At 56.2% G+C, this 114,265-nt stretch carries 108 protein-coding genes, 1 tRNA gene and 4 pseudogenes (2 of these 113 cut by a window edge); 69 read left to right on the top strand and 44 right to left on the bottom strand.

Going from position 1 to position 114,265, the window contains the following annotated elements:
• The 9 genes and pseudogenes from ACR0BI_RS12220 to ACR0BI_RS12260 all read left to right on the top strand — a co-directional run.
• Positions 1 to 165, top strand: partial view of an FAD binding domain-containing protein gene (locus ACR0BI_RS12220; protein WP_480562470.1) — the end only. It extends 690 nt beyond the left edge of the window; the window shows 165 of its 855 coding nt (coding positions 691-855); its start codon lies beyond the left edge, outside the window; it ends in the stop codon at positions 163 to 165.
• A gap of 12 nt (positions 166 to 177) precedes the next feature.
• The gene (locus tag ACR0BI_RS12225) at positions 178 to 672 is read left to right on the top strand and encodes a (2Fe-2S)-binding protein (RefSeq protein ID WP_170392521.1); all 495 of its coding nucleotides are present in this window, start codon (positions 178 to 180) and stop codon (positions 670 to 672) included.
• Positions 669 to 3,098 carry an aerobic carbon-monoxide dehydrogenase large subunit gene (locus ACR0BI_RS12230; RefSeq protein WP_480562469.1) on the top strand — a complete coding sequence of 810 codons (2,430 nt, stop codon included), beginning with the start codon at positions 669 to 671 and terminating at the stop codon, positions 3,096 to 3,098. Before ACR0BI_RS12225 ends, ACR0BI_RS12230 begins: the two co-directional genes overlap by 4 nt.
• A 46-nt stretch (positions 3,099 to 3,144) precedes the next feature.
• Entirely contained in the window at positions 3,145 to 4,020 is an 876-nt protein-coding gene (locus ACR0BI_RS12235) for an AAA family ATPase (RefSeq protein WP_170594367.1), read from the top strand.
• Complete coding sequence (locus tag ACR0BI_RS12240) at positions 4,017 to 5,198, top strand: vWA domain-containing protein (RefSeq protein ID WP_480562468.1); 1,182 nt, start codon at positions 4,017 to 4,019, stop codon at positions 5,196 to 5,198. Before ACR0BI_RS12235 ends, ACR0BI_RS12240 begins: the two co-directional genes overlap by 4 nt.
• Complete coding sequence (locus tag ACR0BI_RS12245; RefSeq protein ID WP_170512784.1) at positions 5,195 to 5,977, top strand: XdhC family protein; 783 nt, start codon at positions 5,195 to 5,197, stop codon at positions 5,975 to 5,977. The genes ACR0BI_RS12240 and ACR0BI_RS12245 overlap by 4 nt, the downstream gene beginning before the upstream one ends.
• Positions 5,970 to 6,578, top strand: a complete 609-nt coding sequence (locus tag ACR0BI_RS12250; protein WP_170392516.1) for a nucleotidyltransferase family protein — start codon at positions 5,970 to 5,972, stop codon at positions 6,576 to 6,578. Before ACR0BI_RS12245 ends, ACR0BI_RS12250 begins: the two co-directional genes overlap by 8 nt.
• A 102-nt stretch (positions 6,579 to 6,680) precedes the next feature.
• Entirely contained in the window at positions 6,681 to 7,133 is a 453-nt protein-coding gene (locus ACR0BI_RS12255; RefSeq protein WP_170392515.1) for an SRPBCC family protein, read from the top strand.
• A 169-nt stretch (positions 7,134 to 7,302) separates the two neighbouring features.
• Positions 7,303 to 7,609, top strand: a pseudogene (locus ACR0BI_RS12260) (transposase); the annotation flags it as partial.
• A 32-nt stretch (positions 7,610 to 7,641) separates the two neighbouring features.
• On the opposite strand, the pseudogene ACR0BI_RS12265 reads toward ACR0BI_RS12260, so the two are convergent.
• A pseudogene (locus tag ACR0BI_RS12265) lies at positions 7,642 to 7,928 on the bottom strand (transposase); the annotation flags it as partial.
• A 181-nt stretch (positions 7,929 to 8,109) separates the two neighbouring features.
• On the opposite strand from ACR0BI_RS12265, the pseudogene ACR0BI_RS12270 reads away from it, so the two are divergent.
• The 3 genes and pseudogenes from ACR0BI_RS12270 to ACR0BI_RS12280 form a co-directional block, all read left to right on the top strand.
• A pseudogene (locus tag ACR0BI_RS12270) lies at positions 8,110 to 8,754 on the top strand (cephalosporin hydroxylase family protein); the annotation flags it as partial.
• A 1,207-nt stretch (positions 8,755 to 9,961) separates the two neighbouring features.
• Positions 9,962 to 11,680, top strand: coding sequence for a glycosyltransferase family protein (locus tag ACR0BI_RS12275; RefSeq protein WP_480562467.1), 1,719 nt, complete (start codon positions 9,962 to 9,964; stop codon positions 11,678 to 11,680).
• A complete protein-coding gene (locus tag ACR0BI_RS12280; protein ID WP_170564275.1) occupies positions 11,677 to 11,937 on the top strand; it encodes an NAD-dependent epimerase/dehydratase family protein in 261 nt (86 codons plus the stop codon). Before ACR0BI_RS12275 ends, ACR0BI_RS12280 begins: the two co-directional genes overlap by 4 nt.
• A 1,068-nt stretch (positions 11,938 to 13,005) precedes the next feature.
• Here ACR0BI_RS12280 and ACR0BI_RS12285 read toward each other — a convergent pair.
• The 4 genes from ACR0BI_RS12285 to ACR0BI_RS12300 form a co-directional block, all read right to left on the bottom strand.
• Positions 13,006 to 13,803: a transporter family protein gene (locus tag ACR0BI_RS12285; protein WP_480562466.1), complete on the bottom strand. Its 798-nt coding sequence runs from the start codon at positions 13,801 to 13,803 to the stop codon at positions 13,006 to 13,008.
• Positions 13,804 to 13,968: 165 nt separating this feature from the next.
• On the bottom strand, positions 13,969 to 14,949 hold the full coding sequence (locus ACR0BI_RS12290; RefSeq protein ID WP_170513653.1) for a CobW family GTP-binding protein: 981 nt from the start codon (positions 14,947 to 14,949) through the stop codon (positions 13,969 to 13,971).
• Positions 14,950 to 14,963: 14 nt separating this feature from the next.
• A complete protein-coding gene (gene gntH / locus ACR0BI_RS12295; RefSeq protein WP_223116882.1) occupies positions 14,964 to 16,430 on the bottom strand; it encodes a guanitoxin biosynthesis MBL fold metallo-hydrolase GntH in 1,467 nt (488 codons plus the stop codon).
• A gap of 24 nt (positions 16,431 to 16,454) precedes the next feature.
• Positions 16,455 to 16,667, bottom strand: a complete 213-nt coding sequence (locus ACR0BI_RS12300) for a hypothetical protein (protein ID WP_223116881.1) — start codon at positions 16,665 to 16,667, stop codon at positions 16,455 to 16,457.
• A 99-nt stretch (positions 16,668 to 16,766) separates the two neighbouring features.
• On the opposite strand from ACR0BI_RS12300, the gene ACR0BI_RS12305 reads away from it, so the two are divergent.
• The 3 genes from ACR0BI_RS12305 (at position 16,767) to ACR0BI_RS12315 (ending at position 18,994) form a co-directional block, all read left to right on the top strand.
• The gene (locus ACR0BI_RS12305) at positions 16,767 to 18,107 is read left to right on the top strand and encodes a hypothetical protein (protein WP_480562465.1); all 1,341 of its coding nucleotides are present in this window, start codon (positions 16,767 to 16,769) and stop codon (positions 18,105 to 18,107) included.
• A 404-nt stretch (positions 18,108 to 18,511) separates the two neighbouring features.
• Positions 18,512 to 18,655 (top strand): hypothetical protein, encoded by a 144-nt coding sequence (locus ACR0BI_RS12310; protein ID WP_480562464.1) that lies wholly within the window; start codon positions 18,512 to 18,514, stop codon positions 18,653 to 18,655.
• A 120-nt stretch (positions 18,656 to 18,775) separates the two neighbouring features.
• Complete coding sequence (locus tag ACR0BI_RS12315) at positions 18,776 to 18,994, top strand: hypothetical protein (protein WP_480562463.1); 219 nt, start codon at positions 18,776 to 18,778, stop codon at positions 18,992 to 18,994.
• A gap of 182 nt (positions 18,995 to 19,176) precedes the next feature.
• Here ACR0BI_RS12315 and ACR0BI_RS12320 read toward each other — a convergent pair.
• A tRNA-Gln gene (locus ACR0BI_RS12320) sits at positions 19,177 to 19,251 on the bottom strand.
• 370 nt (positions 19,252 to 19,621) lie between these two features.
• Between ACR0BI_RS12320 and ACR0BI_RS12325 the strand changes: the two genes are divergently transcribed.
• Positions 19,622 to 20,131 (top strand): ferritin, encoded by a 510-nt coding sequence (locus ACR0BI_RS12325; protein ID WP_170392504.1) that lies wholly within the window; start codon positions 19,622 to 19,624, stop codon positions 20,129 to 20,131.
• Between the two features lie 27 nt (positions 20,132 to 20,158).
• On the opposite strand, the gene ACR0BI_RS12330 is transcribed toward ACR0BI_RS12325, so the two are convergent.
• Positions 20,159 to 20,662, bottom strand: coding sequence for an SH3 domain-containing protein (locus ACR0BI_RS12330; RefSeq protein ID WP_170392923.1), 504 nt, complete (start codon positions 20,660 to 20,662; stop codon positions 20,159 to 20,161).
• Positions 20,663 to 20,816: 154 nt separating this feature from the next.
• Between ACR0BI_RS12330 and ACR0BI_RS12335 the strand changes: the two genes are divergently transcribed.
• The 4 genes from ACR0BI_RS12335 to ACR0BI_RS12350 all read left to right on the top strand — a co-directional run bounded on the left by ACR0BI_RS12335 (position 20,817) and on the right by ACR0BI_RS12350 (position 27,291).
• Positions 20,817 to 21,803 (top strand): 2-hydroxyacid dehydrogenase, encoded by a 987-nt coding sequence (locus ACR0BI_RS12335; protein WP_170392503.1) that lies wholly within the window; start codon positions 20,817 to 20,819, stop codon positions 21,801 to 21,803.
• Between the two features lie 27 nt (positions 21,804 to 21,830).
• The gene (locus ACR0BI_RS12340; RefSeq protein WP_170733023.1) at positions 21,831 to 23,228 is read left to right on the top strand and encodes an FAD-linked oxidase C-terminal domain-containing protein; all 1,398 of its coding nucleotides are present in this window, start codon (positions 21,831 to 21,833) and stop codon (positions 23,226 to 23,228) included.
• A gap of 113 nt (positions 23,229 to 23,341) precedes the next feature.
• Positions 23,342 to 24,643, top strand: coding sequence for a hypothetical protein (locus ACR0BI_RS12345; RefSeq protein WP_480562462.1), 1,302 nt, complete (start codon positions 23,342 to 23,344; stop codon positions 24,641 to 24,643).
• A gap of 140 nt (positions 24,644 to 24,783) precedes the next feature.
• Entirely contained in the window at positions 24,784 to 27,291 is a 2,508-nt protein-coding gene (locus ACR0BI_RS12350; protein WP_480562461.1) for a GcvT family protein, read from the top strand.
• A gap of 69 nt (positions 27,292 to 27,360) precedes the next feature.
• Here the strand turns inward: ACR0BI_RS12350 and ACR0BI_RS12355 are convergent, their stop codons facing one another.
• The 3 genes from ACR0BI_RS12355 to ACR0BI_RS12365 all read right to left on the bottom strand — a co-directional run bounded on the left by ACR0BI_RS12355 (position 27,361) and on the right by ACR0BI_RS12365 (position 29,486).
• Positions 27,361 to 27,696, bottom strand: a complete 336-nt coding sequence (locus ACR0BI_RS12355) for a carboxymuconolactone decarboxylase family protein (protein ID WP_170392499.1) — start codon at positions 27,694 to 27,696, stop codon at positions 27,361 to 27,363.
• A 72-nt stretch (positions 27,697 to 27,768) separates the two neighbouring features.
• A complete protein-coding gene (locus ACR0BI_RS12360) occupies positions 27,769 to 28,422 on the bottom strand; it encodes a DUF938 domain-containing protein (RefSeq protein ID WP_480562460.1) in 654 nt (217 codons plus the stop codon).
• 2 nt (positions 28,423 to 28,424) lie between these two features.
• Entirely contained in the window at positions 28,425 to 29,486 is a 1,062-nt protein-coding gene (locus ACR0BI_RS12365) for an NAD(P)/FAD-dependent oxidoreductase (protein WP_480562459.1), read from the bottom strand.
• A 203-nt stretch (positions 29,487 to 29,689) separates the two neighbouring features.
• On the opposite strand from ACR0BI_RS12365, the gene ACR0BI_RS12370 reads away from it, so the two are divergent.
• Positions 29,690 to 30,100: a hypothetical protein gene (locus ACR0BI_RS12370; protein ID WP_170392922.1), complete on the top strand. Its 411-nt coding sequence runs from the start codon at positions 29,690 to 29,692 to the stop codon at positions 30,098 to 30,100.
• A 3-nt stretch (positions 30,101 to 30,103) separates the two neighbouring features.
• Positions 30,104 to 31,336, top strand: a complete 1,233-nt coding sequence (locus ACR0BI_RS12375) for an HlyD family secretion protein (RefSeq protein ID WP_170646627.1) — start codon at positions 30,104 to 30,106, stop codon at positions 31,334 to 31,336.
• Between the two features lie 195 nt (positions 31,337 to 31,531).
• Here ACR0BI_RS12375 and ACR0BI_RS12380 read toward each other — a convergent pair whose 3' ends face one another.
• The 8 genes from ACR0BI_RS12380 to xdhA all read right to left on the bottom strand — a co-directional run bounded on the left by ACR0BI_RS12380 (position 31,532) and on the right by xdhA (position 42,189).
• Positions 31,532 to 32,566 carry a S41 family peptidase gene (locus ACR0BI_RS12380; RefSeq protein WP_480562498.1) on the bottom strand — a complete coding sequence of 345 codons (1,035 nt, stop codon included), beginning with the start codon at positions 32,564 to 32,566 and terminating at the stop codon, positions 31,532 to 31,534.
• Between the two features lie 262 nt (positions 32,567 to 32,828).
• Positions 32,829 to 33,902 (bottom strand): BMP family ABC transporter substrate-binding protein, encoded by a 1,074-nt coding sequence (locus tag ACR0BI_RS12385; RefSeq protein ID WP_170392494.1) that lies wholly within the window; start codon positions 33,900 to 33,902, stop codon positions 32,829 to 32,831.
• 34 nt (positions 33,903 to 33,936) lie between these two features.
• A complete protein-coding gene (locus ACR0BI_RS12390) occupies positions 33,937 to 34,857 on the bottom strand; it encodes an ABC transporter permease (protein WP_170392493.1) in 921 nt (306 codons plus the stop codon).
• Between the two features lies 1 nt (position 34,858).
• Positions 34,859 to 35,941 carry an ABC transporter permease gene (locus ACR0BI_RS12395; RefSeq protein ID WP_170392492.1) on the bottom strand — a complete coding sequence of 361 codons (1,083 nt, stop codon included), beginning with the start codon at positions 35,939 to 35,941 and terminating at the stop codon, positions 34,859 to 34,861.
• 38 nt (positions 35,942 to 35,979) lie between these two features.
• Positions 35,980 to 37,497: an ABC transporter ATP-binding protein gene (locus tag ACR0BI_RS12400; protein WP_170392491.1), complete on the bottom strand. Its 1,518-nt coding sequence runs from the start codon at positions 37,495 to 37,497 to the stop codon at positions 35,980 to 35,982.
• Positions 37,494 to 38,429 carry a xanthine dehydrogenase accessory protein XdhC gene (gene xdhC, locus ACR0BI_RS12405; RefSeq protein WP_480562458.1) on the bottom strand — a complete coding sequence of 312 codons (936 nt, stop codon included), beginning with the start codon at positions 38,427 to 38,429 and terminating at the stop codon, positions 37,494 to 37,496. The genes ACR0BI_RS12400 and xdhC overlap by 4 nt, the downstream gene beginning before the upstream one ends.
• On the bottom strand, positions 38,429 to 40,831 hold the full coding sequence (xdhB, locus tag ACR0BI_RS12410) for a xanthine dehydrogenase molybdopterin binding subunit (protein WP_480562457.1): 2,403 nt from the start codon (positions 40,829 to 40,831) through the stop codon (positions 38,429 to 38,431). The genes xdhC and xdhB overlap by 1 nt, the downstream gene beginning before the upstream one ends.
• A complete protein-coding gene (gene xdhA / locus ACR0BI_RS12415) occupies positions 40,828 to 42,189 on the bottom strand; it encodes a xanthine dehydrogenase small subunit (protein WP_480562456.1) in 1,362 nt (453 codons plus the stop codon). The genes xdhB and xdhA overlap by 4 nt, the downstream gene beginning before the upstream one ends.
• 342 nt (positions 42,190 to 42,531) lie before the next feature.
• Between xdhA and dnaE the strand changes: the two genes are divergently transcribed.
• From dnaE to ACR0BI_RS12430, 3 genes are all read left to right on the top strand, one after another.
• Positions 42,532 to 46,032, top strand: a complete 3,501-nt coding sequence (gene dnaE / locus ACR0BI_RS12420) for a DNA polymerase III subunit alpha (RefSeq protein ID WP_170564231.1) — start codon at positions 42,532 to 42,534, stop codon at positions 46,030 to 46,032.
• Positions 46,033 to 46,118: 86 nt separating this feature from the next.
• Complete coding sequence (locus tag ACR0BI_RS12425; protein ID WP_170392486.1) at positions 46,119 to 46,331, top strand: YMGG-like glycine zipper-containing protein; 213 nt, start codon at positions 46,119 to 46,121, stop codon at positions 46,329 to 46,331.
• A 5-nt stretch (positions 46,332 to 46,336) separates the two neighbouring features.
• Complete coding sequence (locus tag ACR0BI_RS12430; protein WP_170392485.1) at positions 46,337 to 46,705, top strand: hypothetical protein; 369 nt, start codon at positions 46,337 to 46,339, stop codon at positions 46,703 to 46,705.
• A gap of 4 nt (positions 46,706 to 46,709) precedes the next feature.
• Here the strand turns inward: ACR0BI_RS12430 and ACR0BI_RS12435 are convergent, their stop codons facing one another.
• Positions 46,710 to 46,904 (bottom strand): SlyX family protein, encoded by a 195-nt coding sequence (locus ACR0BI_RS12435; protein WP_170392484.1) that lies wholly within the window; start codon positions 46,902 to 46,904, stop codon positions 46,710 to 46,712.
• Positions 46,905 to 47,029: 125 nt separating this feature from the next.
• On the opposite strand from ACR0BI_RS12435, the gene hisS reads away from it, so the two are divergent.
• The 3 genes from hisS to hisG are packed head-to-tail and all read left to right on the top strand — an operon-like array spanning position 47,030 to position 50,295.
• Positions 47,030 to 48,517 carry a histidine--tRNA ligase gene (gene hisS, locus ACR0BI_RS12440; protein ID WP_170392483.1) on the top strand — a complete coding sequence of 496 codons (1,488 nt, stop codon included), beginning with the start codon at positions 47,030 to 47,032 and terminating at the stop codon, positions 48,515 to 48,517.
• A gap of 3 nt (positions 48,518 to 48,520) precedes the next feature.
• The gene (locus ACR0BI_RS12445; RefSeq protein ID WP_480562455.1) at positions 48,521 to 49,609 is read left to right on the top strand and encodes an ATP phosphoribosyltransferase regulatory subunit; all 1,089 of its coding nucleotides are present in this window, start codon (positions 48,521 to 48,523) and stop codon (positions 49,607 to 49,609) included.
• On the top strand, positions 49,606 to 50,295 hold the full coding sequence (gene hisG, locus ACR0BI_RS12450) for an ATP phosphoribosyltransferase (protein WP_170401909.1): 690 nt from the start codon (positions 49,606 to 49,608) through the stop codon (positions 50,293 to 50,295). Before ACR0BI_RS12445 ends, hisG begins: the two co-directional genes overlap by 4 nt.
• On the opposite strand, the gene ACR0BI_RS12455 is transcribed toward hisG, so the two are convergent.
• Positions 50,292 to 50,723, bottom strand: coding sequence for a DUF1489 family protein (locus ACR0BI_RS12455; protein WP_170392480.1), 432 nt, complete (start codon positions 50,721 to 50,723; stop codon positions 50,292 to 50,294). The two genes, hisG and ACR0BI_RS12455, sit on opposite strands and share 4 nt — an antisense overlap.
• Positions 50,724 to 50,852: 129 nt before the next feature.
• Between ACR0BI_RS12455 and ACR0BI_RS12460 the strand changes: the two genes are divergently transcribed.
• The gene (locus ACR0BI_RS12460; RefSeq protein WP_480562454.1) at positions 50,853 to 53,135 is read left to right on the top strand and encodes an adenosylcobalamin-dependent ribonucleoside-diphosphate reductase; all 2,283 of its coding nucleotides are present in this window, start codon (positions 50,853 to 50,855) and stop codon (positions 53,133 to 53,135) included.
• A 303-nt stretch (positions 53,136 to 53,438) separates the two neighbouring features.
• Here the strand turns inward: ACR0BI_RS12460 and ACR0BI_RS12465 are convergent, their stop codons facing one another.
• Positions 53,439 to 53,660 carry a helix-turn-helix domain-containing protein gene (locus ACR0BI_RS12465; RefSeq protein ID WP_170564439.1) on the bottom strand — a complete coding sequence of 74 codons (222 nt, stop codon included), beginning with the start codon at positions 53,658 to 53,660 and terminating at the stop codon, positions 53,439 to 53,441.
• Positions 53,661 to 54,420: 760 nt separating this feature from the next.
• On the opposite strand from ACR0BI_RS12465, the gene ACR0BI_RS12470 reads away from it, so the two are divergent.
• From ACR0BI_RS12470 to rpsD, 14 genes and pseudogenes are all read left to right on the top strand, one after another.
• The gene (locus tag ACR0BI_RS12470; protein WP_170392478.1) at positions 54,421 to 55,011 is read left to right on the top strand and encodes a L,D-transpeptidase; all 591 of its coding nucleotides are present in this window, start codon (positions 54,421 to 54,423) and stop codon (positions 55,009 to 55,011) included.
• 69 nt (positions 55,012 to 55,080) lie between these two features.
• The gene (locus tag ACR0BI_RS12475) at positions 55,081 to 55,530 is read left to right on the top strand and encodes a c-type cytochrome (RefSeq protein WP_170392477.1); all 450 of its coding nucleotides are present in this window, start codon (positions 55,081 to 55,083) and stop codon (positions 55,528 to 55,530) included.
• Between the two features lie 396 nt (positions 55,531 to 55,926).
• A complete protein-coding gene (locus ACR0BI_RS12480) occupies positions 55,927 to 56,514 on the top strand; it encodes a c-type cytochrome (protein WP_480562453.1) in 588 nt (195 codons plus the stop codon).
• A gap of 9 nt (positions 56,515 to 56,523) precedes the next feature.
• Positions 56,524 to 57,423 (top strand): c-type cytochrome, encoded by a 900-nt coding sequence (locus ACR0BI_RS12485; protein WP_480562452.1) that lies wholly within the window; start codon positions 56,524 to 56,526, stop codon positions 57,421 to 57,423.
• Positions 57,424 to 57,462: 39 nt separating this feature from the next.
• Positions 57,463 to 58,833, top strand: coding sequence for a multicopper oxidase family protein (locus tag ACR0BI_RS12490; RefSeq protein ID WP_480562451.1), 1,371 nt, complete (start codon positions 57,463 to 57,465; stop codon positions 58,831 to 58,833).
• A complete protein-coding gene (locus ACR0BI_RS12495; protein ID WP_480562450.1) occupies positions 58,833 to 59,306 on the top strand; it encodes a c-type cytochrome in 474 nt (157 codons plus the stop codon). Before ACR0BI_RS12490 ends, ACR0BI_RS12495 begins: the two co-directional genes overlap by 1 nt.
• 1 nt (position 59,307) lies before the next feature.
• Entirely contained in the window at positions 59,308 to 60,036 is a 729-nt protein-coding gene (locus tag ACR0BI_RS12500) for a DsbA family protein (RefSeq protein ID WP_480562449.1), read from the top strand.
• Between the two features lie 325 nt (positions 60,037 to 60,361).
• A complete protein-coding gene (locus ACR0BI_RS12505; protein WP_480562448.1) occupies positions 60,362 to 62,872 on the top strand; it encodes a heavy metal translocating P-type ATPase in 2,511 nt (836 codons plus the stop codon).
• A 15-nt stretch (positions 62,873 to 62,887) separates the two neighbouring features.
• On the top strand, positions 62,888 to 63,274 hold the full coding sequence (cueR, locus tag ACR0BI_RS12510; RefSeq protein WP_480562447.1) for a Cu(I)-responsive transcriptional regulator: 387 nt from the start codon (positions 62,888 to 62,890) through the stop codon (positions 63,272 to 63,274).
• 152 nt (positions 63,275 to 63,426) lie between these two features.
• Positions 63,427 to 63,816 carry a hypothetical protein gene (locus tag ACR0BI_RS12515; protein ID WP_170465107.1) on the top strand — a complete coding sequence of 130 codons (390 nt, stop codon included), beginning with the start codon at positions 63,427 to 63,429 and terminating at the stop codon, positions 63,814 to 63,816.
• Between the two features lie 283 nt (positions 63,817 to 64,099).
• Complete coding sequence (locus ACR0BI_RS12520) at positions 64,100 to 64,576, top strand: DUF411 domain-containing protein (RefSeq protein ID WP_170564198.1); 477 nt, start codon at positions 64,100 to 64,102, stop codon at positions 64,574 to 64,576.
• Positions 64,577 to 64,684: 108 nt separating this feature from the next.
• A pseudogene (locus tag ACR0BI_RS12525) lies at positions 64,685 to 65,315 on the top strand (IS5 family transposase); the annotation flags it as partial.
• Positions 65,316 to 65,710: 395 nt separating this feature from the next.
• Complete coding sequence (locus tag ACR0BI_RS12530; protein WP_255611765.1) at positions 65,711 to 66,025, top strand: hypothetical protein; 315 nt, start codon at positions 65,711 to 65,713, stop codon at positions 66,023 to 66,025.
• 212 nt (positions 66,026 to 66,237) lie between these two features.
• Positions 66,238 to 66,858, top strand: coding sequence for a 30S ribosomal protein S4 (rpsD, locus tag ACR0BI_RS12535; protein ID WP_170392466.1), 621 nt, complete (start codon positions 66,238 to 66,240; stop codon positions 66,856 to 66,858).
• 123 nt (positions 66,859 to 66,981) lie between these two features.
• Here rpsD and ACR0BI_RS12540 read toward each other — a convergent pair whose 3' ends face one another.
• A complete protein-coding gene (locus tag ACR0BI_RS12540; protein ID WP_480562446.1) occupies positions 66,982 to 67,443 on the bottom strand; it encodes an Lrp/AsnC family transcriptional regulator in 462 nt (153 codons plus the stop codon).
• Between the two features lie 103 nt (positions 67,444 to 67,546).
• On the opposite strand from ACR0BI_RS12540, the gene ACR0BI_RS12545 reads away from it, so the two are divergent.
• The 4 genes from ACR0BI_RS12545 (at position 67,547) to ACR0BI_RS12560 (ending at position 71,847) form a co-directional block, all read left to right on the top strand.
• The gene (locus ACR0BI_RS12545) at positions 67,547 to 68,962 is read left to right on the top strand and encodes an aminotransferase class V-fold PLP-dependent enzyme (RefSeq protein WP_480562445.1); all 1,416 of its coding nucleotides are present in this window, start codon (positions 67,547 to 67,549) and stop codon (positions 68,960 to 68,962) included.
• A gap of 64 nt (positions 68,963 to 69,026) precedes the next feature.
• Positions 69,027 to 70,112, top strand: coding sequence for a histidinol-phosphate transaminase (gene hisC, locus ACR0BI_RS12550; RefSeq protein WP_480562444.1), 1,086 nt, complete (start codon positions 69,027 to 69,029; stop codon positions 70,110 to 70,112).
• Positions 70,109 to 71,029 carry a prephenate/arogenate dehydrogenase family protein gene (locus tag ACR0BI_RS12555; protein WP_480562443.1) on the top strand — a complete coding sequence of 307 codons (921 nt, stop codon included), beginning with the start codon at positions 70,109 to 70,111 and terminating at the stop codon, positions 71,027 to 71,029. The genes hisC and ACR0BI_RS12555 overlap by 4 nt, the downstream gene beginning before the upstream one ends.
• Positions 71,026 to 71,847 carry an extensin family protein gene (locus tag ACR0BI_RS12560; RefSeq protein ID WP_170733006.1) on the top strand — a complete coding sequence of 274 codons (822 nt, stop codon included), beginning with the start codon at positions 71,026 to 71,028 and terminating at the stop codon, positions 71,845 to 71,847. Before ACR0BI_RS12555 ends, ACR0BI_RS12560 begins: the two co-directional genes overlap by 4 nt.
• Here ACR0BI_RS12560 and ACR0BI_RS12565 read toward each other — a convergent pair.
• Positions 71,844 to 72,845 (bottom strand): DUF2125 domain-containing protein, encoded by a 1,002-nt coding sequence (locus ACR0BI_RS12565; protein WP_170609503.1) that lies wholly within the window; start codon positions 72,843 to 72,845, stop codon positions 71,844 to 71,846. The two genes, ACR0BI_RS12560 and ACR0BI_RS12565, sit on opposite strands and share 4 nt — an antisense overlap.
• 67 nt (positions 72,846 to 72,912) lie before the next feature.
• Here ACR0BI_RS12565 and ACR0BI_RS12570 point away from each other — a divergent pair, with 67 nt between their 5' ends.
• From ACR0BI_RS12570 to ACR0BI_RS12580, 3 genes are all read left to right on the top strand, one after another.
• A complete protein-coding gene (locus ACR0BI_RS12570; RefSeq protein WP_170392457.1) occupies positions 72,913 to 73,443 on the top strand; it encodes a gamma-glutamylcyclotransferase in 531 nt (176 codons plus the stop codon).
• Between the two features lie 68 nt (positions 73,444 to 73,511).
• Entirely contained in the window at positions 73,512 to 74,690 is a 1,179-nt protein-coding gene (locus ACR0BI_RS12575; RefSeq protein WP_170392455.1) for a biopolymer transporter ExbB, read from the top strand.
• A 3-nt stretch (positions 74,691 to 74,693) separates the two neighbouring features.
• Positions 74,694 to 76,373, top strand: coding sequence for a peptidoglycan -binding protein (locus ACR0BI_RS12580; protein ID WP_480562442.1), 1,680 nt, complete (start codon positions 74,694 to 74,696; stop codon positions 76,371 to 76,373).
• An 87-nt stretch (positions 76,374 to 76,460) separates the two neighbouring features.
• Here ACR0BI_RS12580 and clpA read toward each other — a convergent pair whose 3' ends face one another.
• Positions 76,461 to 78,785 carry an ATP-dependent Clp protease ATP-binding subunit ClpA gene (gene clpA, locus ACR0BI_RS12585; RefSeq protein WP_170401887.1) on the bottom strand — a complete coding sequence of 775 codons (2,325 nt, stop codon included), beginning with the start codon at positions 78,783 to 78,785 and terminating at the stop codon, positions 76,461 to 76,463.
• 174 nt (positions 78,786 to 78,959) lie between these two features.
• On the bottom strand, positions 78,960 to 79,727 hold the full coding sequence (gloB, locus tag ACR0BI_RS12590) for a hydroxyacylglutathione hydrolase (protein ID WP_170512527.1): 768 nt from the start codon (positions 79,725 to 79,727) through the stop codon (positions 78,960 to 78,962).
• Positions 79,728 to 79,788: 61 nt separating this feature from the next.
• On the opposite strand from gloB, the gene ACR0BI_RS12595 reads away from it, so the two are divergent.
• The 8 genes from ACR0BI_RS12595 (at position 79,789) to ACR0BI_RS12630 (ending at position 86,951) form a co-directional block, all read left to right on the top strand.
• Complete coding sequence (locus ACR0BI_RS12595; RefSeq protein ID WP_170401881.1) at positions 79,789 to 80,523, top strand: methyltransferase domain-containing protein; 735 nt, start codon at positions 79,789 to 79,791, stop codon at positions 80,521 to 80,523.
• Positions 80,524 to 80,825: 302 nt separating this feature from the next.
• On the top strand, positions 80,826 to 81,386 hold the full coding sequence (locus tag ACR0BI_RS12600; RefSeq protein WP_170564161.1) for a F0F1 ATP synthase subunit delta: 561 nt from the start codon (positions 80,826 to 80,828) through the stop codon (positions 81,384 to 81,386).
• The gene (gene atpA / locus ACR0BI_RS12605) at positions 81,387 to 82,925 is read left to right on the top strand and encodes a F0F1 ATP synthase subunit alpha (protein ID WP_170392443.1); all 1,539 of its coding nucleotides are present in this window, start codon (positions 81,387 to 81,389) and stop codon (positions 82,923 to 82,925) included.
• 15 nt (positions 82,926 to 82,940) lie between these two features.
• Positions 82,941 to 83,819 carry a F0F1 ATP synthase subunit gamma gene (locus tag ACR0BI_RS12610; RefSeq protein ID WP_480562441.1) on the top strand — a complete coding sequence of 293 codons (879 nt, stop codon included), beginning with the start codon at positions 82,941 to 82,943 and terminating at the stop codon, positions 83,817 to 83,819.
• A 20-nt stretch (positions 83,820 to 83,839) separates the two neighbouring features.
• A complete protein-coding gene (gene atpD / locus ACR0BI_RS12615) occupies positions 83,840 to 85,264 on the top strand; it encodes a F0F1 ATP synthase subunit beta (protein WP_039537698.1) in 1,425 nt (474 codons plus the stop codon).
• A gap of 12 nt (positions 85,265 to 85,276) precedes the next feature.
• Positions 85,277 to 85,687: a F0F1 ATP synthase subunit epsilon gene (locus ACR0BI_RS12620; protein WP_170609502.1), complete on the top strand. Its 411-nt coding sequence runs from the start codon at positions 85,277 to 85,279 to the stop codon at positions 85,685 to 85,687.
• A gap of 117 nt (positions 85,688 to 85,804) precedes the next feature.
• Positions 85,805 to 86,155: an H-type lectin domain-containing protein gene (locus ACR0BI_RS12625; RefSeq protein WP_170636077.1), complete on the top strand. Its 351-nt coding sequence runs from the start codon at positions 85,805 to 85,807 to the stop codon at positions 86,153 to 86,155.
• A 103-nt stretch (positions 86,156 to 86,258) separates the two neighbouring features.
• Positions 86,259 to 86,951: a nitroreductase family protein gene (locus ACR0BI_RS12630; protein WP_480562440.1), complete on the top strand. Its 693-nt coding sequence runs from the start codon at positions 86,259 to 86,261 to the stop codon at positions 86,949 to 86,951.
• Between the two features lie 51 nt (positions 86,952 to 87,002).
• On the opposite strand, the gene ACR0BI_RS12635 is transcribed toward ACR0BI_RS12630, so the two are convergent.
• The gene (locus ACR0BI_RS12635) at positions 87,003 to 88,022 is read right to left on the bottom strand and encodes a ribose-phosphate pyrophosphokinase (RefSeq protein ID WP_480562439.1); all 1,020 of its coding nucleotides are present in this window, start codon (positions 88,020 to 88,022) and stop codon (positions 87,003 to 87,005) included.
• A gap of 108 nt (positions 88,023 to 88,130) precedes the next feature.
• Here ACR0BI_RS12635 and ACR0BI_RS12640 point away from each other — a divergent pair, with 108 nt between their 5' ends.
• Positions 88,131 to 88,730, top strand: coding sequence for a DsbA family protein (locus ACR0BI_RS12640; RefSeq protein ID WP_480562438.1), 600 nt, complete (start codon positions 88,131 to 88,133; stop codon positions 88,728 to 88,730).
• 19 nt (positions 88,731 to 88,749) lie between these two features.
• On the opposite strand, the gene ACR0BI_RS12645 is transcribed toward ACR0BI_RS12640, so the two are convergent.
• From ACR0BI_RS12645 to ACR0BI_RS12675, 7 genes are all read right to left on the bottom strand, one after another.
• Positions 88,750 to 89,784 carry a threonine aldolase family protein gene (locus ACR0BI_RS12645; protein ID WP_170401858.1) on the bottom strand — a complete coding sequence of 345 codons (1,035 nt, stop codon included), beginning with the start codon at positions 89,782 to 89,784 and terminating at the stop codon, positions 88,750 to 88,752.
• Complete coding sequence (locus ACR0BI_RS12650; protein ID WP_170392426.1) at positions 89,784 to 90,257, bottom strand: YcgN family cysteine cluster protein; 474 nt, start codon at positions 90,255 to 90,257, stop codon at positions 89,784 to 89,786. The genes ACR0BI_RS12645 and ACR0BI_RS12650 overlap by 1 nt, the downstream gene beginning before the upstream one ends.
• A complete protein-coding gene (locus ACR0BI_RS12655; protein WP_170392424.1) occupies positions 90,254 to 91,186 on the bottom strand; it encodes a bifunctional riboflavin kinase/FAD synthetase in 933 nt (310 codons plus the stop codon). Before ACR0BI_RS12655 ends, ACR0BI_RS12650 begins: the two co-directional genes overlap by 4 nt.
• Positions 91,187 to 91,246: 60 nt before the next feature.
• Positions 91,247 to 91,690, bottom strand: a complete 444-nt coding sequence (locus ACR0BI_RS12660) for a MaoC family dehydratase (protein ID WP_074736482.1) — start codon at positions 91,688 to 91,690, stop codon at positions 91,247 to 91,249.
• Between the two features lie 100 nt (positions 91,691 to 91,790).
• The gene (locus ACR0BI_RS12665) at positions 91,791 to 92,666 is read right to left on the bottom strand and encodes a TIGR01459 family HAD-type hydrolase (protein WP_170392423.1); all 876 of its coding nucleotides are present in this window, start codon (positions 92,664 to 92,666) and stop codon (positions 91,791 to 91,793) included.
• Positions 92,667 to 92,861: 195 nt separating this feature from the next.
• Positions 92,862 to 93,782 carry a manganese-dependent inorganic pyrophosphatase gene (locus tag ACR0BI_RS12670; RefSeq protein WP_170420563.1) on the bottom strand — a complete coding sequence of 307 codons (921 nt, stop codon included), beginning with the start codon at positions 93,780 to 93,782 and terminating at the stop codon, positions 92,862 to 92,864.
• Positions 93,783 to 93,881: 99 nt separating this feature from the next.
• Entirely contained in the window at positions 93,882 to 94,862 is a 981-nt protein-coding gene (locus ACR0BI_RS12675; RefSeq protein ID WP_480562437.1) for a TraB/GumN family protein, read from the bottom strand.
• 121 nt (positions 94,863 to 94,983) lie between these two features.
• On the opposite strand from ACR0BI_RS12675, the gene ACR0BI_RS12680 reads away from it, so the two are divergent.
• From ACR0BI_RS12680 to ACR0BI_RS12705, 6 genes are all read left to right on the top strand, one after another.
• A complete protein-coding gene (locus tag ACR0BI_RS12680) occupies positions 94,984 to 95,658 on the top strand; it encodes a DUF2161 family putative PD-(D/E)XK-type phosphodiesterase (RefSeq protein ID WP_170594561.1) in 675 nt (224 codons plus the stop codon).
• A gap of 174 nt (positions 95,659 to 95,832) precedes the next feature.
• A complete protein-coding gene (gene groES, locus ACR0BI_RS12685; RefSeq protein ID WP_010441779.1) occupies positions 95,833 to 96,120 on the top strand; it encodes a co-chaperone GroES in 288 nt (95 codons plus the stop codon).
• A 55-nt stretch (positions 96,121 to 96,175) separates the two neighbouring features.
• A complete protein-coding gene (gene groL / locus ACR0BI_RS12690) occupies positions 96,176 to 97,819 on the top strand; it encodes a chaperonin GroEL (RefSeq protein ID WP_170392413.1) in 1,644 nt (547 codons plus the stop codon).
• 182 nt (positions 97,820 to 98,001) lie between these two features.
• Positions 98,002 to 98,844 (top strand): DMT family transporter, encoded by an 843-nt coding sequence (locus tag ACR0BI_RS12695; protein ID WP_480562436.1) that lies wholly within the window; start codon positions 98,002 to 98,004, stop codon positions 98,842 to 98,844.
• Between the two features lie 38 nt (positions 98,845 to 98,882).
• Positions 98,883 to 99,656: an alpha/beta fold hydrolase gene (locus tag ACR0BI_RS12700; protein ID WP_170392407.1), complete on the top strand. Its 774-nt coding sequence runs from the start codon at positions 98,883 to 98,885 to the stop codon at positions 99,654 to 99,656.
• Positions 99,653 to 100,804 carry an alpha-D-ribose 1-methylphosphonate 5-triphosphate diphosphatase gene (locus tag ACR0BI_RS12705; protein WP_480562435.1) on the top strand — a complete coding sequence of 384 codons (1,152 nt, stop codon included), beginning with the start codon at positions 99,653 to 99,655 and terminating at the stop codon, positions 100,802 to 100,804. Before ACR0BI_RS12700 ends, ACR0BI_RS12705 begins: the two co-directional genes overlap by 4 nt.
• 61 nt (positions 100,805 to 100,865) lie before the next feature.
• On the opposite strand, the gene ACR0BI_RS12710 is transcribed toward ACR0BI_RS12705, so the two are convergent.
• The 4 genes from ACR0BI_RS12710 to ACR0BI_RS12725 form a co-directional block, all read right to left on the bottom strand.
• Positions 100,866 to 101,933, bottom strand: a complete 1,068-nt coding sequence (locus ACR0BI_RS12710; RefSeq protein WP_480562434.1) for a 5-(carboxyamino)imidazole ribonucleotide synthase — start codon at positions 101,931 to 101,933, stop codon at positions 100,866 to 100,868.
• A gap of 2 nt (positions 101,934 to 101,935) precedes the next feature.
• Positions 101,936 to 102,691 (bottom strand): NAD(P)-binding domain-containing protein, encoded by a 756-nt coding sequence (locus ACR0BI_RS12715; RefSeq protein ID WP_480562433.1) that lies wholly within the window; start codon positions 102,689 to 102,691, stop codon positions 101,936 to 101,938.
• A complete protein-coding gene (gene purE, locus ACR0BI_RS12720) occupies positions 102,688 to 103,173 on the bottom strand; it encodes a 5-(carboxyamino)imidazole ribonucleotide mutase (protein WP_170401828.1) in 486 nt (161 codons plus the stop codon). The genes ACR0BI_RS12715 and purE overlap by 4 nt, the downstream gene beginning before the upstream one ends.
• A 76-nt stretch (positions 103,174 to 103,249) precedes the next feature.
• Positions 103,250 to 103,474, bottom strand: coding sequence for a YdcH family protein (locus ACR0BI_RS12725; protein ID WP_010441787.1), 225 nt, complete (start codon positions 103,472 to 103,474; stop codon positions 103,250 to 103,252).
• A gap of 165 nt (positions 103,475 to 103,639) precedes the next feature.
• On the opposite strand from ACR0BI_RS12725, the gene ACR0BI_RS12730 reads away from it, so the two are divergent.
• The 3 genes from ACR0BI_RS12730 (at position 103,640) to ACR0BI_RS12740 (ending at position 105,245) form a co-directional block, all read left to right on the top strand.
• Positions 103,640 to 104,053, top strand: a complete 414-nt coding sequence (locus ACR0BI_RS12730; RefSeq protein ID WP_010441788.1) for an Hsp20 family protein — start codon at positions 103,640 to 103,642, stop codon at positions 104,051 to 104,053.
• A 5-nt stretch (positions 104,054 to 104,058) separates the two neighbouring features.
• Positions 104,059 to 104,283, top strand: coding sequence for a DUF1150 family protein (locus tag ACR0BI_RS12735; RefSeq protein WP_170392397.1), 225 nt, complete (start codon positions 104,059 to 104,061; stop codon positions 104,281 to 104,283).
• 83 nt (positions 104,284 to 104,366) lie between these two features.
• Entirely contained in the window at positions 104,367 to 105,245 is an 879-nt protein-coding gene (locus ACR0BI_RS12740; protein WP_170401825.1) for a PhzF family phenazine biosynthesis protein, read from the top strand.
• A gap of 72 nt (positions 105,246 to 105,317) precedes the next feature.
• Here ACR0BI_RS12740 and ACR0BI_RS12745 read toward each other — a convergent pair whose 3' ends face one another.
• The 4 genes from ACR0BI_RS12745 to trxB form a co-directional block, all read right to left on the bottom strand.
• Positions 105,318 to 107,036, bottom strand: a complete 1,719-nt coding sequence (locus ACR0BI_RS12745; protein ID WP_170392393.1) for a bifunctional sulfate adenylyltransferase/adenylylsulfate kinase — start codon at positions 107,034 to 107,036, stop codon at positions 105,318 to 105,320.
• Positions 107,037 to 107,236: 200 nt separating this feature from the next.
• A complete protein-coding gene (locus ACR0BI_RS12750; protein ID WP_480562432.1) occupies positions 107,237 to 108,892 on the bottom strand; it encodes an adenylate/guanylate cyclase domain-containing protein in 1,656 nt (551 codons plus the stop codon).
• Between the two features lie 102 nt (positions 108,893 to 108,994).
• A complete protein-coding gene (locus tag ACR0BI_RS12755; protein WP_170392389.1) occupies positions 108,995 to 109,453 on the bottom strand; it encodes an RES family NAD+ phosphorylase in 459 nt (152 codons plus the stop codon).
• Position 109,454: 1 nt separating this feature from the next.
• Positions 109,455 to 110,396: a thioredoxin-disulfide reductase gene (trxB, locus tag ACR0BI_RS12760; protein ID WP_170818829.1), complete on the bottom strand. Its 942-nt coding sequence runs from the start codon at positions 110,394 to 110,396 to the stop codon at positions 109,455 to 109,457.
• 227 nt (positions 110,397 to 110,623) lie between these two features.
• Here trxB and ACR0BI_RS12765 point away from each other — a divergent pair, with 227 nt between their 5' ends.
• Positions 110,624 to 111,124 carry an Lrp/AsnC family transcriptional regulator gene (locus ACR0BI_RS12765; RefSeq protein WP_170392385.1) on the top strand — a complete coding sequence of 167 codons (501 nt, stop codon included), beginning with the start codon at positions 110,624 to 110,626 and terminating at the stop codon, positions 111,122 to 111,124.
• A 118-nt stretch (positions 111,125 to 111,242) separates the two neighbouring features.
• On the opposite strand, the gene ACR0BI_RS12770 is transcribed toward ACR0BI_RS12765, so the two are convergent.
• The 3 genes from ACR0BI_RS12770 to ACR0BI_RS12780 all read right to left on the bottom strand — a co-directional run.
• Positions 111,243 to 112,025 (bottom strand): Hint domain-containing protein, encoded by a 783-nt coding sequence (locus ACR0BI_RS12770; RefSeq protein ID WP_170392383.1) that lies wholly within the window; start codon positions 112,023 to 112,025, stop codon positions 111,243 to 111,245.
• Between the two features lie 723 nt (positions 112,026 to 112,748).
• Positions 112,749 to 113,507, bottom strand: coding sequence for a peptidoglycan editing factor PgeF (gene pgeF / locus ACR0BI_RS12775; protein ID WP_480562431.1), 759 nt, complete (start codon positions 113,505 to 113,507; stop codon positions 112,749 to 112,751).
• On the bottom strand, positions 113,504 to 114,265 hold the 3' portion of the coding sequence (locus tag ACR0BI_RS12780) for an SAM-dependent methyltransferase (RefSeq protein ID WP_170512487.1). The gene runs 306 nt beyond the window's last position; only the last 762 of its 1,068 coding nucleotides appear in the window; the start codon falls outside the window, past its right edge; the stop codon is at positions 113,504 to 113,506. Before ACR0BI_RS12780 ends, pgeF begins: the two co-directional genes overlap by 4 nt.

Here is a 114,265-nt window from a genome sequence, read left to right on the forward strand (position 1 = left end):
CTGGTTGGCACCGGCGTCGATGCAAATGCCATTAAGGCCGCTGTGGCCGCCATGCTCGGTGATATTGACCCCACCGAGGACAACCGCGGCCCCGTCGCTTTCAAAAAACACGTGGCAGGTATCATTCTGACCCGCGCCATTGAGCGCGCCTGGTCGCGTGCGTGAGGAGATCGTCCGATGTCAAAGAAACAACACTACAAGATCACGGTGAACGGCAAGGAAGAGGAATTCCTTGCCGAGCCACGCGAACTTCTCATCTACACGCTGCGCGAGCGGCTCAATATCACCGGCCCGCATATTGGTTGCGAGACTTCCCATTGTGGCGCTTGCACCGTCACCATTGATGGCAAATCAGTCAAGTCCTGCACCATGTTCGTGGCGCAGGCCGATGGCAAGGATATCACAACCATCGAAGGCATCGGTGGGCCTGACGCGCTGCACCCGCTGCAAGAGGCGTTTAAGGAACATCACGGGCTGCAATGCGGCTACTGCACACCGGGCATGATCACACGTGCGGCAAAGTTGCTCGAAGAGAACCCGAACCCGTCCGAGGAAGAGATCCGTTTTGGCATGGCAGGTAATATCTGCCGCTGTACCGGGTATCAGAACATCGTGAAGTCCATCAAAGCCGCAGCGGCCGAGATGAATGCAGCCAAGGAGGCGGCCCAATGAATGACATGACACCAGATCGTGAGGAACGCACCGCGAACCTCAAGGGCATGGGCTGTTCGCGCAAAAGGGTCGAAGATGCCCGCTTTACTCAAGGCAAGGGCAACTACGTCGATGACGTGAAGCTCGACGGGATGCTCTTTGGAGATTTCGTCCGCTCTCCCTATGCTCACGCGCGGATCACCAACATCGATACGGCGGCAGCGCTTGAAGTGCCCGGCGTTCTCGCTGTGCTAACCGCCAAGGACCTTGAACCGCTCGGCCTCCATTGGATGCCGACGCTGGCCGGCGACAAGCAAATGGTTCTGGCCGATGGCAAGGTTCTGTTTCAAGGCCAGGAAGTGGCGTTTGTGGTGGCCGAAGACCGCTATGCGGCGGCAGATGGAATCGAGGCCGTCGAAGTCGAATACGAAGAGCTTGAGGTTCTGGTTGATCCGTTCAAGGCGATGGAATCACAGATAGTTCTGCGTGAAGACACCGTGGGCGAGGATGGCAAACCAATCGATGGAGCACATGGTCCTCGAAAGCATCACAACCACATCTTCACGTGGGAAGCGGGCGACAAGGATCCAACATTCGAGACAATCGACAATGCCGAGGTCGTTGCCGAAGAGACCATGTATTACCACCGTACGCACCCATGCCCACTGGAAACCTGCGGCTGCGTCGCCTCAATGGACAAGGTCAATGGCAAGCTGACTCTTTGGGGCACGTTCCAAGCGCCTCATGCTATCCGCACTGTGGTCAGCCTGATTTCCGGGATCCAGGAACACAATATCCGTGTGATTTCTCCCGATATTGGCGGCGGGTTTGGAAATAAAGTTGGGGCCTATCCGGGCTATGTGTGTTCGGTCGTCGCCTCCATCGTCACCGGCAAGCCGGTAAAGTGGATCGAAGACCGGATGGACAATCTGATGACCACCGCCTTTGCCCGCGACTATTGGATGAAGGGCCGCATTTCTGCCACCAAGGACGGCAAGATCACCGGGTTGCATTGCCATGTGACAGCGGACCATGGTGGATTTGACGCCTGCGCCGACCCAACCAAATTCCCGGCGGGTTTCATGAATATCTGCACCGGATCTTACGACATCCCGACTGCATTCCTTGAGGTTGATGGCGTCTACACCAACAAAGCGCCGGGCGGGGTCAGCTACCGTTGTTCCTTCCGCGTGACAGAGGCGGTTTATTTCATCGAACGGATGATCGAGGTGCTGGCGATCGAGTTGAACATGGACGCGGCAGATTTGCGCCGGATCAACTTCATCAAGAAAGAGCAATTCCCCTATCAGGCTGCGCTTGGCTGGGAATATGACTCTGGCGATTATCACACTGCATGGGACAAAGCGCTCAGCACCGTCGACTACGAGGGATTGCGCAAGGAACAGGCCGAGCGTGTAGAGGCGTTCAAACGGGGCGAAACGCGCAAGCTCATGGGAATCGGTCTCAGTTTCTTCACTGAGATCGTGGGTGCCGGCCCAGTGAAGAATTGCGATATCCTGGGTCTCGGCATGTTCGATAGCTGCGAAATTCGCATCCATCCCACGGGCTCTGCAATTGCACGGCTTGGAACGATTTCGCAGGGGCAAGGCCACGCGACGACATTCGCACAGATACTGGCCTCCGAGATCGGATTACCTGCCGATAGCATCACCATCGAAGAGGGCGACACCGATACCGCGCCCTATGGTCTGGGCACCTACGGCTCGCGCTCGACCCCGGTTGCCGGGGCGGCTACGGCCATGGCTGGCCGCAAGATCCGCGCCAAGGCGCAAATGATCGCGGCCTATCTGTTGGAAGTGCATGACGATGACGTCGAGTTCGACGTCGACCGTTTCGAGGTCAAAGGAGCGCCCGAGCGGTTCAAGACCATGAAAGAAATCGCATTCGCCGCCTACAATCAGGCCATTCCAGGGATTGAGCCAGGGCTTGAAGCGGTCAGCTACTATGACCCGCCAAACATGACTTATCCGTTCGGTGCCTATGTTTGCGTGATGGATATTGATGTGGATACAGGCGTGCCAGACATCCGCCGCTTCTACGCTCTGGACGATTGCGGTACCCGGATCAACCCGATGATCATCGAAGGACAGGTTCATGGCGGCCTGACCGAAGCACTCGCCGTCGCTTTGGGCCAGGAAATCGCCTATGACGATCAGGGCAACGTGAAGACGGGCACGCTGATGGATTTCTTCCTGCCGACCGCATGGGAGGTTCCGAACTACGAGACCGACTACACCGTCACGCCGTCGCCACATCATCCCATCGGTGCGAAGGGCGTGGGCGAAAGTCCGCATGTGGGCGGGGTGCCATGCTTCTCCAACGCGGTGCAGGATGCGTTCCGGGCCTTTGGTCTGCGGCATACCAACATGCCACATGATCACTGGCGGATCTGGAAGACCGCCAATGAGCTTGGCCTGCACGACTAAAGGCGAAAGGCAGGGCGGAGACGTTCCGCTCTGCCCGGAGACACACATGACCTGGACCGATTTACAATCCGCTCTTGAAGGGCAGGGCTATGTCGCATCCGACGACCTAGCAGTTGCTCTCCATCTGGCGCTGACGTTGGAGCGGCCCCTTCTTCTGGAGGGCGCCGCAGGCGTAGGTAAGACAGAGGTTGCGCGCACCCTGAGCGATGCGCGCGACACCAAATTGCTCCGACTGCAATGCTATGAGGGGCTCGACGCCGCGCAGGCCATCTACGAATGGAACTACCAGCGGCAATTGCTGACGATCCGCGCCGCCGCCGAAGATGGTGAGACGGGCAAAAGCGTTGAGGAGCGTATTTTTTCCCGTGATTTCCTGTTGGAACGCCCTCTATTGGCCGCCATTACCCAGGACACGCCGCCTGTCTTGTTGATTGACGAAATTGACCGCGCTGATGTGGAATTCGAAGCCTACTTGCTGGAAGTTCTGGCCGACTATCAAGTGACTGTGCCAGAACTCGGCACCATCACGGCCTCTAGCAAGCCGATCGTGATCCTGACCTCAAACGGCACACGCGATCTATCCGATGCACTGCGTCGTCGCTGCCTTTACACCTATGTCGATTATCCGGACCGACAGACAGAACTTGCAATCCTCAAAGCCCGCTGCCCTGCGATTGAGGCACGTCTCGGCGCGCAAGTCGTAGGCTTTGTACAAAAGCTTCGCGAGGAGGAACTGGAAAAGACGCCCGGCATCGCTGAGATGCTCGATTTTGCTGCCGCCTTGATGGGACTCGGGATTGCGGATCTGACCGACGATCCAACCGTGTTGCACTCCACCTTAACCACGCTGCTGAAAACTCAAAGCGATCAGGCACAGATCACCGCTGAAGTCGCGGCCCGCATCGCGGGGAAGGCCGCATGAGCCGGGTTTCCAAATTTGCGGCGCGTGATCCGGGGCCAGCGGCCCGTGTCGCCGGGTTCATTGCGCATTTGCGCCAGAACGGCCTTCGCCTAGGTGTGGCAGAGGCAGAGCTTGCCTTGCGTGCCCTCGGCGAGGTCAATGCCGCTGTCCCGAATGAAAGCCGTCGCGCGTTGCGGGCCATCTGCACAGGATGCAAGGATGAGGCCGAACGGTTCGACGGCCTCTTCGATAGTTTTTGGATGGATTCCGGTCGGGTGAAACAAAGGGCCGTGCCCAAGGCGCAGTCTGCGCTCAGCGATATCGTGCATTCCTCTCGTCAAGCCAAGGGTCAGGATATGGGCGCATCGGGCAGCGCCATCGCTCCTGATTCCGGTGACGGCGAAGCCGACAGCGATGGCACCGGTAAACTTATCGCAACTCAGCAACGCAATCTCAGCCGCCGCGATCTGCGTGATCTGGTCCGCGCGGATGATATCGCAGAGGCTGAAGCAGTTGCGCGTCGCATCGGTGCCGCTTTGCGCGATCGACGTTCGCGCCGTCGGATCGCCGCCCGCAAAGGCGACCGCCTGCATTTTCGCAAGACCATTCGCCTGAGCCTTGCGACAGGAGGGGAACCTCTGCAGCTCTTGCGCAAGTCTCGCCCTGATCGCAGCCGCAAAATCGTTGCGCTTTGCGATGTATCGGGATCGATGAGCGTCTATGCGCAAGTTTTTCTTGCTTTTCTCGCTGGGCTGATGCGCGCTGACAAAGATGCCGACGCTTATCTTTTTCACACACGGCTGGTACGCATCACTGAAGCATTGCGCGACAAAGACGCACTGCGTGCAATTGGTCGGATGTCGCTGATGGCAGATGGCTTCGGCGGTGGATCAAAGATCGGGCCATCGTTGCAACGCTTTGCCGATACTTATGCGCGGCGCTTTGTAGATGGCCGGTCTGTCGTAGTGATCCTGTCGGACGGCTATGATACCGAGCCACCCGCAATCCTGGCAGCAGCGCTTGAGAAGCTGAGAAAACGCGGCTGTAAGATCATCTGGCTCAATCCATTGAAGGGCTGGAGCGACTACGCGCCCGTAGCTGGCGGAATGGCTGCGGCCTTGCCTTATCTCGACCTTTTTCAACCGGCCAACACCCTTGCCGATCTTGCCGCCCTGGAACCAAAATTGGTGACGCTATGAGCCCGGCAGAGATCTTAGACACGGACCTTGCCGATGCGGCACAAGACCTGCGTGACCGGCAAGAACCTTTCGCCTTCGCGACAATCGTGCGCACTGCGGGGGCGACGGCGGCCAAGCCGGGAGCCAAAGCGCTGCTCAGCGCGGACGGGACAATCCTGCATGGATGGCTTGGTGGCGGATGCACGCGTGGCGCGGTCAAACGCGCTGCGGTAGAGGCTTTGCGCGCCGGTCAGCCGCAACTGGTTTCTGTCGCGCCCGAGGAACTCCTGGAAGAAATGGGCGTGATAGCGGGGGATGAGATCGACGGGACGCGCTTTGCGCGCAATGGTTGCCCGTCAAAAGGCACCGTCGACATTTTTATCGAGCCCTGTTTGCCAATGCCCGAACTTGTCGTGCTTGGCGCATCCCCTGTGGCCCAAGCGCTTAGTTCCCTGGCACCGCAATTCCACTGGTCGGTTTCTGGCACCACGTCGACTGATACGACGTGCAATCGACGACGCTTCGTTGTCATTGCGACGCAAGGCCAAGGAGATTTGGACGCGCTCAAATCCGTACTGACAGATTTGCCCGACTATGTTGCCTTCGTCGGAAGCGCTCGGAAATTCGCGACACTGGCTGAAAAACTAATGACCGCCGGCATAACGCCCGAGGCCATCAACACCGTCCACGCCCCGGCGGGCCTGGACCTGGGGGCGGTCACGCCCGAGGAAATAGCGCTGTCGATCCTTGCGCAGTTAGTCCGTGTCAGACGGCAGACTGTGGGGCTTGCCGATGGCTGATGTTGCCGCGATCCTTCTGGCCGCCGGTCTTTCCCGGCGCATGGGGGCGCAAAACAAGCTGCTGTTACCAATAGACGGCGTACCGATGATCCGCCGTGTAGCCATGGCTTACTTAGGCGCCATTGATACTGACCTGACGGTGGTAACAGGACATGAGGCGAGCGCCGTGCGCCGGGCATTATCAGGGCTAGCTGTTTCTTTGGTTCACAATGCAAACTTCACCAGCGGCCAGCAGAGCTCGGTTGCCACGGGATTGCATTGTGCACCTGACGCCCATCTGCTTCTGATCGGCTTGGGTGATCAGCCGCTATTGACCACTCAGGATCTGCAAGATCTGATTGCCGCTCACGTTGCAGGTGATGCGACTAAAGTGACGATACCTGTCCATAACGGCGCACGAGGCAATCCAATTACTATCCCGCAGCTATTGCGCCGGCGATTGCTGGAAAACCCCGCACGCCCCGGCTGCTTGGGCTTCACGCGCGATCATCCCGAACATGTACAAGCCGCTAAGCTGCCATCGCCAGGGTTCTACACCGATGTCGATACCCCGGATGACTATGCGACCCATTTGGAAACCGCGAACGAGCCGATCTCATGAGCCGACTTCTGATCTGGATGCGCGGGCGTCTTAAATCGCTCGAAATGACCACTGAACAAGCAGACAACATAAGATTTCCCTGTTGCTAAGAAGGACTAGACTATGGAACTGAACGACGAAATCATCATCAACGCCCCGAAAGATCGCGTCTATGCGGCACTGAATGATCCCGAGGTGTTGAAACAATGCATCCCGGGTTGTGAAGAACTAATCAAGCATTCTGATACTGAACTGGAGGCCAAGGTCTTGCTTAAAGTAGGGCCCGTAAAGGCGCGGTTCGGAGGCAATGTCACCCTGGACCAGACCGGCGCCCCTGATGCATTCTCTCTGTCTGGTCAGGGCAATGGTGGTACCGCTGGTCATGCAAAGGGTGGCGCAGATGTGACGCTGAGTGCAGACGGCGACAAAACGATCCTGCGCTATGAAGCCAAGGCCGAGATTGGCGGAAAACTGGCTCAGCTCGGCAGTCGTTTGATCCAGAGCACAGCCAAGAAGCTCGCTGGAAAATTCTTCAAGTCCTTCGCTGATGTAGTGAATGAAGACGCGATGATCTGAACTCAATGGGTGGAGATGAAGCGGTTCTTTGAGCTTGCTCCACCCGCTAACGACCAGAAAGGCAACTTGTACCGCCTGCGCAACTGCCTTACGTCATCGCCAATGGGACAGTTTAAGTCGATTTGATAAGAGAGGGTTTCTGGCTCATCGTAACCGCCAAGGAGTGGAGATGAGAAAGCAACCCGGAACCAAGCAGAGCCACGGTGAGAAGGTCGTAAAGGACATTCCCCGTGCGACCCGCAAACAGTATTCCGCAGAGGAAAATATCAGGCCGTTCCGGATGACCGGAAGGGTGAGGATAGCATGCCGAGTTTTGCCGCTGTGAAAGCATTGCACAGAGCCTCTACTACAGCTGGTCCAAGGAATTCCTGGAATCCGGCAAGAAACGCGTGGCAGGTGATACGGCCCGCGCGGCGACTTCCACCCAAGTAAAGGATCTGAGACGGGAAGCCCGTGATCTAAAGAAAGTTTTTTGCTGAATAGGCCTTGGAATTGCGCCTGCTCAAAGAAAGCGTGATCGCGGATGGGGGCGACGACGAGCGGGGCTCAAGAGTTTCCCTTTGAGGCTTCCGTCAGGAACAATTTGTCCAAAGTCAAATCTGAAACCGCGTGTTTCAGCCGCTCGGTCTCTTTCTAACGCCGTTTCAGTTCCTTCAACTGATCTACGCCCATTCCACCGTACTTCTTTCTCCAGCAGTAATAGGTTTGTTCAACAACCCCGATCAGTCTGATCGCATCAAGACGGGACATGCCTTGCCCCATAAGAACTTCAACCTGCCGCAACCACGAGACAATCTCTTCTAGCTTCGGTCGCTAGTTTGCCATTCTCATTCATCCGTTTCCTAAACATATCGGTGGACCAGTTCAGTTGGGGAGGCTCACATCTCTTCTGGACTTTCGAAATGATGCAAGTTTTCAGCATTTGTCCCAGGATTGGCGGCGCGAAAGCATGCAGCGGCGTTAGGTTTACAATTTCGATTGGATGGGGCGGCCAATTATCCAATATCCGCAGGATATAGTCGCCTTGCAAGAGATAGTATGGGAGATAAAATCCGATGTCATTCTTGAGACGGGCATCGCCCATGGTGGCTCTTTGATTTTGTCCGCATCATTGCTGGCCATGCTCGACTATGCTGACGCTGTGGAAAGCGGAGATTTGCTTGATCCGGCTAATCCGAGGCGACGCGTCGTCGGCATTGACATCGATATTCGTGCACACAACAAAGTCGCGATGGAACGCCATCCGATGGCCTCCCGGATCACTATGATCAAGGGATCCTCGACTGCGCCAGACACTATCGCGCGTGCCAAGGATGCTGTGGGCGACGCAAAAAGAGTCATGGTTTGTCTCGATTCGATGCATACCCACGACCATGTTGTCGCCGAGCTAGAGGCATATGGGCCTTTGGTTACCTCAGGTTGCTATTGTCTGGTTCTTGATAGCTTTGTGGAAGACATGCCGCCGGGGTTCTTTGAAGACCGCCCTTGGGATGTTGGGAACAACCCCAAAACGGCTCTGCACAGCTGGTTAAAGGACAATCCCGATTTCACCATAGATCGCGATATGGCGACTAAACTGCAGGTGACCGTTGCACCTGATGGATTTTTGCGTAGGGATTAGATTTGACGATGAAGACTTTTATGTAGTCGCGATCAGCGGGGTCATGCACTTAGCTTTCTTTTTGTTGGATAGACGCCGTTCAATTTGTTCCCGTTGTTGCGACACCGTGAATAAGATCGGCGCACTTATGGCTTTGTCGTGTGGAATAACATCGCTAGAGCGTCCTATCGAAAAACTGAAGCGCCGGGATTCCCATGAGAACTGAATTGTAATTCATCGTTTATGAGAGGATGGATCATAACAGCACCATTGCCAGATGCGTTTCGGTCGCGGCTTCGAAAGTTGATTGAAGAATGGTTATGCGGGAGCGCGACGGCGTTGTGGTTGTAACTTTCGCCTGCAACCGGCGCACGCACAAGGTTTACGGTCCGACGAAATGGACGATTGAAGGCCGCGCCGCAGGGTCGACCTTGCAGTGAAAGCATGCTTGATCCCCAGCGCTCATTTCTTATCGAACGGATTGAGCAAGACGAAGACACAACCATGCCTGAACTAGCCAATGTACTGGCATATACGACCGGTGTGCAATCACACCCTAATGCGATGACAGGTTTCCGAGCAAGTTTGGCTTCAAGTACAATAGAAGACGCTGGTGGCCACCGAGCGACGCTACACACGGACAAGGGGACAACGCTACGACTGGTCTACCCGCCACCCGCCAGCTGTCTCGGCCAAGCCAGATCGCGTTGGAGCAAGGACATTCACTGAAATGTTCGACGCCTTCTCAGAGATCTACGCTCTCTTCTCACCAGAAGAATGCTGGAACCACTTTAGGGCTGCCAGATTTGTCTCAAGTTAAAAGCCGGTGGTTTAAATTGTGTGTCCAAGTCGTTGTATAGCAACGTCATGTGCCGGGGATTGTACTGGTTGGAAACGATTGCGTCTTGAACGTGTGCCTCTGATACGATTGAAGTTCTGAGTTCAACAACGCTGCGTTAGAATGGTATGGCAACTATGCGGCATAGCAGTTGAATAAAGGGGATCGCCGGTTGCACTGATGCGCTTTCCTAGAATAGTTCTGCGTATCTATTGATACAATCCAGATCGGTGGTTCGAATTGCCCTTCAGTCTTCACCTTAGTTCATCATTGCATGCTATAATCTTTCGACTGACACACCCAAGAAAGTACGTCGAAGCACGTAAACTTCGTTCTGCGGCAAAACACGCTCTCGAGAAGAAGAACTTTCGTTCAGCGTCGGGGACGATTTTGAAGGCGTTGAATTGTAATCCAGCGCTGAGGAATGGCGCGCAGCTTCTTGCTAAAGCAAAGGCCGCGGACGTGAGAGCAGGAAAGGCAGACTTAGTTGCAGAAGCGGAAATAGACCTTGTTCACGAAGTCGAACGGAAACTTGAGACCCGCAGATTGTGTTCTGATGCAACGTTCGAAGCACTGGCCGTGGTCAAGGCATTGCAACTTGATGCCGAACAGTCGCTGGACGCTCTTTCGCGTTTGAAATCGCGCCGCCGCCGCAAGGTACTGTCTTTTGCAGTGATCGGCGTGTTGAGTAATGCGTTCGAGGATCGTAGCCATTTCCAAAAGTTCATTCAGTTGTTGGACCAATTTGGTGTGGCCAAAGAGGCAAATTCTCGCCGAAGTGTATTCAATATGTGGTTGGTGCACGAACTGAAGTTCGGGGTGCCTTACAAGGGTGGACATCCTCTTCTGGTTCCCGAAGTTTTTCAGAGGTTTATACAAACCGTGCAGGAAGGTGATCCCGCCGTTGCTTCTTTCCCTATCGAATTGCAGGACCTTATAAGGGCAGGGCAGGTTGGCGGCGCGCATGGTGGTTCCCCCGTCGAGTGCAAAAAGGTGTTGGTCGTCTCTGACAACTGGAACTTTTTTCCGCTGGCTGCGAAGGCACTCGAGGACGATGGATTTGAAGTGCGTTACCTCGATTTTGGAATTATCAGGCAGGCGTTTCCCAATACGGATCGCAAACTGGGTATTTCGTACCAAACAAGGAGCATCGCCGGGCGACCCTCTGCGACCGCTATCCGCGAAGCGCTGGCAGACCGCAATCCGTTAGCGAGTGACCTTGTTGGTTGGGCTGATGTCGTTTTTTGTGAGTGGCTGACGGAGGGCGCTGTCTGGATGAGTCACTATTTGCAGGAAGAAAAGCCGCTGATAGTTCGTTTACACAGCTACGAAGCATTTACGGCATACCCTGTGATCGCGAACTTTCGCAGGATCAATGGGTTAGTATTCATTGCGCCACAAATTCGTAAGGTGTTGACTGCGCTGGTGGGTGAGAAGGCTCTTTTGGACACCGTTACAAATGTCATTCCCAATATTAGAGATGTGTCGAATTTCAACTTTATAACGCGCGAGACATTATCAAAAAAGACCCTGGGTATGACGCAATACGCTTCCGCCAACAAGGACCCAATATTCGCTCTCGACATACTCAAAGAACTTCAGGTGCATGATCCATCCTGGAGGCTTCGTTTCGTTGGAAAGCCTTGGGGTAGCGATGTATCGGACTCTGAAGCGCAATATCAACTCAATTTCAAGAAAAGACTTTCTGAGTTTGGAGATAGCGTTTCAGTTGAAGGGTATACAAACGACATTGCTAGTTGGTACCGGTCGATCGGCTTTGTTTTATCTACGAGCCAAAGAGAAGGTAGTCATGAGAGTCTCGTCGAAGGCATGCTTACTGGTGCTATACCGGTTCTACGGAATTGGCCCATGATGGCACCTTTTGGGGCTCCCGAGTCAGTCTTCCCGGATCTTGAACGAGTAAATACTGCGGCCGAAGCAGCTGCATATATTCTTCAAGCATCCGATCAATACGAAATACGCTCTAAAGCCGCTGCAGATTACGCCGTCGATTATGTGACAATGGATAGGCCGGAAATTGAGTTGCCACGGTTTGTCCGAGCAGTATGTCGGCCTGACCGCATTGGACAATCCGTGGTTGCTTCGTGACTGTTCTCATCACCGGAGACGCTGGCTACGTCGACAGCCATATCGCCTGGGAGTTTCTGGACCAAGGCGATTCTGTCGTGATCCTTGACAACTTGATGACGGGTGTCTGTGAAAATCTACCAGAATCGGCAGTTTTTGTTGAAGCTTGCATTGGTGATGAAAAGGTAATTGCAGAACCACATTCTGGCATCCACACCATCCTGGTAATTGACCTCCCGATTGCGTTGGGAAAATGTCAAAAATTTTGTTCTTTTTGAAAATGGTATGAAAAAAGGTAGCGGTAGCGTTCTTCTCGCTTTGTTTCTTACCCCCTAGAAACAAACAGCCATGGATTTCACGATCCTCAAGCGAGGTACAGAAACGGACGTTGGAGTGGCGTCGGTTTTCCGCGGTTGGTTTGTGGCGGCCGACTTACTAACCAACCACAAGAGTTAAGTCGGCCGCCTAAAGCTGTACGGCAGGCGCATTATCACTTGGTGCATGGCTTAAGAACTATATTGGCCGCAGCCGAAATGGAGGCTACGGCTAAATCTATGCTATCGGATTGGGCGCACCATCGATCTGTTTTGAAACGTGACGTAAGTTACTCTCCATCCCGAATACAACTTCCGTGATCTTCTAGGTTTTCGGAACCGTGCGTAGACAACTCGTACTTCATCGTCGGGAAAAGAGTCAGCGTCCAGACTTCATTTGATGCGATGTAGATAAACGTCACACAATCAAGACCATGCGCAACCGTATGGGTCTTCGAATTCAACGGCTTAAACCAATCAAAAGCAGATAGAGCCGTTTCACCAAATCCAACGGGTGAAATGAGTTCCTGCGCGACATTCACGGCAGTTCGTTCGCGTTGCAGTCGCTCGTAGAAGAAGCATTCCCACCATCGCAATGCATAACAGCAAAGTGGGCTACGTTCGCAGCATTTGAGGTCATTTATGGATGTCGGCTCGGAGCCAAATTCGTGGGCCCGCTGATTCGAGCTGAACGGCAGCTTTGGTCCGCTCACCTGCCACCTAACACTGGATTGTGAACGTCAGGAATGCGCGGTTGTGGCATGCTGCATGAACGAATGGCAGAGGTGGAATCAAAGGCAGGTGAGGGCTGTTACTTCAAATCGATGCCCACCGCAGAGAACGGCGAGAGAGAGCCCTTACCGGCCATTGCTACAAATGTTCAGCGCTGCGGACGCATTAGACAGGCCTGCAGCCCAAAGCGGACATTCAAATCCAGGCATGGTGACTTCCAAGACGCGGACAATCTGCCGTTCGCTTTCATCTGCCCAATGCCTGCATCCGGTAAGCGATATTCTTTGAGGAAAGGTTCAACTATTTGGGAAACAGTAAGGTAGCTACAAGTCTCACGCCCCAACCTTCGGGCCCACTATCGGGGCCGTCGGCCGAATAGCGTATCCCCCCGCCTACGCTGATAAGTTGATCCCCGAGTTGGGTAACTTTGGTGACAACACCGTTGATTGGCACAGACCATTGTTTGTTTTCCCAATCGTAGGTGGACTCAGTGTTAATCGTGAACGTCCACGCGTTCGAATTTGTGTAGGAAATAAATGGCTGTAAGAACGTCTGGCTGATGTCGGTATCACCATCAATGTCCCAGATGTGATTTGTCAGGCCACCATATGTCCAGGGACCCTGCTGTTTGAGTGCCACGCCGGTAACTCCTGCACCCCACGCTCCGAGACCTAAGCTTTTATCTGTCGACGTTGGCAGCAGAAAAACAGGTCCAGCCCCCCAGATCCAACCGCCCGCACTTGGTTTTTTGGGCGAAAGAAATAGGCTTTGAACAGTATCTCCTAGCCCATTCTCGGATCCAGAACCCGGAAAGCTACCATCTATAGAGGCAATTGGGAGAATTGTTCGGGATATGAGGTTCCAATCGTCCGTAAGATCAAAGGGAATAACCGGTTGTACGTTCAATATCCAACGCGAACCATTTCGGTCGGCACCCAAATTCTGATCATAATTCAGCTGGAATGGCACACTAATGAGAGCAGCCACTGGGTTAGCAAGTTGCTTTGCTAGTTCTTCTTCCTGGGACTCTGCCCACGCAGTACCAGAAAGGACACCAACCCCGGCAAGTATGGAGCAGCGTAGCAACCTTAGTTTCATAGGCGGTCTCCTTTCAGTTGGCCGTTTTCTCATGGGTGGCTTGCACTTGAAATCGCCAGATTGGCAATGACGTCAATGGCGCACTCACAGTCCGCCGCCGCCGAACTGGATGAATTTATCCAACCTGGTTGACTTTTAGCCAAAATACTTGGTCGAAACTGGCTTTCAGACTGTCTCCATAAGCGTGTCCGAAAGCACATCCTCGGAGAGCGCCCCCGGTGCGCCTATTGCGACAAGCCTTGTTTCGGGTTTGCGGTCACCCCAAGCACCATCCCGTGCGATGTCCATACGTTTTCCAACCACCTGAACAAGAATGCGATGATCTGGATCCTCCTCGCTAAAAACAAAACCCTTGAGACGATAAACGTCACCCGGAAGCTTCCGAATTGCACTCCTGAGAGAGGATAGGCTTATCGGGCGTTCAGCTTTCATCATAGTTGTTGAGAAGCTGTCTGAGTGATCAGAGTGATGACAACCACAATCTGGTCCATGTTCATGGTGATCAGGTATTTCCGTTTCGAGTTGTTCGGCGGCAAAGCGACCAACAGAAAGAAGTATGTCGAGTGGGACGTCTGCGTTTACAGCTTCGACCAGGCGATATCGACGGAAGCGAGATCCGAGCCAATCGTGCACCCTTTGAACAGCCGCCCTGTCGACGAGGTCGACCTTGTTCAAAATAACCATGTCCGAAAACGCAATTTGACGGAGCTTTAGTTCCATTTGTTCTGGTGCAGCAAATAGTTGTTCCGCGTCGACAAGACACATGAGGCTGTCCAAGCGGATCATGTCCCGAAACTTTTGATCTGTAAATGTCATCGCGATTGACGATGGATCCGACACTCCACTTGCTTCAAGGACGATGTATTCCGGTTTCTCAGGTCGGGCGAGAACGGCTTCCACGGTTTCGATCAGATCATCTCGTATCGAGCAGCAAACGCACCCATTAGCCAAGCTCATCACATCATCTTCGAGGCCAACCACCAAGTCGGCGTCTACGTTTATTGATCCAAAGTCATTCACCAGAACTGCCACTCGCAATCCGTGATTGCCGGTAAGGATCCGGTTCAAAAGTGTCGTCTTACCGGCTCCAAGAAAGCCGGTAAGGATCGTAACAGGGATCGCAGAAGTCGAACCAAATTCAATCATTGTTCGATCTCCTCTCAGTCTTCATCACGCGAGCCGATTACATCCGAAACTTTGATGGTAAAGTCCTGCGGCCAGTCTCCGCCGGGTGCTCGGAAAACGTCAGTTGGGTAGTATTCGCGTGGATCGATCTCCATATCTCGATACTTCTGATCTTGCTGGTCTGCGCGAGTGAGTCTTGGGTTCGGTAATGTGATTTCATCCGGAAGCTCAATACGCCCGGCCTCGGCCGCCGCAGCCAGTTCACGAAATGGTGGCACAGTACCGGATTTTCCGGGTAGTGCAGCTTTCCTGTACCAGATTGCATCCTTGGTCACGTTCACAACGGCTACATCGAGACCCCATTGGAACAGACCGTCGTAGTGGGCGCGAATACCAGCCAGCATTTCAGCGTCGATGTCTTCATCCTGGGTATAGTGTGTCACCATTCCCAAACGCGGCCTTGTGTCAGCAAAGAGCTTACCCACGGCATAGTGGGAGGTGTGATGCGTATCGATAGTGTAGTTAAAGAGATCTTGTGGGATACCGTATTTGTAGGTCATCAACTGACCAATATCCTGCCCCGACATTTCGGTTACAAAGACATCAACGCCTTCGCCGTATTTTCGTGAAAGCTCATCCGGGCGTCCATCGCCAGTCCATACAAAGCTCAGACCATTCCAATCGAGCCGATAACCAACCGCACCGTCCTTGGCATGGCTACGTGGCCAAGACCGAACAGTCACACCGTCTTCGTCATAAACGATGCCACCTTCCTGGCGGAAATCAAATTCATTGACTTCGATCTCGTAGCCGTCCCCAATCGGGAAAACATCAAAGGCCTCCAGATGCCATTTGAGCATCTGTTGCATGCCTTTGACCATTCCGGCTGTGCCAAGCTCGGGCGTTCGACCTGACGGCCCATGGATGCGTAGTGGCGTGTAGCCACCCGACCAGGCACGGAAGGGGTAAATATACGGAATGTCAGCATAATGGTCGACATGCAGGTGAGAGATGAAGATGTCGTTGATCAACTGCCCAGGCACTTGCATCGCAATGATGTTGCGGACACAACCGGACCCAAAGTCGAAGAAGAACCGTTTTCCATTCCCCAACTCCACCATGATACAAGTACCCGCCTGATCTTCGCGCGGCGGATATGGTGTTGAGCCGCAGAATGAGATGCGCATCTCATCTGGCCCCAACTCCTCACTAAGCGGAAAATAGTTCGCATTTGAACCGGTCATGTACTTCGTAGGACGGAAGTAATCCGGCAATGATATGCCACCTGCGGGTCGACCACCATATGGGTTCTTGAGTGTTTCTCCTAGTGGGCCGCCTCCTTCGTGGGCCTCGGCAGTTCCTGCCGCAAACCCAGCTGCCCCTGTGGCAGCCGCTCCAGTGGCCAAGCCCTTTAGAACACTCCGCCGCGACGGGTCTTCAATTTGATCTGACGCCTGAACCTGTTTGTCGTCCTGGTCTTTTCTATTGTCTTCCTTGGTCATGGATTGGTCCTCAGTTAGAGTATCTCACAGGTTGCGCTTCAACATCCGGCGAAGCTCGTTGATGAGTTCAGATTTGATGTGGGCCCATTCGGCGCGCTCTGAGGCCGTGATCGATGCGTCTTTCGAAAACGCAGATGCTTTATTCAGGTCCTCGATGACCTCGCCGAGTAGTGCATCCGTTTCGATGCGCCTCGAGAGCACATCAGAAAGTTCCGGAATTTCTTCAATCAGGTCCACCGTCACTGGAAAAATCCCGACACCCACTATCTATTCTCAAATCAAGATGAGTGCGGTTGACCGCAAAGGCCAAGTGAGTCACCGTGAGTTGGGGGTAAGTTGACATTGAACAAGTCAAACGATTTGCCAATAAATCAACAAGTTGGCCAACCTTCTCCGGAACTCATCCGGGAAGCTCTGAGTCGAATTGTATCAAGCGACGGGTTTCAAGCTTCACCCCGACTCACGCAGTTTCTCACCTATATAGTCGAGGAAACTCTATCTGGTCGAAGCGCTCAGATTAGAGGCAAAGCTATCGCTGTTGAGGTCTATGGGCGGCGCATAGATGGTACTGGTGGTCAAAACCTGGTTCGAGTTGAGGCTAGGCGACTGCGTCGTCTTTTACATCAGTTCTACGAAGATCACTGGGACGGCAACGGAGTTCGCATTTTTGTTGATCCCGGCGGATACAAGCCGCGGTTTTCATACGAATCTACAATTGAAGACCGTACATCAAGTGAACTGAAGAGCGACAATCCAGTTGGCCGTTGGCGTTCGCGGCAACTGCTGCCTGCTGGACTAGGTGTTGTTGCATTAGTCGCTGTGCTTGGCATCTGGATGAGCCAGGATAACAGGGAGGTTGTGCCGACAATTCGATCCATCGAGAAAGCAGAACGTGTGGCGCTTGGTGAACAATCATTGACGAGACTCCAGGCGGCCAACATTGCAGACCAAGCCCGAGGCATGTTTTTTCCCGTTTTTGATGTCAAACGTCAGCAGATAGCACTGGGAATGTTCCAGCACGCGATGGAACTCGATCCGGCTCTGTCCGACGGCTATGCCGGCTCAGCGCAGGTCCTGGCGATCCTGGCGGTGTTGTCGCCGGATGAATCACAAAGGGATGATTTCTCCAATCAAGCTTCAGAAATGTCTGAAAAAGCGCTTCAATTGTCCCCGGCCGACGCCTGGGCAAACAGCGCAAACGGTTGGGTGCTGGCTGTCAAAGACCAGCCAAACGAGGCATTGAAATACGCAAGGATGTCGGTCGAACTGGCGCCGAATGATGGCCATATTCTCGACCTTGCAGGTATCACCGCCATCTTGGCTAACGCCCCGGAATTCTGTGCCGAGGTTAGCAACCCGGATAGACCCAAATCAGGATCCGGTAGGTTTGGTGCGAGAAACATCTGGGGCGTCTCGCAACTTATGCTCGGGAACTACGAAAATGTTGTTGAAGCCTTTCAGGGAGCGCCAGCTGCTGGAGCGCCAGTCAGTGCTCCTTCGCTCTTGTTCCAAGCCGTTGCGCACGATCAGTTAGGAAATTCAGAAGAAGCACGACGGCTCGTTGCTGAAATGCGCAGGACATGGCCTGAGTTTCCGTCCGAGTTTCTCGCCGACAGGATTTTCCACAACGACATCAATACGCGGAACATAATACTAGAGGCACTGAGCAGATACTGACGAAACGTATCGCGACTATTGCCTCGAAAAGAGCGTCAAAATCTATTCAAATAGTTCCGCTTCGAAAGGGTAAGATGCCGACAAAATCGGCGATTGAACCGGACTACGCCGTTTGTGGATTGAGGGTGGACATTGCAGACTTGCAGAGTCTGCCTGCCGCGCATAGCCGCCGCTCATGAGGCGCAGTGTTGCTGATGCAGCGAACGGCAGTTTGGTGGCCAATTTGCTGCATCAGCTAGAACTCATAAAGTGACTAATGGCGGTAGTGGCTCTATCTGCCGAAATTGTCTGGACTTTGGTCCGTAAGAAAGCGGTACTGAAATCGCCAATATTTGCCCGGAACAGCCGGGCTCCGCTCAGTACAGGGCGCAGGATCAGCCTGTGTCCTTAGAGTGGAGACATAAATGACAACTTCATCCGATACAGAAATCAATAAATCGCCTGCCAAATCCGCGCGAAACAAACTGACGCGTCAGCAACAATTACAGAAACAGCTGTGCCGCGAGGCAGGTGCCACGATTGCGCAGATGCGGAACGCCTTTGGCTAACAACCGCATTCAGCACGCGCAGCGATTTCGATGATGCGCAAGTCAGGACATATTGTTGAGCGATCAGGATCTGACAAAAGCACAGTCTACCGGATTGTGAAGGCGCGCCGGTGGTTGGCGATGATCAATGATCGCAGAGCTTTCTCAGAAATCGTTCAAGAAGAAGGTAGCTCCAAACGCCGGGTGCAGGATGTGGTCGATCTGGCCATGCTGGTGCCTGATGCTCTGGATGCCATCGATTCAGGCGAACAAACTGATGGCCTGACAATGGACTACCTGATCAAGTCGGGATTCCCGGTGATCTGGTCATATCACCACAAGCGCTTCTCTGCCCTCTGATCTGCCGCCTCTCCGAAACACACCAAACTCGTACCGTCGGAATCGCGACCTGGGACTGTGGTCGGAAATCGACCACTGTTGCGCACACTCTCGGGTCTCAGTTGAAATTGCTGGATCTTAAGGCGCTGAAAACACGCTATAATCGGCGTGCAACTTCTCGGTATGTGATTTCCGGGAAATCATGGCTGGGGTGGTAGGATTCGAACCTACGATACACGGTACCAAAAACCGCTGCCTTACCACTTGGCTACACCCCAACGGTGAGCGGCTATCTACGACTGTTGCTTTCAGGGTTCAAGGGCTTTTTTGGACAATTTTGATGTGGATATGCAATTTAGTTTGATGGCGGTTGGATCGTCGGGATGGTCGAGTAGGGGTCAGGCGATTGTTTGAGGCGAAGCTAGATCTCTAAAACGAAAATCCAACTGGCAATCCTTGGTTTTGCGGTCGCGAGATACAATCCGCAATGCGCCACAACGCTCGTTCCTGCGACTGCGTTTCAATAGCACAAGAATTGGATTAAATTATTGATTAATAGCGATAAAAATTACCTTTATCAGTTGAATGTCTTTGGCTTCGGACCTAGCTAGATAAAGTCCGCTAACCAGCACGAAAAAGGAGCGAGCAATGAAACTGAACCCGCAAGTTGCAGAAGCATTGAATAAGCAGATCAACAATGAGCTCCACGCTTCGTACACCTACTTGGCGATGTCGGCTTATTTTGAGGCGCAGGATCTGCCTGGATTCGCCAGTTGGTTTCGGGGGCATTCTGCCGAAGAGGAAACCCATGCAATGCGTATATTCGACTTTATCGCCAAGCGGGGTGGGAGGGTAAATCTCGACGGCATCGCAAAACCGCAAACGGACTATGGATCACCCGTTGATGTACTGGAGCAGGCGCTGGCGCAGGAGCAAACCGTGACGGGCCAGATCAACGCGTTGTTTGAGCTGGCGCATGAGGTCAAAGAATACAGCACACAGAATATGCTGAACTGGTTCCTGGCCGAACAGATAGAGGAAGAAGACCTGTTCACATCGATCCTGGATAAGGCCAAGGCGGCCAGCGGGGACCGATGGAACCTGCTGTTGTTGGATCAGGAACTGGCCAAACGCGGCAGCGCTGCAGGCGCGGAGTAGCTCAGTCGGCGCTGTCGCGCACGCACGTCATTCCCGAATCTCGGTGGGGTCGACCCCCCAAAGATTGCTTTTCAGGGTCCAGCCGCGATAGCCGCCTGCAGAAATGCGGCACCAATCGGGTGAGCACTTTTCAAGCCGGGCGACGACGCCGGTTTCAAAATGCGCATTCACCTGCGATTTGGGATCAGGCATCGCGTAAACCGGCAGCAAGTCGGCTTCGATAAGGACTGTCCGCACACCTGAAAGCAGCGCGTAATGCACCCAACCCCCGGCACCGTCTCGATCCTGAACCTTGCGCCAGTTTCCATATTCGGCCGTGATCTGCAGCGGCATGCCACGGCGTTTGAACACCCAATCGATTCGGTGAGTCAGCGAAGGGCCGCGACGGACATTACCCTCGGCGGCTTTCATCGAGACATATCGCGGAAGCGGTAGATTCGTCACTGGACCGCGTTTTTCCTGCGCGGACACGGCCACTGCGCCGAGCACGAGCAGGAAAACCGATATCAACACCACAAAATGGCGGTTCACTGAAAAACTAGCACTCACTGCCTGTCTGCTCTTATGCCTGTGGATCGTATGCAAAAAAGGTTGAGACGATGCCCAAGGGGTTCTTGTGCCCCGTGTAATCCTGCGCCACGATGCCATGGCGCGCGGCAGTTTGCAAAGCGGTAGGAGGGTCAAGGTGCCAAGAGAACGTCTGAGTGTTGTCGTTACGCGACGGTTGCCCGAAGCGGTGGAAACACGGCTAAGCGAGCTTTTCGATGTAAAACTGCGTGACACCGACGATCCCATGACTCGCGAAGAGCTGGTGGCGGCAGTGAACACAGCAGATGTGCTGGTTCCGACGATAACCGATACAATTGATGGCGGTATCCTGGGGCAGGCTGGTGAGAAATTGCGACTGATCGCCAATTATGGTGCCGGTGTCGACAATATTGATGTGGCGACGGCGAGGCAGCGCGGGATCCTTGTCTCGAACACACCAGGAGTACTGACTGACGATACTGCAGATATGACTATGGCTCTGATCCTGGCGGTTACACGACGTATCCCCGAGGGGTTAGGTGTGATGCAAAAGGGCGATTGGGCCGGTTGGGCCCCGACGGCCTTGCTGGGTGGCCGGGTCGGTGGTCGCCGCTTGGGTGTTCTTGGGATGGGCCGGATAGGGCAGGCCGTTGCGCGACGTGCCAGCGCGTTTGGAATGCAGGTCCACTATCACAACCGCCGCCGGTTGCGCCCCGAGATTGAACAGGAACTTGAGGCGACCTATTGGGATAGTCTTGATCAGATGGTGGCGCGGATGGACGTCATCTCGATCAACTGCCCGTCGACCCCTTCGACCTTTCATTTGATGAATGCGCGGCGTTTGAAATTGATGAAACCCACGGCCGTGATCGTGAATACATCACGCGGTGAAGTCGTCGATGAGAACGCCCTGACACGCATGATCCGCGCCGGTGAGATCGCGGGCGCTGGTCTGGATGTTTATGAACAGGGCACGGATGTGAACCCACGCCTCCGGCAATTGCCGAATGTGGTGCTGCTGCCGCATATGGGCTCGGCTACGCTTGAGGGTCGGATCGAGATGGGTGAGAAAGTCATTATCAACATCAAGACCTTCGAAGACGGTCATCGCCCGCCAGATCAGGTTGTGCCTGCAATGCTTTAGGCTGTGGCCTGAGAAAAGGGGAACGCAATGGTTCAGGCAACCGCTTTGCCGCGAAACGAGGCCGGGATCGACACGGCGCTGGGAATTCTGAAACAGAGGTTCGCAGACCGGCTGCAATCTGGTGCTGCGATTTGCGAGCAGCACGGGCACACGACAACGTGGATTGAGAACCAGAGTCCGGATGCGGTGGTTTTCCCGCATTCAACCGAAGAAGTGGCCGATATCGTCAGGACCTGTGCCGAGCACAAGGTGCCAGTCATCCCGTTCGGAACAGGCACCTCACTCGAAGGTCATGTAAACGCTCCTGCTGGTGGCATATCCGTCGATCTGAGTCAGATGAACAAGATATTGGCGGTCAATGTCGGTGATCTAGATTGCGTTGTCCAACCGGGTGTCACCCGAGCTGAATTGAACACCCATCTGCGGGATCAGGGGTTGTTCTTCCCGATTGATCCGGGCGCGAATGCGTCGCTAGGTGGCATGGCCGCGACACGCGCGTCTGGCACCAATGCTGTGCGTTATGGGACAATGAAAGACAATGTGCTTAGTCTTGAGGCCGTGATGCCGGACGGGCAAGTGATCCGCACCGGGCATCGTGCGCGCAAATCTTCGGCGGGTTTTGATCTGACCCGCTTGCTAATCGGTGCCGAGGGCACGCTGGGAATAATCACCGAAATCACATTGCGATTGCAGGGTATCCCCGAGGCCATCAGTTCAGCTCGCTGTTCGTTTCCATCGGTGGATGCAGCCTGTCAGGCTGTGATGATGACTATTCAGTATGGTATCCCGGTTGCGCGGATCGAATTGCTGGACCAGATGTCGGTCAAAGCTGCAAACGCTTATTCGGGACTGGATTTGCCAGAAACGCCACTGCTGCTGCTGGAATTTCACGGTTCGGACAGCGGTGCAGCGGAACAGGCAGAGACCTTTGGCCAAATCGCGGAAGAATTTGGTGGCAGCGATATCACCACCACCACGACAACCGAAGAGCGCAACAAGCTGTGGCAGGCCCGGCACGATATGTATTGGGCCAGCTTACAACTGCGCCCAGGCGCGCGGGGCATTTCTACGGATGTATGTGTTCCGATCTCGCGTTTGGCCGAATGTGTGACCGCCGCACAGGATAAGGCCGCTGAATTGGGTTTGCTGGCCCCGATCGTGGGTCATGTTGGTGACGGTAACTTCCATACACTTCTGTTAATCGACATGGATGACGCAAAAGAGGTCGCAAGTGCAGAGGAATTCGTCGGTTGGCTAAATGATCTTGCAATTGCGATGGAGGGCACCTGTACCGGAGAACACGGAATCGGGCAGGGTAAACGCCCCTATCTGGTGAAAGAACTTGGTGCGGCGACAAATTATATGGCGGCGATCAAAGCAGCGCTGGATCCCGATAACATCATGAATCCGGGCAAGGTACTCTGACCGCGATTGTTGGGCTCGGCCATAACAGCGCCTCAATTTTAGGTGAATGATCTGGGAAAGAGCAGTATTTGATTCCGAGGTTATTCATGGGCGCGTTGCGTTTCATTGGGTTTTTGCTGATTGCGGTCGTGGTTGTCGTAGGTCTGGATTATTATCAGCAGGATAAGAAAGTCGAAGGCAGGTTGTCCTTCAACGGATATGTCGACACGATTAATCAGCGGTTCAACTTATATCAGGCGGAGCTAGCCGCGGAAGAAGTTGAACGCGAAAGGCAGAAGCGTTGGCGAGAGGGGGCCAAGCCGTACCTGCCGGATTCGGGCGAAGGCTGGGTGCGTCGTTCGATCGTGGATGCAGATTTTACACGCGATGCCCGAGAAGGTGTTTTGCAGGACGGAATAAGTGAAGCTGCTCGTCCAATTGCAAAAAGAGTTGCTGTGCAAGAGACCGAACAACTGGTCAGAAAACTCGATAATTCTAGTTGGGTCTACGAAAGCGGCGAGCATACGGTCTGGCTACAGGCGAAACTCAGGAAAGACGCTAAATCCAATACACTGACTGGCAACATCGTCAGGTCTGTCGAAGGGTTGGGCGCAGGATCGAGTGGCTACACTCCATTCGGCATAATTGGTGGTGCTGCGTATTTCAGGTTTGAAAACAGCCGATACAAACCCGTCACAGTAAAAAATCGAAAGTTTTGGTCAATGATCACGGCGAGCCTGACGGACCTTGAGGTCGAACCTCGGTTTGAAATCTACAAGGCTACAATCGGACTGGGCGAAGAAATTCGTTTGCAAGTCTATTCCGATGCACCAGCGCCTATGCTGCGAGCGTTTCTGGATCGACTGGATTATGACGGATTGAACGCACTGCTTCAAAAGCAAGTGCCTGGCGTCGGCAACGATACCGTTTTTGATGCTGAACGAGAAAGTGAACTGGCGACAAACATGGCCGCCTTGCGCGGCGAGTTTGTCAAGCTTCGCAGCGAGCTGGCGCGTTTGAAGCTAGAAAACATTGATGGGTTGTCTCTTGTCGCAAATACTTTGGCCGCGCAATACGGTTTGCCGGCAGACACCTTCGACTTGACCGCGAACAGAATCGAATCTGCGGATGATTTGGTCCAGGTCGGATACCGCAAAGGACTGACAGATTTGCTTGAAGACGAGATGCAGCAGGCAGACAGAGATGACGAGGGTTTCTTTGGAAATTTGTTCGCCAAATTCAAAGATCAGGAAACCTCTGAAGAAGTCGCATCTGTAAACGAAAATGAAGGCTTCCTGTCCGGACTGTTGTCAGCCTTTGGTAGCTCTGATTCCGAAGCAGAAACTGCCGTGCGGGTAAACCGAGGCGGTTCCGGAACGGGCATTGATTGCGCAACCACCGGAACGTTCAAAAGGTGCAAATTGGGGGGCGGATAACACGTCAGATCGACTGTTGGAAAGCGACCTGGTGCAACGCTCAGGTCGCTTTTCTTATATCACTGGTCGGATGAATGTCGCGTCGAGCCCCTCAAATGCGCCATATGGTGTCAACTGAATTCAAGGGGAGACACCCGGCTATGAAAACCCAAGTCAAAGCACTGGTCGTTGGCGGCGGCGCCGTCGGGACCTCGATTGCCTATCACCTTGCCAAAGCGGGCTGGGATGATGTGATGCTGATCGAGCGGGACGAACTGACATCCGGTTCCACCTGGCACGCAGCGGGCCTGTTGCCGTTGTTTAACATGTCGTATGCCACGACCCACATCCACAAGTACTCAGTCGATTTCTACAAGACACTAGAGGAAGAAACCGGCTTGAATGCAGGCTTCGCCGTAGTCGGAAACCTGCGTATGGCACAGACGCAAGAGCGTATGGATGAATACATGCTCTATGCATCCACAGCGGAAACTTGTGATGTTGCATATGAGTGGCTGACGCCCGAGCAAATCAAGGAACGTTGGCCTCTGATCGAAACTTCCGACTTGAAAGGCGCGATCTATCACACTGAAGACGGCTACATTAACCCTGCGGACGTGACCCAGGCGATGGCCAAAGGTGCGCGTCAGCGCGGTGTCGACATCGTTCGCAAGATGCAGGCCGATGCGTTCCGCTGGAACGGTACTCACTGGGAAGTCACCTGCACTAAGATGGTCGAAAAGGGCGGCAACCTCATTCCGTCAGATGAGCAGGTTGTGATCACCGCCGAACATGTTGTGACCGCGTCAGGCAACCACGCACAGCGGACCGCGAAAATGCTGGGTATCAAGTTGCCCGCGATCCCGGTCGAGCATACCTTCATCGTCATGGACAAAGACCCCGAGCTGGTCAAATGGCGTGAAGCGGGCAACCCCGAGCATCCAGTTGTGCGTGATGCCGACAACGAGTCGTATGCGCGCGAAGAACGTGGCGGCTGGATTCTGGGTATCTACGAACATGGCGCTCCTGCGCAGTTCGAACACGGCGTGCCGGACAGCTTCCGCGCTGACCTATTCCCGCTGGATCTGGATCGGATCGCCGATCAGTACATGGCGATGGCCGAACGCGTGCCGTCCTGTGCTGAGTCCGGTCTGAAAGACGATTTCAACGGCCCGATCTGCTACACACCTGATGGCAACCCGCTGGTCGGTCCCGCTCCGGGGCTGCGCAACATGTGGCTTGCTGAAGGCTTCAGTTTTGGCATCACCGCTGCGGGCGGCACCGGTTATTATCTGGCTCAGATGATGGTCGATGGCGAAGCCGAGATCGACATGGCTTCGCTGGACCCCAAGCGGTATTCGTCGAACTGGATGACCACCGAGTTCGCGGCGCGCAAGAACGAAGAGTGCTATGAGCACGTCTACATCCTGCACCACCCTGACGAAGAGCGCGAAGCCTGCCGTCCGCTGCGCACCGTTCCGGCCTACGACCGTCAGAAAGCTCGTGGCGCACAGTTTGGCTGGGTCAACGGCTGGGAGCGTCCGAACTATTTCGGCCCGCTGGATGCGCCTGATAACTTCGACAAAGAAAGCCGCAGCTTCCGCCGCGGTGGTTGGTGGCAGTATGCCGTCGAAGAAGCCAAAGCGATCCGAGAAGGCGTTGGCCTGATCGATGCGTCGGCCTTCACCAAGCATGTCGTCAAAGGCCCCGGTGCGACCCAGTTCCTGGATTGGTTCACCTGCAACAAGCTGCCCAAGGTCGGTCGCATCAACCTGACCTACGCGCTGACCGCGCACGGCACCACCCGCACCGAATACACCATCGTCCGCAATGGCGAGAACAATTACTACATCGTCTCTGCCGGTGCCTGGACCGAGTACGACGCCGACTACCTTTGCAAGGCGGCCGAGGACAAGATGGAGGAGTTCGGCTACATCGAAATCCAGGACGTGACCACCCAGTGGAGCGTCTTCGCGATCGCCGGACCCAAGTCGCGTGACGTTCTGAAAGAGGTCATCAAGGACGCCGATCCGGAAACCGCGCTGTCCAACGAGCGCTTCCCTTGGTTGTCGGCCCGTCAGATCGAACTGGGCATGTGCCCGGTCAACGCGATCCGCGTGGCCTATACGGGTGAGCTGGGCTGGGAACTGCACCACCCGATCGAGATGCAGAACTATCTGTTCGACCTGCTGGAGAAGGCCGGTGAAAAGCACGGCATGAAACTGGTTGGTGCCCGCGCCCAAAACTGGCTGCGCCAGGAGAAATCCTATCGCGCCTTCGGCACCGAACTGGGCCGCGACGCGACCCCGCTGGAAGCTGACCTGCCGCGCTTTGTTGATCTGTCGAAAGACTTCTACGGCAAAGCCAAGCTGGAAGAGACCGGCGTGCGCGTGAAGTGCTGCACTCTGCTGATCGACGGACCGGACGATGCCGACCCCTGGGGCCGCGAGGCGCTGTACACGCCGGAAGGTGAGCGCGTGGGTCGTTTGACCTCGGGCGGGTACTCGGTGGCGTTCGAGAAATCCATCGGTATGGGCTACGTCAAGCCCGAGTTGGCGGTCGAAGGCACCAAGCTGCAGGTCAAAATTCAGGACAAGCTGTGGGATGCGGTCGTGACTTGCGACAGCCCCTACGATCCGAAGAACGAAACAATCCGCAAAGACGGCTGACGCTTCCAAGAAATAAGGCGGTACTCACGTAGCACCGCCTACTAAAAGCCCGCTCTCGGTGGGCTTTTTTCATGCGCTTAATTCATCAAAGCAGTCTAGTGCCTTGGCGGCATACATCATGGACGGCCCACCGCCCATCTGGATGGCCATTGCCAGAACGTCCGAAATCTCGTCGCGGGTGGCTCCTGCCTTGGCCAACGCCTCGGAATGCAGGGTAATGCAAGGCTCACACCGTACTGCGATTGACATGCCTAACGCGATGAACTCTTTGGTTTTGTAGTCCAGCGTCCCGCCTTCCTTGACAGATTTTCCCAGCGCCCCGAAGGCACGCGCCGTATCAGGAATGGCTCCGTTAAGGTTACGCAAGCTTTTGCGCGTTTCGTTCAGTGAATCCTGCCAGCTCATTATCACGTCCTTCTTGATACATATGATAATCTGCATATGAATGATGAAGAGCAAAGCAGACTTTGATCCTGATCAGATTCCAGTTTTTTGGGCGACAAATGCCAAGTTGTTCGCAGGCATCTTTACGATTTCGACCAGTTCGAGGGCGTTGTCCTTTAACATAGACAATATATGTGTGTCGTCTTTGTACCCGATCTCAGGGTCTTGTTGGACCAGTGCGTCGTGAAATCGCTGGTCGCCATCGCTTGTCAGGTGTCCGTCACGTTTGAAAGGGCCATAAAGCACCAAACGCCCATCCGTTTTCAGAGCGCACGCTGCTTCGGCAACGAGGGTTTCAGCCTCGGGCAAACTGATCAGGTGCAAGAGGTTGATCAATAAAACCAAATCTTGCTGCGCCATTGTTTTGTGCCAACCCTCCGCAGTTGCATCCAGATGAGCGGCTGCGGCGGTGTTTGGTAAACCCTTGGTGTACGCATCGATGCTGGCGCGCCGTTCGGAGGTGACTTCGCTGGGTTGCCAATGCAACCCGGGCATCCGCTGGGCAAAGGCCGAAATGTGTTGTCCGGTTCCACTGGCCAGTTCCAGGGCCTGTCCTGATGACGGGGCGACCCGTGCCAGAAGATCGCACAGCACAACCGTGTTTCGGCTGGCGGCTGGGGCGACGAGTTTGCTGCCGTCGCCCTCGGTGGCGACGCTGGCATTTGAGGGCAGTTTGCGTTTTGTCATCGTTACAGCCTACCGGGTGTCAGCGCTTTCACAATCGCCGCATCAAGGCGCGGCGACGCGCCAGTCACAAGATCCGCCACAAGTTGAGAGGCAGCAGGAGCAGTCTGAAACCCATACCCTCCCTGTGCTGCCGACCAGATAAACGATGGATCGGTTGGATCAGGTCCGAGCACCAGCGTGCCATCGGCAACAAAACTACGTAACCCCGCCCAATTGGTTTCTACACGAGTTACAGTTTCAGTAACCATCGCTTCGTATCGTGCCAGTCCTTCTGCGAGAACCATGTCATCGGCGTAAGCGTCATGGGGTGTGGTTGGGTCCGCCTCGCAAGGCGAGACCAGTAGCTTGCCCGCATCAGGTTTGGCGTACCAGCTCTCGCCTGCGCCCAGCATCATTGGCCAGTTTCGCAGGTCATGTCCGCCCGGTGCGGGGATGCGCGCAATCGATCGACGGTAAGGTGTGATCCCGATGGGGGAGATTCCTGCCATCTGCGCCACCTCATCGACCCAGGCTCCGGCGGCATTTACCAGATTGCGTGCCTCAAAGGATTCTGAGGATTCGACGGTCCAATGAACCGATTTGCGGATGCTGCTGACCCTCTGACGGGTCAGGACTGAACCGCCATTCTTGCGGACGGTTCGCGCAAAGTCCTGCAGGACGCGATCTGTATCGATATCATATGCGCTATTACTTATGGCTGCATAACCGACAGTTTCAGCATTCAGGACAGGAATGTGTCCGATGGCATCTTCCGGCGAAATCTCTTGCACACCAAGATCTTGGGCGTCTTTTTGAAACAGCGCCTGTTGATCCCTTCCGCCAATCAGCATCAGGCCGCGTGGTGTGAGGTACCCATTTGTTTCAAAGAACGCAGCACTTGCCTCGTTCAATGCCTTGACCGAGTTTGGACCGTAACCCTTTTCGAACAGGGCAGCTGAACGACCCGAAGTATGATACCCCAATCCGTCCTCGGCCTCTAACACCGTGACTGTGCCGTGCTCTGACAGGCGCGCACCTGCGCTTAGCCCCGCGACACCGCCACCGATTATCAGAAAATCAATCATGCGTTTTGTTCCGTTTCCGGCCGCCAAGTGATCGAGGCGGTGGTAAGTTGACTGGCGACATTGGCGGACCATGGCACGCGTACTGCCAAACGAAAAGACACAAGCCCACCGCAATGGAAACTTGATCGTAGGCGGCCAGCCTGCTTTTAGTGCAAACAACATAAGATTCGGAGGCGGACGTGAACGCGGCAGATATTCACCCGATGGCAACGGGGCACATTCCGTCATATGTGACACAAGCAGATGGTAGCGACTTCCTCTTCACCTTCATGCTGTTTTTTACCGTCGGGATGGTCGTGCTGATCGGGGTTGCCTACTTTACGTTGCATTCGATCCCGGAAAAAATGGCGCATGAAACCAATCACCCGCAATTCCAATTGGTTGGGATTCTGGCGCTTTTGGCTTTGTTTACGCATAACGGCCTTTTCTGGGTTGCCGCCATCCTTGTGGCTGGGTTCCAGTTCCCTGATTTCGCGGCACCGCTGCGCTCGATTGCCGATGCCATCCGATCTTTGGCGCCTGGGCAGGACAAAGAACACGCTTCACCCCCTCCTGAGCCGGAAACTGAGCCCGAACAATCCAAACCCTCCGAACCGGCAGCACAGGGGCACTGAACAATGATCGAGACGATGCTGTGCGCCCTGATTACCGTGCTTCCTGACTATCTGTTTCGCCGCTTTGTGCAGGGCAAACGGATCGGGCACGAGATCACGCTGTTCACCATGTGGTACGAGTTGCGCTGGGGGCTGACGACTTGCGCTATTTTGGCGCTAACCGTTATCACAACGCTGTTCTATTTTCACCCGTCCAGCAAAACAGCGGCTTCCTACTTCCGGACGGTAACGATCCTGCCGCAGCTAGGGGGGCGCGTTTCCGAAGTCTACGTGCGCAACAATGAACAGGTGACAGCTGGACAGCCGATTTTCCGGATCGAAGACTTCACGCAAACCGCGCAGGTCGAAGCGGCGCATGCCCAGATTGCTCAGGTTCAAGCCTCGTTGAAGGTGGCGGAAACCGATCTGGCCGAGGCTGAGGCCGGGATTGCAGGCGCGCGCGCAGCTCTGGATCAGTCGCTCGAAGATCTGGAACGCAATACCACCCTGCGTGACGAGGGATCCAGCGCGGTGCGTTTGGCCGAGATTGATCGGTTGGAAAATCTGGTTGCCGAGCGTGAAGCGCAGGTGAAAGCAGCCGTCTCAAAACGCGCAGCGGTTGTACAACAGATCGAAGAGCTGATCCCGGCCCAACTTGCCAGTGCCAATGCGCAGCTGGATGCGGCATTGACCGAGTTGGACAAGACTGTGGTAAATGCTGGAGTGACGGGCAGGGTTGAACAATTCGGGCTTCAGGTCGGCGACTATGTCAGCCCTTTGCTGCGCCCGGCGGGTATTCTGGTGCCATCCTCCTCCGGACATGACCGATTCCAGGCGGCGTTCAGTCAGCTTTCGGCCCAGGTGGTCAAACCGGGTATGATTGGCGAATTGGGCTGCATGACCAAGCCCTTTACCGTTATCCCGGTGGTTGTCGTCGAGGTGCAGGATGTGATCCCATCGGGGCAGATCAGGCCATCTGATGAGTTGCGGGACGTGCAGAGCAACACCAATCCTGGTTCGATCCTTGTCTACCTTGAACCGCTCTACAAAAGCATAGCCGATGATGTGCCTCCAGGCAGCAACTGTCTGGCGAATATCTATACGGATAATCATGCAAAGCTGGAGGATGAGAGCCTCGGCTTCTGGGAAAAATCGTTCCTGCATGTGGTAGACACGATTGGCGTCGTTCATGCGGCAGGCCTGCGCCTGCGACTGATACTGATGCCGGTGAACACTCTGGTGCTGGGCGGACACTAATTTCACGCCCTAGAAGCTGACCATTGCGGCGATTCAATCGCTTGAAGTCCTGACTCGACGACAGCTGGGTATCAAAAGGCTCGTGGCTAATACTGCCCACGGGCCGATGGTGTTGGGTCTCCAATAAGACTGGCCACCAAGTAGACCTTCGCCGTGCGTGCAGCATTTGCTTTCTTTGAATGCAGCTATGCGGACTTAGCGGCTGTTTAGCGATTTGCTCATGCTTTTGAGAACTCGTTGATGGAGTTCGGTTGGTGCATCCTCAACTGCAGGTCTTTCGACCCATTCCAAATCCAAGTTCAGTGATCCCGCAGGTACGATTTTTCTTGCGATTTCGGGCGGCGTGGTATCGTCAGTCGTTCCATTCTTCCAGTCGTGAAAGGCTGATGAGTAACGAACGACCGCTCCGCTGGTCGACAATTCGAGCAATCCGCCCTCGGCAAAGAACGTCAGCCTATCTCCCATTTCCTCACCAATAAGTTTGAGCCTGTTTCCCAATCGATGTTTGAGGATGGCTACAAACACTATCGCTGCGGAAAACGTGAATTTATCGACAAGCATAACAACCTGCTTGTTTGCGCTTTCTGAGATCGCGTCGATCAAGGGCATCGTTAGAAGAAAGTCGCCACCAGTGTTTCCGCGAACATCAATTAGTAGTGTTTTGTTCGAGGATGCGCGCACGCATTCCACCGCGGCTGAGATGGCTTTAGGCAGCGCATTTTCCTTCGGATCAAAGAAGCTTGGTAACGCTATTGATAGCCCTAGCTCTTGCCAGTCCTCTATCTCTACAAATATCTCGGGTTCCCAGGCTGGATCAGCCTTGCCGTGCTCGTTTCTCGCGTAGAGCATCGATCCAGGAACTGTATGTTCATTGGCCACTTTCAGATTGGCTATCCGCCCATTTTCGTCCTGCACACGGAACTCGGTCGTGCCGCCGTTTGACGAAAAACCCAAACGTGCCAAAGCGTACGGCCAAGCCAGTAGAATCGGGCCGATGACCCGTTTCCTTTGGCACGTTCCCGCCAGAAATTTCTCTGCAGTGGCTTCAATCTGGCTCAAAGCTGAGCCGTTGACCGCTATCAACTCTCCTCGCGGTGCGGCTATCTCTGGCGCCGCGTCGATGAATTGAACGGAACGTCCAACGCTCACGAATCTCAGCGGTAGCACCTCGATCGCATCATTCGGGATCAGCCGTGTGTGCCCATTGCCGGGAAGTGCCAATAAACGCATCGCTGACAAAAGGAAGGCTTCGACAGAGCCCTCTGAGGCATATTGCCGGGTTTCACCAATACAGTCGTCAATCACGGCCTTTTCGATCTGTCGAAAACTGGGATCGGTCGGCAGGGCAGTTTCTAAAATTTGGTTCAGGTCTTCCGTGAGCGACATGTTTCACGATGCGCATAGCCATTCGTCAATGTCCAGATTGGGCTCAGGGCGACTAAAAAGGCCCGCAAAAACATGCGGGCCTTGTTGTTAGTTTCCAGGTCAGTTTTTACTGCGGAATTTCGCCTTCCAGCCCCTCAACGTAGAAATTCATGCCCGCCAGCGTACCGTCATCGGCGGTCTCGCCTTCGGCCAGCCAGTCACTGCCGTCCTGCTTTTTCAGCGGGCCAGTAAAGGGATGGTATTCACCGGCTGCCATCGCGGCTTTCAGCGCCAGTGCTTCTTCTTTAACGTCGGCGGGAACGGCGTCCGAAATCTCACCAATTGCTACCATGCCTTCCCGGATGCCATCCCATGTGTTGGCACTTTCCCATGTTCCGTCCATCACGGCCTGGGTCCGCGCGATGTAGTAGGGAGCCCAATCGTCGATGATTGAAGACACACGCGGGAAGGGTGCGTATTCGCTCATGTCGGAGGCCTGGCCAAAGGTGACAACGTTTCCTGCCTCTTGCGCGGCTGCCTGCGGTGCAGTCGAGTCAGTGTGCTGCAGGATCACGTCCGCGCCCTGTTCGATCAAAACTGTGGCGGCGTCAGCTTCTTTCGCAGGATCGAACCAAGTGTAAGCCCAGACGATCTTGAACTCGACGTCGGGGTTTACCTTCTTGGCGTGGATGTATGCCGAGTTGATGCCGCGGATCACTTCAGGGATCGGGTAGGAACCGATATAGCCGATGATGTTCGACTCGGTCATTTTCCCGGCGATGTGACCCTGAACGGCGCGACCTTCGTAGAAGCGGGCCGAGTAGACCGAGACGTTGTCGGCGGTCTTGTAGCCGGTTGCGTGCTCGAATTTCACATCCGGGAATTTCTTCGCGACGTTGATGGTCGGATCCATGTAGCCGAACGAGGTGGTGAAGATCAGGTCCGCGCCTTCCAGTGCCATCTGGGTCATCACGCGTTCTGCATCTGGGCCCTCAGGCACCGACTCGACGAACACGGTTTCAACCTTGTCGCCAAAGTGCTCTTCCACGGCCAGACGGCCCTTGTTGTGCTCATAGGTCCAGCCGCCGTCGCCCACTGGGCCGACATAGACGAAGCCGACTTTGGTCTTATCTTGGGCCATGGCTCCCGAGGCCAGACCCAGCGCCATTGCGGCGCTTGCCAAAAGTGTAGTGAATTTCATGTGTTACTCCCCAAGTTGGTTCAGTTGGCCTCGCTTAGTGCGAGGCATGGAAGGTCCGGCCCAATGCGGCAGGTGCGCTGCTCTTGTCGGCCGAAAGGATCACAAGCACAAGGATCGTGATGATGTAGGGCGACATTGCCAGATACTCGACAGGAATGGCAACGCCCGCTGCCTGCAAATTAAGCTGCAACACAGTGATGCCGCCGAACAAATAGGCGCCCAGCAAGACACGCCATGGTTTCCAGCTGGCAAAAACCACCAGCGCCAAGGCAATCCAGCCGACACCGGCAGTCATGCCCTCGGTCCACTGCGGCACGCGGATCAGGCTGATGTAGGCGCCGCCCAAGCCAGCGCAAGCACCACCAAACAGGATCGCCATGATGCGAATCTTGATGACCTTGTAGCCCAGCGCATGCGCCGCATCGTGGTTCTCGCCAACGGCGCGCAATATCAGGCCGATGCGTGTGTATTTCAGCGTGGCCCAGACGGCGGCCGTCAGGGCAATTCCGACATAGAGGATCGGGTCGTGCTGAAACAGGATTGGTCCAATAACAGGGATATCGCTGATCACCGGGATATGGATTTCACCCATGCTGGGCGGCTTGATTCCTACGTAGCTCTGCCCCATCAGCGCGCTGAACCCGAGGCCGAACAATGTTAGGGCCAGGCCACTGGCAACTTGATTGGCCAGCGCCACCTGCGTCAGCAGCACAAACAACAGCGATAGCACCGCGCCACCGATTGCTGCCGCAATAAAGCCCAGCCAGGGCGAACCGGTCTCGACCGAGATTGCGAAGCCGCTGATTGCGCCCACGATCATCATGCCCTCGACACCGAGGTTCAGGACGCCTGCTTTTTCGACCACCAATTCTCCGATTGCGGCCAACAAAAGTGGGGTTGCGGCCACCATTAGCGAGGCGACCAGAAGGACGGGGTTAATTTCACCAAGGTCCATATCACGCTACCTCGCTACGGGCCGCACGGATGCGGTAGTTTGTCAGAAGATCGAATGCCAGCAGGAAGAACAGAAGCATCCCCTGGAATACCTGAATGGCTGCGGCGGGCAGACCCAGCTGAGATTGGGCGATTTCACCACCAATATAAGTCAACGCCATCAGACCTCCGGCCAGCAGGATGCCCACCGGATGCAAACGGCCAAGGAAAGCCACGATGATCGCGGTAAAGCCGTAACCGACGTTGAAATCGATGCTGACCACGCCAGCAGGGCCCGAGACTTCGAACATCCCCGCAAGACCTGCCAGCGCGCCGGCCAGACCCAAACAGAACAGGATCAGGCGGGCAGGGTTTACACCGGCGAACTTCGCCGCACGCGGGGCCTCACCTGTCAGGCGGATGTGGAAGCCCAGCATGTGCCGGTTCAGCAAGACATATGCAAAGATAACAGCGATCAGGGCAGTGACTACGCCCCAGTGCATGCCTGAACCCGCAATCAGCTCGGCATTATACGCGCTGTCGTAGGATTGCAGATTGCGCGAACCGGGAAAGCCGAACCCTTCGGGATTCTTCAGCAGGCCTAGCGAGACCGAGGCCAGCATCTGTTCGGCCACATAGACCAACATCAGCGACACAAGGATTTCATTGGTACCGAAGCGCACTTTCAGGAAGGCTGGGATCATTGCCCATAGCCAGCCGCCAAACGCGCCTGCAATCACCATGATCGGAAAGATGTAGAATGCATCCAGCGGATAGAATGCCAGACCAGCGCCCGCACCGAAAATGGCCCCCATAATGTACTGACCCTCGGCCCCGATATTCCAGATACCGGCGCGGAAGCCTAAAGACAGGCCGATGGCGATCAAAACCAGGGGCGCGCCCTTAACCAGCAATTGCGGCCGATAATAGAAGGCGAACTCGCCAAACAGGGGTTCCCAGAAAATGGTTCCAATAGCCTCGACCGGGTTTTTGCCCAGAATGGCGAACAGTATGCCACCAAAAACCATCGTCGCCAGGACTGCGACCAGAGGGGTGGCATAAGACCACGCCTTGGACGGCTGAGGCCGTTTCTCCAACACAATCATTTGCTCATACCCCCGCGTTTCTCTTTTCTTGTAATTGTTTAGACATGGGCCACCTCCATGCCATGCGCGCCGCCCATCATCAGGCCGATCTCATCGACCGTCAGACCCGTGGTTTCACGCGGGGCGCTTAGTCGTCCTTCGTTCAAGGCGGCGAAACTGTCTGAGATTTCCATCAGTTCATCGAGGTCTTGCGAGATACAGATGACCGCAGTTCCCTTGGCCGCCAGATCCAGAATGGCCTGCCGGATCGAGGCCGCCGCCGCTGCATCCACGCCCCAAGTCGGCTGGTTCACGACCAGAACATCCGGGTTTTGCAGCACTTCGCGACCAATCACGAACTTCTGCAGGTTCCCGCCCGACAGCGACCGGGCGGCATTTTCAGGACCCGGCGTACGCACGTCAAAGGCGCTAATGATCTTTTCGGCAAAGCTCTTGGTCTCGGACCACTTCAGAAAGCCGTTATTCTCTAGCCCCTCGCGGACCGACCCAGTCAGCAGAGCGTTTTCGGTCAGGCTCATATCAGGGGCAGCCGCGTGGCCCAGCCGTTCTTCGGGCGCGGTCAACACGCCCAGCTTACGCCGCGCGGTCGGGCCGAGTTTGCCGATGGGTTGACCGCTGAATTTGATCGCATCTGCGGTGGTCGGAATTTCGCCAGAAAGCACACCCAGCAATTCATCCTGACCGTTCCCCGCGACACCCCCGATCCCCAGAACCTCGCCCTTGCGGACGGTCATGTGGACGTTGCGAAGCGCGGTTCCGAATTCCGACGGCGACGGCACTGACAATCCGCTGACATCCAGCGCAACGTCACCGAACTCCCGGCCGGAACGTTCAGGTGTCTGCAGGGTCGAGCCCACCATCATCTCAGCCATATCGCGCGCTGAGGTTTCAGCTGGTACACATTCGCCCACATTCTTACCCAGCCGCAGAATCGTGGCGTGGTCGCATAGCGTTCGAATCTCTTCCAGCTTGTGCGAGATATACAGGATCGATGTCCCTTCCGAGCGCAATTTGTTCAGCGTTTCGAAAAGGATTTCAACCTCTTGTGGCGTCAGAACCGAGGTCGGCTCGTCCATGATCAGCAACTTTGGGTCCTGCAGTAAGCAGCGGATGATTTCGACCCGCTGACGCTCACCCGCAGACAGATCACCCACCGTACGGAAAGGATCCAAGGGCAAGCCGTAGGTTTCGGATACTTCGCGAATACGCGACGCCAGATCTCCCATCGGGGGTGGGTTCTCCATCCCCAGAGCGATATTCTCGGCGACGTTCAACGCATCGAACAGCGAAAAATGCTGGAACACCATCGCGATCCCGTCCGCACGGGCGGCGCGCGGTTCAGGCGGTGCATAGGGCTGCCCTCGCAGCAGCATCGTGCCGCTGTCGGGCTTCACCAGCCCGTAGATCATTTTGACAAGCGTGGATTTGCCCGCGCCGTTTTCGCCCAGCAGCGCGTGAACTTCGCCTTCACCGATGTCAAAGGACACCTGATCATTGGCCACGACGCCGGGATAGGCTTTGGTCAGCCCTTGCAAGCTCAGAAGTGGAGTGGTCACGCGCTCAGGTCCTTCTTCAATTCGTTCTGTCGGGCGGGGCGTAACAGTTGCGCTGCCACCCCAACGGCGATCATCTGCGGGTGTTTGCCCAAGCCCGGATCGCCGATCGGACAGGTGATCCGGCTGATCCGCTTGGGCGGATGTCCAAGGGCCGCAAGCCGCGACCGGAATCGCGCCCATTTCGTAGCCGAGCCGATAAGCCCCGCAAAGAGGAAATTGTGCGAAAGCAGCCGGTTGCACAGTTCCAGATCCAGATTGTGCGAATAGGTCAGCACCAGATGCTCGGCGTCGGTTGGCGCGTGGCGAACCAGCTCGGCGGGTTTTGCGGTCGGAACCGGGGTTACACCGGTTGGAACCACATCGGGAAACCGCTCGGGTCCGGTATCGACCCAGGTGATTGCTAGATCGGGTAAGGGGGACAAAACGTCCACCAGCGCCCGGCCTACATGGCCTGCGCCCCAGATCCACAGAATACGCGTCGGTTTGTGAACGGGTTCGACCATCCAACCTTCGATCAGTTGTGGCTCGGGCGCGGCACCTTGTCCTCGCGCTGCCGCCAGCAGACGTTTGACCGATAGCGGCATCTCTCCGCCCGAGGCCGAACGCGCGATGACGGTATCGTCCAGTGCATTCAGCGTTTCATGATCAAATACTTCACTCAGCAATGAAACTGCACCGCCGCAGCATTGCCCCATGTCGGGGCCAAGAGCGTGATGCGTTAGTCGGGTGGCGGTGGTTTGGGATCGCGCAGCTTCAGTTGCCTGATACTCCAACGTGCCTCCACCGATGGTGCCACTTTGCCCGTCCTTCCAGACTAGCATCGCGGCCCCCACTTCACGTGGAGACGACCCTTTGATGCCGGCGATGACCACCCGGACCACTGTTCCGTGGGTTTTGACCGCCTCCCTCAAAGCCTCCAAGTCAAATCCCATCAGATGCCTCCCTTCATCTTTTGGACGCCGCGCCAAACCTCTTCAGCCGTGGCTGGTGCATCAAGAGCGGGGTAGACCTCTCCACAGGCCGCGACCGCATTCGACAGGGCCAGCCATGCTGAAATCCCGAGCATGAACGGAGGTTCGCCCACCGCTTTCGAACGATAGATCGTGTCCTCACGGTTTTCGGCATTCCAGAGTGCGACGTTGAATACGTCGGGTCGATCTGAGCAGGCGGGGATCTTGTAGGTCGAGGGTGCGTGTGTGCGCAGGTTGCCCGTGCCGTCCCAGACCAGTTCCTCGGTCGTTAGCCAGCCCGCGCCTTGCACATAACCGCCTTCGACCTGCCCGATATCCAACGCCGGGTTCAACGAAGCACCGGCATCATGCAGGATATCGGTGCGCAGAATGCGGTTCTCACCAGTCAGAGTGTCGACGGCCACTTCAGTGACCGACGCTCCGTAGGCGAAGTAGAAGAACGGACGGCCTCGTCCGGCGATCCGGTCCCATTCGATCTTGGGTGTCTTGTAGAAACCGGTCGCCGACAGGCTGATCCGACCCTGATAGACCAGCGCCGCAGCTTCAGCGAAGGTGTAGCGTTCTGCGCCAACCGAAACATGGCCATCAGAGAAGGTGACAGTCGACGGATCGGCCTGATGCCGCTCGGCCAGATAGTCCGCCATTCGATCGCGGATCGTATCGCAGGCCGCCTTCACGGCCATACCATTCAGGTCACTGCCCGAGGATGCCGCCGTGGCCGAAGTGTTCGGTACCTTGGCCGTATCCGTGGCGGTGATTTTGACCATCTCCAGGGGGATGCCAAAGCGCGAAGCCGCCACCTGTGCCACCTTCTGGAACAGACCCTGGCCCATCTCGGTGCCGCCGTGGTTCAGATGGACCGAGCCATCCTGATACACATGCACCAAAGCGCCTGCCTGATTCAGGTGGGTCAGCGTGAAGGAAATCCCGAACTTGACCGGAGAAAAGGCAATGCCCTTCTTGATCACGCTGTTCTCGGCGTTCCATTTCGCAATGGCGGCCTTGCGCGTTTCGTAATCGCTGGATTTCAAAAGGGCCTGAGTCATCCCGTGTAATTCGAAATCGCTGACCTCCATTCCGTAGGGCGTGGTATTGCCGCCAGCGGGCAGAGGGCGCACGGGGGCGTCCCCGGTTTCGACCGCGCCGCGGCTGGTCAGGTCCTCATGCGGGTCAGGATGACCCAAAGGCTTCTCGGACGGCGTGATCTCGGCAACCGCATGGGCCGGTTCGTAATAGTTTCGGCGGCGCAGTTCTACCGGGTCCAGGCCCAGCTCATACGCGGCGTGGTCCATCACGCGTTCGATGCCAACCATGCCCTGCGGGCCGCCGAAGCCGCGATAAGCGGTGGCGGATTGGGTGTTGGTCTTCAGCCGGTGGCTTTCGATCCGTGCATTTGGCAACAGATAGGCATTGTCCGAATGCAGCATCGCGCGGTCGGCGACGGGCAGGGACAAGTCCTGCGCCCAGCCGCAGATGGCGTAGTGGTGGAACGAGACGCCCTGAATATGGCCGTTCTCGTCAAATCCGGCCTTATAGGCGATGCGGAACGCGTGGCGTTTGCCGGTGATGGTCATATCATCGTCGCGGTCATAACGCATCTTGCACGCCTTGCCAGTTGCGCGAGCGGCCACCGCGCAAGCAACGGCCAGCGCATTGCCCTGGCTTTCCTTGCCACCAAAACCGCCGCCCATACGGCGCGTCTCGACCCTGACGGCGTGCATCGGAATGCCCAACGCATCGGCCACCTTGTGTTGGATCTCGGTCGGGTGCTGGGTCGAGCTGTGAACCAGCATATCCGCGCCTTCATTCGGCACGGCTAAAGCGGCCTGACCTTCCAGATAGAAATGCTCCTGCCCGCCAAGCTCGAATGACCCTTCGATCACATGGGCGGATCCTGCAATAGCCGCATCAGCATTGCCTTTGGCATAGATGCGCGGGCCGTCTTCGAACCGACTGTCGGCGGCCAGAGCCTCTTCGACGGTTAGGATCGGGGTTTCCTCGGCGTAGTCGATCTTGCCCAAACGGGCCGCCTTGCGGGCGGCCAGATGGCTGCTGGCGATGACCAGAAACACCGGCTGGCCGATATAGTGGACCGTTCCGTCCGACAGCAGCGGTTCATCATGGATCGAAGGCGATACGTCGTTGGCGAAGGGCAGATCATCCGCAGCCATAACCATCACGACGCCCTCGGCGGCCCTCACCGCAGACAGGTCGATTGCGGTGATCTTGCCTTTGGCAATCGGGCTGAGGCCAAAAGCCAGATGCAAACTGTCCCTGGGTGTCGGGATATCGTCCACATACCGCGCGGTTCCTGAAACGTGCAGCGGTGCTGCGTCGTGGGGGAGGGGTTTGGTCACGCTCATGCCGATACCTCCAGCACATTGGTCACTTCGCCCTGATCTTCCAAGAAGTATCTTTCGAGCATCGCTTTGGCGGTTTCCAGTCGATAGGTGGCCGAGGCGCGCATGTCCGTGAGTGGTGAATAATCGTCAGCAAAGGCAGGCAGCGCGGCGTCAATCGTCTCGCGCGCCCAAGGTTTACCGACCAATGCGGCCTCGACATGGGTTGCCCGTTTCGGGATGCCGGCCATGCCGCCGAACGCGATGCGCGCCTGCGTGACGATGCCGCCCGAGACGGTGATGTTGAAACACCCGCAGACGGCCGAGATGTCCTGATCGAACCGCTTGCTGAGTTTATAGGCCTTCAGGCGATCCAGCTGACGGGGGAAGCTGACAGCTTCGACGAATTCACCGGGAACGCGGTCCTGTTTGCCATAGTCGATAAAGAACTCTTCCAGCGGAAGGGACCGACGGGTGTCGCCTTTGCGCAGATGAAGGGTTGCGTCCAGAGCAATCAGCGCAGGCGGGTTGTCCCCAATGGGCGAGCCATTGGCTATGTTGCCGCCCACCGTTGCAGCATGGCGCAACTGTACACTGGCGTAGCGGCGGATCATTTCGGCGTAAGAGGGGTGAAGATCGGCCAGAGCCTCACCCATCCGATTCATGTCGACCATTGCGCCAAAGCGAATTTCATCGTCGGTGATGGTGATTTGTTTGAGATCATCGCAACGGTTGAGGAAGATTACTGGATCCAGGTCGCGCAGTTGCTTTGTCACCCACAGGCCGACATCTGTTGCTCCGGCAACCAGCGTGGCATCCGGGTTTTTAACATATACAGCTGCCAGTTCATCGGAAGATTCAGGCAGCATGCGCGACGCAGCAGAAGATGCGAGTGGCTTGTCTTTGACCCAGACTGGCACGGGACGGTCCTCGACCGCTTTCGCGGCGCGAATAATCGGTGCATAGCCAGTGCAGCGGCACAGGTTTCCGGCAAGCTGGGTGTCATGATCCGTGGCGCCCGTCGCATGGCTGGCGACCATCGACATGACAAAACCCGGAGTGCAAAAACCGCATTGCGAACCGTGCAAGTCAACCATTGCCTGTTGAACGGGATGTGCTTCGCCATCCGGGCCGCTTGCCCCTTCGACTGTTCGAACCGCTTTGCCATGCAGCTGGGGCAAGAACAGGATGCAGGAGTTCAGAGCTTTTGCACCGTCTTCGTCCGTCACCATGACCGTGCACGCGCCGCAATCGCCTTCGTTGCAGCCTTCTTTGGTGCCTGTCAGACCGCGATCTTCACGCAGCCAGTCCAGTAGGGTGGCCGTCGGATCGACATCCGGCAGCTCCACTGTCTCTCCGTTCAGAAGAAACGTGATGTTCATTCGAGAAACCCGTCGCGTTACCCGGTTGCGCCCGTTCGGCCCTCCTTCGATGCGACGTAGAAAGAGTGGCGGGCGGTAGCTTGCCGTCAGATGTTAGAAACAGCGCACCTTATCTGGCAAGAAAAACTGCCTATATGATACACCATTGCACCCGAGCGGCCCATGATTGTCGTGTATGTGTGAAACTTAATAAATTGAAAATAAACACTTTTTGGGAAGGTGTGCGTTCCTACGCCCGAAGCACCTTCTGAAAAAGCCGAATAATCACCGATGATTTTTTCGGCATTCGATGGTGCCGGTTCCCGCTTTTGCAACATCGCTGGCTGAGATAGCTTAGCCTGTATGAGCAGTTCCCCCCGATTCATTCACCTCCGCGTTCACACTGAATATTCGTTGCTGGAAGGCGCCGTGCGGCTGAAGAAGCTGCCGGACCTGTGCCAGAAGATGGAGATGCCCGCCGTCGCGGTGACGGATACCAATTCAATGTTCTCGGCCTTAGAGTTTTCGGTCACCGCCAGCGGGGCAGGTGTGCAACCGATCATGGGCTGTCAGGTCGATCTCAGTTACGTTCAGGCGCAGCCGGGAGAAAAGCCCAAAGCACCCGCGCCGCTGGTGCTGCTGGCACAATCCGAGGTGGGATATGAGAATCTGATGAAGCTCAGTTCCTGCCTGTATGTAGACAAAAGCGGGCAGTTGCCGCAGGTCACTTTGGACGAATTGGCGGAACGATCAGATGATTTGATCTGCTTAACCGGCGGTCCAGACGGGCCCGTAGGGTTGCTGTTACAGCAAGGTCAGCGCCCTGCTGCCGAGGCTTTGGTGGATCGTTTGTCCGCGATTTTCCCGGATCGCCTTTATGTTGAGTTGCAGCGTCACCCTGGCGAAGGAGGTCAACCTGAGGCCGAGCGCTTGACCGAGCGCGGTCATGTCGAGATGGCGTATGACAAGAACCTGCCGCTGGTGGCCACCAATGACGTCTATTTTCCGACTTCGGACATGTACGAGGCCCACGACGCGCTGATCTGTATCGCCGAGGGGGCTTATGTCGACCAGCAGGACGGTCGCCGACGTCTGACCGCGCAGCACTATTTCAAGTCGCAGCAGGAGATGGTGACGCTGTTCGCCGATCTGCCCGAAGCCGTCGAGAATACGGTTGAAATCGCGCAACGCTGCGCCTTCATGGCCTATCGCCGCGACCCGATCCTGCCGAAGTTTGCAGATGATGAGGTCGCCGAACTGCGTCGCATCGCCAACGAGGGTCTGCAAAAACGTCTGGCCGTGATCCCGCACGCCGTGACACCTGAAGAATATCAGGAACGACTGGATTTCGAACTTGGCATCATCGAAGGGATGGGCTTCCCCGGCTATTTCCTGATCGTTGCCGACTTTATCCAGTGGGCTAAGGATCATGACATTCCGGTGGGTCCGGGGCGAGGCTCGGGTGCGGGATCACTGGTGGCTTATGCGTTGACGATTACCGACCTTGATCCGCTGCGGTATTCGCTTCTGTTTGAACGGTTTCTGAACCCCGAGCGGGTTTCTATGCCCGACTTCGATATCGACTTCTGCATGGATCGCCGTGAAGAGGTTATCCGCTACGTGCAGCAGAAATACGGGCGCGACAAAGTGGGGCAGATCATCACCTTCGGTGCCTTGCTGTCGAAGGCGGCTGTGCGCGATATTGGGCGTGTATTGCAGATGCCATACGGGCAGGTTGATCGCCTGTCCAAGATGATCCCAGTCGAAGGCGTCAAACCCGTTTCCATCGAAAAGGCGCTGAAGGATGAGCCGCGCCTGCGGGAAGAGGCACGCAATGAAGAGGTCGTGGACCGTCTGCTCACATATGGCCAGCAAGTCGAGGGGCTGCTGCGCAACGCCTCGACACACGCTGCCGGCGTGGTGATCGGAGACCGGCCGCTGGATGCACTGGTTCCAATATACCAGGACCCGCGCTCGGACATGCCTGCGACCCAATTCAACATGAAATGGGTTGAACAGGCCGGGCTTGTAAAGTTCGATTTCCTGGGTCTGAAAACACTGACCGTGATCCAGAACGCGATGGATTTGATCTTTAAGTCAGGCCGTGACCTTCACATAGCTCCCGATGGCACGGAACTCTATGAACCCGCCGAAGGGGCAATAAATCAGATCAACGCCATCCCGCTGGATGACGAGGCGACGTACAAACTCTATTCGGCGGCCAAGACGGTGGCGGTGTTCCAGGTTGAATCCTCGGGCATGATGGATGCGCTCAAGCGGATGAAGCCGGATTGTATCGAGGATATCATCGCCCTCGTCGCGCTTTATCGACCCGGCCCGATGGAGAACATCCCCAAGTTCTGCGAAGTCAAGAACAAGCTTAGCGAACGCGACACGCTGCACCCGTCCATCGACCATATCTTGGATGAGACGCAGGGCATCATCGTCTATCAGGAACAGGTGATGCAGATCGCGCAGGAAATGGCGGGTTACAGCCTTGGGGGCGCGGACTTGCTGCGCCGCGCGATGGGTAAGAAAATTCAGGAGGCGATGGATGCAGAGCGGCCCAAGTTCCTCAAAGGTGCTGCCGAAAACAATGTGGATGAGGCCAAGGCGACCGAAGTCTGGAACCTGCTGGACAAGTTCGCCAACTATGGCTTCAACAAATCCCACGCCGCCGCCTATGCGGTGGTCAGCTATCAAACCGGCTGGCTAAAGGCGAACCACCCGGTCGAGTTCATGGCAGGTGTCATGAACTGCGATATCCATCTGACCGACAAGCTCGCGATCTATTTTGAGGAAGTCCGCAAGGGGCTGCAGCTGCCCTATGTTCCGCCGTGCGTAAATCGATCCCAAGCGACCTTTGATGTGGCCGATGGGCATTTGGTCTATGCGCTGGGCGCGCTCAAGAACGTAGGCGTCGAGGCAATGAATCTTGTGGTTGAGGGGCGTGGCGAAAAGCCTTTCGTAAACCTGTTCGACTTCGCCCGCCGTGTTGACCTGAAGAAGGTCGGCAAACGCCCGCTTGAGATGCTGGCTCGCGCCGGTGCCTTTGACGAGCTCGATAAAAATCGTCGCCGTGTGTTTGAAAGCCTTGATCCGTTGGTTCAGTATTCGGCGGCGATTCACGAGCAGAAGAATTCCAACCAAGTTTCCCTGTTTGGCGAGGCAGGCGATGACCTGCCCGAACCGCGTCTGTCCCCTTCGCCTGATTGGCTACCTGCCGAACGCCTAAGCGAGGAATTCAAGGCCATCGGATTCTACCTGTCTGGCCATCCGCTGGATGACTATATGCCGGCCCTGAAGCGCAAACAGGTGCTGACACTGGACCAGGTGACTGAAAAGGCGCGCTCTGGACCATTTATCGCTAAGATGGCCGGAGTCGTTGCAGGTCGGCAGGAAAGGAAATCAGCGCGTGGCAATCGGTTTGCTTTTGCGCAGCTCTCTGATCCGACTGGGGCATTCGAGGTCACGTTATTCTCGGAAACACTGGAGAAATCCCGAGAGTTTCTGGAAACCGGCGCACAGGTGGTACTGACGGCCGAAGCGACCATGGAGGCCGATCAGCTGAAACTGCTGGGCCGTTCCGTTGGTCCGGTTGATACAGTTGTGGCCGATGCGGGTGCGACGGGTTTGCGTGTGTTTGTCGAGGATTCGAAGGTTTTGCCGAACATGGCCACGGTACTGGAAGGCGCAGAGGCTTCAGCCAAAAGGGTGGCCAAGGGACCTGTTTATGTTTGCCTATTCGATCCCGGACTGCCAGGCGAGGTCGAGATGGATCTGGGCCGGGAATTTCCGATCAACCCAGAAATCAAAGGCGCGCTGAAGTCGCTCGAGGGGATATCGGAGATCGAAGAAATCTGATCCCGAACCGTAATGTTGCCACACGCGATGGACCCCGCTAGGCTGGGTGAACATCCTCAAAGGTCATTTCACAGGAGGGTTCCGAAATGGCAAGTTCAGGCAATGTTTTCAGGATATTTACACTCGCCGCGGCATGTTCACTTGCATTGGCCACTGCGGTACATGCAGACGACAAAAAGAAGAAAAACACTCTTACCGGGGCCTTGGTCGGCGCGGGCGTTGGCGCGCTGGTCGGCGATGGTAAAGGGGCTGCGGTCGGTGGGGTGGCCGGTGCGATTATCGGACATAACTGGAAGTGAAGCTGATGCAGTCAATTCTCGTAAAATCTACTTTCTGTGCCACGCTCTTTGTCGTACCCACATTCGCGCTGGCTGACGATTCAGCAGAGCAGATGGTACAGGATGCCTTGCCTGTGATGCACTACACATGTGCGTCGATCGCAGAGGAGGCTGATGGCGACGAAGAATTTGTCGTGGCCGTTGTTGGAAAAATGACGGCCCTGTCACTCTATAACCGCCAGATCAATATCGAAGATCATGCGGCCACTGACGAGGAAAAGACCCAACTGCGCGAAGCCTTCATTGCTGCTCTGTCAGAGGGTTGTGCCGCCGACAAGAATGCCCTTCTGGGCGGTGTGGTCGATAACGCGGTGAAGTCGACGCTGGGGTTGTAACCCCTCAGTAATGCGGCGGGCGTTCGTCGCCGAACACAACGCCGCCTGAGCCTTCCTGCGCGCGTTCCGCCTCGCGTTGCAACAGCATCTCGACGCGGCGGGTCAGGCGGTCGATCTCGTTCTGTTGGTTTGTGACGACCGAGTTCAGCTCTTCGACCGTGCGGGTCAGATGGGCGATCTGCTCTTCCAGATGCTGCATGGGGCTCTCCTTATAGGCGTCTCATAGCGACCCTGTGACGCCCTGGCCAGAGAAACCCCGCCTTGCCCCGAAACAGACCATGGGATAGACCGCGCGCGGAACACTAAATCCCAAGGACGCCCCACATGGCCAAGCCCAAGAAACAGCCCCGCCCCAAGGCCGTAACGCCGAAAGGGTTCCGTGACTATTTCGGCGAGGAAGTCACGCAGCGCACCGAGATGCTGCGGACGATTGCAGGCGTCTATCATCGTTACGGGTTCGATGCCTTGGAGAGCAGCGCGGTTGAAACGGTTGAGGCGTTGGGCAAGTTCCTGCCCGACGTGGACCGCCCGAACGAGGGCGTATTTGCATGGCAGGAATTTGACGAAGGCGGCAATGGCGACTGGATGGCGCTGCGCTATGACCTGACTGCGCCTCTGGCCCGTGTCTATGCGCAGCACCGCAACGATCTGCCGACGCCTTATCGCCGCTATGCGATGGGTCCGGTCTGGCGGAACGAGAAGCCGGGGCCGGGGCGGTATCGCCAGTTTTATCAGTGCGATGCGGATACGGTGGGCACGGCCTCAATGGCTGCGGATGCCGAGATTTGCGCCATGCTGTCGGACACGCTGGAAACCGTTGGAATCCCGCGCGGTGACTATCTGGTGCGGGTCAACAACCGTAAGGTTCTGAATGGCGTGCTCGAAGCGATGGGTTTGGGTGAAGACGCCGCCGCCCGAGATAACGTTCTGCGCACGATCGACAAGTTCGACAAGGTGGGCGAGGCTGGTGTGCGTGAGCTTTTGACCAACGGCCGATTGGATGCCTCTGGCGCTTTTATCGATGGTGTTGGTCTTAGCGGTGATCAGGCCGAGCCGGTGATTGCCTTCCTGACTTCTAAAGCTGCAGATACCGCCGGAACGCTGGCCAACCTGCGCGCCGCTGTGGGTGACAGCAAGATCGGTGCGGACGGGATCGCTGAGTTGGAGCAGATTGGTGCGCTGCTGGATGCAGGCGGGTATGGTTCGGACCGGATCGAGATTGATCCTTCGGTCGTGCGTGGCCTCGGCTATTACACCGGGCCGGTCTATGAGGCCGAACTGACCTTCGAAATATACGACGAGAAGGGCCGCAAGCGGCAATTCGGGTCGGTCTCGGGTGGTGGTCGCTATGATGATCTGGTCAAGCGGTTTACCGGACAGGAAGTACCCGCGACCGGCATCTCCATCGGTGTTGACCGATTATTGGCCGCTTTGCGTGAGAAGGGGCGGATCGCGGCGCAGGCCACCGGCCCAGTGGTTGTGACCGTGATGGACCGCGATCGCATGGCGGACTATCAGGCGATGGTGGCAGAACTGCGCAATGCCGGTATCCGAGCCGAGGTCTACTTGGGCAACCCCAAGAACTTTGGCAACCAACTGAAATATGCGGACAAGCGGAACTCTCCAATTGCGGTGATCGAAGGCGGTGACGAAAAGGCAAATGGGATCGTGCAGATCAAGGACCTGATTCTTGGCGCCAAGATTGCCGAGAGCGCCACGCTTGAGGAATGGAAAGAACGGCCCAGCCAGTTCGAAGTGCCCCGCGGCGATCTGGTCGCTAAGGTGCGCGAGATTCTGGACAATCAGGACTGACCCATGCCGAACCGTTCCCAAATACAGGCCCGCGCCGCCATGATGCGTGTCCGGTTCGAGGCGGCGGGCGCGCAGGTGGTTGATACGCCTCTGCTGCAGTCAGCCGGGACGCTGTTGGACCTCTATGGAGAAGATATCCGCGCCCGTGCTTATGTAACCTCGGACGCGCTGCGGGGTGAGCAGATGCTGCGCCCGGATTTCACCCTGCCGGTGGTACAGATGCACATGTCCGATGGGGCTGAACCAGCAAGATACACCTATTCCGGCGAAGTGTTCCGCCGTCAGGAACACGATCCGGATCGTGCTAATGAGTATATCCAAGTCGGCTACGAAGTATTTGATCGCGAAGACCCCGCCGGAGCCGATGCCGAGGTGTTTTCGTTATTTGCCCTGCAATTGCGCGGGCTGCCCTTGCGGGCAGCGACAGGTGATATCGGTATTCTGATCGCCGCTGTCGGGGGTCTCAAGACCACTAGCCGTCGTAAGGCTGCACTGATGCGGCATCTCTGGCGGCCTCGCCGGTTCCGCGTTTTGCTGGACCGATATGCCGGACGCAAAGCAAGTCTCGAGGGGCGCGATGCTCTGCTTGACGCGGTCGACCCATTGGCGATTGACGTGCCCATGATAGGCAAGCGCCGCACGCCCGAAATTCTCGAACGGATTGATGCCCTGCGCGAAGACCGCGCTGCGCCGCCGATCTCGGACAATGAACTGGCCGGTTTGGAGACGCTGCTTAATGTGCGCGAAACCATGCCTTTCGCGCTGGAACAACTGCGTGACATTGCGGTTGATCTGCCACAGATCACATCTGCTTTGGATCGTTTGGAAGCTCGTATCGCAGCCCTGCAGGCGCGTGGCGTGGATGTGGATACACTGGATTTTGAGGCGTCTTATGGCAGGACCTCGATGGAGTATTACGACGGGTTTGTATTCGGCTTTTACGCCGAAGGCCGCCCTGATCTGCCACCGGTTGCGACCGGCGGGCGCTATGATGCGCTGACCAGGCAATTGGGTGGTGGGGCCGAGATTCCGGCAATTGGCGGCGTGATCCGCCCGGACCTGATGCTCGAAATCGAGGAGGCTGCGCAATGAGCCTGAAACTCGGTGTGCCCTCGAAGGGCCGGTTGATGGACAAGACCTTTGCATGGTTTGAAAAGCGCGGCATTACACTGTCGCGCAGCGGATCAGACCGGGAATACGCGGGCAAGGTTGATGGGATTGGTGGCGTCTCGCTGATCCTATTGTCTGCAGGAGAGATTCCGCGCGAGCTGGCGGCGGGACGCATTCATTTGGGCGTGACCGGCATCGATCTTGTGCATGAAAAGCTGCCGCGCTGGGAACAGCAGGTGGAAGAGGTTGCACCTTTGGGGTTCGGCAAGGCGGACCTTATCATTGCAACCCCAGCCTGCTGGGTCGACGTGGACACTCTGGATGATCTGGATGCGGCGGCGGCAGGTTTTCGCAGGGCGCATGGCCATCGGCTGCGGATCGCTACCAAGTACCACCGTCTGGTCCGCGAATTCCTGACCGAAGCGGGGGTGGCCGACTACACGCTGGTCGACAGCCAGGGCGCAACCGAGGGGACGGTGGTGAATGAGACAGCCGAGGCGATTGCCGATATCACCTCGACCGGGGAAACACTGCGGGCGAACCACCTGAAAATCTTGTCGGATGGGTTGATCCTGCAATCGCAGGCCACGCTGTGGCGCAGCCGCGTGGCCAAATACGATGCGGCTGAAAAGACGGCTTTGAATGAGCTGCTGGACAGGTTGGCCTAAAGCACCCCAATTTCCGCTAATGCGCGGTTCAGATCGTCGGGCAGGGCATCGTCCTGCTCGCGATTTTTAGGCAAGTCGGCAGGGGTGTCCTCAGGCTTGAGATACCGCCAGCCCTGAAATGGACGCTTCAGAGCGTTCTGCGTTCTGTGTACTTCGGGGTCCAGGACGATGGCGCAGCGGCGGATGCCATCCTCGCCACGGACTTCATCCAGCCGCAGGATGCGCTGGCGGCACTGGACCACTCCTTTGATCACCCAATAGATCGACCCGCCATTCAGAATTTCAGCGTCGCGCTTGGGCCACATGCGGGTCACGTGGCGCGGGTATCCGTCCTCATAGAGTGGTTTGCGGCTGTCTTGCCACGCCATCAGCGTGTCGACACTTTCTGACCCAACCGAAAGTTTGATGAGGTTTACGTACTTATCCACAGCTTTCCCACAGAGTCGTCCCAAGGGCGATCCCTATATTGTAGCCCTCATGCGCTTGTCATCAAGGTGTTGTGGTTTAGATGTGATCTGGGCTAATCTGAATGCCTCTTTCAGCACAGGGAATCACCAATGAGCCGCTTTGCCGCCCCCATCGCCGAGCAGATCTGGGATATGAAATACCGCTTTAAACAGGCGGATGGTACGCCCATCGATCAGACAGTCGAGGACAGCTGGCGGCGCATAGCTCGTGATCTGGCGCGTGTGGAAGAAGACCCGGCGCATTGGGAAGAAAAATTCTATGAGGCGCTAGAGGATTTCAAATACCTTCCTGCTGGCCGCATCACCGCCGGGGCGGGCACCGCGCGACAGGTAACCCTGTTCAACTGCTTTGTGATGGGGACGATCCCCGACAGCATGGGCGGTATCTTCGACATGCTGAAAGAGGCCGCGCTGACCATGCAGCAGGGTGGCGGGATCGGTTATGATTTCTCAACCATCCGTCCACGTGGCGCGGATGTGAAAGGGGTTGCCGCTGATGCTTCTGGCCCGCTGAGCTTTATGGATGTCTGGGACGCCATGTGCCGCACGATCATGTCTGCAGGCTCGCGTCGTGGTGCGATGATGGCGACCATGCGCTGCGACCATCCGGATATCGAACAGTTCATCACCGCGAAATCCGACCCGGCGCGTTTGCGCATGTTCAACATGTCGGTTCTGGTCACCGATCCATTCATGGAGGCCGTCAAGGCCGATGGACCGTGGGATCTGGTATTTGACGGAAAGGTCTATCACACCGTTCAGGCGCGCGATCTTTGGAATAAGATCATGCAGGCCACCTATGATTATGCCGAGCCGGGCGTGATCTTTATCGACCGGATCAATCAGGCGAACAATCTGAATTACGTCGAGACGATCTCGGCGACCAACCCGTGCGGAGAACAACCTCTACCGCCTTATGGTGCCTGTTTGCTGGGCTCGATCAATCTGGCACGGTTGGTTGCCGAGCCGTTCGAGGATGCCGCGCATCTGGACGAGGAGGCCTTGCAAGAGCTGGTGGCCACCGCCGTTCGCATGATGGACAACGTGGTGGACGCGTCGAAATTCCCGCTGGCCGAACAAGAAGCCGAGGCGCAAGACAAGCGCCGCATCGGGCTGGGCGTGACTGGTCTGGCCGATGCGCTGTTGATGTTGGGTCTGCGCTACGGCTCGGACGAGGCGGCGCGTCAGACCGAGCGCTGGTTGCACGCAATCGCGCGCGCCGCGTATCTGGCGTCGGTCGATTTGGCGAGGGGAAAGGGCGCTTTCCCACTGTTTGACGCCGAGAAATATCTGGCCAGCGGCACCATGCAACAGATGGATGACGATGTGCGCGACGCAATCCGCGAACACGGCATCCGCAACGCGCTGCTGACCTCGATCGCGCCGACGGGTACGATTTCGCTTTATGCGGGCAACGTATCTTCGGGGATCGAGCCGGTTTTTGCCTATGCCTACACGCGCAAGGTGCTGCAAAAGGACGGTTCGCGCACCGAAGAAGAGGTTGTGGACTATGCGGTGCAGATGTGGCGCGACAAGTTTGGCGACGCCGAATTGCCCGAGTATTTCGTGAATGCGCAAACACTAAGCCCGTCCCATCACGTAAAAATGCAGGCGGCGGCGCAAAAGTGGATCGATAGTTCGATATCGAAGACGATCAACTGTCCCGAAGATATCAGCTTTGACGCCTTCAAAGACGTCTATATGCAGGCCTGGGATCAGGGATGCAAAGGCTGCACGACCTATAGGCCAAACGATGTGACCGGCTCGGTTCTGAGCGTATCGGAAAGCGACGACAAAGCGCCAGGTGAAAGCGCGGATGCCCCGCATGAGGTTGACGGAGGCGAGGTCGTTTATATGTCCGAACCGCTGGATCGCCCACAATCGCTTGAAGGGTCGACTTACAAGCTGAAATGGCCGGACAGCGAGCACGCAATTTATCTGACAATCAACGATATCGTCATTGGCGGACGCCGTCGCCCCTTCGAGGTGTTCATTAACTCGAAGAATATGGAGCATTATGCTTGGACGCTGGCTTTGACCCGGATGATATCGGCCGTGTTCCGACGCGGTGGCGATGTGTCCTTTGTGGTCGAGGAACTGAAAGCTGTGTTCGACCCGCGAGGCGGGGCCTGGGTTAAAGGCAAGTACATTCCGTCCATCCTGGCCGCAATTGGCGGCGTGATCGAGCAACACATGGTCAATATCGGCTTCCTTGAGGGCGAAGGCATGGGCCTGAAGTCTGATCCTCAGGCGCAGGTAGTCAACATGGACGCCCCGCGTGGCAAGACTTGCCCATCCTGTGGTCAGTTCGACATGGTGATGATCGAAGGCTGCATGACCTGCCGCAGCTGCGGTCATTCTAAGTGTGGCTGATTTGGCGGAAGAGGACTTGATGTTGTGGTGCTTCAGGCGACACCGCCATTATTGTCACCAAATGACCTCTAACTGCGATCTGCCGACCTGCTGACGGAACCTAAGAAGCGCTAGTTTTTTTACGTTTCTTGTCTGAAGGAAATTTACTGGCCTTGTCGACCGAAGCACCTTTGGCGAGTTGCTTCGGCTTCTCTGTGCGACTTGATGCATGGCATTTGTTCCAAACATTTGCTTTGGAGTACTTTTTAGTTCTTCAAGCGTCAGGTGCAGGTTCAAACCTTGAACCTTTAATAGAGCAGCACCCTAAACTCGTTCGTCGAGTGGCATTGCGTCTGCGACAAATTTTAAGAACTGCTCCGGGGGAATGCTAAGTGCGCGCGATAGTATAACAAGTTCTGGCACATCTATGCGCCTTTGGCCGATCTCAATCCTGGCAATAAATAACGGATGACACTTTAACTTCTTGGCGAGCTTCGCCCGCGAGTATCGTTGGGCTTTGTCGGCGGCGATAGGCGCGGAGATCAGCGCGAGATGCCCTGACGAGCGGAGAGATTTGGCCGCTTTGGTGTCCGTTTAATGCTTCGGACATTTCCTAATCTCATTTTCAGAGTGTTTAGAAAGTCAGATTGAATATCTAAGAGCGGATGATGAAAATTGCTAAACATATAATCAACGCAGCTTTTTTCCCCTGTTTTGCGTTTGCCCGAGAGCCACTCACACTAACTTCAGACGAATATGAGCACTTGGAGCCTATCTACTAAATCCTTTGCGTAGCGCCCGGTAGGACCACTGACGAAGCAATGGAAGCGTTATTAGCGCACTTCGATCAACCACTTGCCAACGAAGTGGAGACTCTGATTGTGCGTAGTTCATGCGGCGCGAATTTCGATACGAATTTACCCAGCGGTTGCTGTCCCCAAGTTCCTACAAGAATCGTGCTTCGACCAGCATGATTGTCATTCTTAGTTTCTGATACCTTCGCACCGGCAGTTGACCAAATCAATTCACCAGAATCTAAGCGATTGTTAACGTTGCTTTTATTGTGTTTGATCGGTGCAGAAAACAAAGCTCTTTCTGAAAGCGAACTGGCATTATGTCAAAGAAAAGTTGGATTTTCACAATGGCTTGACGATCTGAAGCCACCTTTGAAACCGCCCCATGTGCCCACGGCGGCGGCATTCCAGATGAAATATCCCTTACGCAAAACCTGTTGTTTGTTGACCTTCCAGCGCGGGAACCGGGCATACAGCCCAAATGAGTCGTAAAGCAAGAATACACGCTTGGGATGGCAGGCATGAAACCGAACAGGGATAGAAAGGCTGTTACGCGACGCGGAGTGATTGCCGCGTTTGCTGCGACAACTCTTTTTCCAGCACCGGCCGTTTGGGCCCAATCGATGACAACCGAGGGGACGCGCCGGAATGTTTCCTCATTCCGCGTTGCTAAATGGCAGGATCACTTTGATACGCTTAAGAATGGTGTGATCCTGTCCGATACACAGTCCAAGGTCCTGCAATATTGGTCAGAAGACGAGAGCGTCTATCGGATGTATCCAACCAGCGTGCCGCTGACGGAAGACCTTACAAGGCTGGGCTACACCACAGTAACTCGCAAGGTTGAGGGGCCATCTTGGCGACCGACACCAGCAATGAATAAGCGCAACCCCGCTTGGCCCGACTATGTGGGCCCGGGTCCGGAGAATCCTCTGGGGACACATGCACTTTATTTGAGCTGGCAATACTACCGGATCCACGGCACCAACGACACACGCAAGATCGGAAGAAGATCCTCCAATGGCTGCATCGGCTTATATAACGATCAGATTGCGGAATTGTTCGAGCTGGCGGCTGTAGGCACGCAGGTAAAACTGATCTGACCATGGTCAAGTCGGCTTTTCTGGACAGGTGCTTAAGCTCGGTAACTTACAACGACGTGAAATAGTAAAATGGATAAACTTACACTCATGATAGGCGGTGTGGCGATCGCAGGTGCCGTCGCAATCGTCTACAATCTAAATCAGCAACCAGCTGGCCATTCGATGACGACACCTGATACGTCGACGCTGGCGTCGGGAGATCCAATCCAAAACGTCAATCTACCGGACCAGCTAAGCGAATTTGCGGCCGTCGGCAAAGTGGCATTCGACGCAAAATGCTCGGCGTGCCATGGCGGGAATGCAACTGGTCTGGAGGGCCTTGCACCACCATTGGTGCATAAAATCTATGAACCAAGCCACCATTCGGACGAGGCATTTTACGTTGCCGTCCAGAATGGTGTTCGGGCACACCATTGGAAGTTCGGTAACATGCCGCCGGTCGATGGTTTGACCCGCGCGGATGTGAAGGGCATCGTGGCGTACATAAGAGAGTTGCAGCAAGAAAACGGGATTTTCTGAAGGTGACGAGTCGAGTGGGCACAGCAATTCGTTACTCCATCCTGTCAATTGCGCTGGCTATTGGCGGGCTACTTGTGACGGCCGATTCTGCTCATGCACATGGCGGTGATTCACAGCATGTGATTGACCAAACCGACTCTGCGGACGTCGAACATGTCAAGCAGGGTCATCCCGGGCATTGTCATGGCGGAGCGATCTGCAACGCTGTTGGACTATTTTTGATGGGTCCAACACCGCCTGGTCCCCAATGCACGGAACGAAGATACTCGATCCCTCGAGCTCAATACCGGGTTCTTAGTATTATCGCGTTTGACCCACCACCGCCGCGTGTCCTGATCTGACGAGTCGAATTGCGCTCAAGATGGGCGCGTCGAAGCAGACGAAAAGGACAAAGAAATGAACTTTCTAAAAATGACTACAGGCGTGGCCCTGGTTTCTCTATTTGCGGCGGCCGCCTTGGCGCATGGTGGCGCAACCGGCGTCGTCAAAGAACGCATGGACGGTATGTCCGCGATGAAGGACAGCATGAAGGTCCTTACACCGATGATGCAGGGGAAAACGCCCTACAATGCGCAAACGGTACGAAGCGAAGCCAAGAAAATCGGAAGCCACGCCGGTGAAAGCATGACAAAGCTGTTTCCAGAGGGATCTGATGGCAAACCCTCGGAGGCCAAATCGCAAATCTGGCAGGATTGGGGTTCCTTTACAGAAATAGCCAGACAGTTGGAAATCTACTCAGAAGGCCTTGCGCTTTCGGCAGACAACGGGCTGATGGCGTCCGGATCGGGTCATGGTTCCGGCATGATGGGCGGCAAATCCATGATGGGAGGTCGTTCCATGATGGGAGGTGGTTCCATTATGGGCAGCGGGATGATGGCTGGCAGTCCAAACTTAGCACAGCTATCTGAAATGCCGGCAGATGGTGTGTTCATGATGCTGAGCCAGACATGCTCGGCGTGTCACACGCGATTTCGGTCGGAATAGGAATGCATCATGAAGCCGATAATACGGTTGGGTCTTGCTACCGCCGTTACGGCGTCAGCAGGGTTTGTTGCTGTGATGGCTTGGCCGATTGGCCAGCCCTTACAAGCTCTCGACATTCAAGGTGACGTTAACCGCGGGGCGTATCTGGCAAGGGCAAGCGGCTGTATCGCCTGCCACACAGACTTTGCCAAAGGAGGTGCGCCCTTGGCCGGTGGGGTGGAGTTGGATACCCCGTTCGGCACGCTCTTTTCGCCGAACCTGACCACAGATCCCGATCACGGGATCGGTGATTGGACCATCGAGGAATTTGCCCGCGCTGTGCGTCAGGGTGTGTCGCCCGACGGACAACCCTACTACCCGGCCTTTCCTTATCCGTTCTATGCCAACTTCACGGATCAGGACATCGCCGATCTTTGGGCCGCCTTGCAAACGGTTCCGCCAGTAGCGGAACCGTCAAAAGAGCAGGAAATGGTGTTCCCCTTCAATCAGAGATGGGGCCTGAAGCTGTGGCGGGCGGCATTTTTGGAACCGCCGCGGACCGATCCCGTGCAGGGCAATGATGATGTATGGAACCGAGGCCGGTTACTCGTTGAAGGTGCCACGCATTGTGCCGCGTGTCACACCGGGAGGAACCTGGCTGGCGCAAGAAATTCGGACACGGAACACTTCAAGGGAAGTGACTCACTGCCGGGCGGTGACCAGGCACCGGCTATCGACTTTGAGACCCTGCAAAAGCGTGGTTGGACGGTAGATGATTTGGCTTACGCGTTGCGCACCGGCGTCATGCCTGATGGCGATGTCTTCGGCGGGGCCATGGGAGAGGTTGTAATCTATGGCACCAGCTTTCTGACAGATGATGACCGGAAGGCAATGGCGACCTATCTGCTGGATGTACACGAGGGGGGATAATTCAGTGAGAGATCAAGTATTCTTTGGAAGGAAGTCCTAATGAAGCTCAATCGCAGGCAATTCGTTGCAGGCACGTCGGCACTAATCGCAGTGCCGACTATTGGGAGGTCGGCTACCGCCCCCCGAATAATCGAGGCGCGTTCAGGATTGGCGCGTGTTGCCCCCAATAACTATCCGGAAACCGAGATATGGGGATATGATGGCGGTGTTCCAGGCCCTGAAATTCGTGCCCGGCAAGGCGAAACGGTTCGCCGGACACTCCTGAACTCGCTACCTCAGCCTACAGCAATCCATTGGCACGGATTGCGGGTTCCGAACAATATGGACGGGGTGCCGGGCCTTACGCAGGAGGCTGTACCAACCGGCGGCAAATTTCAGTATGACTTGCCTCTGAAGGACGCGGGGACCTTCTGGTATCACTCTCACAACCAGTCAACGGAACAAGTGGCCAGGGGCCTTTACGGCGCGTTCATCGTCGACGAAACGGACCCGCCGGACACGGACCATGACATCACGATCCTTCTGGATGATTGGCGGTTGGGTAAGGACGCTCAAATAGTAGATGATTTTGGTGCAATGCATGATTGGACTCATGCAGGTCGGATGGGAAACTACGTTCACGCGCGCATATCGCCAATGACCGAAGTTTTGACGAACCAGCGATTGCGAATTCGAATGGTCAACGTGGCAACTGATCTGATCATGTATGTGTCAGTAGGTGGCGCAAACGGGAAACTGGTCGCTTATGATGGCATGCCTGCAAGGCAGCCAGAAGATTTCGAAACACTTGTTTTCGGACCTGCACAGCGAGCAGACTTGATCGTCGACGTCACAGCGGAATCGAACGAAGCCGTTCAAATAACTCTTCACGAACGCGATGAATCATTTGTTATCGCTGAGATCCCGGTTTCGGGAAGCGGTACATCTGCCAGCCGCGGTGAGATTGAAGCTCTGCCACCCAACCCTGTTTCTTTTCTTGAAGATGTTTCTGACGCCTTAAGGGTTCCATTGGTGATGGAAGGCGGGGCGATGGGCGGACTGCGTCAAGGTACTTACAACGGCCAAGTCATGAGCGCTAATGAGTTGGTTCAGGAAGGACAGATCTGGACATTCAACGGAGTCGCAGGTTTACCCGAAAACCCGCTCGCTTCCGTTTCGCGTGGCGACATAGTCCGTATTCAGATGCAGAACGACACTGTCTTTGCGCACGCCATGCACTTGCACGGGACGCACTTTCAGGAAGTTCTGCCGAAGGGGAGCCTGGGACCGCTGCGAGACACAATACTGGTTGACCGGGTGGAAACGCGGGAGATTGCGTTCGTTGCGGATAACCCGGGGGACTGGTTGTTTCATTGCCACATGCTGTCGCATCAGGCCGCTGGAATGAAGACCTGGCTGAGCGTGGCGTGATGAACAAGAGCGCGGCGAAATGGGTGTCACTAGCTGCTGTGGTGATCATTGTCGCGGTCGCTGGCTGGGGCCTGAGCGGGCGCGCACAAAACGGTGCATCAGCGGATTCGGCACGTGGTGCAGTTTTGTACGCCGAAAACTGCGCGTCATGCCACGGGGCAAGTCTGGAGGGTCAACCAGATTGGCAGACACCTGATCCAGATGGCGTCTTGCGAGCTCCCCCGCATGACCGAACAGGGCACACTTGGCATCACGGCGACAAGCTGTTGTTCGATTATACAAAGCTTGGCGGGTACCAAACACTAAAACAGATGCGCGTCGCTGATGTCAAAAGCGGTATGCCAGGTTTCGAGGACACTCTGTCGGATCAGGAAATCTGGGACATCCTTGCCTTCATCAAGGAGAGTTGGCCGGATCGGGAACGCAAGCTGCAAGAGCAGCGCACCGAGGCAGAACAAACGGAAGGAAACTGACGTGAAACGATTTTTCGCAGGCTTAATTGCCATCACTATGTCGATTGGTGCTGCTATGGCGAGTGCTAACGAATTGTCTGACTCCGATGTAAAACGGCTGGCTCTGGAAGCCATTATGGAAAACCCCGAAATCATCATGCAGGCGATTCAATTGCTTCAACAGCGCGAAGATCAGGCAAAAGCCGAAGCCATTGGAAACGTCTTGGAAAATCAGCGTGAATTGCTGGAACAGGATCCGAATGCGCCTGTCATCGGAAACCCGGAAGGTGATGTAACCGTAGTCGAGTTTTTTGACTATAACTGCCCATATTGCAAACGCGCGGCCCCGGTCGTGAAAAACGTAATCGCAGGCGATTCCGATGTCCGAGTTGTTTACCGAGAATGGCCCATACTCGGCGAAGGTTCCGACTTCGCGGCACGCGCCGCGCTTGCCTCACGTAATCAGGGAAAATATGAAGAATTTCATTGGGCGCTTATGGCTCTGAACGGTCGTGCCACTGAGGCCAGTGTCCTGAAAGTTGTTCGGGAACTTGGCCTGGACGAGGATCAATTGCGCGCAGACATGGAGGCGCCGGAAGTCGACGCGCATATCCAGGTGTCCATGGAATTGGCACGACAGCTTGGCTTCAGTGGCACCCCTTCGTTTGTGATTGGAGATGCGCTTGCCCCGGGGCTGATCGCCGAAGATGAAATGACCCGGCTAATCGAGGCAGTCAGAGACGCAAGATAGAACCAAGGGGCGACAGCATGTGCGCCCCTAAGCTTCTGTTGCGACCGTGGCTTCGCATCCCTCGGACTCTGAGCTGCAAGGATATGATCAAGTTGATTAGCGCTTAAGACACGTACCCTGCGGTTTTTCATGTCAAAGTCCAACTTTGCGGAGGAACTTACTGTGTCAATGGCTTTGTCTATAACTGACTTGCGGTGCCCGCAGCTCATATCCGGGATACTTAGCGTCGTCATGGATGATGAGAAAGAAAGTCAGCCTCATCCCTTGACCTTCCACTTGCTGGAACCCTTATGTTGCCCGTCAGCAGAACATACGTGGTGACAATATGACTGAAAATTTACATGCGCGGTTCCAGGTTCAGGGTATGAGCTGTGCTTCCTGCGTTGGGCGCGTCGAGCGCGCGCTGAAAGCTGTGCCAGGGGTAGATTCCGCTTCGGTTAATCTCGCCCGCGAAAGCGTTCAGGTCGATTTCCGCGATCCAGCCGATAAAGCGGCCATTGCTGATGCGTTAAACCGCGCCGGATATCCGGCGCGGACGGCAGAGGTCACTCTGGATATTCAGAACATGTCCTGCGCATCCTGTGTAGGGCGCGTTGAACGAGCCCTGGAAGCCGATGGCGGCGTCTTGTCCGCGTCGGTCAATCTGGCCACTGAAAGTGCAACTGTGCGTTATGCTGAGGGAGTCACAACACCCGAAGCCATAGCGGCGCATGCGGCATCTGCTGGCTATCCGGCGAGCCTGCGATCTGCAACGCAGACCGAACCACACGACCGCAAAGCGGCAGAGATCAGCCATTTGGCGCGGCGAACAAGCTTCGCCGCCTTGCTCGCATTGCCGGTATTCATTCTCGAAATGGGCTCGCATGTTATTCCGGGCATGCACCACCTGATAGTGAGCACCATAGGCATCCAGAACAGCTATTACCTGCAATTCCTTCTGACCACGATCGTTCTTTTTGGGCCAGGCTTGCAGTTCTACACCAAGGGATTCCCTTCCTTGTTCAGAGGCGCGCCGGACATGAATTCTCTGGTGGCTCTGGGCACTTCAGCGGCCTATGGGTTCTCGCTTATCTCGACCTTTGCGCCGGGTGTTCTTCCGGTCGGAACCGCAAATGTCTACTACGAGGCCGCAGCGGTGATCGTGGTTCTTATATTGCTTGGGCGATTCCTCGAGGCGCGCGCCAAGGGTCGAACTGGTGAAGCGATCCGAAAACTGGTCGGTCTGCAGGCAAAAACAGCGCGAGTTGAGCGCGACGGATCGGTTGTCGAGCTACCGATTGAGCAGATTGTTGTAGGTGATATTGTGCACGTTCGACCGGGCGAGAAAATCGCGGTGGATGGTGCCGTAATGACCGGCGCGTCATATGTCGATGAAAGCATGATCACCGGAGAGCCGGTTCCCGTCGAAAAAACCGAGGGCGCAACTGTGGTTGGGGGGACCGTAAATGGCGCGGGTGCATTGACGTACCGTGCTGAAAAGATCGGCGCAGACACTATGTTGGCCCAGATCATTCAGATGGTCGAACAAGCACAGGGTGCCAAGCTTCCGATTCAAGGCCTGGTCGACCGCATCACGCTGTGGTTTGTGCCGGTAGTGATCGCAGTGGCCGTTGTGACAGTGCTGGTATGGATGTTGTTCGGACCCGATCCCGCGCTTAGCCTGGCGTTGGTGGCCGGGGTTGCGGTACTGATCATTGCTTGCCCCTGCGCCATGGGGTTGGCCACACCTACTTCCATCATGGTCGGCACTGGCCGCGCTGCCGAGATGGGCGTCCTGTTCCGAAAGGGCGATGCCTTGCAAATGCTGCAGGAAACCACCGTTGTTGCGGTGGACAAGACGGGCACCCTGACCGAAGGGCGTCCGGAGCTGACCGACCTGATTGTGGCCGAAGGAATGACCGAAGACGAGGTTCTGCACCTTGTTGCTGCTGTTGAGGTCACTTCCGAACATCCAATCGCCACAGCCATCGTGCGCGCAGCAGAAACCCGTGGTCTGGAGCTTTCCAAGCCAGAAGACTTCACGTCGATCACCGGTTACGGGGTAAGCGCCTCAGTCGAAGGCCATAAAATCCTGATCGGGGCCGACCGCCTGATGAGTCGCGAAGGGGTAGAAATGGGCGCGCTTTCTGATCGGGGCGCTGAACTCGCAATCAACGGAAAGACTCCACTTTATGCTGCCGTAGACGGGGCTATCGCGGCCGTAATCGCTGTGGCGGACCCAATCAAAACCACCACGCCGGACGCAATCGAAGCTCTGCACGGGCTGGGCCTGAAAGTAGCGATGATCACCGGTGACAATGCCGCTGCTGCCAAATCCATTGCAGCGCAGCTTGGCATCGATCATGTCGTGGCTGAAGTTCTGCCCGAGGGTAAAGTATCCGCGTTACAGGATTTGCGTTCAAATGGCGGAAAACTGGCCTTTGTGGGTGATGGCATCAATGATGCGCCTGCTTTGGCGGCAGCTGACGTAGGAATTGCGATCGGGACAGGCACTGACATTGCCATCGAAGCGGCTGACGTCGTTCTGATGTCAGGCGACCTGACGGGCGTGGTCAATGCCTTCGATATTAGTCAGCGCACCATGCGTAACATCCGCCAAAACCTGTTCTGGGCGTTCGGCTACAACACACTGCTCATACCGGTTGCGGCAGGGGTGCTTTATCCGTTTGGCGGCCCGCTGCTGTCGCCGGTTTTGGCCGCAAGTGCCATGGCGCTGTCCAGCGTATTTGTCCTGACCAATGCGCTGCGGTTGCGCTGGGTAAAGCCGATCAAAGTTGGGCGAGAACAGATCTCGCAGAACACCGAGCAAACGCTGCGTTCAGTGCATGCTGGATAGTATAGGAGAACCGCTGTGAATATCGGAGATGTAGCAAAACGTTCGGGTCTGCCTGCCAAAACCATCCGCTATTACGAGGATATCGGGTTCATCAAACCCAAGCGGAGCCTCAATGGGTATCGCCATTTCGACGAAAAGGAACTGCACAAGCTGGCTTTCATCGGGCGGGCCCGCTCATTGGGCTTTACCATTGAGGATTGTCGTTCACTACTGGCGTTGTACGAGGACAAAGAACGTGCCAGCGCGGACGTGAAAGAAATTGCAAAACAGAATCTGAAAGAGATCGACGATAAGATTTCCGATCTGAAGGCGATGCATGAAACACTGTCTCATCTGATCGAAGAATGCGCTGGCGACCACCGCCCAGACTGTCCAATTCTAAAAAACTTGGGCCAAGCGTAGTTAACCTTGTTGTTTGATCTGCCTCCAAGTTTGGCAATCTTTTTCTTCAGACGTGGCAATCCGCTCTTCTCTAGTGCGCGCCGCACTATCAATTGTAGTTTTGTTGGCTTCGGGTCAGCACGTTGCCACGATCACACTACGTCCGCAGTACGGTGAATGAGTTGATCCCTGTTTTAAGAGAAACGCTTTTAGTGTGCGTCTGTTTTACGGTGACAATCATCGGCTCTGTTGCTTTTGCAAATAACGACTTTGAGATCGCAGACAGCCACAAACAAAATGGCGTTTCGATCGCGTCAAAAGCATCAGAATTCAAACACAACAATTGCCGTTTTCATTCCACCACCGATCAAGATTGCGCGGACGACTGCGTGAGTTGTGGCGGGGCATGCCACACTGGAACCTGTTGCGTTGGTGAAAACCCGACCCAATTAGGACTTGCGGTTTTGGTGGAAGCTTATGGCCAGAGAAACCGTAACATGGACACGGATAACCATGATTCTCAAGCGCCTCTGACGCCCAATCTTCCTCCACAAATATCCTAACATCCAAAGTCCCGAAAGTGCGGGTTTTCAAATTGTTTCTGTTCGAGCATGCACTGCGGTCGTCAGGAGATTATTATGCGTGGAAGAGAGGCTAAACTATCAGTATTTGCCTTGGCGCTCATCTTATCCAAGCGGTTGCGACATGCGTGCGCTATGCACCGAAAGCGAACAGAAACAGGGCTGGTCATGATCGCCCGCTTGACACAAATCATAGCACTTGCCTGCGATTTCGGTCACAAGACCGAATATCACAGCGCAGGCGTAAACACGGAAAGGAAATGACATGACCACCACGAAACTTGACCGACGCCTTTTCCTGGCTGGCCTCAGCGCCTCCGGCATCGCCCTGGCTTCACCTACATTTGCAACGACCAAACCGCTGGTGCAGGTTCTCAAGGACCCCGCATGCGGGTGTTGTGGCGCGTGGATTGATATTATGCAACGCGAAGGATTCGAGATGGAAGTGCAGAATGCCTCCTGGGAGACTTTGTCTGAATACAAAGCTAACAAGGGTATTCCAGAAGAGATGGCGTCCTGTCACACAGGCTTGCTCGAGGGCTATGTCATAGAAGGTCATGTGCCCCCGGCGGACATCCGGCGCTTGTTGGCCGAACGCCCTGATGCGGTCGGGCTGACAGTGCCAGGTATGCCCTATGGCTCACCTGGTATGGGGCCGGAGAGTGAGCGGGAAGCCTATTCGGTTTTCCTGATCGGTAAGGATGGCACCACAGAAGTTTTCAACCATTACAAGGCAGCGTGATTGCCAATTTTTTGCAACAACCGCAAACGGAATTGCCAAGCGTTTAGTGTGAATTTCGGTAGCAGCGATTGAAAAGCGAGTTCAAGGTCGGCTAGTCCGATACGGGGCTGGTCCGATGCTCCGAAGGAGTATGGCCCACCCAAGACGCTCTACAACTGCTAAAAACGTTAGAGCGACAACGGCGTGTTTGCACGGATCATGGAAAGGCTGGCTTCGGACCATTCCGATCACAGGGCGATCATGATAAAAGTGAGCAGGCGAACGCCATGCGTTCAATTGAGCCTGCGCAAGTATCTGAAGGCACATCGCATGGCTTCAAGCCTACGGTTGAAAAAAGGGGCGCTGGTGCCTGATTGGGCGTGCCAACGGCGGAATGAGCGCCAAGTTGCATGCCGTCAGCGATGCTTCTGGCCACCCAATCCGGTCTTTCATAACTGTCGATCAGATCAGTGACTACACGGGTGCCAGTACACTTCTAAGCAGCCTACCAGCCGCCGATTGGATGATTGCTGATCGGGGTTACGATTCTGACTGGTTCCGAAAGGCTATGAAAGACAAAGGGATACGCCCATGCTTCCCCGGCAGAAAGTCACGCGAGAAGCCTGTCCGAAAAGATAAACACAGGTTCAAGCACCGAAACCGCATCAAGATCATATTCGGTCGCTTGAATGAATAGGGCCGAGTAGAAACCCGCTACGAAAGATGGCTGAAAGTGTTCCCATCAGCCATCGCACTCGCAGAGATTTTCAGGCTCCGAAATTCAATGAGCCTAGGGTCTAGCGCAGTGCGCCAGACGTTCACCAACATTCGACGAAAAGTATCAATATGAGGCTGTTCTTTAGCAACATTTTCGTGATTGCTGCATTTCGGTCTCTTTTCCGCCCATTTTTTCGTTGATACACAAGCACAGTTACTTGTGGGATGAGTAAAAGTGCGGGCGGACAGATGAGAACCGGTTGTAACGGTCGGATAGCAATATTTTGGACACAGACGGAAGTTGACGGGCTTGAGGCGGCGCCTTTGGCCCACTTGCGCGTTGGTAGCTCTTGGTCCTGGAGGGGGCGAGGGGTCCAACTCGCCGCAAGTGCTGACCAAGTTGCGCTGCACGCAGGCTCCACCGGTCTTGGATCTATATTGGCGGCCAGAGCCAGTTTCGCCAACCCCGGCGAGATCAACGAAAGTGCCAAGATCGAGTTGTCAAACGGGGCTCAGACTTTCGTTGCCGAGCTGGTGCGTGAGGTGAACGAAGCGTCTCTGGTGCTTGTGTTTGAGGATGGATGCCCTGAGCCTGATCAAGATTTCTGGGTCAGTTTGGCAGCTTCGCATATTGAACCTGTTGAGATTGACAGCGGTTATGACGACAAGGTTGTCGTGTTCCCGGCGGCTCGCGCAAATGCAAGTTCAGTGCCGGTAAGTCTATCAAATACTGCCGGTTGGGCCGCTGAATAACGGATACTTCTCAGAAAGATTCCAACTCTAAGCAGAAATCCTACCCTTTGCTTGCTGTGGCGTGTTGACTCTGGCCGAAGCAGGGATATAAGCGCGGCTTCATTGGTGTTGGTGGCCCCCGCGAGGGGATGCCTGTCATGGGGGAAACCTCAAGAGGACAACGCCCTTCATAGTGGCCCATCGGGGCCTCAATCTAAAGAAGGAGTTCAGCCGTGACCAAACGCACGTCTGCCAAGTACAAAATCGACCGCCGGATGGGCGAAAACATCTGGGGTCGTCCGAAATCCCCGGTTAATCGTCGTGAATACGGCCCTGGCCAGCATGGCCAGCGCCGCAAGGGCAAACTGTCTGACTTCGGTCTGCAGCTGCGTGCCAAGCAGAAGCTGAAAGGCTACTACGGCGACCTGACCGAGAAGCAGTTCCGCCGCATCTATGCAGAAGCTGAGCGTGTCAAAGGCGACACCGGTGAAAACCTGATCGGTCTGCTGGAGCGCCGTCTGGACGCCGTTGTTTACCGCGCCAAGTTTGTTCCGACCGTGTTCGCCGCACGTCAGTTCGTGAACCACGGCCACGTTAAAGTGAACGGCAAGCGGGTCAACATCCCGTCCTATCGCGTCAAAGAAGGCGACGTTATCGAAGTGCGTGATAAGTCCAAGCAGTTGGCCGTTGTCCTGGAAGCTGTCGGCTTGGCCGAGCGTGATGTGCCTGACTACATCGACGCCGACCACTCGAAAATGACCGCGACTTTCGTGCGTGCACCGGGCCTGAGCGATGTGCCTTACCCGGTTATGATGGAACCGAACCTGGTCGTCGAATTCTACGCGAAGAACTAATCTTCGCCGACCTGTTGAGTTTAAGGGCCGCGCTTTCAGCGCGGTCTTTTTTGTTTTGATGGGGCTCTGCCCCAGTCGCTGCGCGACTCCCCCGAGATATATTTGGCCAGATGAAGAGGCGGATCAGATAGGAAGCGGGCGACTTTCGGCAATGGCCTCCATTGCGAAATAGGAGGTGACGCTGTCCAGTTCGATCTTATCGATGAGGCGTTGATAGACTTTGTCGTAAGAGGCCATATCTTCTGTAACGACCTTGAGTTGATAGTCATAGTCGCCGCCAATGCGATGGAAATCGACCACTTCAGGAATGGTCAGGACATGACTGCGAAAGGCCTGCAACCATTGGGCAGAGTGGTGGCGCGTGCGTAGCATGACGAAAACCACCAGATTCAGCCCAAGCTTTTCACGCGCGATGCGCGCCGTAGAACCTTGCAGGACACCCGCGTCGTTCAAGGCCCTTATTCTTCGCCAGCAGGCATTTTGGGACAGGCCGACCCTATCTGCCAATTCTCGCTGGGAAAGTGTTGCGTCTTTTTGCAGTTCCTTCAGAAGACGCGTGTCAATTTGATCTAATTTTTTCTCCATATAAACTCATATGACACAAAACTCGGACACATAAAGCATAAAATTGTGAGGTTTCCACAGGATGGATCAATCATATTGGAGTTAGCAATATGGAGCCTGTGTTATGACCTTGTCCAACTTTCGCGCAGAAATTCAATCTGCTGCTCACGGAAATACTCTGCGTGATGGGCTGATCGGTGAGGGGGTACTCATCCCGGGTCTGCATGGGGACGTGCCGCTTGTGTATGCGGACTACGTTGCCTCGGGTCGCGCGTTGCGACAGGTCGAAAATTTCGTGGCCGAGCATGTGTTGCCGTTCTATGCCAACAGCCACACCGAAGCCTCCTATTGCGGTTCCTATATAACCCGTTTGCGCCGCGAGGCGCGGGCCGAGATCGCCCGCATAGTTGGCGCCAAGGAAGAGGACGCGGTGATCTTTACCGGGTCTGGCGCTACAGCGGGTCTTAACCGGCTGGTTAGTCTGCTGGGAGTGCAAGAGGCTAATCAGCCGGTCGTTTTGATCGGTCCGTATGAGCATCATTCGAACATTCTGCCGTGGCGTGAAAGCAAGGCGCGGGTGATCGAGATTCCAGAAGCCGTTGACGGCGGTCCCGATATGCAGGCGCTAAAGGCAGTGCTGATCGAACACGCAGATTCCGATCTTGTGATTGGGTCATTCTCAGCGGCGTCAAACGTCACCGGCATCATCACCGACCCTGATCCAGTGACGCGGATGCTGAAAGAGCATGGTGCGCTTGCGGTATGGGACTATGCGGGTGGTGGACCTTATTTGCCAATGGACATGGGGCCGGAAGATGCGCGGAAGGACGCGATCGTTGTCTCTCCGCATAAGTTTCCGGGTGGGCCGGGGGCGTCGGGTGTTCTGGTCGTTAACCAATGCGTTGTGAAGCGGACGTGTCCGAGTTGGCCCGGAGGTGGGACTGTCAGCTTTGTCTCGCCTTGGCGGCACGACTACAGCGCCGATCTCGCGACACGGGAAGAGGCGGGTACACCAAATGTGATCGGAGACATTCGTGCGGCCCTGGCCTTCATTGTCAAGGATGCGGTCGGAACGGATGAAATCGCACAGCGTGAGGCGCAGTGTAACCGCATGGCGTTGGATGGGTGGTCCGACAACCCACATCTGACATTGCTAGGTGCCGAGAATGCACACCGCCTGCCGATATTCTCGTTCCTCGTGTGTGATCGGAATGGGCAGCCGGTGCATCAGCAGCTGTTTACCCGGATGCTCAGCGATATCTACGGCATCCAGGCACGTGGCGGCTGTGCCTGTGCCGGACCCTATGCGCATCGTTTGCTGGGCATTGATCGGGCAACGTCGGAAGAATTGCATGCGGCCCTGTCGGAGGGTGAGGAAATGAAGAAACCGGGTTGGGTGCGGTTGAATTTCTCTTACCTCATGAGCGAAGAGACCGTTCAGTTCATTATCGACAGCGTTAACGAGCTGTCGCGCCGGACCGAGGAGTTCGTCCCATTCTACAATGCCGATCCGGCGACGGCGCGCTTCAAAGCGGCGTAAGATAATTGCCGCTTTTCTCAACCCGTTGAGAAAGGTATGAGGGGCCAAGCTAGTGGAGCCCCTCATGAACCAGATCACACCTCAACCCGGCATAATGGACATCGCGCTGTATCAGGGCGGACAGTCGCATGTTGACGGTGTTGCGGATGTCATCAAGCTGAGTTCCAACGAAAACCCATTTGGGCCAAGTCCCAAGGCGATCGAAGCGGTGCGCGAAAGTGCCGTTTCGCTGCATCGTTATCCCAGCACCGATCATGCCAGCCTGCGCGCCGCAATTTCTGAACGGCACGGACTGGATGCCAATCGGGTCATCTGCGGTGTCGGCAGTGATGAAGTGTTGCAGTTCGTGGCGCAGGCCTATGCTGGTCCGGGTGATGAGGTGATATATACCGAGCATGGATTCTCCATGTATCCGATCATCGCGCGAATGGCTGGCGCGACCCCGGTCATAGTGCCCGAGAGAGATCGCCGTGTAGACGTAGATAGCATCCTTGCCGCGGTCACTGGGCAGACACGGATTGTCTTTGTGACCAATCCGGGAAATCCTACTTCAACCATGATCTCTGACGCCGAATTGCAGAGGTTGGCGGATGCATTGCCAGCCGATTGCCTGATGGTGCTGGATGGTGCCTATGCCGAATTTGTCGATGGTTTCGATGGAGGCGCAGGGCTGGTGGACCGGTTTAGCAATGTCATCATGACCCGGACGTTTTCGAAAGTGTACGGTCTAGGTGGGATGCGCGTTGGCTGGGGCTATGCGGCGAAAGAGATTATTGATGTGCTGAACCGCGTTCGTCAGCCATTCAACTTGTCGCTGACGGCTCTTGCAGCGGCCGAGGCCGCCGTGCGGGATGAGGAATATCTGCGGTTCTGCCTATCTGAAAATTCACGCCTCCGGATTTGGTTGTCTGATGAACTGGCGAAGGTTGGTGTCGCATCCGATGTGTCATGCACGAATTTCATCCTCGCCCGCTTTGCTGACAGGGCCGAGGCGGAAACCTGCGATGACTATTTGAAAACGCAGGGTTTGATCGTGCGGCGGGTCGCGGGCTACAACCTGCCAAACGCGCTGCGGATCACCGTAGGTGACGAAATCGCCTGCGGTCGCGTGGTTGCAGCGATTACTGCGTTCAAAGGGGGCGCTGTATGAGCCAGATTTACGACCGTGTTGCGCTGATCGGGTTGGGCCTGATCGCCTCGTCCATGTTTTGGGCAATCAAACGGGCTGGGCTTGCGGGCGAAGTGACGGGCTATGCGCGATCCGAGGCAACCCGCGAGACGGCGCGCCAGATCGGCCTTTGTGACCGGGTTTGCGAGACCGCGCAAGAGGCGGTCGAGGGTGCTGATCTGGTGGTTCTGTGTGTTCCGGTTGGCGCAATGGGACCGGTAGCGCAGCAGATTGCGCCGGTTCTAAAACCCGGTACCACCGTGTCCGACGTAGGGTCGGTAAAGCGTCACGTGATTGACGCCGTCTCACCACACATACCTGATGGCGTTCATTTCATTCCGGCGCACCCACTGGCTGGGACCGAGCATTCCGGGCCTGAATCGGGTTTCGCCGAACTGTTCGACAACCGTTGGTGCCTGTTGGTGCCGGTCGAAGATTCCGATCCGGATGCGATCGCTCGCCTGCGGGCTTTGTGGGAGGGTCTGGGATCGAATGTCGATGAAATGGACGCCGCGCATCATGATTTGGTGCTGGCGGTCACCTCGCACGCACCTCACCTGATTGCCTATACGATGGTGGGTGTTGCGGATGATCTCCGGCGGGTTACAGACACCGAAGTCATCAAGTATTCGGCAGCTGGTTTCCGCGATTTCACCCGCATCGCGGCTTCGGACCCGACGATGTGGCGTGATGTGTTTCTGACCAACAAAGACGCAACGCTGGAGATTCTGGGCCGGTTCACGGAAGAGCTCTTTGCGCTACAGCGGGCCATCCGAACAGGTGACGGAGAGCAATTGTTCGACTACTTTACGCGCACACGGGCGATCCGCCGCGGCATCATTGATGCGGGCCAGGATACGGATGCGCCAGATTTCGGGCGGGGAAAAACATCGACATGAGAAAGATCGGTTGCAGCCATTTGATTTTCTGCGTTGCTTTGGCGGCAACGACTGCAAATGCGGCGGCGCCTGAAACTTCTATTGTGCCGTTGACGCGCCCGGAAACCACCCAAGCGATGGTGGCAATCGTCACCCCCAACATCCGGCCTGTGCTACGGCCCGCTTCGCCGCAGGTAACGGCCGCTGCAGCCCGTCCCGCTGAATTACCATTGCTCGGGCCCGAGAATTCGATCCGCCCGTTTGTGCGCCCGGAAGAATTGGAACAACGCGTCTTTCTTAAGAAACGCAAGCTGCGTAAGGGTTCAGTCTGTGGCGATATCGATATTCAGGGTAAGCCGGTTGGACGTGTGAAGGGCAAGATCAAAGCCTGCGGGATTAAGGATGCAGTGCAAATCACCTCAGTATCGGGGGTCAGGCTGAGCCGCCCGGCGACGATGGATTGCGGCACTGCACAGGCGCTGAACAATTGGGTCGACAAAACTGTAAAGCCCACGTTCAAACGCCGAGGTCCGGTGGTCGAGCTACAGGTCGCCGCGCATTACGCCTGCAGAACACGTAACAACCGTAAAGGGGCGCGGATTTCTGAGCATGGTAAAGGGCGCGCCATCGACATTTCGGGCTTCAAGATGGCCGATGGTGAGGTGGTGACGGTTCTGAATGGCTGGCGCAAAAATCCGTCCAAGAAGCAACTGACCAAGGTATGGCGCGGCGCGTGTGGGCCATTTGGCACGGTTCTCGGACCAAACTCTGATCGCTACCATCGGGATCATTTCCACCTAGACACCGCGCGCTACCGCAGCGGCACCTATTGCCGTTAACGCAGTACCAGTCTCGGGGCAGGACCAAGGGGCAACGGACCCAAGGCGACGAACCCATCTCTGAAATTCAGCTGTAAATCCAGCGCATTTGGGTTGCCACCCAGTCCAGCCATGAAGCCCAATGCGCGGGTCACAGGATCGACTGCCTGATCCGGCAGCGCACCTGCGGCGTTTGCCATCGCGATCATGTCGCGCCAGTTTTCGGCTTTCATCGCAATTTCACCCGTTGGAATGCCCTGTTCGTCAACTTCCAGTTCGCCGGTGGCGAACAGACGCAGCTCACCCCATTTCATTTCTGCCAAACGCAGATCAATCGCAACGGGTTGGGGGCGACGCTGCTCAAGTGCGGTGCGGTCCCAGGGTTTGTCGAAAGTGACAAACATATCCATTTCCAGCGTTTCGAACGATTGCGGCAGGGTCGATGCTGAACGCATCAGGCGTCTCAGATCATCGCCGGGGGTAAATCCGTCGATCTTCGCGGTAATCCCATAGCTTTCGGGCGCTCCAGATTGCTCCATCACAAGGCTCAGCGACTGGCCTCCGGCTTGCGGATCACCTTCGGTTGTCAGCAGCCAGCGCTTTGAGGTCAGCGCCATTTTCTCGAGCACCAGCGCGACACCGGGTTGGAGCTGCAATTCGGCTTGTAGCGCTTCGGCCTGAACGGTCGTGGTCTGGTCGAAATAGGAAAGGCGCTGCGGCGTACTGGCAAAGCGCAGCATCTGGCGGCCGGGCCAGATTGCTGGACTTTGGAACTCGATCCAGTCCGCACTCCACGCCGTTCCGTTGACCGGATCGGCCAAAGCGGGATTATTCAGGCGTGTGATGTGCTGAAATGGATATCCTGCCGTCGACACGTCCGAGAATTCGGCCTGCCAGCCCAGTTCTTGCTGCCGGTCAAACCAACCGGTCAGGGCGTTTCGCAGACCATAACCGGCGACAAACCAGTAGGCGCTCCACGCGAGGGCGATAAATACGAAAACGCGTATCAGACGGCGCATGATGAATGGCCCTTTTTCCTGCCTCGGATTTGATGTTTATAGGGCCAAACGGGCAAGGACCAGTACAATGACGATGTGGGTATTCGGATATGGATCGCTGCTGTGGAACCCGGGCTTTCCGGTGGCACGCAGCGAACGCGCTAAGTTGCACGGATATGCGCGGTCGTTTTGCATGCGCTCTATCCACCATCGCGGCACGGAAGAAGACCCCGGTTTGGTATTGGCGCTGGACGAACAGCCAGACGCGCATTGCACTGGATTGGCGCTTGCTGTCGAGGCAGGTCACGAAGAGCGCACTTTGGCTGAATTGCGTGAGCGTGAGCTGATCTCGTCAGCCTATCTGGAGCGGATGCTGGACGTGCATCTGGACTGCGGGCAGATCGTAAATGCAGTGACTTACGTCATCGATGCTCACCACGTTCAGTATTGCGGCGGTCTTCCATTGGAAGAGCAGGCTCAGATCATCGCCCACGCGGTTGGCGGACGTGGGCCAAATACCGAATATCTCTACAATACTGCCTCGCACTTGACCGAGATCGGACTGCACGACCCTGATCTTGAGTGGTTGTCGCAACGGGTGCGGACAATCAGCGCATAAACTCTTGGCGTCACGGGGCGAACTTCGATAGGTTCAGCCCAGAGCAGACAATACCAGGAGCCACGCGCATGGCGCAGGCACAACAGGGCGTGAGACCACATTTCTCACAACCGATCCGTCAGATTTTGATGATGCTGATCGCAATAGGGCTGTCAGGACTTGGCGTGTTCATGGCGTTGCCATATGTACTGCCGGTTATTCAGGCCAATCTGTATCTTAACGGGTTCATTTTGCTGGTCTTTGTCATCGGTGTCGCTGCCTGTTTTCTGCAGGTCACACAGCTGATCGGATCGGTTCGTTGGATCGAAGCCTTTGCCGGAGGGGTCGAACGTGACGATGTGCGCCCGCCGCAACTGCTTGCCCCACTGGCGTCGTTGTTGAGGGAACGCGGGGCGCGGTCTCAGATCAGCTCTAGCTCTACCCGATCGATCCTCGATTCCGTCGCCGAACGGGTCGAAGAAGAGCGCGAGATCACCCGCTACATCACCAACGTGCTGATCTACCTTGGCCTACTGGGGACATTTTTTGGTTTGGCCACCACTGTCCCCGCCATCGTTGATACGATCCGCAGCCTGAACCCGCAGGAAGGTGAAGAAGGTCTGGCCGTCTTCAACCGTCTGATGACCGGATTGGAAGCGCAGCTGCAGGGCATGGGCGTTGCTTTTGGGTCGTCATTGCTGGGTCTGGCCGGATCCTTGATCGTCGGTTTGCTGGAACTATTCGCGGGCCATGGCCAGAACCGGTTCTATCGCGAATTGGAAGAATGGTTGTCCTCAATCACCCGCGTTGGCTTTGCTGCGGGCGATGAGGGCGGCGCGGAACTGGCCGTGCTGACCCCAGTACTGGACGCCATGTCTGAACAAATGGATGCACTGCAGGACATGTTCTCGGCGCAAGAAGTTGATCGCACGAACGTCTCGACCAAACTGGGACATTTGGTCGATGTCATCGGGGAAATGAACCAGCGGCAGGCCCAGACCGAAGGCGTAACGGCTGCGCTTGAACGTGTGGCGCTGGGGCAGGACGCTTTGTTGGATCACATGCGCGAACATGGCGCGGGCGAGGGGATCGATGCGGAAAGCCGCATGCGCCTGCGGTCGATGGATGTTCAGTTGCTGCGTATACTCGAAGAAATCTCCGCTGGTCGTCAGGACAGCATGAACGAACTGCGCAAGGATTTTGAGCTGCTGGTCAAAGCGTTGACTTTGCCACGGGGCGCCGTACGTACCCCCCCGGAAGGAGAGTAACCCATGGCGCTGTCCCGCCGCACAGGTCAACGGTTTTCGGGCTCGGTCTGGCCCGGCTTCGTGGATGCGATGACGGGATTGTTGATGGTGCTGACCTTTGTGCTGACCATCTTCATGGTCGTGCAATTTGTGCTGCGCGAAACCATTTCAGGTCAAGAGGATGAACTGACTGCGCTGTCCGACGAAATCGCCGCTCTGGCCGGGGCGCTGGGGCTGGAAGAGCGGGAAAACAGCCGTCTTCAAGCGCGTCTTGGGAACTTGAATGCAACGCTTAATCAGGTCGAAGACGATCTGGCGCAGGCACAAACCCGCATAACCGACTTTGAAGCACAGGTCGTGGCTTTGCTGGCTGATCAGGCGCGTGCGCAGGGGGATATCGCCGCGCTAGAAACGCAACGCGATGAGTTGCTAAATGAACAAGATGCCTTGAATTTGGCACTTGCTCAAAGCAGACAAGAAATCGACGCACAGGCCGAAGCCGCCCGCCTTGCCGCGGCTCGACGCGAAGCACTTGAAGCTCTCGTCGCCGAACTTGAAACCAGCGAAGATGCACAGGCAGCTCAGATATCCGAGCTAGAACAGCAACTGACCGAGGAAGAGGCCGCGCGCCTGGCCGAAGCCGCCGCTGCTGAGGCGTTGCGTGATCGTCTGCAGAATGCAGATGCCGAACTGACGGCAATGACCTTGGCGCTGGAAGCACAGCGAAAGGAAGCCGAGGACACTCTGACTTTGCTGGCTGCGGCACAGGCTGCCAAGGCAGAGCTTGAGCGCCAGTTTGGTGAGATCAATGCCGAAGAACTGAGGGCACAATTGCAAGCCGCATTGGATGCCCAAACCCAGGCGCAAGCAAATGCAGCCGAACAGAGGTCGCTGGCCGAAGAGCGCGCGGCGCTGCTGGCGCTCGCCCGAGAGGCGCTTGCATCGGAACAGGAAATCTCGACCGAAGCGCAACGTCAGACCGCGCTGCTTAATCAGCAGATGGCAGCCCTGCGCAGCCAGTTGGGATCGCTGCAGGCTTTGTTAGACGATTACGAAGAACGTAATACCGCCGCCGAGATCCAGATACAGACGCTGGGCCAGGATCTGAATGCCGCTCTAGCGCGCGCAGCCTCGGAAGAACGCCGTCGCCGACTGCTGGAAGAGGCTGAACGTATTCGGCTGGAAGCCGAGGCCGAGAAACTTGCAGGCCAAAATCAGGAACTAGCCGCACAGGCCGAGGATTTGCAGCGCTATCGCTCGGAATTCTTCGGGCGGTTGCGCGATGTGCTGGGTGATCAGGATGGCGTGCGCATTGAAGGTGACCGCTTCGTGTTCTCGTCTGAGGTGTTGTTTGCCACCGGGTCCGCAAATCTGTCTGCGGAAGGTCGTCAGGAGGTTGCCAAAGTTGCCAATATCCTGCGAAGCGTTGCCGCAGAAATACCCGAAGGGTTGAACTGGGTCATCCGTGTAGATGGTCACACCGACAATGTGCCGCTTGCAGGAAGCGGACGATATCGCGACAACTGGGAGCTCAGCCAGGGCCGTGCCCTTTCTGTGGTGCGCTACATGGTTGACGCGCTGGGCATTCCACCTGATCGTTTGGCGGCAAACGGGTTCGGAGAATTCCAGCCTGTTAATCCCGCCGACACACCCGAAGCGCGCGCCCAGAATCGTCGGATCGAGTTGAAGCTGACAGAGCGATAAGGCTGGTACGAACCAACTTGGATTACCTGCCAAAAATGAAAAACGCCCACCGAAAAGGTGGGCGTTTTTCGTTATAGAAGCCGTGGGTTAGTCCGCTGTCAAAAGCGGGGGCTTGTCGCCCGGAATGCGGGGCTGATCGGGGCCCAGGATTTCCAGGTTCAGCTCGCCCTTCTTCATCGAGACACGGACCACGCCGCCTTTGGCCAGTTTGCCGAATAGCAGTTCCTCGGCGAGAGGTTTCTTGATGTGCTCCTGAATGACACGGCCTAGAGGACGCGCACCCATCTTGTCATCATAGCCCTTGTCGGCCAGCCATTCGGCGGCACGCGGTGTCAGATCGATGGTTACGCCACGATCCAGCAACTGTGCTTCCAGCTGCAGGACAAACTTCTCAACGACCTGCAAAATGACCTCTTTCGGCAGCGGCGCGAATGAGATCACGGCGTCCAGGCGGTTGCGGAACTCCGGCGTGAACATACGTTCGATCGCTGCGGTATCCTCACCTTCGCGCCGGTCGCGGCCAAAGCCGATGGCGGCTTTCGCCTGTTCCTGCGCACCTGCGTTCGATGTCATGATCAGGACCACGTTGCGGAAATTCACCGTCCGGCCATTGTGGTCGGTCAGCTCGCCGTGGTCCATCACCTGCAACAGAATGTTGAACACGTCCGGGTGTGCTTTTTCAATTTCATCCAACAGCAATACGCAATGCGGATGCTGGTCGACACCATCGGTCAGCAAACCACCCTGATCAAATCCCACATATCCCGGAGGCGCACCGATCAGGCGACTGACTGCGTGTTTCTCCATGTATTCCGACATGTCGAAACGCAGCAGTTCAACACCAAGCGTGTCGGCCAACTGTTTCGCCACCTCTGTTTTGCCAACACCGGTGGGGCCAGCGAACAGATAGTTGCCGATGGGTTTTTCTGGCTCACGCAGACCGGCGCGCGCCAGTTTGATCGCACTGGACAGCGCTTCGATCGCTTCATCCTGACCAAACACCACGCGTTTCAGCGAGGTTTCGAGATCTTTCAGAACCTCGGCATCATCCTTGGTGACGTTCTTGGGTGGGATACGCGCAATCTTGGCAACCACCGCCTCGATCTCTTTGACGCCGATGGTCTTGCGACGTTTGCTTTCGGCCAGCAGGTGCTGCGCTGCCCCGGCCTCATCGATCACGTCGATGGCCTTGTCGGGCAGTTTGCGGTCGTTGATATAGCGCGCCGACAATTCGACAGCTGTCTTGATCGCGTCGGCAGTATATTTGATCGAGTGATGCTCTTCGAAATATGGTTTCAGACCGCGCAGAATTTTGACACTGTCCTCGACCGACGGCTCGTTCACGTCGATTTTCTGGAATCGGCGGCTCAGCGCGCGGTCTTTTTCGAAATGCTGACGGAACTCTTTATACGTGGTCGAGCCCATGGTGCGCAGTTTGCCACCCTGAAGCGCTGGCTTCAGCAGGTTCGACGCATCCATCGCTCCGCCCGAGGTTGCACCCGCTCCGATCACAGTGTGAATCTCGTCGATGAAGAGAACTGCATCAGGGTGCTCTTCCAATTCGGTCACAACCGCTTTCAGACGCTCTTCGAAATCGCCGCGATAGCGAGTTCCCGCAAGCAGGGCACCCATATCGAGCGAGTAGATGGTGGTTTCCGACAACACGTCCGGGGCCTCGCCCGCAACGATCTTATGCGCCAGACCTTCGGCGATGGCGGTTTTGCCGACACCGGGGTCACCTACCAGCAACGGGTTGTTCTTGCGCCGGCGACACAGCACCTGAATACAGCGTTCAACCTCGTCCGAGCGTCCGATCAGCGGATCTACATCACCGGCGCGTGATTTGGCGTTCAGATCAACGCAATATTTGCCAAGCGCACTTTCTTTTTGCTCGGCGTCACCAGATGTCGTCTGAGCCTCTTCTTCGGCTTCATCAGCACCCGTTACAGGACGATTCTCTCCATAGGCCGGGTCTTTGGCCACACCATGTGCGATGAAGTTTACCGCGTCATAACGGGTCATGTCCTGCTCTTGCAGGAAATAGGCTGCGTTGCTTTCACGTTCGGCGAAGATGGCCACCAATACATTGGCCCCGGTCACCTCTGTGCGGCCAGAGCTTTGAACGTGGATCGCGGCGCGCTGAATGACACGCTGGAAGGCTGCAGTCGGTACTGCTTCTGACCCGTCGATATCAGTGACGAGGTTTGACAGATCTTCGTCGATGAATTCGACCAAGGTGCTGCGTAACTCGTCCAGATCGACGCTGCACGCTTTCATGACGCGCACCGCATCGGGTTCTTCCAACAGCGCCAGCAGCAGATGCTCTAGCGTTGCGAATTCATGTCGCCGTTCATTCGCCGCCGCAAGGGCCGCGTGGATGGCTTGTTCAAGTGTGCTCGAGAATGAAGGCACGCGGGTGCTCCTCTGTATTGGGCCGGAAGGGGGCGGGCTGCAGGCCGGATCCCCATCCCAACCATGTCCTCATACTATTAGAGTTTGGTTGATCCCGCCCCGGCTTCAAGGGTTTTCTTTCACTTGACAGTCACATTTGTTGTGACCGTGGCCGTGATTGGGGCTTGAAACGGGTTAAAAGCTGTCTTTTTGGGCTCGAATTTCGGCGAATACGGACACAGGATCAGAGTTTTCCATGCCCAGATGGGCCTGAATCGCCGGATCAGTGGCCCTTAGAAACGGATTTGTCGCCTTTTCCAGGCCTAAAAGCGAAGGCACAGTAGGTTCTCCAGCAGCGCGGGCGCGATTAATATCGGCCACGCGGTCAAGCAAGGCTGGGTTGTCGGGATCGATGGTCAGGGCGAACTTGGCGTTTGCCTGTGTGTATTCGTGGCCTGAGCACACGATTGTTTCATCGGGCAGGGCCGCCAACTTGCTGAGAGAGGCCCACATTTGCGCAGGCGTGCCCTCGAACAATCGTCCACATCCCAGCGCCATCAGGCTGTCAGCGGTGAATACAACGCCAGTTTGGGGCATGTAGAATGCAATGTGCCCAATTGTATGACCGGACACATCAAGAACCTCGACCGGCTCACCGCCGATATAAAATGTGTCACCTTCAACCACCGCCTGATCGAGTTTTGGCAACCGATGCTCATCTGCTTTTGCGCCGATCACACGCGCGGGCTGTTTCGCCAGAATGTCGCCCAGCCCGTCCACATGATCCCAATGATGATGGGTCAGCAACACATGGCTTAGCTGCCAGCCGCGCGAATCCAGTTCAGCCAGAATCGGAGCTGCCTCTGGCGCATCGATCAAGGCAGTCTCACCGCTGGCGGGATCATGGGCGAGAAAGGCGTAATTATCGCTGAGGCAAGGAATGGTAACGATCTCAAGAGGCATGGCCTTTTGCCCTTTCATTGCTAGACTGCGCCCAGCTAAGCCGATTGACCGGGTGTCCGCAATGCATCTTGATGTGCAGGATCTGAGGAATTTCTACTATCGCAGCACCCTGGGTCGCGCGGCCCAGGCAGCGATCCGTGGTCGGTTGGTGGATCTTTGGCCCGAAGCCAAAGGGCAAACTGTGGTCGGATTTGGTTTTGCCGTACCTTTATTGCGGCCTTACCTCAAAGATGCGCGTCGTGTGATTGGTCTTATGCCTGGTCCGCAGGGTGTAATGCCATGGCCTGCGGGGATGCCCAATGTTTCCGTTCTGACCGAAGAGACGATGTGGCCAATCGAAACTGGCCATGTGGATAAACTCGTGGTGATGCATGGTTTGGAAACTTCAAACCGACCCAGCCAATTGCTGGAAGAATGCTGGCGCGTTCTGGGGCCCGGAGGGCGTGTGCTATTTGTCGTACCGAACCGGGCCGGGCTTTGGTCGCGCTCAGACCGGACGCCGTTTGGCTTTGGGCAGCCCTATTCAACGACCCAATTGGAAAACCAATTGCGAGCGCACCACTTCGTCCCTGAAAACCATTGCTCGGCGCTTTACCTGCCGCCTTCGTTCCGTCGGTTCTGGCTAAAATCAGGTAGCCTGATCGAGAAGACTGGACAACGCATCCCAACCGTTATGGCCGGAGGCGTGCTTATGGTTGAGGCCAGTAAACTCATTCGCCCGCCTAGCGGGAGCGTTACCAAAGACACAGCGAAGCGCCCGATCAAAGCGTTGGATGGTTTGTTAAAGCCTGCGTGACAGTCCGGCGCATTTTGAACGGAAAAAATGCGGGAAAAAGGTCACAGGAATCGCAAAAACCTGCATATTCGTAACATTTTTCAACTGCCCCAATCGGTCCAAAGGGTCGCAGTTGGGTTAAGTGTATGAAAAATAATAATTTGTGGATAAAGCTGTTACCGCTATAGCGTATTGCTTGGTTGGAACACCTCTGCTACATCCCCGGTGATTTTGATCCCCGCCCTAAATGGACGGGGTTTCCTCACGCCCCAAGGTAGCGGCCGCTACTCAAAATCGGGGCCTCAAATATCGGAAGGGTGGACGTGTCCGAACCAGCTTCGATTTCCACTGGCATCGCCGAGCGCTATGCCACCGCGATCTTCGAGATCGCCAAAGAGAATAATGACCTTGCAGGTCTGGAAAGCGGAATCAACGATCTGGCAGCCGCATTGGGTGATAGCGCAGAATTGCGCGACCTGATCGCATCGCCTTTGGTTTCGCGCGCCGAACAGGAAAGCGCAATCACTGCTGTTGCTGACAAGATGGGCCTACATGCCATCCTGCGCAATACGTTGGGTCTGATGGCGCAGAAACGTCGTCTGTTCGTTGTACCGCAACTGGTGCAGGTTCTGCGCGACATGCTGGCTGACGAGCGTGGCGAGGTGACCGCCGATGTCGCCTCGGCCAAGGCACTCACCAAGACCCAAATGGATAAACTGTCCAAGACGCTGTCCGAGCGTGTGGGCAAGACCGTGACAATCAATGCGACCGTTGATGAAAGCCTCATCGGCGGTCTTGTCGTTAAAGTGGGCTCGAAAATGATCGATAGCTCGATCCGTTCGAAGCTGAACTCCCTACAGAATGCAATGAAAGAGGTCGGATAAATGGGAATCCAAGCTGCAGAGATTTCTGCAATCCTGAAGGACCAGATCAAGAATTTTGGTCAGGAAGCCGAAGTGGCCGAGATCGGCCGCGTGCTGAGCGTCGGTGACGGGATTGCCCGTGTATACGGCCTGGACAATGTGCAAGCCGGTGAGATGGTCGAATTCCCCGGCGGCATCATGGGTATGGCGCTGAACCTGGAAAGCGACAACGTCGGTGTTGTTATCTTCGGTTCCGACCGTGACATCAAAGAAGGTGACACTGTTAAGCGCACCAACTCGATCGTGGACGTTCCGATCGGTGACGAGCTGCTGGGCCGCGTTGTTGACGGTCTGGGCAACCCGCTGGACGGCAAAGGCCCGATCAACGCGACCAAGCGTGGCGTTGCAGACGTTAAAGCGCCGGGCATCATTCCGCGTAAATCGGTTCACGAGCCGATGGCAACCGGCCTGAAATCGGTTGACGCAATGATCCCAATCGGCCGTGGCCAGCGTGAGCTGATCATTGGTGACCGTCAGACCGGTAAAACCGCCGTTGCTTTGGACGCGATCCTGAACCAGAAAGTTTACAACGACGCAGCAGGCGACGACGAGTCGAAGAAGCTGTACTGCGTGTACGTTGCGATCGGTCAGAAGCGTTCGACCGTTGCTCAGCTGGTGAAGAAACTGGAAGAGTCCGGCGCGATCGACTACTCGATCGTTGTGGCGGCAACCGCGTCCGACCCGGCACCGATGCAGTTCCTGGCACCTTACGCCGCGACCGCGATGGCTGAATACTTCCGCGACAACGGCCGCCACGCGCTGATCATCTATGATGACCTGTCGAAGCAGGCTGTGTCCTATCGTCAGATGTCGCTGCTGCTGCGCCGTCCGCCCGGACGTGAAGCCTATCCTGGCGACGTTTTCTACCTGCACTCGCGCCTGCTGGAGCGTTCGGCGAAGCTGAACGAAGACTTCGGTGCGGGCTCGCTGACCGCTCTGCCGGTTATTGAAACGCAAGGTGGTGACGTTTCGGCGTTTATTCCGACCAACGTGATCTCGATCACCGACGGCCAGATCTTCCTGGAAACCGAACTGTTCTACCAAGGCATCCGCCCTGCTGTGAACACCGGTCTGTCGGTTTCGCGTGTGGGCTCCTCGGCTCAGACCAACTCAATGAAGTCGGTTGCTGGTCCGGTTAAGCTGGAACTGGCTCAGTACCGCGAAATGGCTGCCTTTGCGCAGTTTGGTTCTGACCTCGACGCCGCGACCCAGCAGCTGCTGAACCGTGGTGCGCGTCTGACCGAGCTGATGAAACAGCCGCAGTACTCGCCGCTGACCAACGCTGAAATCGTCTGCGTAATCTTCGCCGGTACCAATGGTTACCTCGATAAGATCGACGTGTCCGATGTTGGCCGTTACGAAGCTGGCCTGCTGGCGCACCTGCGCGGCAAGCACGCGGATCTGCTTCAGTGGATCACGGACGAAGATCCCAAGATCAAGGGTGACGCTTCCGACAAGATCAAGGCTGCGCTGGACGAATACGCCGCAACCTTCGCTTAAGGGAGAGGCGGGCATATGCCAAATCTTAAGGACCTTAAAAACAGGATCGAGTCGGTCAAATCGACCCGCAAGATCACCAAGGCCATGCAGATGGTCGCGGCTGCAAAACTGCGTCGCGCCCAGGAATCTGCCGAAGCCTCGCGTCCCTATGCCGAGCGGTTCAATGCCGTGATGGCGGGGCTGGCGGCTTCGGTCGGGGGCAGCGACAGCGCCCCCAAGCTGCTCCGTGGCACGGGCAGTGATGATGTCCATCTGCTGGTTGTCATGACAGCTGAACGCGGCCTGTGTGGCGGCTTCAACTCGAACATCGCCAAGCTCGCTCGCCAAAAGGCGGACGAGTTGCGCGCCAAAGGCAAGACGGTCAAGGTTTTGACCGTCGGCAAAAAAGGCCGCGACGCGCTCAAGCGTGATTTTAGCGATCTGTTCGTTGGACATATCGACCTGAGCGAGGTCAAGCGTCTGGGGTATTCCAACGCGCAAGACATCGCCAAGGACGTCCTGTCTCGTTTCGACGGGGGTGAGTTCGACGTTGCCACGATCTTCTACTCGAAGTTCGTCAACGTTGTGACCCAGATCCCGACGGCACAGCAGGTCATCCCCGCCTCGTTCGAAGACGATGCGACGGGTGACGACAGCGGTGCGGTATTCGACTACGAGCCCAGCGAAGAGGCCATCCTGGCCGACCTGCTGCCTAAGGGGGTTGCCACCGCGATCTTCTCGGCTCTGCTCGAAAACGGAGCGTCTGAACAGGGTGCACGGATGTCCGCAATGGACAACGCGACACGCAACGCGGGTGAGATGATCGACAAGCTGACGATCCAGTTCAACCGCTCGCGTCAGGCCGTGATCACCAACGAGCTGATTGAAATTATTTCCGGCGCCGAAGCGCTGTAGAGACATACCGGAGACGAAACATGGCGAATGCAAAAGGCAAAGTCACACAGATCATCGGGGCCGTCGTCGACGTGCACTTCGAAGATCAGCTGCCTGAAATTCTGAACGCGCTGGAAACCACCAACAACGGCAAGCGCCTGGTGTTGGAAGTTGCTCAGCACCTGGGTGAAAACACCGTCCGTACCATCGCGATGGACGCGACCGAAGGTCTGGTTCGTGGCGAGGCAGTCACCGACACCGGCGCACCGATCTCGGTTCCGGTTGGCAACGCCACCCTGGGCCGCATCCTGAACGTGGTTGGTGAGCCGATCGACGAAAAAGGCCCGGTTGAAGCAACCGAAGCCCGTGCGATCCACCAGCCCGCGCCGACTTTTGATGAACAGTCGACCGAGTCGGAAGTTCTGGTCACTGGCATCAAGGTTGTTGACCTGCTGGCCCCTTACGCCAAAGGCGGTAAGATCGGCCTGTTCGGCGGTGCCGGCGTTGGTAAAACCGTTCTGATCATGGAACTGATCAACAACATCGCAAAAGTGCACTCGGGCTTCTCGGTGTTCGCGGGTGTTGGTGAACGGACCCGTGAAGGCAACGACCTATACCACGAGATGATCGAATCGAACGTTATTAAACCGGACAACCTGTCGGAATCGCAGGTGGCCCTGGTTTACGGTCAGATGAACGAACCTCCCGGAGCGCGTGCACGTGTTGCTCTGACAGGGCTGACCCTGGCTGAGCAGTTCCGTGACCAGTCCGGTACCGACGTTCTGTTCTTCGTCGACAACATCTTCCGTTTCACGCAGGCGGGTTCTGAGGTTTCGGCTCTGCTGGGTCGTATTCCTTCGGCGGTGGGCTACCAGCCGACCCTGGCCACCGACATGGGTGCCCTGCAGGAACGCATCACCTCGACCAAGTCGGGTTCGATCACGTCCGTGCAGGCGATCTACGTGCCTGCGGACGACCTTACCGACCCTGCGCCGGCAACCTCGTTTGCACACTTGGACGCGACCACCGTTCTTAACCGTGCGATCTCGGAAAAGGGTATCTACCCGGCGGTTGACCCGCTCGACTCGACCTCGCGTCTGCTCGACCCGGCCATCGTTGGTGAAGAGCACTACAAGGTCGCAACCGACGTTCAGCAAATCCTTCAGCGCTACAAGTCGCTGCAGGACATCATCGCCATCCTCGGCATGGACGAACTGTCGGAAGAAGACAAACTGACCGTTGCCCGTGCCCGTAAGATCGAGCGCTTCCTGTCGCAGCCGTTCGACGTGGCCGAAGTCTTTACCGGTTCGCCGGGCGTTCAGGTTCCTCTGGATGTGACCATCGCGTCGTTCAAAGCGGTTGTCGCTGGTGAATACGATCACCTGCCCGAAGCGGCCTTCCTGATGGTTGGCGGCATCGAAGAAGTGATCGCCAAAGCGGAGAAGATGGCCGCAGAAGCCGCCTAAGGAGTATCCCTGATGGCAAACACGATGCAATTCGACCTCGTCAGCCCTGAGCGGAGCCTTGCTTCGCTTAGCGCGACGGCGGTCCAGATTCCCGGCGCGGACGGGGACATGACGGCAATGCCCGATCATGCCCCCACAATTACAACTCTGCGCCCGGGCATCCTGAAGGTCGAAGCACCCGAAGGGGCCAGTGAATACCTGGTCACCGGCGGGTTTGCTCAGATCAATGGCGATGGCCTGTCGGTTCTGGCCGAAAAGGCCATTCCGGTTGCTGAAGTAACACGTTCGCATCTGGACGATCTGATCGCTGACGCCCGCGCCTCGCACGAGGCAGCCAAGGCCGGTGACGATCAGACCATCGTCGACGATGCTGCAAAGTTGCTGGCTGACATGGAAGCTCTAGGAACGCATATGAGCCTGTAAGGGTTCATGACATTCTGATCACTTGGAACGGCCCCGTATACGCGGGGCCGTTTTTTTGTCGTGATTTTGCCATTCGCTGAAGTTAAGCTGCAGGAATTGAACAATAAAAGACGATAGATGAAAAAGTTTCAAACCCATCCCATCGGCATTGATCAGGGCGAGGAGGTCTTGTTTTCCGATTTCGCCGATGGTGGCGTGATGTGGACTGGTGAGGGCCCGCGTGAGCGTCGCGTAAGCGTCCGTTTTTCAGAAGTGTTCCGCTCTGTGCCAATCGTCCAGATAGGCGTGGTGCTTTGGGATGTGGATACGTCTTCCGCTTTACGCGCTGAAGTTCAGGCCGAAGATATAACGTCGGAAGGATTCAATGCGGTGTTTCGCACCTGGTCCGATACGCGTATCGCCAGAATTCGGGTGAATTGGACCGCAATTGGAGATGTTTCGCATGAAGACGATTGGGATATCTCGTGAAGCAGGCCTGTTCGTGAGATAAGATTGCGCACCTTCGCGCGTCGTCCCATAAAGAAGACTGTCCACCCCAAATAGCGGCTAACGCAACCGGAGGATCTTACAGGTGTTTGCACGAGATCATATCGAATACGAAGCCTTGGATCTTCCGGATCGTATGGACTTGTCTGATGAAGAAATGCTGACCGAAGCGCGAGCGTTCTACGACAAGATGAAACGCCGCCATACCGTGCGTGATTATTCGGACCGGCCCGTCGAGCGCACGGTCATCGAAGAGTGCATTCGCGCAGCCGGAACAGCGCCCTCAGGGGCCAATCATCAGCCCTGGCACTTTGTGGCAATCTCGAACCCTGAGATGAAGCACCGTATTCGGGAAGAAGCGGAAGCTGAAGAGCGCAGGTTTTATGAAGGCGGTGCCGGGGATGAATGGCTGAAGGCGCTTGAACCAATCGGGACTAACGATCAGAAGCCGCATCTGGAAGACGCACCGTGGCTGATAGTGATTTTCGCCCAACGTTGGGGTCATTTCGCTGATGGAGATCGGTTCAAAAACTACTACGTGCCTGAAAGCACGGGCATTGCCACGGGCTTTTTGTTGACGGCGCTGCACCATGCAGGGCTGGTATCGCTGACCCACACACCCAACCCGATGAAATTCCTGAATAAACTGCTAAACCGCCCTGATCATGAAAAGCCTATTATGATCGTAGCTGTAGGCCACCCGCAAGACGACGCGAAGGTGCCAAAAGTTGCAAAGATGAAAAAACCGTTGGAAGAAATCATGACGGTCGCCGAATAGGCAGGCCGTCATGAATTCAGACATTATCTATGGTAGTCAGCAGTTTTTCGATCAATCCATATGATAAAGTGACTCGTAGATCGGCGTCAGTGTCTTGTCTTCGAACAGCGATGATACACTTGTGCCGTTCCAAATGTTCAGGATCGCCTGCGTAAAGATCGGCGCGGTGGGTACGATGCGGATGTTGGCGGCCTTGTTGATCTCGACCGTAGGCTGGATCGTGTCCGATAGGACCAGAGATTTCATCACCGAATTGGTCACACGTTCAACCGCCGGTCCACTCATGACACCGTGGGTGATGTAGGAGTGTACTTCCTTGGCGCCGTTATCCATCAGCACCTGGGCAGCTTTGCACAGAGTGCCAGCGGTATCGCAAATGTCATCGACAATCAGGCAGATTTTGTCTTTCACGTCACCAATGACCGTCATCTCGGCCACTTCGCCTGCCTTTTCGCGGCGTTTGTCAACGATCGAAAGGGGCGCATTGATGCGTTTGGCCAATTCACGGGCACGTGCAACACCGCCGACATCCGGCGAGACCACCATCAGGTCGTCCATCTGATCCTTGAATTGTTTCTTCACATCCAGGGCAAAGATCGGAGAGGCATATAGGTTGTCCACCGGCATGTCGAAAAAGCCCTGAATCTGGGCTGCGTGCAGATCCATGGTTAGAATCCGTTCGATACCCGCACCAGTCAGCATGTTTGCCACCAGCTTGGCGCTGATTGGCGTGCGCGCTTTGGTGCGGCGGTCCTGACGGGCGTACCCGAAATACGGAATGACAGCGGTGATCCGGGCTGCGGATGAACGGCGCAGGGCATCTGCGATGATCAGCAGCTCCATCAGATTGTCATTGGCGGGGTTCGAGGTTGGTTGAACGATAAACATATCTTCACCGCGCACATTCTCGAAAACCTCGACGAAAATCTCTCCGTCGTTGAACCGTTCGACCCTTGCATCGACCAGCCCCTGGTCAACGCCGCGATGAAGGCTCATGCGACGTGCAATGGTTTCGGCAAGCGGAAGATTGGCGTTCCCAGCGATAAGCTTGGGTTCGTGAAGTGTCGGCATCGGCTGATTTTCCCCGGGCAGCAGTGGCAATGTGACAGATTCGTGATGTTGACACCGCTTAGCATGGGTCTACCGTCCCGCAAAGATAACGCAGCGGAGAAAGTGAACATGGCCCAGATTGACTACTTTTTTGCGACACTCTCGCCCTATTCCTATCTGGCGGGAATGCGCCTTGAAGAGATCGCGGCAAAACACGGTGCGACGATCAACTATAAACCATTGGATATTGTTGCCCTGTTCGGCCGGACAGGTGGAACGCCACCAAAAGACCGACATATATCTCGCATCGAATACCGCGCGCAGGAATTGGTGCGCCAAGCGCGCAATCTGGATATGCCGTTGAACCTGCAGCCTGCGCACTGGCCGACGAACATGGCACCGTCCTCTTACGCTGTGATCGCAGCAGTACAGGATGGATCAGGTGATGTGGGTAAACTTTGCCATTCCTTCTTGCGTGCCTGCTGGGCAGAAGAAAAGGACATCTCTGATGATGGCGTGATCCGGGATTGCTTGGAACAGGCAGGATTTAGTCCAAATCTAGCTGATAGTGGCCTGTTGGTAGGTGCGGAAACCTACGCCGCAAATCTGGAAGAAGCCGTGGACCGGGGTGTTTTCGGGGCACCTTTCTACATCACACCGGACGATCAGAGGTTCTGGGGACAGGACCGTCTTGATGATCTGGACAAGCATCTGGCTGAGATGAAATAGCCGGGGCAGGGAGGCACGGCTACAAGAGGTTCAGAAACCGATCGATCTGGTCGGTTTCGATGGACCAGTCACAGACAAGGCGGCAGGCCAGCATCTCGTCTTCGTCGACACCGTCCAACGTATCGCCCCACAGGTGATAAACGGCGCCGGCCTCGTGCAGGCGCTTGTGTTGGCTGCGAGGAAAGCTTGCGAAAATCATGTTTGCCTGGGGTTCATGCAGGAATTCTGCCCCGACTGCCCGCAGACCACCCGCCAATCGCGCGCAATTGGCATTCGCTTTGCGAGCTGATTTCAGCCACAGGTCATCCTGCAGATAAGCAGCCATCTGGGCCGACAGATAACGGTGCTTGGAAAACAGGTGCGCCCCGCGCTTGCGCCGCAGCTCGAACTCCCAAGCTTTGCTTTCGTCGAAGAAGATTACGGCCTCGACACCCATCAGCCCGTTTTTGGTGCCGCCAAAGCTGACTGCGTCAACACCAGATTTCCACGTCATCTCTGCCGGTGAGCAATTCAAAGCGACCAGAGCGTTAGTGAAGCGTGCACCATCCATATGCACCGGCAACCCATACTTCTTGGCAACGCCACACAAGGCTTGAAGTTCGGCAAGCGAGTAAACCGAGCCACGCTCGGTCACCTGAGTGATCGAGACAGGCCCGCGCTGCGGACCATGCACGCCGCGGGTTTCTTCCCCCTCAATGGACTTGGTCAATGCTTCGGGGGTCATCTTGTCGCCACCCGGCACCAGAGTCAGTTTCGCGCCGGTGTAGAATTCGGGGGCATTGCACTCATCCTCATGGATATGAGCAACGGGTGAACAGAACACGGTTTCCCACGGCTTGCTCAGCGTTGCCAACGCCAGTGAATTCGCTGCCGTTCCCGTAGCGACCAGATAAACTGCCGCACCCGGTGCTTCGAAAATGCCGCGGATTTGGTCGCGCACTTCGTTCATCAAGGTGTCGGCGCCATAAGCCATCTGATAGCCCTGATTGGCTTCGGCCAATGCGGCCAGAACTTCGGGATGAACAGGCCCGGAATTATCAGAGGCAAAATGCATTAATTCGGCTCCTCGATGATGTAGTCTTCCCACTCTTCCATGGGCGTTTCGAATTCAGATACGGTTCGCCGCTGCACGGAGACTCCGGCGGTGTGAACGCTTTCAGGCGTACCTGATAGCAAAGGGTGCCAGTCGTAAAGCGGTTTGCCTTCCCAGAGCAGTCGATAGGCGCAAGTCTGGGGCAGCCAATAGGCATGGTTGTCGATGTTATCGGGTGTCATGACGATGCATTCGGGCACGAATTGGTGGCGGATATCATATTGGGTGCACCGGCAAGTTTCGTCATCCAGCAGGCGACAGGCAACACAGGTCAATGCGACCTCGCCCGTATCTTCGTCTTCCAGCTTGTTAAGACAGCATTTGCCGCAACCATCGCACAGGGCCTCCCACTCACGCTGGTTCATCTTGCGCAGCGGCTTGCATTCCCAGAATCGGGGCGCGAGGCCAGCTCGATCGATTGGATCCGTAGTCATGTACTGGCCAGTATCTCTCTCGCGCGCGCGCAATCGGCATCCATCTGCGAGATCAACCCGTCGAGGCCGTCGAATGTCATTTCGGGTCGCAGATAGTCGACCAGACCAACGGACAGCGTGGCACCGTAAAGATCACCTGAGAAATTGAACAGAAATGTCTCGATGTTAGGAACCTCGCCTTGGAACATGGGCCGGGTCCCGACCGATGCCGCCCCGTGATAGCTGCCCTGATGCGGGCCATCCAGGACGTCGACCAAAACTGCATAAACGCCGAATCTTGGAGGGTGCAGTCCTTCGATCGACATATTGGCTGTCGGGTACCCCAACTCTCGTCCGCGTTGCTCGCCTCCGACGACCTCACCCTCAATCCGGTGCCAGTGCCCCAGCATTGTTGCCGCATCGCGCGGGCGCCCCTCTGACAGAGCTGTCCGGATCGCAGTCGACGAAACCACATTCTCGGTGCGCTCCAACAGGGGCGCGATGGTCACACCGAACCCCATCTCTTCGCCAAAGCGAACCAGGTCCTGAGGGTTACCGCTGCGCCCTTTGCCAAAACAAAAATCGGCACCCACGACAACATGAGAAAGCCCCAGACCATCGCATATGACATTCCTCGCAAAAGCTTCGGGCGTCATTCCCGCGAGCGTTGAATTAAAAGGCAGTTCATAAAGCTTCTGCACGCCGAGTTTTTCCAGCCGGTGCGCGCGCGCATTGCCGCGCATCAGACGAAAGGGCGGTGCCTCTGGGGAAAAATACTCTCGTGGATGCGGCTCAAATGTCATGACCCCCAGCGGCGCGTTCAATTCAGCATTGCGCGCCAACTCGATGACGGATTGATGGCCAAGATGAACACCGTCAAAGTTCCCGATGGCGACACTTGCGCCTCGGTCTTCTGGTTCAACAAACTGGAAGTCCCGGATGATATGCATGCGGCTTGCCTAGCGGGACTGCCCGTCAGGTTCAAGCCGCAGTTCGGTTAAGGTGGATTATCAGTCGAACTTGCGGCTCGGAGCAAGCACCATGGCCTCACCCACCAACACTTTCTTTCCGTCAACTGCGCAGTGGCAATCCAGTTTCACCCGACGTTTGGCAAAATCGATATCGATCACCTTGACCTCGGCATAAACCATGTCGCCCGGACGCACCGGCGCCAGAAATTTAAGCGATTGTCCCATGTACACGGTTCCATGTCCGGGCAGCTGCTCTCCGATCACGGCAGAGATCAGGCCGGCGGTCAGCATGCCATGCGCAATGCGCCCTTCGAAAATCGTATCGCGGGCATAGTCATCATCCAGATGAACCGGATTCCGGTCGGTCGATACTTGAGCGAACATCTCGATATCTTCATCGGTCACGACTTTGCGCAAGTGCCGTGACATGCCCATTTCGATGTCTTCGATGCAAATCGTTCCGCGCGGAAGGTTGTCCAACATGCTGCCCTCATTCGAGATCGAAAGAGCAACAAAAGACCATCATCTGCCGCTCGTCGGCAACTTTATTACTTCGCAGTTGCAGAAAATCAAGTCTTTTTTGCTATCTCAGGCGACCAATCGAATAGGTTGGATTGATCTGTTCCTTCTCGTTATGGGCTTTCAACGCGTCTTCGTCTGGATGATGTGATGTTTTGGTTTCTGCGGCTGCCAAACCGCCGGTGATGAAGAGGGTATCAATGCCTTCCCCCATGCCTCCAGCGATATCTGTTTGCGGCCCGTCCCCTATGGCAAGTATTTCAGAATCCGACACATCAACCCCAATCGCCTGCAACCTGCGCCGGGCCAGATCGTAGATCGGCGGGTGTGGCTTACCGAAATATAGGCTTTCACCACCCATCTCGGTATAAAGTCGGGCCAAAGCACCTGCGCACCATTCGCGCGTTTCGCCTCGGTCCACCACGATGTCCGGATTTGCGCAGAGCAGTTTCATCCCTTTCTGCTTGGCATAAAGAAAGTCGGGCCGGTTCACATCTGGGTCCGCCATCGGGTCGAACGGGCCGCAACACACGATGCCTTCGGCCGCGTCCAGCGGAACGCGTTCAATGTGGATCGGATGATCCAGCAGTTTCAGGGGTTCAAAAAAACCGGCATCCCGCTGCCATTCCCCCATGAAGTAGACTTTTTCGCCAATCGCCCCGCGAAACATCGCTGAACGCGCCGAATCACCGCTGGTTGCAATCGTGTCATAGGAATCTGCCGGCACATTGAAATGTAAAAGCTGCTCGGCAACCCCGGCCCGAGGCTTGGGGGAATTGGTTACAAGAACCACCGTGCCACCACGTTGACGATAAGCTTGCAGTGCCGCGACGGCCTCTGGGTAGGCAGTTATCCCATTATGAACGCAACCCCACAAATCAACAAACAGCGCTTTGTAGCGGTCAGAGATTTCAGCGAGTGAAGAAACGATCTGGGTCATGGCGCGCCTCGTGCAGCAGGGAATGCGAGATGTCAAAGCCTATGGCAGAGCGTGGCGCAATTGGCCAGAGGTGCAGCCCAGGCGGAGCGGCCGAAATCAACCCCCCTTGTTCATCTGGCCAAAAATATCTCGGAGCACGAGGCAGAGCCTCGCAAAAAAAAGCGCCCGGTTTCGGGCGCCTTTGATGATCTAAATTCAAACCTTGAGGTTCGGAATGATCTGCTTTTTCCGGCTCATCACGCCGGGCAACACAACCGCGTCACCGTCCACGGTTGCGCCAAAGCTCTTCTCAGCGACGCTTTTCACCAGATCATTTGGAACCAATAGCGTCGCTTCTTCGTTCAAAATATCGACCACGAACAGCAACACCTGATCAACGCCGTCTTCCTTGGCCACATCAGCCATCGAGCTTACGATGCTGTCCTTGCGATCCAGCACGACACCGGGGGCAGTGGTTTCCAGAACCGAGACCCGGAACTTGGTGCCGTCGACTTCGTATTCTTTGCTGTCCATGCGGATCAGTTCGGCGTCCGAGAATGACGATACATCCGATTTTGCTGCAAACATGTCGGCGGCGTAGGCCGAGACATCCAGACCAAGTTCAGCCGCCAGTTTCTCAGCCACGGCGCGGTCGTGCGCGGTGGTTGTGGGTGAGCGGAATTCCAGTGTGTCCGACAGGATGCAGGTCAGCGCGGCACCTTTGATCGCGTCGGGCATCTTGGCGGCGTCGTCACCCATTAGATCGACCATGATGGTTGCCGTGCAGGCCAGCGGGCGCACGGTGATGTCGATAGGGCCTTTGGTTTCAAGCCCGCCAACCAGTTTGTGGTGGTCGATTATGGCGCGGATATCTGCGCTATTGATGCTGGCGGGCAGCTCGGCCGGATTGTTGGTGTCGACGATGACAACCGGTGCATCCTCGGCCACGTCCTCGATGATTTGCGGCTTGGGCAGGTCCCAACGCTCAAGCATAAAGGCGGCTTCGGTGTTGGGTTCGCCTAGCAAAACGGGCTGTGCCTGTTCACCTTTTACTTCGTTCAGATACCATGACCACAGGATCGGAGAGCCGGTGGAATCGGTGTCGGGAGATTTGTGGCCAAAAACTAGCGTTGTCATGTCTCGTGTCCTGAAGAATATGGATTTGCGCGCCTTATAGGGTGGTCAAACACGGTTGTCACCCGGAAGCAAACTTGCTGCGACCCTTGGTCTGAAAACCTAGAATTCAGCGCGTTCCAGTGTATATCCGGCTTGCTGTAGCTGGTTCAGTAAGCCGTAGTCGTTGCTAAGATGTCCGGCCCCGACAGCGATCACCGCGGTCTGATCCTTCAGGTTCAGAATCTTTTCCATCCAGTTGGCGTTGCGTTGCACCAGAAGCTGATCCTCGAACCCTTTCCATTCGGCGTTAAACTCTTCTGGTGTCATCCCTGAAGCTTCAAGTCCCTGAATTTTCGCAAGCTCAATGATCGCGGCGTGCTGCTCTTCGATATAGGCGTTCGCCATCGTGATCATTTGGTCGTCCCCGGCCTGCAGCGCCCCGGCCAGCCTGGTCAGTGACGCCACTTGTTCCTCCAGAGGATGGCTGTCGAACATGGCGATCAGATCCTCGATCCGCTCCAGCGAATACTGGGGTATCCCGTGTTGTTCGGCCAGTTCCGTCAGGCGCGTGTCCATGCCGCGATCAAAGTCTGGGGTATTCATCAGGCAAGGCGGAATGCCCAACATCATGCTTAGAAACCAAGGGCGCATCTTGGCGGCCATCCAGGCGGGAATGCCACGCTCGGCCAGAGTCGCGGACAGCGCTGTCCAATCTTCTTCCGACATCAGGTCAATCAAAGTGGGGCCGGACGTAATCAGGACCGGGCTGAAATCATCGGCCAGATCTTTTTCGAACGCGTCCATTTCGTCCTGTGTGACCTCGAAGAAAAACGCGTCGGCCTGACTCAGAACTGGCTCCAAGCGCTCGACCACGGGTGCCATGCGGGGGTCGCTGGTGTGGAGGGTGCCGATCAGGTGCAAGACGGTCCCGTCTTTTGTCGCGATCCAGTGGTTGCCCTCCGGAAACGGAATGTCACTGATTGTCTTCTCGAGATCAGCTTGACTTTCGGCCGACAGGTCAAGCCTAAGATCTCTCCCTTCGCAGGCCGCATGGGCGGTAATCGGAAGCAAAAGGCCGAGACAAAAGCTGAGCAAGCGCATATGGAACCTTCCGGAAATGGCGAATATGACCAAGACGTACTCCTGCCTTCTTGTAAGTTGCAATGTAGTTTGTCTTCAAACCGTGGCTGGCAATCCGCGCGAAACTACATAGCATAGCGTTATGAAGCTCGAGCAGGATCTCTATCCACCCATCAAAGCCTTGTTGGAACGTCAGGGATATACCGTGAAAGGTGAGGTTGGCGCCGCCGATATTGTTGCTCTGCGGGATGGGCAGGAGCCGGTGATCGTGGAACTCAAGCTGCGCTTCAGTCTCGCGCTGTTTCATCAGGCCATCACACGACTGAAAATAACCGATCAGGTCTATATTGGGGTCTGTAAACCAAAAGGCCGGGCAGCGAGACGGGCGTTGAAGGATAATCTGGCGCTGTGCCGCCGCCTGGGATTGGGCCTGATCACCGTGCGCTCTGATGGAGCGGTCGAGGTTCAATGCGATCCCGGCCCCTATGCGCCGCGCAAGGATAAGGTCAGGGCTAAGCGATTGCTGCGCGAGTTTGAAAGGTTGCAGGGCGATCCCAATGCGGGCGGTGCCACGCGTCATGGGATCGTAACGGCCTATCGGCAAGATGCGCTAAAATGCGCGGCCCATCTGGCAGAGAACGGAGCGGGCAAGGGGGCCGATGTCGCAAAGGCCACTGGCGTAAGTGCGGCGACACGTTTGATGTACGACAATCATTACGGCTGGTTCGAAAAAGTGGAAAAGGGCGTCTACGCGCTGTCTGAGGCAGGGCAAGAAGGTCTGAAACACTGGGCGTACAGCTGGGATCAGCCAGACTAGGTGCCTTGTTCTTGCCTGCTTATCGCGCCAGGCAAAAAAATCTTTCACATATTGTTGACTCGCTTCCTGCAACTCCCTAGCTATGCGTCGTTATCACTCATGAGACCCGAGTGCTAACGCCTCGTCAGTCGGCGAGGGGAGGATAACAAACTTTGAGCCCAAGGAGCTGCAAAGATGGCATTGAAACCGCTTCATGACCGTGTGCTGGTTCGTCGCGTAGAAAGCGAAGAGAAAACCGCAGGCGGACTGATCATTCCCGACAGCGCAAAAGAAAAGCCCAGCGAAGGCGAAGTCGTTGCAACCGGCGAAGGCGCGCGCAAGGACAGCGGCGAACTGATCGCGATGGCTGTAAAAGCTGGCGACAAGATCCTGTTCGGCAAATGGTCGGGCACCGAGGTTCAGGTCAACGGCGAAGAGCTGCTGATGATGAAAGAAAGCGACATCATGGGGATCATCGAGTAAGCGCACCCGCTTTCTCTGATCTTCATTTCAACAGATATTCTCAAGGAGAGACAACATGTCTGCAAAGGACGTCAAGTTTGACACCGATGCCCGTAACCGCATGCTGGCCGGTGTAAATGTTCTGGCCGATGCTGTCAAAGTGACCCTGGGCCCGAAAGGCCGCAACGTGGTTCTGGACAAATCCTTTGGCGCGCCGCGCATCACCAAAGACGGTGTTTCGGTTGCCAAGGAAATCGAACTGGAAGACAAGTTCGAAAACATGGGCGCGCAGATGGTGAAAGAAGTCGCCAGCCGCACCAATGACGAAGCCGGCGACGGCACCACCACCGCAACCGTTCTAGCCCAAGCCATCGTTCGCGAAGGTCTGAAGCAGGTTGCTGCTGGCCTGAACCCGATGGACCTGAAGCGCGGCATCGACCTGGCAACTGCCAAGGTTGTCGAAGGCATCAAAGACGCTTCGCGTGAAGTCAAAGACTCGGCAGAAGTTGCTCAGGTTGGCACCATCTCGGCCAACGGCGAAGCCGAAATCGGCCAGCAGATCGCAGACGCGATGCAGAAGGTTGGCAACGAAGGCGTTATTACCGTCGAAGAAAACAAAGGTCTGGAAACCGAGACCGATGTTGTCGAAGGTATGCAGTTCGACCGTGGCTACCTGTCGCCTTACTTCGTCACCAACGCAGACAAGATGATCGCAGAACTCGACGACTGCATGATCCTGCTGCACGAAAAGAAACTGTCCTCGCTGCAGCCGATGGTTCCGCTGCTCGAGCAGGTGATCCAGTCGCAGAAGCCGCTGCTGATCATCGCGGAAGACGTTGAAGGCGAAGCGCTGGCGACCCTCGTGGTCAACAAACTGCGCGGCGGCCTGAAAATTGCTGCTGTCAAGGCACCGGGCTTCGGCGACCGCCGCAAAGCCATGCTGCAGGACATCGCGATCCTGACCGGTGGTCAGGTGATCTCCGAAGATCTGGGCATGAAGCTCGAGTCCGTCACCATGGACATGCTGGGCACCGCCAAGAAGATCGAGATCACCAAAGACGAAACCACCATCGTCGACGGTGCTGGCGAGAAAGCCGAGATCGAAGCACGTGTTGCTCAGATCCGCACTCAGATCGAAGAAACCTCGTCGGATTACGACCGTGAGAAGCTGCAAGAGCGCGTTGCCAAACTGGCAGGCGGTGTTGCCGTTATCCGCGTTGGCGGCATGACCGAAGTTGAAGTGAAAGAGCGTAAGGACCGTGTGGACGATGCTCTGAACGCAACCCGCGCTGCTGTACAAGAAGGCGTTGTTGTGGGCGGTGGTGTTGCTCTGGTTCAGGCCGGTAAAGCACTGGAAACTCTGGAAGGTGCAAACGCCGACCAGAACGCAGGTATCAACATCGTTCGTAAGGCAATCGAAGCGCCTCTGCGCCAGATCGCCGAGAACGCTGGTGTCGACGGTGCGGTTGTTGCTGGCAAAGTTCGCGAAAGCGACGACGCAGCATTCGGCTTCAACGCTCAGACCGAAGAATATGGCGACATGTTCTCGTTCGGTGTGATCGACCCGGCCAAAGTTGTCCGTACCGCTCTGGAAGATGCGGCATCGGTTGCGGGCCTGCTGGTCACCACCGAAGCAATGGTTGCCGATAAGCCCGCCAAAGAAGGCGCGGCACCTGCCGGCGGCATGCCCGACATGGGCGGCATGGGCGGCATGATGTAAGCTGCTTAAGCCTTAGTGCTTAATAGCGGGGTCGCCTTTGGGCGGCCCCGGTTTTGTTTGGAATGTCTGTTGTGCATTCGTATCATTGGCGCTGGTAGGCTCTGGTCCGAGGAGGGTCGGGATTGGCTCGGCAATCGGGAATGTGAGTGTGCAAATCCCTTTGAAACGGCTATGCGGTTGATATGCGACTGTTTCTTCTGACCGCTTTGACAATGTGCGCCTTCGCTGCGAATTCGATCCTGAACCGCCTTGCTATCGATAGTGGCGCAAGTGATCCGGCGGGATTTGCCATTATCCGGGTTTTGGCTGGTGCCTTGGTTTTAACGGTATTGGTGGCGCTTCGGGGCGGCTCGATCCCTGTTTTTAATCGTCGACGTGTTGTTGGGGCCGGGTCACTGTCGCTTTATATGATCGGGTTTTCAGTAGCGTATCTGACGCTTGATGCCGGGCTTGGTGCGCTGATCCTGTTCGGGGTTGTGCAAATTACCATGTTTGCGATTGGTGCAATGACTGGTTCTGCACCCACTTTGAGACAGATATTGGGTGCCGGTATTGCGCTTGGTGGACTGGTTTTTGTTCTTTGGCCTGCTGGGACGGTTCAGGTCGACCCGACAGGGGCCGGCTTAATGACGGCTGCCGGGGTCGGGTGGGCCATATATTCCATCGCGGGCCGGTCCGAACCAGATGCATTGTCGGGAACTGCAGCAAATTTCATCATGGCGTTGCCCGTCACGGGATTTGCCCTGTTCCTGCTGGGAAGCAATTGGCAAATGTCTCCGCTTGGCTATGGGCTGGCTGCGCTTTCCGGAGGCGTCACGTCCGGTCTCGGCTATGCGCTATGGTACCGTGTCGTGCCACAGCTTTCACCGGCGGTGGCCGCGATCGTGCAACTCAGCGTTCCAGCTATCGCAATTGCTGCCGGGGTCATCCTGTTAGCCGAGATGGCAAGTCTAAGGCTTCTGCTCGGCGCCGGATTTGTACTCGGCGGCATCGCACTGGCGGTGCTGCGCCGGAACCGTGGCTAGGGGTTCCCTCGGCCTGGGTTAGGCCTTATCTGGCGTGTATGAAATTTCTTGCTGTTCTCCTCTTGTGCCTTATGCCTGCGGTGGCCAATGCGAAATGCGTGGTTCTTCTGCATGGCCTCGCGCGCACAGAGGCCTCGTTTACCGTCATGGAACAGCTTTTTCATGCGCATGGTTACACTGTGGTTCGTCCAGGTTACCCTTCGACAGACCTACCAATACCAGACCTCGCCAACCAGACTTTACCAGCTGCGTTCGCCGCCTGCGGGGAGGATACGGTTAACGTTGTAGCGCATTCGATGGGGGGCATTCTGCTGCGCTATTGGTTGCAGGACAACGACCCCGAGAATCTGGGACGGGTTGTCATGCTCGGGCCTCCTAATCAGGGCAGCCAACTGGTGGATGAGCTTGGTGCTTGGGAGGTTTTCGGCTTTCTGAACGGCCCTGCCGGGCTGGCATTGGGAACCGGACCCGAGGGTATTCCACGCCGTCTGCCGCCTGTTGATTTTGATCTGGGGGTGATCGCAGGCGAGAACTCATTGAACCCATTGTTCTCGTCTCTGATCGATGGTCCAGATGACGGCAAGGTATCGATAGAGACCACAAAGGTTGAAGGTATGGCTGATCACATCGTCTTGCCGGTGACGCATACGTTCATGATGAACAACCCGCGGGTCATGGCGCAGACCCTGCATTTCATCGAATTCGGACAGTTCGATCCACAAATCACCTGGCTTGACGGGGTGATGGATATCATCGACCAGATCTGCCTTGGGGAAGATTGCTCGGAACCGGACTCGGAGCCCACTCAATGAACTCATTGGAACTGACATTGACCGGCGCGAATGTTCTGTTGCCCGGCGAAGGGGTGTCGCGTGCTGAACTGACGATCGCCGAAGGTACCGTTCAATCCGACAGGGCAGGACGACAGATTGATCTGTCAGGATACCTCATCCTGCCTGGCATCATTGATTTACATGGCGACGGTTTTGAACGTCACATTGCCCCCCGACGCGGTGCCATGAAGCAGATGGCAGAGGGCATTTTATCGGTCGAGGCGGAACTGGCCGCGAATGGAATAACCACAGCCGTTCTGGCGCAGTTCCACAGTTGGGAAGGCGGCGTGCGCGGGCCCGAGTTTGCTGGTCAGGTTTTTGACGCCATCGCTGCGGTTCGGGATGATGTTGTAACCCAACTGATCCCTCAACTGCGCTTCGAAACCCATATGCTGGACGACTATGACGGGCTGCCCGAACGTATCGCGGATTGGCAGGTGCCTTATGTGGTTCTGAATGATCATCTACCTCATGACCGGCTGGCTGAGGGGCGAAAACCACCCCGCTTGACGGGGCAGGCGCTGAAGGCGGGACGGAATCCCGAAGTGCATTTTGAGATGCTGAAGGCAATGCACAACCGCAGCGCCGAGGTGCCAGCAGCACTGGACAGCCTTTGCACTGTCCTTGCGAACCGAGGAATTCGGCTCGGCAGCCATGATGATACAACGCCGCAGGATCGTGCTGAGTGGCGCGAGCGCGGGGTGATGATCTCGGAATTTCCGGAAACGCTGGAAGCCGCCGAATGTGCCCGAGCGGGCGGAGATCACATCATCCTCGGCTCACCCAATGTTGTGCGGGGCGGCTCACATAAGGGAAATGCCAGCGCGGTGGATCTGATCTCGATGGGTTTGTGTGATGCATTGGCATCGGATTACCACTACCCCAGCCCGCGCCGCGCTGCGCTGATGTTGATAAAATCTGGCCTGCTGGATATTGCGAGCGCCTGGGCGCTTGTCTCGTCCGGTCCCGCGCGGGTTTTAGGCCTGAAGGATCGCGGAACGTTACAGCCCGGATATCGTGCTGATCTGGTGATACTCGATGCGACAACCCACAAAGTCGCCGCCACACTATCAGGCGGGTGTGTCAGCTATATGTCCGGTAGTATCGCAACACGTTTCTTGAGCTGATCCCGGCTTCATCTGGCTAAAAATACCTCCGCCGGAGGCATCGCGCTTAAGCGCGATTACCTCATCGCGAAATCCGGTTGAAATGCCCCATCTTGCGGCCGGCCTTGACCTCGGCCTTGCCATAGAGATGCAGTGCTACGTCCCGTTCGCGTGAAAGCTCGGGTACGCGGTCCATGTCATGCCCGATCAAATTCTCCATCACGACGTCCGAATGGCGCTGACCGTCGCCCAAAGGCCAACCGGCCACGGCGCGAACATGTTGTTCAAACTGATCCACGGCGCAGCCGTTCTGGGTCCAGTGACCCGAGTTATGAACGCGCGGCGCGATTTCATTCACGATCAATCCTTGTGGCGTCACAAACAATTCGACACCCATGACGCCGACATAATCCAGCGCGTTGAGAATGTTGGCGGCCAGCAATACCGCATCTGTCCGCTGCGCCGGAGACAGGCGTGCCGGTATTGTGGTCGTGTGCAGGATGCCATCGCGATGGACATTCTCTCCAGGATCGAAACAGGCAACTTGCCCGTCCAGACCGCGTGCTGCGATGACCGAAACCTCGTGGCTGAAGTCCACAAACCCTTCCAGTATGGACGGCGCGCCCGCCATATCGGCCAGTGCCGCCCCGGCATCTTCGGGTGCGCGCAGCCGGGCCTGACCTTTACCGTCATAGCCGAAGCGGCGGGTTTTCAGGATGGCGGGGGTGCCAATGTCATCAATTGCGGCGCGCAAGCTGTCCAAATCGGAGATGTCTGCAAAGGGCGCGGTTAGCAGGCCTAAGCCTTGTAGAAATGTCTTTTCGGTCAAGCGGTCCTGACTGACCCGCAACGCCTCTCGACCCGGGTGAATGGGGCGGTGTGCCTCAAGCAGATCCAGCGCCTGGGTGGGGATGTTTTCAAACTCGTAGGTGATCACGTCCACCGACTCCGCAAAGGCCTTCAATGCGTCGGCGTCATCATAGGCGGCGGTCGTGACCTGATTTGCAACTTGACCGGCCGGAGGATTTGCGCCCGGCTCGAATATGTGGGACTTGAACCCCAACCGTGCAGCCGCGATCGAGAGCATCCTGCCCAGCTGACCGCCCCCCAATATCCCAATTGTCGCACCGGGCGTAAGCATATCTGACATCGTCATGTCTCCAATCTCTTGCCAATCGCACTCAGTGCAGCACGCAAGGCATCATGCGCGCCCTCGGATTGCAAAATATCCGTCATCTGAAGGCTCAGTGTGCCCTCGGTCGCAAGCGCGTCACGCTCGGCTGCCAGTTGGCCCGCATGCTCTTTTTGTATTGATGTCAGAAACCCTGACACAAGCTGCGTAGTGTAGAATTCGGCCCGGTCTTTGTCGCCGGTCTGATCAGCCAACCATTCGGTGCCTGTTGCCATAAGGTCCAGGATACCTGGCACCATGGCGCAGATGGCGAAGTGGGCGTTCAACGCGGCCTCATTGGCAACCTTGACCACAGGATTTTCGGGCTCGAACAAATCTGCCAAGAGGCGATCGTTGCCGTAAGCGGCCAATGGGCAACCTCCTGTCTGAAGGAAACCCAGCGGAATCGTTTGCACAAAATCCGATGCCGGCGCGCACAGGCAGGATAGCTGCTCCTCAGAGACGGCGGCCATCACTGAAACGATTTGCTGATCTGCGCGAAAGCTTAGCGGGGCCAGAACGTCCTCGGCCACATGGGGGCGCAGGCAGAGAAACACGATCTCGGACGCATCAATCACGCCTTGCGGAGTGCCAACTCGGACCCCAAGCTCGGCCTGCAGAGCCGAGGAGACTTGGGCATTGCGCTCGGTGACGTAAAGATCATGACCTTTAGCAGCCATCAGCCGCGCGATTGGCGCAGCGATGTGGCCTGTGCCGATGAAACCGATACGGCTCATTGCTGAGGTTCTTCCGGGATCGAAGCAGAGAGGGCCTCACGCCAGGCGTCGAGCCGATCCGCAAGCGCAGAATCCTGCAGCGCCAGAATGCCCGCGGCCATCAGGCCCGCATTGGCCCCGCCGGCCGAACCGATAGCCATGGTCGCAACCGGAAAACCTTTGGGCATCTGCACGATGGAATAGAGCGAATCCACACCCGACAACGCGCGGGTCTGCACCGGAACGCCAACTACCGGCACGCGGGTTTTCGACGCCATCATGCCCGGCAAATGCGCCGCACCTCCCGCACCCGCGATAATGACCTGCAAGCCGCGCGACACGGCGGTTTTGCCATAGTCCCAAAGACGGTCCGGCGTGCGGTGGGCTGAGACGATACGCGCCTCATATGCGATGCCCAGCTCATCCAGAATATCGGCGGCCTCTTTCATCGTAGGCCAGTCCGATTGGCTGCCCATGATGATCCCTACTTTCACATCGCTCATCCGCTTACGCCCCTGCCATCGGAAAGAGCGCGCACTATAGCCAAATCCGCATATGTGGCAATGCGGTACGCGCGTCTCAGGCGATGATATCGGGGGTCAATCTGTCTTCGATCAGACGGATGATGTCTTTCAGGCGCAGTTTCTGCTTTTTTAGCCGCTTGATCGTCAATTGGTCCGAGGTCCCCTTGGCCTGCAAGGCCTCGATCGCTTCGTCCAAATCACGGTGCTGGCGTCGAAAGACCTCTAATTCCACCCGCAGGACTTCATCGGTTTTCATCGAAAGATCGGTGGGTGCGTTCATGGACGACTCAGTGTTTCAAGTGGTGCTTCTAACACAAGATAGTGTGTCAGGGTTTATCCGGCCAGACCTTGTGGACATCCCTGTATCTTCCCATATTCTATATCACGCGGTTGCCGACATCGGGACCGCAGAATACGTCGCTTTGACAATGAAGGACGAAAATACGTGTCGAAACTTACCTTAGGCTCATACCCGCATCTTTTGGGGTTCGAGCAGTTGGAACGCCTTCTGGAACGGTCTGCAAAGGCCGGAAATGAAGGATACCCGCCCTATAATATCGAGCAGACCTCGGATTTTTCCTATCGCATCACCTTGGCGGTTGCCGGGTTCGCGGAAGAGGACCTGTCGATTACCATCGAGGATCGCCAGTTGGTGATCCGGGGCCGTCAGCGCGACGACAGCGAGGGGCGCATATTCCTGCACCGTGGCATCGCGGCGCGTCAATTCCAGCGCATGTTTGTGCTGGCTGACGGGGTCGAGGTGGGCGAGGCGATCATGGAAAACGGTCTGCTGCATGTGGACCTGACCCGCGCCGTGCCTGAAACCGTGGTTCAGACAATCAACATCAAGAAGGGGTAAGAGCAATGAATACACCGATTGAGATCAACGCCGAAGGCAATCGGATTGTCTATGTAAAGGCCGTTGATGTGGCAGACCTTCCGCAGGATCTGCGAGAGCAGGCAGGCGATCTGGATCAGCTGTATGCTGTCCACGATTCCGATGGGCAGCAATTGGCACTGGTTGCCGACCGCAAGCTGGCCTTTGTACTGGCACGCGAACATGACCTGTCCCCGGTGGCCGTTCACTAGGCCACCAAACATTCCGCCGAATTGACGTGACATTTTCTGCCTAAGCGGTGATCGTGCCGCTGATTGAAACGCAGGAGTGCGCGATGAGCTGGTATGATTTCGATTGGGTGGATGCGTTCAGCGATCAGGCCTTTGGTGGCAACGGCTGCGCAGTTGTGCATGGGGGTGCAGGGCTGTCGAACGCGGTTTGCATGGCATATGTGCGCGAGACTTCTCTGGTTGAATGCACTTTTACCGGGCCATCCGATATCGCTGATATCCGGGTCCGGTACTTCCTGGCCAGCCGGGAAATCCCATTTGCCGGGCACCCGACCATAGCAACCGTTGCAGCGATGCGATCACGGGGGTTGTTTCAGGGTGATGCTCTGACGCTTGAGACCGGAGCAGGGATTGTATCGATCAAACTAAATGGTGATGACATCGAAATGACGCAGGTCGCCCCGCGATTCGGCGATCATGTGCCCGCAGATCTGGTTGCCACCGCCATCAGCCTGCCGGAAGAGTTGGTAATTTCTCCACCGCAGTTCGTTTCAACCGGTCTGCCCTTTTGCATTACGGTCCTGCGCGATCACGAGGCGCTGCGCGCTGCCAAGCTGGATGTTGCTTTGCTCAGTCATATTACCGAAAAGGCCGGTTTCTCGGGGTCGGACATGGCTGAACCGTTTCTTGTAACACTGAAAGGCGCAACGACTACGGGCGACACATTCTCGCGCCTGATGATGGCGCCCCCCAGCCCGCCCGAGGACCCGTTCACCGGATCGGCCACCGGTGCGATGGCGGCCTATCTCTGGAAACAAGGACTGATGGACAAAGAGACATTCATCGCCGAACAGGGCCATGACATGGGCCGCCCCGGTCAGGCGACCGTGACACGCGTTGGACCTTCGGATGCGATGACGGGGATCAAAGTTGCCGGGCGCGGCCATGTCCTGATGCGCGGGCAGGTGAATTTGCCCGACTGAACCAGACCCGCACCTGCGAAAAAGGCCCTCAGAAATCTGAGGGCCTTTGATGTATTTTTTCGTCTTAAGTGATCAGGATGCTGCAATCAGCCCCATGCTTTCCAGCTTAAGCAGAACCTGATGTGCGCAGTTGTCAACCTCGACATTCTCGGTCTCGACGCGCAGCTCTGGGTCTTCAGGGGCGTCGTAAGGGTCGGAAATCCCCGTGAACTCTTTGATCTTGCCTTCACGTGCCAGTTTGTACAGACCCTTGCGGTCTCGGCGCTCGCATTCTTCAATGCTGGTCGCGACATGCACCTCGCAAAATGCACCGAATTGTTCGATCTCTTCACGTACAGCACGACGGGTAGTTGCGTAAGGTGCGATAGGAGCACAAATAGCAATACCGCCGTTCTTGGTTATCTCAGACGCGACATAACCGATGCGGCGGATGTTCAGATCGCGATGTTCCTTCGAAAAGCCCAGTTCCGAAGACAGGTTCTTACGCACGATATCCCCGTCCAGCAGGGTAACCGGACGATCCCCGGTCTCCATCAGCTTGACCATCAAGGCGTTGGCAATGGTGGATTTGCCCGAGCCTGAAAAACCGGTGAAAAACACGGTGAATCCCTGTTGCGAGCGCGGCGGGAAGCGGTTGCGCAGTTCCTGAACAACTTCGGGGAACGAAAACCATTCCGGAATCTCCAGCCCTTCGCGCAGACGGCGGCGCAGTTCAGTGCCCGAGATGTTGAGAATCGTGACGTTGTCCTTGTCCAGAATCTCGTCATTCGGCTCGTATTGCGCGCGTTCCTGCACGTAGACCATATGTTTGAAATCGACCATCTCGACGCCGATCTCGTCCTGATATTTTCGGAACAAGTCTTGCGCATCATAGGGGCCGTAGAAATCCTCACCGGCAGAGTTTTTGCCCGGACCTGCGTGGTCACGACCGACGATGAAATGGGTGCAGCCGTGGTTTGCGCGGATCAACCCGTGCCAGACTGCCTCGCGCGGGCCAGCCATGCGCATCGCAAGGTTCAGCAGCGACATCGACGTAGTCGAGGCCGGATATTTATCCAACACGGCTTCGTAGCAACGCACGCGGGTGAAATGATCCACATCGCCCGGTTTGGTCATGCCAACCACGGGATGGATCAGCAAGTTGGCCTGAGCTTCTTTTGCGGCACGGAAGGTCAATTCCTGATGCGCGCGATGCAAGGGATTGCGGGTCTGGAATGCCACGATACGGCGCCAGCCCACTTTGCGGAAATAGGCGCGCAGCTCGTTCGGCGTGTCGCGGCGGGCTTTGAAATCGTAATGCACGGGCTGCTGGATGCCAGTGACCGGGCCACCCAGATAAACTTTGCCCGCTACATTGTGCAGGTAATTCACAGCCGGGTGCGCATCATCATCAGCGCCAAAGACCTTTTCCGCCTCACGCGCCTTGTCTGGTGTCCAGCGGTCGGTCACGGTCATGGTGCCGAGGATCACGCCTTCCTGATCGCGCAGGGCAATGTCCTGCCCCAGCTCGATCGATGCGGCAAAATCCTCGTCAACATCCAAGGTGATCGGCATTGGCCAAAGTGTTCCATCGGCGAGGCGCATGTTTTCGACCACGTTGTCATAGTCCGCTTCGCTCAGGAAACCTTTGAGCGGATTGAACCCGCCGTTCATAAGCAGTTCCAGATCGCAAATCTGCCGGGGCTTAAGATCCCAGCTGGTCAGATCAGCGGCTTCTATCTTCAGTTTCTGCGCAGACTCGTAGGAAACATACAGTTCAGAGATAGGGGCCAGATTGCTTAACATCGTCATCGGAAAACTCTTATCGCAGTTCTGTTTGCATTTGTTTCAAGGGTGTTTGCAGGGCATGTGCCTCGGCCTGAGGGTGAAGTCCATAGACTTGCAAAAACTAAGGATGAAATGCGTGGTTTTTTCTCGAAATGGAACGGTTTTCTGTTTTTTGTTTCAAGTTATTGAAAAAATCCCGCCGCTCAGGCTCATTAGGCGCATTCTCAGGCAATCTGTTCCAGCGGTGAGGTTTGCGACCCAAGGTCGGCTGCGTGCCTGACGGGCAGGGCAGGGACGGGTTCAGAGACACCGCGCAGGCTGAATTCCCGCAGATCGCGGGGATCACATTGTAACCCAGCCGCGTCCAAAACCTTGTCCGATACAAGGAGCTCAACCCCCAGTGCTTTGGTTTCAGCCTCCAAACGGCTGGCAACATTTACAGCGTCTCCGATGATCGTGCGTGGCGCGTGTTTAGCCGCTCCGATTTCGCCCAGCACAAGATCACCAAGATGTAGACCCATACCAATGCGCACAGGTTGGCTGCCTTCTGCTTGGAGCTGCTGGTTGAAACGCTCCAATGCGTGTCCGATCCCAGCCGCCGCCCTCAGACCGGCACTTGCCGAACTTGCGGCGTTGGCTGTTTCGAACATCGCCAGCAACCCATCGCCCATGTATTTGTCGACAACCCCGCCTTGTGCCGTGATTGCTGGGACAATTGCGTCAAAGAAACGATTCAACAGAAAAACGATATCATACGGCAATTGCCCCGTTGTGCGGGCGGTGAACCCGCGCATGTCCAGAAACAGAACCGCCAGCTGCCGTTCTTGCCCCTGGCTCGCATGCGCACGATCACGCGCGCCGTCGGGGCGGAAAACACGAAATACAGTGAGCGGGTCGGACGGCCGCATCTGGCAGGCCAGGCGGGTCCCCTCTGGCGCGCTGATCGCTTTCAGGCTGCGGGCTTCAACTTCGGTTGGTGGGTGCAACTGATCGGCGCCATCTTCAACCACAACGCGACAGGTCGTGCAGCGCCCCTTGCCGCCACACAGCGCGGTATGTGGGATGCCGTTTGCGCGCGACATCTCCAAAAGGGTCATGCCTTTCTCCGAAACAACTTCTGGACCGTTGACATAGCGCACCCGCACCGAATGCCGCCGCCGCCAAAGCTTGCGCCCGAGATAGACCAAGCCTGTTAGTGCAAGCGCGGCCCAGAATACCCACTGCGCATAGTCTGTGACGGAAAACAAAGACTGAAACTCTTCTTGCGAAGGCCAGTTATAGTATTCGACATACTGTTCTCGTAGATCGGGGTCGGCAAAATCGGCCCAGATACGCCGCCCCTCGGTCAGAAGGCCTGCGAAGGCGAAGCCCGGTACAAAGACGGCGAGACCGATCAGATATGGAACCATCGCGCGCCACCATGTGGTCAACCGTAACCACATGTGTAGCCCAATACATCCGTGGACCCACACCAGCAGAAGTAATAGGCTTTGGAACCAGATCGCGGTGCTGGGCCACATCAGAATGATGATGTAACCCATTTCATCATTCACCCCAAAAATCTCATGCGCGTATCGGGTCTGAACCAAATGTGAGATAAGCTGCAGCGGGATCAACAGGCCAAGAATAACCTGAAGCGCGACGCTGAAAGGCATTCTGAGCGTCCGGCGCTGCGCGAGTGAGATAAGCGCCAGTCCCATGTGCATCAGCAATGCGCCATATATCACGACGCTGCCGATCTCATTACGGCTGACAGCTTTACGTCCGCCCTGCATCCCGTGCAGCAAATCAGTGTGAAACAGACCAAGGCCGATATTGATGAAATGAAAGAACGCAAAGACAAACAGCACGAGGCCGCTTGCGATTCTGAGCCGGCTCATCCATCCGCCGCGCCAAAGAACGTTTTCCAAAAGCTCACCTGTTCTTCGCGTTACTATGGTTGATCCTGATACGGTGCCGGGTGCCGGTCAAGATAGGCGCGGTCACCTTTCGGGGAACCAGTCGCAGGGGGCACCTGCGGTTTGTATCATCTGGTGTTCTGCGTTGAACAACACCAAATGGCTCAGTTTAGGACGCGAGCGCGAACTGTATAGCAGTCCATCCGCGCCGTATGTGCGGGCCTTGTCCGAAAATCGCCATGTTGGAGAGGGTATGCCGGTTGCCCGCATGTCTTGCCAGACGATCGAGGCAGAAGGTTGCCCCCGCAAATCCAATACTTGCGCCTTGGATATCTTCAAGCGATGGATCGTCCGTGGAGGGTCGCACTGCGAGACATAGCGCCGAATGGCGATCCCGGCCCCTTCAGCGCTAAGCGACGCGTAAAGCGCGAATTGGCCAGAATGATGAAACCGTCCTTCGGGGGCACGGGCCGATGAGAGCGGGTCACCCGATTGGGTGCGGAACAGAATTCTCCAGACGAGGCCGGAGAATTCTGTGATCATCTTAGTCGTTCTCCGCCAAGAATCGTTCTGCATCCAGGGCGGCCATGCAGCCCATACCGGCGCTTGTCACAGCCTGACGGTATACGTGGTCGGTCAGGTCTCCGGCAGCGAAAACTCCCGGAACCGAAGTTTGCGTCGTGCCCGGCTTGGTCACGACGTAGCCACCCATGTGGGTTTCCAGCGTATCTTTGACCAGCTCATTTGCCGGAGCGTGGCCGATAGCGACAAATACGCCTTTGCACGGAATCTCCGTGATTTCGCCGGTCTTTACATTCTTGACCTTGACGCCTTCCACACCCAGCGGGGCATCGGTTCCGATCACCTCATCCAGTTCGTGAAACCAAAGCGGCTCGATCTTTTCGTTCTTGAACAGCCGATCCTGAAGGATCTTTTCAGCTCGCAACTCATCGCGGCGGTGGATCAGAGTGACCTTGCTTGCGAAGTTGGTCAGGAACAGCGCTTCTTCCACGGCAGTATTTCCGCCGCCGATCACAACGATTTCCTGACCGCGATAGAAGAAGCCGTCACAGGTGGCACAGGCTGATACGCCAAACCCTTTAAATTTCTCTTCCGAGGGAATGCCTAACCACTTGGCTCGTGCGCCCGTTGCCAGAATCACCGCGTCAGCGGTGTAGACGGTGCCACTGTCGCCTTTGGCTGTGAAGGGACGCTTGCTTAGATCGAGATCGCTGATGATATCGCCGATCACTTCGCATCCCATTGCCTTGGCGTGGTCCTGCATCCGAACCATCAGGTCTGGACCTTGAACCTCGGTGTCACCCGGCCAGTTTTCCACCTCGGTTGTGGTGGTCAGCTGCCCACCGGGTTCGATACCCTGCACCAGGATCGGTTCCAACATGGCCCGGCTTGCATAAACGCCCGCGGTGTATCCTGCAGGTCCCGACCCGATGATCAGAACCTTGGTGTGTCGTGTTTCGGCCATGGTATCCTCACTCAAACTGCCTCGGCGGACGTGTTGTCCGGTGCGGATCGATATAGCGACCGCAGGGCAGGGCTTAAAGCCCCTTCATATTGCAGGTCCGTGATGTGCCTAATGATTGGCTTTGCGGCCAATTATGTATCTGAAATAACGAAAATTGCGTGGCTGTGAAATATTATTGCGCCTCCCGGGGCTGCTGATATAACAACTGAAAAACTCAGGAGCATTCGATGGTCACGACCCGGTTGGATGAAATCGACCGCAAAATTCTTGCGGAACTGCAGGCCGATGGCCGTATGACCAATGTTGAGCTTGCCAAGCGCGTAGGAATATCCGCTCCTCCTTGCCTGCGACGGGTGCGGACGCTGGAAGATTCGGGGTACATTCGCGGCTATCATGCCGAGGTGAACGCCCGCGAGCTTGGGTTCGAAGTGCAGGTCTTTGCCATGGTCGGACTTGAAAGTCAGGCTGAATCCGAACTCAGCGCTTTTGAAGACCGGTGTCGGGAATGGCCATTGGTTCGCGAATGCCACATGCTGAATGGCGAGGTTGATTTCATCCTGAAATGCGTCGCACCGGATCTCAGCAGTTTTCAGCAATTTCTGACAGGCGAGTTGCTGACCACGCCAAACGTGGCCAGCGTCAAGACTTCGCTTGTTATCCGAGGCGCAAAAGACGAGCCAGGCGTACCATTTGACGTACTGGAAGACCGGATGAACCGGACGGCCTGAACCTACCTCTTGTTTGATCCACAGGACAGGGTGGCAGCATCGCTGCCAGTGCAAGGGTTAAAACCCAACTCAGTAAAATCTGCATAATGCCCCACGCTTGCAGTAATAGTTAACCAGTTCACGCTGTCATAGCGTCAATTTCACCATCTCCGGCTCTTGGCAAGAGCAACGGCCCAAAATCATTCAACGATTCGATATGTGAGAATAGATTCAAATAGATCGAACGCAAAGAGTGACTGATCATTCGGACTGCGTTGATGCCCGGATGATAGGTCTCGAATTGCAGGCCATCGACCCGAATCACGGAATGCCGGGCGACACAGATATGAAACAGCTCGACCGGAGTCGGTGGCAGCGTTTCAATGATACCCATTCCATCCTGAAACTCACTGACGGGTGTCAGCATGGGCTGCCCGCCGTTCAAATGACGCATGTGCGTAGGCGTACCCAGCAGACGTGCGGCGGGGCCCGTGATGACGCCCGACATCGGTTTTTGCATCCCGAACGTGTCGGCCATGATCCGCGTCAGTGGCCGGGTTCGCCCGCGCGTATCCTCGCGTCCGGGAATCAGTGTGACAGACCCTTTCCAAAGCACGGTTTCCGATGATCCATCCTGAGTGAGGACGTCATCACCCGGCAGCAGATCTTCGATCGCCATCTGGCCTTGCGGCGTCTCGACCAACGATCCGCGTGTGAACGCGCAGAACGCATCTTCAAACATCGGCAAGGCTGGTGCGATATGGCGCGTCTGTGAAATATCCCCGTTTTTCAACAGACTGCACACTTCATAACGTCGAAGCTGTGCTTTTTGCTTTGTCGCGGGACGAGGTGCATCGCGCAATAGCGCTGACGTCTCGACCGCGTTTCTGGCAGCGCGGGCCAGAGAATTTGGAATAGTCATGGTATTCCGTCCCCTCTAAATTCCGTCCGACGGCTTGAACCCCCGTGCAATATCGCCGGACGACCTTGTTCTTTGTCTGTAATCAGATGGGTAAACACAGGCCGGTCGCCGCGAATGCACAGCGCCGCATCAGAAAACACCAGTGTTTTGGTCAAGTTCTTGACCCCCCAGACAAACTCGTAAACCGCAGGCTGCAATTGCCTGCACACACACGCTCCGAACCCTGGTCGCAGTCCTGATTGCGACCCCACACACCGAACCGGAGCTTCATCCGGTATGCGTTTGCCCTCCGAGACCGGCAGCTGGTCTCTTGGGGTTGCTGTGTCAGCGTCGCGCCGCCAGACGGCGTGCAACTCTGACTGAGTGACTTGAAACCCGCTTCCAGGGCATTTCTGGTTCTTGATCCCTGACAGCCGCAAAAACGGCGCTGAGAAAGCGTGATTTCGATTTCATATCCATTGTCCTGCTTCGATAGGGCGGTCGCCCTGTTCCCGTTTATGAAGCCAATGTGACGCTGATTTGCGGCGCCTATAAGGCTGATCCGGGTTGAATTGAGGACAAATTGAAGGTTTCAGGTACCTCTTAGTTGCTTCCGCCCATGCCATGACGACCCCACTTGGGGTAACCGTCTGTGCATTGGCGAAAATTTGAGACGATTCTGACTCTGATAAACACAAGAAATGTGGCAGAAGCTGGGCAAAGCTGCCTTAATCTGGGCCAGATTTACAACCTGATAGCGGAAATCAATCTGCCGTAGTCGGCCTCTTTGGCATGGGTCGAGCGCCGGTAGGAATAAAACCTGTCGGGGTCGGAATAGGTGCAGTGACGGACCCACTCGGCCTGGCCGATACCAGCTTCGCGCAGACGATGCAGGCCAAAGGCGGGCAGGTCGAAATGCATCCGGTCACCTTTGCCATTTGCAAAAAAACGCGCGTTCTCAGGCGTGTCAGCAAGGAAGTCGTCCAGAAACTCTGAGCCGACCTCGTAAGCGCGTTGTGAAATCGTGGGGCCGATTACGGCAACTGTGTTATCCCGGCTGGCTCCCAGCGCTTCCATCGCGTCGAGTGTTGATTCCAGCACACCGTCCAACGCGCCGCGCCAACCGGCATGTGCGGCCCCGATCACATTTGCGCCAGGATCGGCGAACAGCACTGGCTGACAATCAGCGGTTAAGATTGTAAGCGCCAAACCCGGCGTTGATGTGACAACCGCGTCAGCTTTGGGTTTGTCACCCGTCATCGGACCATCGACTGCAATCACGGTCGGCGAATGCACTTGATGCACACCGATCATCGCCTCAGGTGCCACTTCCATCGCGTCGGCGACGCGCCGACGGTTCAAAGCTACGGCCTCAGTCAAATCTGTCGACCCGGTTCCGCAGTTGAGTCCTTCGAAGATACCAGAAGATGCGCCACCGCGGCGGCTGAAGAACCCGTGTCGTACGGGGGACAGCATGTCTGAGGTAATGATTTCCAGTGTCATGGTTCCAGTCCCGGTGGCGGCGTGGCGTTTGGCGGATAAAGGCCCAGTACTTTGAACAGGTTTCCCATTTCGTCGGGGTGCGTCAACCGTCGATGTGCAGAGACGAGCGCCTCAAGCTGTGACCCGCTGAGAGGGGCGGCAAGCGATTGCGCGCGCGCAGTGATCCCGAGCCGTTCAAGAAACACCCCCTGCGGGGTCAGTTTTGTATATGCGCAGCCCGAAGCATGAGACGCCTTCGCCAAGACCTCAAAGTCGACATGTGTGGTCAGATCCGCCTGACCGGGCTGATCCAGGGGATCGACACGTTCATGCGCTTGCAACGCCTGCAAAGTGTCGCCAAGCGAGCGCCAGTCACCATAATCGATGATCAGCGCGGCTCCGCCGTTACGAGCGATCTGCCCGGCAACAGAGTACATAATGGAACTGGCAGCAGCGCACAGTTCTACCAGATCTCCGTCCTGCGTATCCTCGACACGTCCGCTGAGCGCAGCTTGTGCCGATTGCGCACCAAGACCGAACGCAAGCGATGCACCATTTTTGCCAACTAACCTCTCGCGCCAACCTTCGCCTTCGCGCAGGAACTGGCGGATGGGCAGGGCATCAAAGAACTCGTTTGCCACCAGAAACAGAGGAAGGTCTTCAAGATCAGAAATTGCCTCGATCCACTGAAGTTCATACCCTTGCAGTGCCTTGGCTTGTACGTCGCGCAAAACAGGTGAAGCTTCGAGTAACGCGATCTCGGCCGCTTTGTGAAAGCC

This window comes from Ruegeria sp. E5 (assembly GCF_056534105.1).

Bases quoted from the DNA above. Each gene is read 5' to 3' on its own strand.
- ACR0BI_RS12225 (WP_170392521.1), top strand. From the start codon at position 178: ATGTCAAAGAAACAACACTACAAGATCACGGTGAACGGCAAGGAAGAG.
- ACR0BI_RS12230 (WP_480562469.1), top strand. From the start codon at position 669: ATGAATGACATGACACCAGATCGTGAGGAACGCACCGCGAACCTCAAG.
- ACR0BI_RS12235 (WP_170594367.1), top strand. From the start codon at position 3,145: ATGACCTGGACCGATTTACAATCCGCTCTTGAAGGGCAGGGCTATGTC.
- ACR0BI_RS12240 (WP_480562468.1), top strand. From the start codon at position 4,017: ATGAGCCGGGTTTCCAAATTTGCGGCGCGTGATCCGGGGCCAGCGGCC.
- ACR0BI_RS12245 (WP_170512784.1), top strand. From the start codon at position 5,195: ATGAGCCCGGCAGAGATCTTAGACACGGACCTTGCCGATGCGGCACAA.
- ACR0BI_RS12250 (WP_170392516.1), top strand. From the start codon at position 5,970: ATGGCTGATGTTGCCGCGATCCTTCTGGCCGCCGGTCTTTCCCGGCGC.
- ACR0BI_RS12255 (WP_170392515.1), top strand. From the start codon at position 6,681: ATGGAACTGAACGACGAAATCATCATCAACGCCCCGAAAGATCGCGTC.
- ACR0BI_RS12285 (WP_480562466.1), bottom strand. From the start codon at position 13,803: ATGAAACTAAGGTTGCTACGCTGCTCCATACTTGCCGGGGTTGGTGTC.
- ACR0BI_RS12290 (WP_170513653.1), bottom strand. From the start codon at position 14,949: ATGATTGAATTTGGTTCGACTTCTGCGATCCCTGTTACGATCCTTACC.
- gntH (WP_223116882.1), bottom strand. From the start codon at position 16,430: ATGACCAAGGAAGACAATAGAAAAGACCAGGACGACAAACAGGTTCAG.
- ACR0BI_RS12310 (WP_480562464.1), top strand. From the start codon at position 18,512: ATGACAACTTCATCCGATACAGAAATCAATAAATCGCCTGCCAAATCC.
- ACR0BI_RS12315 (WP_480562463.1), top strand. From the start codon at position 18,776: ATGATCAATGATCGCAGAGCTTTCTCAGAAATCGTTCAAGAAGAAGGT.
- ACR0BI_RS12325 (WP_170392504.1), top strand. From the start codon at position 19,622: ATGAAACTGAACCCGCAAGTTGCAGAAGCATTGAATAAGCAGATCAAC.
- ACR0BI_RS12340 (WP_170733023.1), top strand. From the start codon at position 21,831: ATGGTTCAGGCAACCGCTTTGCCGCGAAACGAGGCCGGGATCGACACG.
- ACR0BI_RS12350 (WP_480562461.1), top strand. From the start codon at position 24,784: ATGAAAACCCAAGTCAAAGCACTGGTCGTTGGCGGCGGCGCCGTCGGG.
- ACR0BI_RS12355 (WP_170392499.1), bottom strand. From the start codon at position 27,696: ATGAGCTGGCAGGATTCACTGAACGAAACGCGCAAAAGCTTGCGTAAC.
- ACR0BI_RS12360 (WP_480562460.1), bottom strand. From the start codon at position 28,422: ATGACAAAACGCAAACTGCCCTCAAATGCCAGCGTCGCCACCGAGGGC.
- ACR0BI_RS12365 (WP_480562459.1), bottom strand. From the start codon at position 29,486: ATGATTGATTTTCTGATAATCGGTGGCGGTGTCGCGGGGCTAAGCGCA.
- ACR0BI_RS12370 (WP_170392922.1), top strand. From the start codon at position 29,690: ATGGCAACGGGGCACATTCCGTCATATGTGACACAAGCAGATGGTAGC.
- ACR0BI_RS12375 (WP_170646627.1), top strand. From the start codon at position 30,104: ATGATCGAGACGATGCTGTGCGCCCTGATTACCGTGCTTCCTGACTAT.
- ACR0BI_RS12380 (WP_480562498.1), bottom strand. From the start codon at position 32,566: ATGCGTTTATTGGCACTTCCCGGCAATGGGCACACACGGCTGATCCCG.
- ACR0BI_RS12385 (WP_170392494.1), bottom strand. From the start codon at position 33,902: ATGAAATTCACTACACTTTTGGCAAGCGCCGCAATGGCGCTGGGTCTG.
- ACR0BI_RS12390 (WP_170392493.1), bottom strand. From the start codon at position 34,857: ATGGACCTTGGTGAAATTAACCCCGTCCTTCTGGTCGCCTCGCTAATG.
- ACR0BI_RS12395 (WP_170392492.1), bottom strand. From the start codon at position 35,941: ATGATTGTGTTGGAGAAACGGCCTCAGCCGTCCAAGGCGTGGTCTTAT.
- xdhC (WP_480562458.1), bottom strand. From the start codon at position 38,429: ATGGGATTTGACTTGGAGGCTTTGAGGGAGGCGGTCAAAACCCACGGA.
- xdhB (WP_480562457.1), bottom strand. From the start codon at position 40,831: ATGAGCGTGACCAAACCCCTCCCCCACGACGCAGCACCGCTGCACGTT.
- xdhA (WP_480562456.1), bottom strand. From the start codon at position 42,189: ATGAACATCACGTTTCTTCTGAACGGAGAGACAGTGGAGCTGCCGGAT.
- dnaE (WP_170564231.1), top strand. From the start codon at position 42,532: ATGAGCAGTTCCCCCCGATTCATTCACCTCCGCGTTCACACTGAATAT.
- ACR0BI_RS12425 (WP_170392486.1), top strand. From the start codon at position 46,119: ATGGCAAGTTCAGGCAATGTTTTCAGGATATTTACACTCGCCGCGGCA.
- ACR0BI_RS12430 (WP_170392485.1), top strand. From the start codon at position 46,337: ATGCAGTCAATTCTCGTAAAATCTACTTTCTGTGCCACGCTCTTTGTC.
- ACR0BI_RS12435 (WP_170392484.1), bottom strand. From the start codon at position 46,904: ATGCAGCATCTGGAAGAGCAGATCGCCCATCTGACCCGCACGGTCGAA.
- hisS (WP_170392483.1), top strand. From the start codon at position 47,030: ATGGCCAAGCCCAAGAAACAGCCCCGCCCCAAGGCCGTAACGCCGAAA.
- ACR0BI_RS12445 (WP_480562455.1), top strand. From the start codon at position 48,521: ATGCCGAACCGTTCCCAAATACAGGCCCGCGCCGCCATGATGCGTGTC.
- hisG (WP_170401909.1), top strand. From the start codon at position 49,606: ATGAGCCTGAAACTCGGTGTGCCCTCGAAGGGCCGGTTGATGGACAAG.
- ACR0BI_RS12460 (WP_480562454.1), top strand. From the start codon at position 50,853: ATGAGCCGCTTTGCCGCCCCCATCGCCGAGCAGATCTGGGATATGAAA.
- ACR0BI_RS12470 (WP_170392478.1), top strand. From the start codon at position 54,421: ATGGCAGGCATGAAACCGAACAGGGATAGAAAGGCTGTTACGCGACGC.
- ACR0BI_RS12475 (WP_170392477.1), top strand. From the start codon at position 55,081: ATGGATAAACTTACACTCATGATAGGCGGTGTGGCGATCGCAGGTGCC.
- ACR0BI_RS12480 (WP_480562453.1), top strand. From the start codon at position 55,927: ATGAACTTTCTAAAAATGACTACAGGCGTGGCCCTGGTTTCTCTATTT.
- ACR0BI_RS12485 (WP_480562452.1), top strand. From the start codon at position 56,524: ATGAAGCCGATAATACGGTTGGGTCTTGCTACCGCCGTTACGGCGTCA.
- ACR0BI_RS12490 (WP_480562451.1), top strand. From the start codon at position 57,463: ATGAAGCTCAATCGCAGGCAATTCGTTGCAGGCACGTCGGCACTAATC.
- ACR0BI_RS12495 (WP_480562450.1), top strand. From the start codon at position 58,833: ATGAACAAGAGCGCGGCGAAATGGGTGTCACTAGCTGCTGTGGTGATC.
- ACR0BI_RS12505 (WP_480562448.1), top strand. From the start codon at position 60,362: ATGACTGAAAATTTACATGCGCGGTTCCAGGTTCAGGGTATGAGCTGT.
- ACR0BI_RS12520 (WP_170564198.1), top strand. From the start codon at position 64,100: ATGACCACCACGAAACTTGACCGACGCCTTTTCCTGGCTGGCCTCAGC.
- ACR0BI_RS12540 (WP_480562446.1), bottom strand. From the start codon at position 67,443: ATGGAGAAAAAATTAGATCAAATTGACACGCGTCTTCTGAAGGAACTG.
- ACR0BI_RS12545 (WP_480562445.1), top strand. From the start codon at position 67,547: ATGACCTTGTCCAACTTTCGCGCAGAAATTCAATCTGCTGCTCACGGA.
- hisC (WP_480562444.1), top strand. From the start codon at position 69,027: ATGAACCAGATCACACCTCAACCCGGCATAATGGACATCGCGCTGTAT.
- ACR0BI_RS12555 (WP_480562443.1), top strand. From the start codon at position 70,109: ATGAGCCAGATTTACGACCGTGTTGCGCTGATCGGGTTGGGCCTGATC.
- ACR0BI_RS12560 (WP_170733006.1), top strand. From the start codon at position 71,026: ATGAGAAAGATCGGTTGCAGCCATTTGATTTTCTGCGTTGCTTTGGCG.
- ACR0BI_RS12565 (WP_170609503.1), bottom strand. From the start codon at position 72,845: ATGCGCCGTCTGATACGCGTTTTCGTATTTATCGCCCTCGCGTGGAGC.
- ACR0BI_RS12570 (WP_170392457.1), top strand. From the start codon at position 72,913: ATGACGATGTGGGTATTCGGATATGGATCGCTGCTGTGGAACCCGGGC.
- ACR0BI_RS12575 (WP_170392455.1), top strand. From the start codon at position 73,512: ATGGCGCAGGCACAACAGGGCGTGAGACCACATTTCTCACAACCGATC.
- ACR0BI_RS12580 (WP_480562442.1), top strand. From the start codon at position 74,694: ATGGCGCTGTCCCGCCGCACAGGTCAACGGTTTTCGGGCTCGGTCTGG.
- gloB (WP_170512527.1), bottom strand. From the start codon at position 79,727: ATGCCTCTTGAGATCGTTACCATTCCTTGCCTCAGCGATAATTACGCC.
- ACR0BI_RS12595 (WP_170401881.1), top strand. From the start codon at position 79,789: ATGCATCTTGATGTGCAGGATCTGAGGAATTTCTACTATCGCAGCACC.
- atpA (WP_170392443.1), top strand. From the start codon at position 81,387: ATGGGAATCCAAGCTGCAGAGATTTCTGCAATCCTGAAGGACCAGATC.
- ACR0BI_RS12610 (WP_480562441.1), top strand. From the start codon at position 82,941: ATGCCAAATCTTAAGGACCTTAAAAACAGGATCGAGTCGGTCAAATCG.
- atpD (WP_039537698.1), top strand. From the start codon at position 83,840: ATGGCGAATGCAAAAGGCAAAGTCACACAGATCATCGGGGCCGTCGTC.
- ACR0BI_RS12620 (WP_170609502.1), top strand. From the start codon at position 85,277: ATGGCAAACACGATGCAATTCGACCTCGTCAGCCCTGAGCGGAGCCTT.
- ACR0BI_RS12625 (WP_170636077.1), top strand. From the start codon at position 85,805: ATGAAAAAGTTTCAAACCCATCCCATCGGCATTGATCAGGGCGAGGAG.
- ACR0BI_RS12635 (WP_480562439.1), bottom strand. From the start codon at position 88,022: ATGCCGACACTTCACGAACCCAAGCTTATCGCTGGGAACGCCAATCTT.
- ACR0BI_RS12640 (WP_480562438.1), top strand. From the start codon at position 88,131: ATGGCCCAGATTGACTACTTTTTTGCGACACTCTCGCCCTATTCCTAT.
- ACR0BI_RS12645 (WP_170401858.1), bottom strand. From the start codon at position 89,784: ATGCATTTTGCCTCTGATAATTCCGGGCCTGTTCATCCCGAAGTTCTG.
- ACR0BI_RS12650 (WP_170392426.1), bottom strand. From the start codon at position 90,257: ATGACTACGGATCCAATCGATCGAGCTGGCCTCGCGCCCCGATTCTGG.
- ACR0BI_RS12655 (WP_170392424.1), bottom strand. From the start codon at position 91,186: ATGCATATCATCCGGGACTTCCAGTTTGTTGAACCAGAAGACCGAGGC.
- ACR0BI_RS12660 (WP_074736482.1), bottom strand. From the start codon at position 91,690: ATGTTGGACAACCTTCCGCGCGGAACGATTTGCATCGAAGACATCGAA.
- ACR0BI_RS12665 (WP_170392423.1), bottom strand. From the start codon at position 92,666: ATGACCCAGATCGTTTCTTCACTCGCTGAAATCTCTGACCGCTACAAA.
- ACR0BI_RS12670 (WP_170420563.1), bottom strand. From the start codon at position 93,782: ATGACAACGCTAGTTTTTGGCCACAAATCTCCCGACACCGATTCCACC.
- ACR0BI_RS12675 (WP_480562437.1), bottom strand. From the start codon at position 94,862: ATGCGCTTGCTCAGCTTTTGTCTCGGCCTTTTGCTTCCGATTACCGCC.
- ACR0BI_RS12680 (WP_170594561.1), top strand. From the start codon at position 94,984: ATGAAGCTCGAGCAGGATCTCTATCCACCCATCAAAGCCTTGTTGGAA.
- groES (WP_010441779.1), top strand. From the start codon at position 95,833: ATGGCATTGAAACCGCTTCATGACCGTGTGCTGGTTCGTCGCGTAGAA.
- groL (WP_170392413.1), top strand. From the start codon at position 96,176: ATGTCTGCAAAGGACGTCAAGTTTGACACCGATGCCCGTAACCGCATG.
- ACR0BI_RS12695 (WP_480562436.1), top strand. From the start codon at position 98,002: ATGCGACTGTTTCTTCTGACCGCTTTGACAATGTGCGCCTTCGCTGCG.
- ACR0BI_RS12700 (WP_170392407.1), top strand. From the start codon at position 98,883: ATGAAATTTCTTGCTGTTCTCCTCTTGTGCCTTATGCCTGCGGTGGCC.
- ACR0BI_RS12705 (WP_480562435.1), top strand. From the start codon at position 99,653: ATGAACTCATTGGAACTGACATTGACCGGCGCGAATGTTCTGTTGCCC.
- ACR0BI_RS12710 (WP_480562434.1), bottom strand. From the start codon at position 101,933: ATGTCAGATATGCTTACGCCCGGTGCGACAATTGGGATATTGGGGGGC.
- ACR0BI_RS12715 (WP_480562433.1), bottom strand. From the start codon at position 102,691: ATGAGCCGTATCGGTTTCATCGGCACAGGCCACATCGCTGCGCCAATC.
- purE (WP_170401828.1), bottom strand. From the start codon at position 103,173: ATGAGCGATGTGAAAGTAGGGATCATCATGGGCAGCCAATCGGACTGG.
- ACR0BI_RS12725 (WP_010441787.1), bottom strand. From the start codon at position 103,474: ATGAACGCACCCACCGATCTTTCGATGAAAACCGATGAAGTCCTGCGG.
- ACR0BI_RS12735 (WP_170392397.1), top strand. From the start codon at position 104,059: ATGAATACACCGATTGAGATCAACGCCGAAGGCAATCGGATTGTCTAT.
- ACR0BI_RS12740 (WP_170401825.1), top strand. From the start codon at position 104,367: ATGAGCTGGTATGATTTCGATTGGGTGGATGCGTTCAGCGATCAGGCC.
- ACR0BI_RS12745 (WP_170392393.1), bottom strand. From the start codon at position 107,036: ATGACGATGTTAAGCAATCTGGCCCCTATCTCTGAACTGTATGTTTCC.
- ACR0BI_RS12750 (WP_480562432.1), bottom strand. From the start codon at position 108,892: ATGAGCCGGCTCAGAATCGCAAGCGGCCTCGTGCTGTTTGTCTTTGCG.
- ACR0BI_RS12755 (WP_170392389.1), bottom strand. From the start codon at position 109,453: ATGATCACAGAATTCTCCGGCCTCGTCTGGAGAATTCTGTTCCGCACC.
- trxB (WP_170818829.1), bottom strand. From the start codon at position 110,396: ATGGCCGAAACACGACACACCAAGGTTCTGATCATCGGGTCGGGACCT.
- ACR0BI_RS12765 (WP_170392385.1), top strand. From the start codon at position 110,624: ATGGTCACGACCCGGTTGGATGAAATCGACCGCAAAATTCTTGCGGAA.
- ACR0BI_RS12770 (WP_170392383.1), bottom strand. From the start codon at position 112,025: ATGACTATTCCAAATTCTCTGGCCCGCGCTGCCAGAAACGCGGTCGAG.
- pgeF (WP_480562431.1), bottom strand. From the start codon at position 113,507: ATGACACTGGAAATCATTACCTCAGACATGCTGTCCCCCGTACGACAC.